Origin of the sequence: Actinomadura macra NBRC 14102 (assembly GCF_001552215.1) — a bacterium.
Classification (GTDB): domain Bacteria; phylum Actinomycetota; class Actinomycetes; order Streptosporangiales; family Streptosporangiaceae; genus Spirillospora; species Spirillospora macra.
Map to the genome: position 1 here is coordinate 57,672 of NZ_BCQT01000016.1, position 112,744 is coordinate 170,415.

At 70.3% G+C, this 112,744-nt stretch carries 102 protein-coding genes (2 of these 102 only partly in view); 52 read left to right on the forward strand and 50 right to left on the reverse strand.

Annotated elements, in window-relative coordinates:
- Positions 1–355 carry the 5' portion of a TetR/AcrR family transcriptional regulator gene (locus AMA02S_RS25505; RefSeq protein WP_067462170.1) on the reverse strand. 263 nt of this gene lie to the left of the window's left edge, so 355 of the gene's 618 nt are visible here — the first part of the coding sequence; its start codon is at positions 353–355; its stop codon lies off the left edge, out of view.
- A gap of 116 nt (positions 356–471) precedes the next feature.
- Here AMA02S_RS25505 and AMA02S_RS25510 point away from each other — a divergent pair, with 116 nt between their 5' ends.
- Together AMA02S_RS25510 and AMA02S_RS25515 are read left to right on the forward strand one after the other, a co-directional pair.
- The gene (locus AMA02S_RS25510) at positions 472–1,500 is read left to right on the forward strand and encodes an aldo/keto reductase (protein WP_067462173.1); all 1,029 of its coding nucleotides are present in this window, start codon (positions 472–474) and stop codon (positions 1,498–1,500) included.
- Between the two features lie 179 nt (positions 1,501–1,679).
- Positions 1,680–3,326, forward strand: coding sequence for a hypothetical protein (locus tag AMA02S_RS25515; RefSeq protein WP_067462176.1), 1,647 nt, complete (start codon positions 1,680–1,682; stop codon positions 3,324–3,326).
- 97 nt (positions 3,327–3,423) lie between these two features.
- On the opposite strand, the gene AMA02S_RS25520 is transcribed toward AMA02S_RS25515, so the two are convergent.
- From AMA02S_RS25520 to AMA02S_RS25550, 7 genes are all read right to left on the reverse strand, one after another.
- Positions 3,424–3,927, reverse strand: coding sequence for a MarR family transcriptional regulator (locus AMA02S_RS25520; RefSeq protein ID WP_157430836.1), 504 nt, complete (start codon positions 3,925–3,927; stop codon positions 3,424–3,426).
- 161 nt (positions 3,928–4,088) lie between these two features.
- Positions 4,089–5,195, reverse strand: coding sequence for a barbiturase (gene bar, locus AMA02S_RS25525; RefSeq protein ID WP_067462462.1), 1,107 nt, complete (start codon positions 5,193–5,195; stop codon positions 4,089–4,091).
- Positions 5,196–5,272: 77 nt separating this feature from the next.
- A complete protein-coding gene (locus AMA02S_RS25530) occupies positions 5,273–6,223 on the reverse strand; it encodes a carbamate kinase (protein ID WP_067462179.1) in 951 nt (316 codons plus the stop codon).
- Between the two features lie 101 nt (positions 6,224–6,324).
- Complete coding sequence (locus tag AMA02S_RS25535; RefSeq protein WP_084265589.1) at positions 6,325–7,935, reverse strand: carboxyl transferase domain-containing protein; 1,611 nt, start codon at positions 7,933–7,935, stop codon at positions 6,325–6,327.
- Positions 7,932–9,146 (reverse strand): CaiB/BaiF CoA transferase family protein, encoded by a 1,215-nt coding sequence (locus tag AMA02S_RS25540; protein WP_067462182.1) that lies wholly within the window; start codon positions 9,144–9,146, stop codon positions 7,932–7,934. The genes AMA02S_RS25535 and AMA02S_RS25540 overlap by 4 nt, the downstream gene beginning before the upstream one ends.
- A gap of 201 nt (positions 9,147–9,347) precedes the next feature.
- Positions 9,348–10,247, reverse strand: coding sequence for a carbon-nitrogen hydrolase family protein (locus AMA02S_RS25545; RefSeq protein ID WP_067462185.1), 900 nt, complete (start codon positions 10,245–10,247; stop codon positions 9,348–9,350).
- 26 nt (positions 10,248–10,273) lie between these two features.
- Entirely contained in the window at positions 10,274–11,683 is a 1,410-nt protein-coding gene (locus AMA02S_RS25550; RefSeq protein ID WP_084265590.1) for a uracil-xanthine permease family protein, read from the reverse strand.
- A 693-nt stretch (positions 11,684–12,376) separates the two neighbouring features.
- Between AMA02S_RS25550 and AMA02S_RS25555 the strand changes: the two genes are divergently transcribed.
- Positions 12,377–13,633 carry an amidohydrolase family protein gene (locus AMA02S_RS25555; RefSeq protein WP_067462188.1) on the forward strand — a complete coding sequence of 419 codons (1,257 nt, stop codon included), beginning with the start codon at positions 12,377–12,379 and terminating at the stop codon, positions 13,631–13,633.
- A gap of 218 nt (positions 13,634–13,851) precedes the next feature.
- Here the strand turns inward: AMA02S_RS25555 and AMA02S_RS25560 are convergent, their stop codons facing one another.
- From AMA02S_RS25560 to AMA02S_RS25570, 3 genes are read right to left on the reverse strand one after another with little or no spacing between them, the layout of a single operon-like run.
- A complete protein-coding gene (locus tag AMA02S_RS25560) occupies positions 13,852–15,255 on the reverse strand; it encodes a YlbE family protein (protein WP_067462191.1) in 1,404 nt (467 codons plus the stop codon).
- The gene (locus tag AMA02S_RS25565) at positions 15,252–16,754 is read right to left on the reverse strand and encodes an AllF/FdrA family protein (protein ID WP_067462194.1); all 1,503 of its coding nucleotides are present in this window, start codon (positions 16,752–16,754) and stop codon (positions 15,252–15,254) included. Before AMA02S_RS25565 ends, AMA02S_RS25560 begins: the two co-directional genes overlap by 4 nt.
- A 13-nt stretch (positions 16,755–16,767) precedes the next feature.
- Positions 16,768–17,739 (reverse strand): oxamate carbamoyltransferase subunit AllH family protein, encoded by a 972-nt coding sequence (locus tag AMA02S_RS25570; protein WP_067462197.1) that lies wholly within the window; start codon positions 17,737–17,739, stop codon positions 16,768–16,770.
- Between the two features lie 329 nt (positions 17,740–18,068).
- Between AMA02S_RS25570 and AMA02S_RS25575 the strand changes: the two genes are divergently transcribed.
- The 4 genes from AMA02S_RS25575 to AMA02S_RS25590 all read left to right on the forward strand — a co-directional run bounded on the left by AMA02S_RS25575 (position 18,069) and on the right by AMA02S_RS25590 (position 21,527).
- A complete protein-coding gene (locus AMA02S_RS25575; protein WP_245667823.1) occupies positions 18,069–19,658 on the forward strand; it encodes a PucR family transcriptional regulator in 1,590 nt (529 codons plus the stop codon).
- A gap of 65 nt (positions 19,659–19,723) precedes the next feature.
- On the forward strand, positions 19,724–20,035 hold the full coding sequence (locus AMA02S_RS25580; RefSeq protein ID WP_067462200.1) for an ArsR/SmtB family transcription factor: 312 nt from the start codon (positions 19,724–19,726) through the stop codon (positions 20,033–20,035).
- On the forward strand, positions 20,035–21,129 hold the full coding sequence (arsB, locus tag AMA02S_RS25585) for an ACR3 family arsenite efflux transporter (protein ID WP_067462203.1): 1,095 nt from the start codon (positions 20,035–20,037) through the stop codon (positions 21,127–21,129). Before AMA02S_RS25580 ends, arsB begins: the two co-directional genes overlap by 1 nt.
- Positions 21,126–21,527 carry an arsenate reductase ArsC gene (locus AMA02S_RS25590; protein ID WP_067462206.1) on the forward strand — a complete coding sequence of 134 codons (402 nt, stop codon included), beginning with the start codon at positions 21,126–21,128 and terminating at the stop codon, positions 21,525–21,527. Before arsB ends, AMA02S_RS25590 begins: the two co-directional genes overlap by 4 nt.
- A gap of 14 nt (positions 21,528–21,541) precedes the next feature.
- On the opposite strand, the gene AMA02S_RS25595 is transcribed toward AMA02S_RS25590, so the two are convergent.
- From AMA02S_RS25595 to AMA02S_RS25615, 5 genes are all read right to left on the reverse strand, one after another.
- Entirely contained in the window at positions 21,542–24,004 is a 2,463-nt protein-coding gene (locus AMA02S_RS25595) for a SpoIIE family protein phosphatase (RefSeq protein WP_084265592.1), read from the reverse strand.
- 58 nt (positions 24,005–24,062) lie between these two features.
- Positions 24,063–28,187, reverse strand: a complete 4,125-nt coding sequence (locus AMA02S_RS25600; protein WP_067462209.1) for a HAMP domain-containing hybrid sensor histidine kinase/response regulator — start codon at positions 28,185–28,187, stop codon at positions 24,063–24,065.
- 592 nt (positions 28,188–28,779) lie between these two features.
- A complete protein-coding gene (locus tag AMA02S_RS25605; protein WP_067462212.1) occupies positions 28,780–30,891 on the reverse strand; it encodes a glycosyl hydrolase family 18 protein in 2,112 nt (703 codons plus the stop codon).
- Between the two features lie 462 nt (positions 30,892–31,353).
- On the reverse strand, positions 31,354–32,673 hold the full coding sequence (locus tag AMA02S_RS25610) for an MFS transporter (RefSeq protein WP_245667825.1): 1,320 nt from the start codon (positions 32,671–32,673) through the stop codon (positions 31,354–31,356).
- A complete protein-coding gene (locus AMA02S_RS25615; RefSeq protein ID WP_218005118.1) occupies positions 32,670–33,149 on the reverse strand; it encodes a GNAT family N-acetyltransferase in 480 nt (159 codons plus the stop codon). Before AMA02S_RS25615 ends, AMA02S_RS25610 begins: the two co-directional genes overlap by 4 nt.
- 26 nt (positions 33,150–33,175) lie before the next feature.
- On the opposite strand from AMA02S_RS25615, the gene AMA02S_RS25620 reads away from it, so the two are divergent.
- A complete protein-coding gene (locus tag AMA02S_RS25620; protein WP_067462215.1) occupies positions 33,176–33,742 on the forward strand; it encodes a CGNR zinc finger domain-containing protein in 567 nt (188 codons plus the stop codon).
- A gap of 69 nt (positions 33,743–33,811) precedes the next feature.
- On the opposite strand, the gene AMA02S_RS25625 is transcribed toward AMA02S_RS25620, so the two are convergent.
- Both AMA02S_RS25625 and AMA02S_RS25630 read right to left on the reverse strand, forming a co-directional pair.
- The gene (locus AMA02S_RS25625) at positions 33,812–35,086 is read right to left on the reverse strand and encodes a trypsin-like peptidase domain-containing protein (RefSeq protein ID WP_067462218.1); all 1,275 of its coding nucleotides are present in this window, start codon (positions 35,084–35,086) and stop codon (positions 33,812–33,814) included.
- Positions 35,087–35,431: 345 nt separating this feature from the next.
- A complete protein-coding gene (locus tag AMA02S_RS25630) occupies positions 35,432–37,093 on the reverse strand; it encodes an alkaline phosphatase D family protein (protein WP_084265594.1) in 1,662 nt (553 codons plus the stop codon).
- Between the two features lie 229 nt (positions 37,094–37,322).
- On the opposite strand from AMA02S_RS25630, the gene AMA02S_RS25635 reads away from it, so the two are divergent.
- The 10 genes from AMA02S_RS25635 to AMA02S_RS25680 all read left to right on the forward strand — a co-directional run bounded on the left by AMA02S_RS25635 (position 37,323) and on the right by AMA02S_RS25680 (position 48,731).
- Entirely contained in the window at positions 37,323–37,742 is a 420-nt protein-coding gene (locus tag AMA02S_RS25635; protein WP_067462220.1) for a YciI family protein, read from the forward strand.
- A gap of 20 nt (positions 37,743–37,762) precedes the next feature.
- A complete protein-coding gene (locus tag AMA02S_RS25640) occupies positions 37,763–39,049 on the forward strand; it encodes an RNA polymerase sigma factor (RefSeq protein ID WP_067462223.1) in 1,287 nt (428 codons plus the stop codon).
- A gap of 472 nt (positions 39,050–39,521) precedes the next feature.
- On the forward strand, positions 39,522–40,211 hold the full coding sequence (locus tag AMA02S_RS25645) for a LuxR C-terminal-related transcriptional regulator (protein ID WP_067462225.1): 690 nt from the start codon (positions 39,522–39,524) through the stop codon (positions 40,209–40,211).
- Positions 40,212–40,417: 206 nt separating this feature from the next.
- A complete protein-coding gene (locus tag AMA02S_RS25650; RefSeq protein WP_067462228.1) occupies positions 40,418–42,439 on the forward strand; it encodes a response regulator in 2,022 nt (673 codons plus the stop codon).
- A 16-nt stretch (positions 42,440–42,455) separates the two neighbouring features.
- Positions 42,456–43,958 carry a GT4 family glycosyltransferase PelF gene (gene pelF, locus AMA02S_RS25655; protein WP_067462231.1) on the forward strand — a complete coding sequence of 501 codons (1,503 nt, stop codon included), beginning with the start codon at positions 42,456–42,458 and terminating at the stop codon, positions 43,956–43,958.
- Positions 43,955–45,337: a hypothetical protein gene (locus AMA02S_RS25660; protein ID WP_067462234.1), complete on the forward strand. Its 1,383-nt coding sequence runs from the start codon at positions 43,955–43,957 to the stop codon at positions 45,335–45,337. Before pelF ends, AMA02S_RS25660 begins: the two co-directional genes overlap by 4 nt.
- A 16-nt stretch (positions 45,338–45,353) precedes the next feature.
- Complete coding sequence (locus tag AMA02S_RS25665) at positions 45,354–46,358, forward strand: GDP-mannose 4,6-dehydratase (protein ID WP_281181919.1); 1,005 nt, start codon at positions 45,354–45,356, stop codon at positions 46,356–46,358.
- Between the two features lie 14 nt (positions 46,359–46,372).
- Positions 46,373–47,149 (forward strand): sugar phosphate nucleotidyltransferase, encoded by a 777-nt coding sequence (locus tag AMA02S_RS25670; RefSeq protein ID WP_084265596.1) that lies wholly within the window; start codon positions 46,373–46,375, stop codon positions 47,147–47,149.
- Positions 47,146–48,048 (forward strand): NAD-dependent epimerase/dehydratase family protein, encoded by a 903-nt coding sequence (locus AMA02S_RS25675; RefSeq protein ID WP_067462237.1) that lies wholly within the window; start codon positions 47,146–47,148, stop codon positions 48,046–48,048. Before AMA02S_RS25670 ends, AMA02S_RS25675 begins: the two co-directional genes overlap by 4 nt.
- Positions 48,036–48,731 carry a spherulation-specific family 4 protein gene (locus tag AMA02S_RS25680; protein ID WP_067462241.1) on the forward strand — a complete coding sequence of 232 codons (696 nt, stop codon included), beginning with the start codon at positions 48,036–48,038 and terminating at the stop codon, positions 48,729–48,731. Before AMA02S_RS25675 ends, AMA02S_RS25680 begins: the two co-directional genes overlap by 13 nt.
- Positions 48,732–48,737: 6 nt before the next feature.
- Here the strand turns inward: AMA02S_RS25680 and pqqE are convergent, their stop codons facing one another.
- From pqqE to pqqA, 5 genes are read right to left on the reverse strand one after another with little or no spacing between them, the layout of a single operon-like run.
- Positions 48,738–49,865, reverse strand: coding sequence for a pyrroloquinoline quinone biosynthesis protein PqqE (gene pqqE, locus AMA02S_RS25685; RefSeq protein WP_067462244.1), 1,128 nt, complete (start codon positions 49,863–49,865; stop codon positions 48,738–48,740).
- Positions 49,862–50,128 (reverse strand): pyrroloquinoline quinone biosynthesis peptide chaperone PqqD, encoded by a 267-nt coding sequence (gene pqqD, locus AMA02S_RS25690; protein ID WP_067462251.1) that lies wholly within the window; start codon positions 50,126–50,128, stop codon positions 49,862–49,864. Before pqqD ends, pqqE begins: the two co-directional genes overlap by 4 nt.
- Positions 50,118–50,858 carry a pyrroloquinoline-quinone synthase PqqC gene (pqqC, locus tag AMA02S_RS25695; protein ID WP_067462254.1) on the reverse strand — a complete coding sequence of 247 codons (741 nt, stop codon included), beginning with the start codon at positions 50,856–50,858 and terminating at the stop codon, positions 50,118–50,120. Before pqqC ends, pqqD begins: the two co-directional genes overlap by 11 nt.
- A 2-nt stretch (positions 50,859–50,860) precedes the next feature.
- The gene (pqqB, locus tag AMA02S_RS25700; protein WP_067462257.1) at positions 50,861–51,772 is read right to left on the reverse strand and encodes a pyrroloquinoline quinone biosynthesis protein PqqB; all 912 of its coding nucleotides are present in this window, start codon (positions 51,770–51,772) and stop codon (positions 50,861–50,863) included.
- A 10-nt stretch (positions 51,773–51,782) separates the two neighbouring features.
- On the reverse strand, positions 51,783–51,899 hold the full coding sequence (gene pqqA / locus AMA02S_RS25705; protein ID WP_067462261.1) for a pyrroloquinoline quinone precursor peptide PqqA: 117 nt from the start codon (positions 51,897–51,899) through the stop codon (positions 51,783–51,785).
- A gap of 230 nt (positions 51,900–52,129) precedes the next feature.
- Here pqqA and AMA02S_RS25710 point away from each other — a divergent pair, with 230 nt between their 5' ends.
- The 3 genes from AMA02S_RS25710 (at position 52,130) to AMA02S_RS25720 (ending at position 54,634) form a co-directional block, all read left to right on the forward strand.
- Entirely contained in the window at positions 52,130–52,723 is a 594-nt protein-coding gene (locus AMA02S_RS25710) for a lytic polysaccharide monooxygenase auxiliary activity family 9 protein (protein WP_067462264.1), read from the forward strand.
- An 85-nt stretch (positions 52,724–52,808) separates the two neighbouring features.
- Positions 52,809–53,660: a DUF72 domain-containing protein gene (locus AMA02S_RS25715; protein ID WP_067462267.1), complete on the forward strand. Its 852-nt coding sequence runs from the start codon at positions 52,809–52,811 to the stop codon at positions 53,658–53,660.
- A gap of 137 nt (positions 53,661–53,797) precedes the next feature.
- A complete protein-coding gene (locus AMA02S_RS25720; RefSeq protein WP_067462270.1) occupies positions 53,798–54,634 on the forward strand; it encodes a leishmanolysin-related zinc metalloendopeptidase in 837 nt (278 codons plus the stop codon).
- A gap of 93 nt (positions 54,635–54,727) precedes the next feature.
- Here the strand turns inward: AMA02S_RS25720 and AMA02S_RS25725 are convergent, their stop codons facing one another.
- Complete coding sequence (locus tag AMA02S_RS25725) at positions 54,728–55,099, reverse strand: MerR family transcriptional regulator (RefSeq protein ID WP_067462480.1); 372 nt, start codon at positions 55,097–55,099, stop codon at positions 54,728–54,730.
- Positions 55,100–55,221: 122 nt separating this feature from the next.
- Here AMA02S_RS25725 and AMA02S_RS25730 point away from each other — a divergent pair, with 122 nt between their 5' ends.
- The 3 genes from AMA02S_RS25730 to AMA02S_RS25740 all read left to right on the forward strand — a co-directional run bounded on the left by AMA02S_RS25730 (position 55,222) and on the right by AMA02S_RS25740 (position 58,893).
- Positions 55,222–56,706 (forward strand): carboxylesterase/lipase family protein, encoded by a 1,485-nt coding sequence (locus AMA02S_RS25730; protein WP_067462274.1) that lies wholly within the window; start codon positions 55,222–55,224, stop codon positions 56,704–56,706.
- 81 nt (positions 56,707–56,787) lie between these two features.
- Positions 56,788–57,144, forward strand: a complete 357-nt coding sequence (locus tag AMA02S_RS25735) for an MmcQ/YjbR family DNA-binding protein (RefSeq protein WP_067462278.1) — start codon at positions 56,788–56,790, stop codon at positions 57,142–57,144.
- Positions 57,145–57,318: 174 nt separating this feature from the next.
- Complete coding sequence (locus tag AMA02S_RS25740; RefSeq protein WP_067462281.1) at positions 57,319–58,893, forward strand: alpha/beta hydrolase; 1,575 nt, start codon at positions 57,319–57,321, stop codon at positions 58,891–58,893.
- 51 nt (positions 58,894–58,944) lie between these two features.
- Here AMA02S_RS25740 and AMA02S_RS25745 read toward each other — a convergent pair whose 3' ends face one another.
- Together AMA02S_RS25745 and AMA02S_RS25750 are read right to left on the reverse strand one after the other, a co-directional pair.
- On the reverse strand, positions 58,945–59,901 hold the full coding sequence (locus AMA02S_RS25745; RefSeq protein WP_067462283.1) for a TIGR01777 family oxidoreductase: 957 nt from the start codon (positions 59,899–59,901) through the stop codon (positions 58,945–58,947).
- Between the two features lie 112 nt (positions 59,902–60,013).
- Positions 60,014–61,633 (reverse strand): ABC transporter substrate-binding protein, encoded by a 1,620-nt coding sequence (locus AMA02S_RS25750; protein ID WP_067462287.1) that lies wholly within the window; start codon positions 61,631–61,633, stop codon positions 60,014–60,016.
- Between the two features lie 715 nt (positions 61,634–62,348).
- On the opposite strand from AMA02S_RS25750, the gene AMA02S_RS25755 reads away from it, so the two are divergent.
- Positions 62,349–63,200, forward strand: coding sequence for an SAM-dependent methyltransferase (locus AMA02S_RS25755; protein WP_245667828.1), 852 nt, complete (start codon positions 62,349–62,351; stop codon positions 63,198–63,200).
- A 214-nt stretch (positions 63,201–63,414) separates the two neighbouring features.
- On the opposite strand, the gene AMA02S_RS25760 is transcribed toward AMA02S_RS25755, so the two are convergent.
- From AMA02S_RS25760 to AMA02S_RS25770, 3 genes are all read right to left on the reverse strand, one after another.
- Positions 63,415–64,419, reverse strand: a complete 1,005-nt coding sequence (locus AMA02S_RS25760) for a hypothetical protein (protein ID WP_067462293.1) — start codon at positions 64,417–64,419, stop codon at positions 63,415–63,417.
- Positions 64,420–64,538: 119 nt separating this feature from the next.
- Positions 64,539–65,300, reverse strand: coding sequence for an alpha/beta hydrolase family protein (locus AMA02S_RS25765; RefSeq protein WP_157430837.1), 762 nt, complete (start codon positions 65,298–65,300; stop codon positions 64,539–64,541).
- Positions 65,301–65,375: 75 nt separating this feature from the next.
- Positions 65,376–66,146, reverse strand: a complete 771-nt coding sequence (locus tag AMA02S_RS25770; protein ID WP_245667830.1) for a GNAT family N-acetyltransferase — start codon at positions 66,144–66,146, stop codon at positions 65,376–65,378.
- A 704-nt stretch (positions 66,147–66,850) separates the two neighbouring features.
- Here AMA02S_RS25770 and AMA02S_RS42165 point away from each other — a divergent pair.
- Positions 66,851–67,021, forward strand: a complete 171-nt coding sequence (locus AMA02S_RS42165) for a hypothetical protein (RefSeq protein WP_157430838.1) — start codon at positions 66,851–66,853, stop codon at positions 67,019–67,021.
- A 65-nt stretch (positions 67,022–67,086) separates the two neighbouring features.
- Positions 67,087–67,725: a hypothetical protein gene (locus AMA02S_RS25775; protein WP_084265597.1), complete on the forward strand. Its 639-nt coding sequence runs from the start codon at positions 67,087–67,089 to the stop codon at positions 67,723–67,725.
- 119 nt (positions 67,726–67,844) lie between these two features.
- Here the strand turns inward: AMA02S_RS25775 and AMA02S_RS25780 are convergent, their stop codons facing one another.
- Positions 67,845–68,222, reverse strand: coding sequence for a VOC family protein (locus AMA02S_RS25780; RefSeq protein WP_067462299.1), 378 nt, complete (start codon positions 68,220–68,222; stop codon positions 67,845–67,847).
- Positions 68,219–68,836, reverse strand: coding sequence for a TetR/AcrR family transcriptional regulator (locus AMA02S_RS25785; protein ID WP_245667831.1), 618 nt, complete (start codon positions 68,834–68,836; stop codon positions 68,219–68,221). The genes AMA02S_RS25780 and AMA02S_RS25785 overlap by 4 nt, the downstream gene beginning before the upstream one ends.
- A 275-nt stretch (positions 68,837–69,111) precedes the next feature.
- Here AMA02S_RS25785 and AMA02S_RS25790 point away from each other — a divergent pair, with 275 nt between their 5' ends.
- From AMA02S_RS25790 to AMA02S_RS25805, 4 genes are read left to right on the forward strand one after another with little or no spacing between them, the layout of a single operon-like run.
- The gene (locus AMA02S_RS25790) at positions 69,112–70,041 is read left to right on the forward strand and encodes an ABC transporter substrate-binding protein (protein WP_067462306.1); all 930 of its coding nucleotides are present in this window, start codon (positions 69,112–69,114) and stop codon (positions 70,039–70,041) included.
- A gap of 25 nt (positions 70,042–70,066) precedes the next feature.
- Complete coding sequence (locus AMA02S_RS25795; protein WP_084265598.1) at positions 70,067–71,119, forward strand: FecCD family ABC transporter permease; 1,053 nt, start codon at positions 70,067–70,069, stop codon at positions 71,117–71,119.
- On the forward strand, positions 71,116–71,886 hold the full coding sequence (locus tag AMA02S_RS25800; protein WP_067462309.1) for an ABC transporter ATP-binding protein: 771 nt from the start codon (positions 71,116–71,118) through the stop codon (positions 71,884–71,886). Before AMA02S_RS25795 ends, AMA02S_RS25800 begins: the two co-directional genes overlap by 4 nt.
- A 2-nt stretch (positions 71,887–71,888) precedes the next feature.
- On the forward strand, positions 71,889–72,656 hold the full coding sequence (locus AMA02S_RS25805) for an adenosylcobinamide amidohydrolase (protein ID WP_245667840.1): 768 nt from the start codon (positions 71,889–71,891) through the stop codon (positions 72,654–72,656).
- 14 nt (positions 72,657–72,670) lie between these two features.
- Here AMA02S_RS25805 and AMA02S_RS25810 read toward each other — a convergent pair whose 3' ends face one another.
- The 3 genes from AMA02S_RS25810 to AMA02S_RS25820 all read right to left on the reverse strand — a co-directional run bounded on the left by AMA02S_RS25810 (position 72,671) and on the right by AMA02S_RS25820 (position 76,254).
- On the reverse strand, positions 72,671–73,876 hold the full coding sequence (locus AMA02S_RS25810) for a hypothetical protein (RefSeq protein ID WP_067462315.1): 1,206 nt from the start codon (positions 73,874–73,876) through the stop codon (positions 72,671–72,673).
- 66 nt (positions 73,877–73,942) lie between these two features.
- Positions 73,943–75,490 carry an AMP-binding protein gene (locus AMA02S_RS25815; RefSeq protein ID WP_067462318.1) on the reverse strand — a complete coding sequence of 516 codons (1,548 nt, stop codon included), beginning with the start codon at positions 75,488–75,490 and terminating at the stop codon, positions 73,943–73,945.
- A gap of 146 nt (positions 75,491–75,636) precedes the next feature.
- Entirely contained in the window at positions 75,637–76,254 is a 618-nt protein-coding gene (locus tag AMA02S_RS25820) for an SACE_7040 family transcriptional regulator (RefSeq protein WP_084265599.1), read from the reverse strand.
- 78 nt (positions 76,255–76,332) lie between these two features.
- On the opposite strand from AMA02S_RS25820, the gene AMA02S_RS25825 reads away from it, so the two are divergent.
- From AMA02S_RS25825 to AMA02S_RS25845, 5 genes are all read left to right on the forward strand, one after another.
- On the forward strand, positions 76,333–77,946 hold the full coding sequence (locus tag AMA02S_RS25825) for a carboxyl transferase domain-containing protein (RefSeq protein WP_067462322.1): 1,614 nt from the start codon (positions 76,333–76,335) through the stop codon (positions 77,944–77,946).
- An 8-nt stretch (positions 77,947–77,954) separates the two neighbouring features.
- Positions 77,955–79,886, forward strand: coding sequence for an acetyl/propionyl/methylcrotonyl-CoA carboxylase subunit alpha (locus AMA02S_RS25830; protein ID WP_067462325.1), 1,932 nt, complete (start codon positions 77,955–77,957; stop codon positions 79,884–79,886).
- A complete protein-coding gene (locus tag AMA02S_RS25835; protein ID WP_067462328.1) occupies positions 79,883–80,809 on the forward strand; it encodes a hydroxymethylglutaryl-CoA lyase in 927 nt (308 codons plus the stop codon). The genes AMA02S_RS25830 and AMA02S_RS25835 overlap by 4 nt, the downstream gene beginning before the upstream one ends.
- 2 nt (positions 80,810–80,811) lie before the next feature.
- On the forward strand, positions 80,812–81,960 hold the full coding sequence (locus AMA02S_RS25840; protein WP_067462330.1) for an acyl-CoA dehydrogenase family protein: 1,149 nt from the start codon (positions 80,812–80,814) through the stop codon (positions 81,958–81,960).
- Between the two features lie 188 nt (positions 81,961–82,148).
- Complete coding sequence (locus tag AMA02S_RS25845; RefSeq protein ID WP_067462496.1) at positions 82,149–82,970, forward strand: SAM-dependent methyltransferase; 822 nt, start codon at positions 82,149–82,151, stop codon at positions 82,968–82,970.
- Positions 82,971–83,095: 125 nt separating this feature from the next.
- On the opposite strand, the gene AMA02S_RS25850 is transcribed toward AMA02S_RS25845, so the two are convergent.
- Positions 83,096–84,121, reverse strand: coding sequence for a methyltransferase (locus AMA02S_RS25850; RefSeq protein ID WP_157430839.1), 1,026 nt, complete (start codon positions 84,119–84,121; stop codon positions 83,096–83,098).
- A gap of 613 nt (positions 84,122–84,734) precedes the next feature.
- Here AMA02S_RS25850 and AMA02S_RS25860 point away from each other — a divergent pair.
- Positions 84,735–86,408 (forward strand): asparagine synthetase B family protein, encoded by a 1,674-nt coding sequence (locus tag AMA02S_RS25860; RefSeq protein ID WP_067462335.1) that lies wholly within the window; start codon positions 84,735–84,737, stop codon positions 86,406–86,408.
- Between the two features lie 359 nt (positions 86,409–86,767).
- On the forward strand, positions 86,768–88,303 hold the full coding sequence (locus tag AMA02S_RS25865) for a DHA2 family efflux MFS transporter permease subunit (protein WP_218005119.1): 1,536 nt from the start codon (positions 86,768–86,770) through the stop codon (positions 88,301–88,303).
- A gap of 121 nt (positions 88,304–88,424) precedes the next feature.
- On the opposite strand, the gene AMA02S_RS25870 is transcribed toward AMA02S_RS25865, so the two are convergent.
- A complete protein-coding gene (locus AMA02S_RS25870) occupies positions 88,425–89,963 on the reverse strand; it encodes an acyl-CoA synthetase (RefSeq protein WP_067462338.1) in 1,539 nt (512 codons plus the stop codon).
- A gap of 55 nt (positions 89,964–90,018) precedes the next feature.
- Entirely contained in the window at positions 90,019–90,249 is a 231-nt protein-coding gene (locus AMA02S_RS25875) for a DUF397 domain-containing protein (protein WP_067462341.1), read from the reverse strand.
- 193 nt (positions 90,250–90,442) lie between these two features.
- Between AMA02S_RS25875 and AMA02S_RS25880 the strand changes: the two genes are divergently transcribed.
- Positions 90,443–91,075: an ATP-binding protein gene (locus AMA02S_RS25880; protein WP_067462344.1), complete on the forward strand. Its 633-nt coding sequence runs from the start codon at positions 90,443–90,445 to the stop codon at positions 91,073–91,075.
- Here the strand turns inward: AMA02S_RS25880 and AMA02S_RS25885 are convergent.
- Both AMA02S_RS25885 and AMA02S_RS25890 read right to left on the reverse strand, forming a co-directional pair.
- On the reverse strand, positions 91,050–92,477 hold the full coding sequence (locus AMA02S_RS25885) for an alpha,alpha-trehalose-phosphate synthase (UDP-forming) (RefSeq protein ID WP_245667833.1): 1,428 nt from the start codon (positions 92,475–92,477) through the stop codon (positions 91,050–91,052). The two genes, AMA02S_RS25880 and AMA02S_RS25885, sit on opposite strands and share 26 nt — an antisense overlap.
- 342 nt (positions 92,478–92,819) lie before the next feature.
- Positions 92,820–93,275 (reverse strand): DoxX family protein, encoded by a 456-nt coding sequence (locus AMA02S_RS25890; RefSeq protein ID WP_067462347.1) that lies wholly within the window; start codon positions 93,273–93,275, stop codon positions 92,820–92,822.
- A gap of 114 nt (positions 93,276–93,389) precedes the next feature.
- Between AMA02S_RS25890 and AMA02S_RS25895 the strand changes: the two genes are divergently transcribed.
- The 4 genes from AMA02S_RS25895 (at position 93,390) to AMA02S_RS43645 (ending at position 95,788) form a co-directional block, all read left to right on the forward strand.
- Positions 93,390–93,851, forward strand: coding sequence for a MarR family winged helix-turn-helix transcriptional regulator (locus AMA02S_RS25895; RefSeq protein WP_067462350.1), 462 nt, complete (start codon positions 93,390–93,392; stop codon positions 93,849–93,851).
- Between the two features lie 2 nt (positions 93,852–93,853).
- Complete coding sequence (locus tag AMA02S_RS25900) at positions 93,854–94,945, forward strand: FAD-binding protein (RefSeq protein ID WP_067462353.1); 1,092 nt, start codon at positions 93,854–93,856, stop codon at positions 94,943–94,945.
- A gap of 56 nt (positions 94,946–95,001) precedes the next feature.
- Complete coding sequence (locus tag AMA02S_RS43640) at positions 95,002–95,268, forward strand: alpha/beta fold hydrolase (protein WP_218005120.1); 267 nt, start codon at positions 95,002–95,004, stop codon at positions 95,266–95,268.
- A 250-nt stretch (positions 95,269–95,518) separates the two neighbouring features.
- Positions 95,519–95,788 carry a hypothetical protein gene (locus tag AMA02S_RS43645; protein WP_218005121.1) on the forward strand — a complete coding sequence of 90 codons (270 nt, stop codon included), beginning with the start codon at positions 95,519–95,521 and terminating at the stop codon, positions 95,786–95,788.
- Positions 95,789–95,818: 30 nt separating this feature from the next.
- Here AMA02S_RS43645 and AMA02S_RS25910 read toward each other — a convergent pair whose 3' ends face one another.
- The 5 genes from AMA02S_RS25910 to AMA02S_RS25930 all read right to left on the reverse strand — a co-directional run bounded on the left by AMA02S_RS25910 (position 95,819) and on the right by AMA02S_RS25930 (position 99,672).
- Positions 95,819–96,334 (reverse strand): YbaK/EbsC family protein, encoded by a 516-nt coding sequence (locus AMA02S_RS25910; protein ID WP_067462357.1) that lies wholly within the window; start codon positions 96,332–96,334, stop codon positions 95,819–95,821.
- A gap of 55 nt (positions 96,335–96,389) precedes the next feature.
- Entirely contained in the window at positions 96,390–97,034 is a 645-nt protein-coding gene (locus AMA02S_RS25915) for a response regulator (RefSeq protein ID WP_067462361.1), read from the reverse strand.
- Positions 97,025–98,233, reverse strand: a complete 1,209-nt coding sequence (locus tag AMA02S_RS25920; RefSeq protein WP_245667835.1) for a sensor histidine kinase — start codon at positions 98,231–98,233, stop codon at positions 97,025–97,027. Before AMA02S_RS25920 ends, AMA02S_RS25915 begins: the two co-directional genes overlap by 10 nt.
- Positions 98,217–98,918, reverse strand: a complete 702-nt coding sequence (locus AMA02S_RS25925) for a DedA family protein (protein WP_067462507.1) — start codon at positions 98,916–98,918, stop codon at positions 98,217–98,219. The genes AMA02S_RS25920 and AMA02S_RS25925 overlap by 17 nt, the downstream gene beginning before the upstream one ends.
- A gap of 475 nt (positions 98,919–99,393) precedes the next feature.
- Positions 99,394–99,672, reverse strand: a complete 279-nt coding sequence (locus tag AMA02S_RS25930; RefSeq protein WP_067462366.1) for a hypothetical protein — start codon at positions 99,670–99,672, stop codon at positions 99,394–99,396.
- Between the two features lie 394 nt (positions 99,673–100,066).
- On the opposite strand from AMA02S_RS25930, the gene AMA02S_RS25935 reads away from it, so the two are divergent.
- The 3 genes from AMA02S_RS25935 to AMA02S_RS25945 all read left to right on the forward strand — a co-directional run bounded on the left by AMA02S_RS25935 (position 100,067) and on the right by AMA02S_RS25945 (position 101,785).
- On the forward strand, positions 100,067–100,558 hold the full coding sequence (locus AMA02S_RS25935) for a hypothetical protein (RefSeq protein ID WP_067462510.1): 492 nt from the start codon (positions 100,067–100,069) through the stop codon (positions 100,556–100,558).
- 158 nt (positions 100,559–100,716) lie between these two features.
- Positions 100,717–100,905, forward strand: coding sequence for a DUF5999 family protein (locus AMA02S_RS25940; protein ID WP_067462513.1), 189 nt, complete (start codon positions 100,717–100,719; stop codon positions 100,903–100,905).
- 601 nt (positions 100,906–101,506) lie between these two features.
- A complete protein-coding gene (locus AMA02S_RS25945; protein ID WP_067462368.1) occupies positions 101,507–101,785 on the forward strand; it encodes a hypothetical protein in 279 nt (92 codons plus the stop codon).
- Here the strand turns inward: AMA02S_RS25945 and AMA02S_RS25950 are convergent.
- The 3 genes from AMA02S_RS25950 to AMA02S_RS25960 all read right to left on the reverse strand — a co-directional run bounded on the left by AMA02S_RS25950 (position 101,782) and on the right by AMA02S_RS25960 (position 104,000).
- Complete coding sequence (locus tag AMA02S_RS25950; protein ID WP_067462372.1) at positions 101,782–102,720, reverse strand: ribose-phosphate diphosphokinase; 939 nt, start codon at positions 102,718–102,720, stop codon at positions 101,782–101,784. The genes AMA02S_RS25945 and AMA02S_RS25950 overlap by 4 nt on opposite strands.
- A 39-nt stretch (positions 102,721–102,759) precedes the next feature.
- Positions 102,760–103,533 carry an alpha/beta fold hydrolase gene (locus tag AMA02S_RS25955; protein WP_067462375.1) on the reverse strand — a complete coding sequence of 258 codons (774 nt, stop codon included), beginning with the start codon at positions 103,531–103,533 and terminating at the stop codon, positions 102,760–102,762.
- A gap of 62 nt (positions 103,534–103,595) precedes the next feature.
- Positions 103,596–104,000: a nuclear transport factor 2 family protein gene (locus tag AMA02S_RS25960; protein ID WP_067462377.1), complete on the reverse strand. Its 405-nt coding sequence runs from the start codon at positions 103,998–104,000 to the stop codon at positions 103,596–103,598.
- Between the two features lie 427 nt (positions 104,001–104,427).
- Between AMA02S_RS25960 and AMA02S_RS25965 the strand changes: the two genes are divergently transcribed.
- From AMA02S_RS25965 to AMA02S_RS25975, 3 genes are all read left to right on the forward strand, one after another.
- Entirely contained in the window at positions 104,428–105,315 is an 888-nt protein-coding gene (locus AMA02S_RS25965; protein ID WP_067462380.1) for a helix-turn-helix domain-containing protein, read from the forward strand.
- Between the two features lie 185 nt (positions 105,316–105,500).
- Positions 105,501–106,451 (forward strand): hypothetical protein, encoded by a 951-nt coding sequence (locus AMA02S_RS25970; RefSeq protein WP_067462382.1) that lies wholly within the window; start codon positions 105,501–105,503, stop codon positions 106,449–106,451.
- A 116-nt stretch (positions 106,452–106,567) separates the two neighbouring features.
- Entirely contained in the window at positions 106,568–106,777 is a 210-nt protein-coding gene (locus AMA02S_RS25975; RefSeq protein ID WP_067462385.1) for a hypothetical protein, read from the forward strand.
- Here AMA02S_RS25975 and AMA02S_RS25980 read toward each other — a convergent pair.
- Complete coding sequence (locus tag AMA02S_RS25980) at positions 106,774–107,577, reverse strand: SAM-dependent methyltransferase (RefSeq protein ID WP_067462388.1); 804 nt, start codon at positions 107,575–107,577, stop codon at positions 106,774–106,776. The genes AMA02S_RS25975 and AMA02S_RS25980 overlap by 4 nt on opposite strands.
- Positions 107,578–107,696: 119 nt before the next feature.
- A complete protein-coding gene (locus AMA02S_RS25985; protein WP_067462391.1) occupies positions 107,697–108,278 on the reverse strand; it encodes a PepSY domain-containing protein in 582 nt (193 codons plus the stop codon).
- Positions 108,279–108,408: 130 nt separating this feature from the next.
- Between AMA02S_RS25985 and AMA02S_RS25990 the strand changes: the two genes are divergently transcribed.
- Both AMA02S_RS25990 and AMA02S_RS25995 read left to right on the forward strand, forming a co-directional pair.
- Positions 108,409–109,089: a response regulator transcription factor gene (locus AMA02S_RS25990; RefSeq protein WP_067462394.1), complete on the forward strand. Its 681-nt coding sequence runs from the start codon at positions 108,409–108,411 to the stop codon at positions 109,087–109,089.
- 1 nt (position 109,090) lies between these two features.
- Positions 109,091–110,524, forward strand: a complete 1,434-nt coding sequence (locus tag AMA02S_RS25995; RefSeq protein WP_067462396.1) for a sensor histidine kinase — start codon at positions 109,091–109,093, stop codon at positions 110,522–110,524.
- Here the strand turns inward: AMA02S_RS25995 and AMA02S_RS26000 are convergent.
- Positions 110,499–111,665: an acyl-CoA dehydrogenase family protein gene (locus AMA02S_RS26000; RefSeq protein ID WP_067462398.1), complete on the reverse strand. Its 1,167-nt coding sequence runs from the start codon at positions 111,663–111,665 to the stop codon at positions 110,499–110,501. The genes AMA02S_RS25995 and AMA02S_RS26000 overlap by 26 nt on opposite strands.
- Before the next feature lie 247 nt (positions 111,666–111,912).
- Here AMA02S_RS26000 and AMA02S_RS26005 point away from each other — a divergent pair, with 247 nt between their 5' ends.
- Positions 111,913–112,744, forward strand: partial view of a nuclease gene (locus AMA02S_RS26005; protein ID WP_067462401.1) — the 5' portion only. 32 nt of this gene lie beyond the right edge of the window; 832 of the gene's 864 nt are visible here — the first part of the coding sequence; it begins with the start codon at positions 111,913–111,915; its stop codon lies off the right edge, out of view.

Sequence of the window (112,744 nt, forward strand, 5' to 3'; positions counted from 1 at the left end):
AGTGCAGCGCGGCACTGAGACCGCGTTTGGTGGCGATGAATCCCGCGAAGCGCCGCAACCACTGGACGAGCGCGTCGACCGGCTCATACCGATCTGCCAGGGAACCGGCCGCGTCGGCACAAGAGTCGACCTCGTGGCGGAACACCGCGGCGATGAGATCCGAGCGCTGCGGGAAGTGCCGGTAGAGGGTGCCGGCCCCCACGCCCGCCTTGGCGGTGATCTGCCTGACGGGGGCGTCCACGCCGGAAGCGGTGAACACCTCGGCGGCCGCGATGAGAAGGGCGTCGATGCTGCGCTGCGCGTCGGCGCGCACCCGTCGATGGGGCCGCCCCTCATCCGTCGGGTGATCGTTCACGGTCCGCTCCCGGTTGCTAAATGGAACAACGTTCCGTATCGTCGTAGGTGGAACATTGTTCCGCTTACCTGAGCGTAGCGCGCTGGAGCGAGCACGGCCAACGCATAAGGAGAATCATGAAGTACCGCACACTGGGTCGGACCGGCATCAAGGTCAGCCCCTACTGCCTGGGCGCGATGATGTTCGGCGCCGTGGGCAACCCCGACCATGACGATTGCGTCCGCATGATCCACAAGGCGCTCGACGCGGGCGTCAATGTCGTCGACACCGCGGACTTCTACTCGCGTGGCGAGTCCGAGGAGATCGTCGGCAAGGCCCTCAAGGGCCGCCGGGACGATGTCGTGCTCGCCACCAAGGCGCACCTGCCGATGGGAGACGATCCCAACCAGCAGGGCAATTCGCGGCGTTGGCTGGTCCGCGCCCTCGACGACTCGCTGCGCCGGCTGCAGACCGATCACGTCGACCTGTTCCAGATTCACCGGCCCGCACCGGACACCGACGTGGAGGAAACCCTCTCGGCCCTCAGTGACCTGGTACGGGCGGGCAAGGTCCGGTCTATTGGCACCTCCACCTTCCCGGCCTCGGACATCGTCGAGGCGCAGTGGGTCGCCGAGCGACGGGGCCTGGAGCGCTTCCGCTCCGAGCAGCCGCCCTACTCGATCCTGGACCGTGGGATCGAACGCGAGGTGCTGCCCGTCTGCGAGCGTTACGGCATGGGCACGCTGGTCTGGAGCCCCCTCGCCCAGGGTCTGCTGACCGGCCGCTACCGCAAGGGACAGCAGACCGACAGCCACCGGGCGGGCTTCGGCTTCAGACACCTGAGCGACGAGCGCCGCCTCGACGCCGTCGAACAGCTGATCTCCCTCGCGCAGGAGGCCGGGATGTCGCTGACGCATCTGGCCATGGCCTTCGCGATCACCCACCCCGGCGTCACCTGCGCGATCGTCGGCCCGCGCACGATGGAGCATCTCGACGACCTCCTGGCAGGCGCCAAGACCACGCTGACCGACGACCTCCTCGACCGGATCGACGCCATCGTGGCTCCCGGCACAGGCGTCGGGACGCTGGACGCCGCCTACAACCCACCCGCCATCACGCACCCCCGCCTCCGCCGGCGCCTGCCCGACGAGCGCTCCGCCACCTGATCTCCGGGGTACGAACACACGAAGATCAAGTACAGTGATCTTGTATTGAGGGACGGAACTCCCCGCAGGAGCGATCCTTCAGCAGGATCTCCCCGTCCGGTTCTGCGCCCACTCCTCGACCTCCTGTCATCGCGCAGAAGGGAAACCAAGTGAGGCGTTGGAGAACAGCCCTGATCAGCGTGGCCGCAGTCGCGGCACTGCTCGTCCCCGTGCACACGGCCGCGGCCACGCCGGGCGGGACCGTCAAGCCACCGATTCGCGACTCCTCAGAACCTGTTGTCGATCTCGGCCGCAGCACGACGAAGGCTCCCGCACGCGGGGCCGGATCCGCCGACCACACGATCACACTGCGCGGCATCGACATCGACGGTGCGGCACTCGCCCCCCTGGCCAGCCTCATCGATCTGGCGACCGGTGCGGAGATCCAGCTGACCGAGACCGGGGACACACTCACCGGCAGTGTGCCGCCCGGGGACTACAGCCTGACCGGCATCGTCCTCACGGGTGCTCGTGATGCCCCTCGGGACCTGGCCCTTTACGGGAACCCCACGCTGTCGGTACGCGGCGACGTCGATCTGACCTTGGACGCCCGGACGGCGACGGAACTCAGGGCGGTCAGCCCCTCCACGACCGCCACCGAGTTCAACAGTCACGCCCAACTCACCCAGACGATCGCCGGCCAGGAGATCACTACGACCATCAGCGGCAGGCCCGAGATCGACCTGCGCGCGTGGCCGTCGGCCAGCACCACCCGGCCGTACCACTTCCTGTACGTGGAAAGTCAGTCCGAACCGTTGACCACCCGGCCGTCGCCGCGCGTCTACAATTTGGCGTTCCCGACGTCCGGCCGCATTCCCGCAGAACTGGCTTTCACCGCCACCCCGGAAAGCCTGGCCCTGGTCAACACAACCTATGCCTCTCAGGGGGTGCCCTCCACCGGACTCGGTCCCCATGTCGTCATCGTCGACTTCGACGGCATCGGAGGTGAGTCTTTGGGACTGACTCATGCCGCCGGTGCGCCCAGTACTCAACGGGTCTACTACACCGCGAACGGTGTGAAATGGAGAGGCAACTACTTCTACACCGTGGGCTCCATCCAGGTAGCCGAACGGCAATCCGGATTGCGAGCGTACGCCGCAGGCAACACCTATTCCGAGACCTGGAACAAGGCCGCGTTCGGGCCCACGGTCAAGGTCGGACATGGTCAGGGGCTGCTCATCGCCCGTCCGCTGCTGAGTGACACCGGCCAGCTGGGCCGCGAGAACTTCGGCGGCAACTACACCACCGGCACCACGGGCTCGCTCATCCTCTACCGCAACGGGCAGAAGGTCGGAGACAGCACCAACCCGCTCGCCGGCGACTGGACGGTGCCCGCGGCGGCCGCCACGTTCCAACTCGACATGGCCGTGAAGCGCACGGTCACCTGGTCCAACTACGTCACGGCCGTCAACGCTCGTTGGACCTTCCCGTCCGCGGAACGGCCCGGTGACCCGTTCGACGACCAGCGCCGGCTGCTCCAGGCACGGATCACCGGCGGCTACGACACCAGTGGACGCGCGCCATCGGGCACGACGTTCCCGCTGGAGGTGAACGTCGAGCGCGCCGTGGACGGTACCGCGGTGACCTCGGTATCCCTGGAGGCATCCTTCAACGACGGCGTTACCTGGACCAGCGCGCCGCTGACTCCGAACGGCACCGACCGCTGGACCGCCAGGGTCGCTCACCCCACCACCCACAACGGCTACGTGGCGCTGCGCTTCAAGGCCGCCGACGGCTCCGGAAACGCGGTGGAGCAGACCGTGACCCGCGCCTACGGCCTACGCTGACACCGGCCGCCGACGGTCCCGGGCGCTCTCCACGGGCATCCGAGACCGTCGGCATGCCGGCGGCCATTCTGACCGCTCGCCCCTGTCGGCCCTTGAATCAGCGTGGCCGCCGGACCTCGCGCCGGCGCACGGCGGCCGCGCCCCCGAACCCGTCGAGCAATTCGGCCAGCAGCCCGTGGGCCTGCTCCAGCCGTTCCCGCCCGTAACGCTCGGCAAGCTCGTCTTGAAGCGTGGTACGCGCGTGGCGCGCCGCGGTCTCGGCGTCCGTGCCGCGGCGGGTGAGCCGGACGCGGCGGGTCCGGGCGTCACCGGCACCGGCGATCCGCCCGGCATAGCCGAGGCTTTCCAGCTCCTTCAGCGCCTTGGACGCGCCCTGTTGTGTCACACCCATCCGGACGGCCAGCTCCCCGACGGTCGGCTCGGCGTCCACCAGGTGCTGGAACACGTAGCCATGGGAGAACCGCAGGTCACCGAACCCGTCAGCCGACATGAGGTCCTGGATCCGCGCCGCCGCCGCGAAGCCGACGAACAGTGCGAGGGTGCCGGTGTACCGGCCGGCCACGTCCTGCGCGCCCACATCGCGACCTTCCTGACCTTCCACGACGGCCTGATCACCTCGCAGCGTGACTACGACTGCTACGCCCCCCTCCCCCGCTGAATCGCCAGGACGTCCATGTCGGTTCGAGACGGCTCGGTTCGGGACTGCGACGCACGGGCGTCCGGCCGGCCTGTTCCGTCACACAGGCCGGCCTCGGCGTGCGGTCAGTCCGCCGCGACGATCGCCGCCACCGGTCCGCCGCCCGATGGGCCCTGGTGCACCGCGGCGACCGACACGAACACCGCGGGATCGCCGGTGACCGCGGCGGTGACACCGCCGACGGTGGCCTTGATCTGCCGGTGCCAGTGCACATCGGAGTCGTCGAGCATGACGGTGCGCCGCCCGCGTACCCGCCCGGTGGGGTCCGCCTCGCACTTGAGGAAGACGTTCACCAGGCGCCCGTCCAGGTCGTCGGAATGCGGCCGCTCGGGCAGGTCCAGGCCCGCCGAGCGGATCGCCGCCCAGACCCCGTCGGCGTCCAGCGCGTCCTTCATGACGCTGTGACCGATGCGGTAGCGCCCGCCGACGCCACGCGCGTTGCCGACCACGACGATCTGCGCCCGATCGAGCTCGACACCGGACGAGCAGGAGGCGACCGAGGAGTACAGGGACAGGTCCCGGTGGATCTGCTCGGCGCTCGGCATGGAGATCTCGTCGAGTGCGACCGCGATGCCGAGCGCGGTGGTGGAGTTGGAGACGTCCATGGACTTGAGGGTGTCCTCTGTCCACACGTCGAAGCCGCGCGCCTTGGCGTCGTTGACGGTCTCCAGCACCAGCAGCGGCGTCTTGGTCTGCACGTAGTGCACATCCGCCGGGTCGGTGATGCCCGCCGCCTTCATCGCCGCGCGCACCCCGTCGGCGACCTTCTCCACCATCGCGGGACGGCCGATGTCCTCGGGACGGATGGGCTCGCTCATCGCGACGCCCACGACGACCCGCGGCTCGTCGGTGGGCTCGTACCTGCCCACCGGGGCGTACGCGAACACCGTCGCGTGCGGGGAGATGACACCGTCGGTGCCGCCGGACCAGACCAGCGGCACCTCCTGCACGGACGCCTCCGAGCGGTTCCCCTTGGCCGCGAGCACCTCCCGGAAGGCGCGGTCGGCGAGGATGCGGGTGTAGTCGTTGACACCGCCGTTGCCCTCCGTCTTGCCGATGACGGCCAGGACGTCGTCGGCGGCGAACACCCCGTCGTCGATGAGCTTGGCCAGCCCCGACGCGTCGGTCACACTCTCGATGGCCACCTTGTGGACCTCGATCGGCCTCGGCATCTGTTCCACCTCGTTCTCTCGTTGTTCACTGATCGCGGTCTTGCTGGATGTTGTTTCCCTTGCTGGATCCTGGAATGTCACGGGCCGCGGTTCTCCACGACGGTGCCGCCACCGCCCTCCACCGCGTCGGTGATGCGGCCGAGCGTGGTGATCACGGCCCGCCGGCCGCCGTTCTCCACGAAGCGGACCGCGGCCTCGACCTTGGGCCCCATGCTGCCGCCGGCGAACTGCCCCGCGTCGGCGTGGGCACGCAACTCGGCGGGTGTGGCCCGCTCGATCGGACGTTCCAGGTCGGTGCCGAAATCGACCATCGCGTAGGGCACATCGGTCGCGATGACCAGAATGTCCGCGCCGACCTCGGTCGCCAGCAGCGCGGCGGTCAGATCCTTGTCCAGGACCGCCTCGGTCTCGCCGTCGCCGCGCTCGGCCACCGGGATCCCGCCTCCCCCGGCCGCCACGGTGACGAATCCCGCCGCCAGCAGGGCGCGGACGGCGTCGGCGTCCAGGACGGAGATCGGTTCCGGTGACGGGACGACCCGCCGCCAGCCGCGTGTCCCCCGGTCCTCCCAGTGCTGGCCGAGTGCGGCGAAGCGCTCCGCCTCGGCACGGGGCAGGTAGCGGCCGACCGGCTTCGTCGGCCGCTCGAACGCGGGATCACCGGGATCGACGAGGGTCCGGGTGACCACCGCGGCCACCGGCACCTGCCGTCCACGCCGGCGCAGAGCGGCCTCAAGCGCGGAGACGATCGTGAAGCCCAGCGTTCCCTGGGTCTGCGCGACGCACCAGTCGAGCGGCACGGGCGGGACGACACCCGCGGCCAGTTCGTTCTTCACCAGCAGATTGCCAACCTGGGGGCCGTTACCGTGGGTGAGGACGACCTCGGTACCGGCGGCCACGAGGTCCGCGACGCATTCCATGGCCGCCTCGACCGCGGAGCGCTGCGCGTCCGGCGTGGCGCTCCCGTCGGGACCCGTCATGGCGTTGCCGCCCAGGGCGACGAGCACGCGTGCGGGCTCGGGAATCGGCATGCTGTGGGCTCTCCTGTCGTAGTCCGGCGCGGCCCTGCCGCCGCCGGTGGCTGTCTGGGTGGGAAGCGCGGTTCCGCGCCCGAACGGTCGGCGACCACGGATCAACGTTGACCCGGCAGGTGCCGTTCGGCCTGCGGGTGCGCGGCCTCGGCGCGGGCAACGCGTCGCGGGTCCGGTGCGGCATAGCGCCCCAGGCGGTCGGCCAGCCGCCGGTCGGCGGGGCGACGCAGCAGCCCGACCAGTTCGTATTCGAGCGCGCACGCGAGGCGGGCGAGGAAGTCCGCCGGCTCGTCGGCGGCGTCGGGACGCTCGGCGACGACACGGTCGACGACACCGTCGCGCAACAGGTCGAGTGAGCGGATGCCCTGCTTGTGGGCGAGTTCGGCGGCCCTGCCGGCCGTCCGGTAGCGGATGGCCGAGGCGCCCTCGGGCGGCAGCGGCGACAGCCATCCGTGCTGCGCGCACAGCACCCGGTCGGCGGGCAGCAGCGCGAGCGCGCCGCCGCCCGCGCCCTCCCCGAGGATCAGGCAGAGGGTGGGGACGGGCAGGGTGACCATCTCGGCGAGGCAGCGGGCGATCGCACCCGCGAGCCCGCCCTCCTCGGCCTCCTTGCTGAGGGCGGCTCCGGCCGTGTCGACGACGCTGAGCAGAGGCAGGTCGAGCTCGGCGGCCAGGCGCATGCCGCGCCGTGCCACCCGCAGCGCCGCCGGGCCCAACGGGCCGTACTGGTTCTGCCGCTGCCGATCTTGGCCAAGGACCACGCACGGCGCCCCGCCGAAGCGTGCGAGCGCCAGCAGGAGCCCTGGGTCGCTCTCGCCCTCACCGGTGCCGTTCAGGGGGACGACATCGGCGGCCCAGCGCAGAAGGGCACGTACCCCGGGGCGGTCTGGACGGCGGGACAGCTCGACCGAGGTCCAGGCCGGGGTGTCCGCGAGCTTCTCCAGTGGCAGCGGGGTGGCCTCGGGAAGCCGCTCGTGCCGAGCGGCGACGATGTCCAGCACCCGGGCCGCCACCGCCCGCAGGCCGCCGGGTTCGACGACCGCGTCGAGGAGGCCTCGCGCGTGCAGGTTCTCGGCGATCTGGACGCCGGGCGGGAAGGGTTCGCCGTGCAGCGCCTCGTACACCCGCGGCCCGAGGAAGCCGATCAGCGCGCCAGGCTCGGCGGCCGTGACATGGCCGAGCGAGCCCCAGGAGGCGAGCGCCCCACCGGTCGTCGGGTGGCGCAGATAGGTGAGGTAGGGCAGCCCGGCGGCACGGTGCGCGGCGATCGCGGCGGAGATCGGGATCATCTGAACGACCGCGCTCGTGCCCTCCTGCATCCGGGTTCCACCGGACGTCGGCGAGGCGAGCAGCGGCAGGCCCTCGGCGGTCGCGCGTTCGACGGCCGTGACCAGCCGTCGCGCGGCGGCGGTCCCGATCGATCCCGCCAGGAAGGAGAACTCGCAGGCGATGACGGCGACCCGCCGCCCCTGGATGCGGCCCTCGCCGGTGGTCACGGACTCGTCGGCGCCGGTGCGCTCGCGTGCTTCGCGGAGTTCCTCGGCGTAGTCGGCGTCCAGGTCGGCGGGCTGTTGCGGTGGTGTGTCCCAGGTGATCCAGGTGCCCGGGTCCAGGACGAGGCGGATCAGCTCCCTGCCCCCGGTGCGTTCGCGGCGCGGCACGGCGGGCGCCTCGGCGGGACCGGCGTCCCGAGGCTGGGTCGAGGCGCTCATGCGCCCACCGCCGCGGTACCGCGCCCGTGCCGGGCGACGGCGTGCTGTTCGCGGGCGTCCTCGGCGTCGAGCCAGTCCAGGACCGCGTCCGTATGCTCGCCCAGCGTCGGAGGCGCCTCGTGGCGGCGCCGACCGCCCCCGTCGAGGCGGACCGCCGGACCGGGGATGCGCACCGGTCCGAGTGTGCTGTGCACGAGGTCGAGCAGCAGCCCCTGCGACCGCGTCTGGTCCCATTCGTACACCCGGTCCAGGGTGCGGACCTCGCCCGCCGGGACACCGGCCTCGGCCAGTTCCGCCAGCAGCTCGTCCACGCTCCGGTCGGCGAACGCCGCGTTGATCACATCGGTGAGGTCGTCACGGTTGGCGACCCGGTCGGCGTTGACCGCGAACCGCGGGTCGTCCGCGGCGAGCCCGACCAGCGGCGCGAAGGTCTCCCACAGCCTCTCGCCGCCGACGGCGATCTGGATGACGGCATCCCGGCAGCGGTAGGAGCCGTAGGGCTGGAGTGAGGGGTGCAGGTTGCCCTGCGCCCGTCCGACCTGCCCGGCGACCGTGTAGTTCGTGCCCTGGAAGGCGTGCACCCCGACGATCGCGGCCAGCAGCGAGGTGCGCACGACACGCCCGACGCCCGTGCGCTCACGCTCGTGCAGTGCGGCCAGCACTCCGTACGCGCCGTACATCCCCGCCAGGACGTCCCCGACCGGTACGCCGATGCGGGTCGGCTCGTCCGGGCCGGGCCCGGTCAGGCTCATCAGCCCGGCCTCGCCCTGCGCGATCTGGTCGTAGCCCGGACGGCCGCCCTGGGGGCCGTCGTGACCGAACCCGGTGATCGAGAGCACCACCAGGCGCGGGTTGAGCCGGTGCAGTTCCTCGATGGGGAAGCCGAGCCGGTCCAGGACGCCGGTGCGGAAGTTCTCCACCAGCACGTCGCAGCGCCGCGCCAGCCGGGCCAGCGTCCGCCGCCCGTCGTCCGACTTCAGGTCCAGGAGCATGGACTCCTTGTTGCGGTTGCAGGACAGGAAGTAGGTCGACTCGCGAGCGTCCTCGGGCCCGACGAACGGCGGTCCCCAGCCCCGGGTGTCGTCTCCGCCCCGGGGATGTTCCACCTTGATGACGCGGGCGCCCATGTCGCCGAGCATCATCGCGGCGTGCGGGCCGGCGAGGGCCCGGGAGAGGTCGAGTACGACGAGGTCGCACAGTGGTCCGCTCACGTCGGGGCATCTCCTTTCTTGCGGGTGGGCCCAAGCGGCGTGAAGCATCGGGCCGAACGGTTGGCGAGGCACTCAGGCTAGGCAGGCGAACATCCGGTGCTCGTCGTCAATATCCGCCCGAGGTTCGCGCATTCTTTGGCTGATTCTGTGATGGGTCGGTGCCTGCGGAAGCCGGGAGCGGGCCCGGTCGCGACCGTGTTCTCAGCCGTGCGGGAAGGCCGTCCTCGCAGGCCGCACCAGGTCGTCCGCATAACGGCGGAGCAGTTCGAGGTTGCGGTCGGCGAGATGGTCGAACACCTGGGGAACGCTCGACCCCGGGGTGAGCCCGGCGAGGGCGCGGGACGGCTCCAGATGCGCCGTGACCCACCCCTCGTGGGAGGAGCCGCGGGCGACCACCTCCGCCCCCGGCGTGACGATCATCGAGTTGCCGAAGTAGAGCACTCCGGCCGGATCCGCGCCGGTGGCGTTGGCGCCCACCAGGTAGACGTGGTTGTCGTAGGCCCGCGCCCGGCAGGTCAGTTCCCACAGGTCGGCCGACCGCAGCAGCGCCGACGGGCGGCAGATGACCTCCGCCCCCCGGACGGCCTGGATCCGGCTCAGCTCCGGGTAGTCGCCGTCGAAGCAGATGATCATGCCGATGCGGCCGAGGGCGGTGTCGACGACCGTGACACTGTTGCCCGGGACCACCCAACCGCCACCGGAACGCCGCTCGCCCCCGAACGGATGGGTCTTGCGGTAGACGCCGAGCACCTGGCCGTCCGGACCCGCCAGTACCGCCGAGTTGTGAACGGTCCCGCGTTCGGAGCCGCGTTCATAGGTTCCCCACACGAGGTGTGCTCCGAGCTCGCGGGCGCACTCCTGGAAGGGCTCCGTGAGCGTCCCGGGGGCGTCGTCGACGAGGTCCCACAGGGCCTCGGCGCCGATCGCCGGCGTGAACCCGGTGGTAACGCTCTCGGGCAGCACGACCAGGTCGGCGCCGGTGGAGGCCACGCATCTCCTGGTCCACGCGAGCGCGTGGTCGATGTTCTCCTTGACCACGGCCAAGGTGAGCGGGCCGGGCCTCGGGGCGACCTGGACGGCCGCCGCGGTGAACGCGCGCATGAGATCGTTTCTCCTGGCGTTGAGGTCTACGTCGACGGGTGTGGCGCGTTCACCGCACCGGGCGAAGAAGGTTCGGCCCCTTTCCGGTCTTCCCCGACGGACTTCCGGGGTCGAGGGTGGGCCAAGGCATTCAGCACGTGGTAGGAGACCAGCGTGATGATCGTGCCCAGTGCGATGCCCTGGATGGTGAAGTCCTCGGAGAACTTCAGCGTGACCCCGCCGATGCCCATGATCACTCCGGCCGCGACCGGGATGAGGTTGACGGGGTCACCGAAGTCCACCGCGTTCTCGAACCAGATCTTGACCCCGAGCAGGCCGATCATGCCGTAGAGGACGACGGTCACACCGCCGAGCACGCCGCCCGGCGTGGCGGCGATGACCGCCCCGACCTTCGGACAGAACCCGATGAGGATCGCGACGCCCGCCGCGACGTAGTAGGCGGCCGTGGAGTAGACCCTCGTCGCGGCCATGACACCGATGTTCTCGGCGTAGGTGGTCGTGGGAGAGCCGCCCACGCCGCTGGCCATGGCCGTGCCGAGGCCGTCGGCGAAGATCGCCCTGCCCAGGCTGCCGTCGAGGTCGGTACGGGTCATCTCGGCGACCGCCTTGACGTGCCCGGCGTTCTCGGCGATGAGCGCGACGACCGCCGGGAGGGCGAGCAGGATCGCCGAGGTCTTGAAGTCCGGGGCATGCGTGTGCGGCAGCCCGATCCAGTCGGCGCCGCCGACTCCCGACAGATCGATCCTGTCGTGCGCGAACGCCTTGCCTCCGTTGGCGCCGGGGATCACGGAGGTGATCGGCCCGAAGAGCCCGTCGAAGGCCCAGGAGAGCGCGTAGCCGAGGACCAGTCCGAGGAAGACCGCGATCCGGCCCCAGAAACCGCGCAGCAGCACGATCATCGAGATGACGCCGATCATGGTGATGAACGCGATCCACTGGTCCTGCGGCCAGTACGTGGAAGCCACGACGGGCGCGAGGTTGAAGCCGATGAGCAGGACCACGGCGCCGGAGACGACCGGCGGCAGGACTCTGTTGATCGCCTGCGCGCCGACCAGGCGTATCAGCAGCCCCGCGAGAGCGAGGACGACACCCGCGACGAGGATGGCTCCGGTGACGGTGGAGCTGGTGCCGCCGCCCGCGCGGATCGCCGCCACCGCGCCGAAGAACGAGGCGCTGGTGCCGAGATAGCTCGGGACCTTGCCCTGCACGATGAGCAGGAAGAGCACCGTGGAGACGCCCGACATCAGGATCGCCAGGTTGGGGTCGAGCCCCATGATGATCGGGAAGACGAACGTCGCGCCGAACATGGCGACGACGTGTTGGGCCCCCAGCCCCATCGTGCGGCCCCAGGAGAGCCTTTCGTCCGGGAGGACGATCTCGCCCGGACGTGGTGTACTGCCGTCCCCGTGGAGTTTCCAGCCAAAGCCGAGTGCCATCTTCTGCCGCCTTCCAGGCGTATGGGGAGTGAGAGGGCATGGCACCTCGCACCGCCCGGCACCTGTGAATGTTGGAGACCTGCGGACGCCCTTCCGGCGCCGAGGTGGGGGCAACGTTACGAGCCGTATTTCGGGGCAGCATGAGCTGTGTCTGCCATGTCATCCCGGGATCTGTTGGCAGAATCATCCAAGGACATCGGTTGCTCCCTGAGGCGGTCGGCGCTGGGCCGCCTCGATGCCGGAGTCGGCCCCCGAGACCCGGGGTGCGGCGGCACCTGATGTCGTGACATCTGCTAACCGTTTCCGGATCGCGTTGGCACTGTGCGCTGTCGCTGGCCGGATACTCGCTGGTTAGCGTCGGCCTACCAATCGTGAGCCGGAGTGTCGTGCAACGGCCCGAGGAGGACCCATGGGCGAGCCAGAAGGCAGGGCGTCGGCCAACCGGGATGTGCTCGTGCGTAGCCTCGACAACCTCTTCTCGGTGGCGATGATCGGCGGCGAGCACGCGATGGTGATCGATGAGGGCGCGAATTCCACGGTGACGGGATCGGCCCCACCCGTTCGGGCTGATCCTCTCGGCGTAGCGCCGGTCGCTCAATCTGGTCGAGACGGTGGAATTCGCCAAATGACCGGCGGTCGTACCGCCCGGCAGACCTCTCCACGCCGTGGAGAAGCGAAAGGAAGAACTGGGACATGGCTGCAGATCAGGACCCGCCGTTCGACCTCGTCGTCCGCGACGCCCGGCTCCTGGACGGCCGGGTGGTCTCGCTGGGGATCCGCGACGGGCTCTACCAGGCCATTGCCGAGGACCCCGCCGACGCGGGGGCGCTGCGCGCGGGCGAGGTGATCCCGGCGGAGGGACGCCTGGTCACCGAATCGTTCGTCAACGGCCACATGCACCTCGACAAGGTGTACACCCTTCCCATGGCCGGTGAGGCCGCGCTGCGCGAGTACACCGCGGGGGCGATGGGAGCGGCGATCCGCTCGATCGTCGAATCGGCCTCCGCCGTCAAGGCGAAGTACGACCGCGCGTGGATCATGCCCAACGTCCGCAAGGCCCTCGATCTGGCCGTGCTCAACGGGGTGCTGCACATTCAGGCGTTCGTGGACGTGGACACCACCGCAGGCCTGGAGGGTATGGAGGCGGTGCTGGCCGTCCGGGACGAGTACGAGGGCATGCTCGACCTCCAGGTGGTGGCCTTTCCCCAGGACGGGCTGTTGCGCGACGAGGGCGCGGCGAAGCTGTGCGAACAGGCGTTGCGGCTCGGGGCGGACGTCGTCGGCGGGATCCCCTGGATCGAGCATTCGGACAAGGACTCCCGGGCGCACGTCGACTGGGCGTGCGAACTGGCCGCCGCCAGCGGCAGGCGGGTGGCGATGCTGGTGGACGACGCGGGCGACCCAGCGCTGCGGACCACCGCGATGCTGGCCGAGGCGATGCTGGAGCACGGGCTGATCGGACGTGGGGTCGCCTGCCACGCCCGCGCCGTGGGCCAGTACCCGCCTCCCTCGGTTCACCGGCTGATGGACCTCGCCACCGCCGCTGGCCTCGGGTTCGTGTCCGACCCGCACACCGGCCCGCTGCACCTGCCGGTCCGCGAGTTCTTCGACGGCGGGCTGCCGGTGGCGCTCGGCCAGGACGACATCGAGGACGCCTACTACCCGTTCGGCCGGCACAACATGCTGGAAGTGGCCTTCCTCGCGGCCCATGCGCTCGGCTTCCTGTCCGCCAGGGAACAGCTCGATCTGCTGGATCTGGTCACCCGGCGCGCCGCCCGTGTCCTCGGCGTCAGCGGGCATGCCGTCGCGGTCGGCAATCCGGCGAACCTCTGCGTCCATCAGGCCGAGCGCGTGGTGGACCTCCTGCGCGAACACGAGAGGCCGCGCTGGGTGGTACGCGAGGGACGTGTGATCGCCGAGTCCGAGTGCACCAGTCGCATCGTGAGGTAAGAGCCGGCACGCGAGGCGGCCGTTTCCCACAGCGGGGAACGGCCGCCATTGTCGTCGTGTGGGCGCGAACGCCGCCCCCGTTCACACCACGGCACCGTCCCTTCGACGCAAGACCCCGGCTCCGCACCCGTCCCGGGGACAGAGGGACGGACGCGGAGCCGGTGTGCTTTCCGGACCGGGGCGGCTGTGCCCCGCCCCAGCGGTGGTTACGGCGGTGGCTACAGTGGCGGCGCCGCTTCGGCCAGCGCCTCGATCGCCGCCGTGAAGCACACGGCCGGCGGATTGACCAGGCCGGCACCGACCTGCCCGGTGCCCGGCACGCGCCCGGCGATGCCGGTGTTGATCTGCGGCAGGATCCCGGTGCGCACGACCTTGGTGACGTCGATGCCGGTGGGCGTGCCGCGGAAGTCGAGCACCGGCACCTGGTACGCCGGGTTCTCGGTCAGCGTGATCTCGTACATCCGCCGGGTCGCCGCCAGGGCGTCGTCCACCTGCCCGCCGACGAACCGCACGATCGCCGGGGCCGCCGCCATCGCGAACCCACCGATTCCCGCCGTCTCAGTGATCGCCGAGTCGCCGATGTCGGGATTGGCGTCCTTGGATCCGTACGCGCCCAGGTACAGCCCTTCGGGGACGGCGGCCGGGCCGGTGAACCAGCTGTCTCCGGTTCCCGACACCTGGATGCCGAAGTCGGTGCCGTTGCGGGCCATCGCCACCACCAGGGTGGATCCCGGCACGTCCCGGGCCGCGTCCATGGCCAGCTTGCAGGCGGGCATGTCCAGGTTGAGGAAGAAGTGCTCGTTGCCGCCGATGAAGCGCACCGCCTCGGCCACGTCGGACGACGGCGCGCCGCTGTCGACCATCGCCGGCGCCAGGTCCCGGAGCAGCGTCAGGGTGCCTGCGCGGTTGCGGTTGTGGCCCTCATCGCCCATCTGCAGCATCTGCGCGATGATCGCCCGGATGTCGAGCGGACCGTGCGCGCGCACCGCGGAGCGCAGCAGCGGCCCCAGCACCGCCGACATCCAGCCGAGCCGTTCCAGGACTTCCGGACCGTAGGCGCCGTAGCGCAGGACCTTGCCCAGGCCCTCGTTGAGGGAGCACCAGGCGCGGGTGCCGTGGGTGGTGTCCAGCAGTTCGAACATCCACATCGAAGGGCTGACCACGCCAGCCATCGGGCCGACCGCGCGGTGGTGATGGCAGGGATCGAGCTCGGCCCGCCCGGACTCCAGGTACGCCTGCGCCGCCTCCGGGGTGTCCGCCAGTCCCTCGAAGAGGACCGCGCCGATCAGCGCGCCACGCAGTGGCCCCGACGCGCGCTCCCAGTCGACCGGCGGCCCCGCGTGCCGGAACTGCCCCGGCGCGAGGTCGAGTGCCGCGCTCGCCGGCCGGACGTCGACGAGATGCGGCGTCGAGGCGAGCACCCGGGCCACGGCCCGCGCGTTGGCGTCCTCGCGGCGCGGGTCGGCCAGCACCCGGGCCACCGCCGCGCCGGTACCGGGCAGCGGAGGACGCCAGTCGACCGGCGTGACCGGTACGGCCTGCGCCGCCAGCGCGTCGGCGAACAGGGCGGCTCCCACGGTGACCACGGACGGGTCCCGCGCGAGGAGATCATGCTCGATCATGCGTTCGGCCCTTCTGCGCCGGATTCCCTTGTACCGGATTTCTTGATGAGCGCCACGGCCCGGCGAGCGGCCTCGGCGTTGGACAGGTACACCTCGGCCCCGGCGTCCGCCAGGACGCCGGCCTGCACCTGCAAGTCCTGCGCGTCCAGGTCGGTGCCGCACAGCGAGACGACGACAGGGGGCGCGGCCGTTCCCGCGGCCCGCAGCGCCTCGGCCACCCCCGCCGCCGGATCGGCGTGGGAGCCCGCTCCGATGAGCACGTCCAGCAGGACCGCGCCGGTCGTGGGATCGGCCAGTTCCTCGCTCAGCCGCTCCAGGCGCAGACCGGGGTCGATCATCGGGTGCGCGCGTCCGGCGGTCAGCGCGTCATCCCCGAAGTCGATCATGAAGTGGCCGGTCGAGCGCAGGTCGGTAGGCAGCGCCCAGTCCGGCTCCAGCGGGATGTTCGAGGCGACCGGTCCGAGCGCGCCCGCGGCGATGACCATGGCCTCGTCGCACAGCGTCCCCCCACAGAACAGTCCTCGCAGCGCCCCGGCCCGGGAGACCGGCGGACGGGCTGGGCGCCACGAGGGCCAGCCCGGATGGGGGTGTCCGAGCGCGGCCAGGGCCTTGGTCGCCGCGGCGGTCAGGTCGTCCTGGCCACGGCCGAGAAAGGCCAGTTGCACCGGTGTGGTCAGCGTCGCGGCGAAGCGGGCGACCTCGGCGGCCACCCCGGGTGCCGGGGGCTTGGACACCACGACGATCAACTCGGTCCCCGGATCGGCGTCCAGCAGGGCCAGCGCCTGCCGGGTCGACCGCGCCCCGACCTCCTCGGACAGGTCCCGGCCGCCCACGCCGAGGCAGTGGCTGAGGCCCGAACCCGCCGCGTGCAGCAGGCACATGAGCTGCTGTGCGCCGGTACCGGAGGCCGCGACGACGCCGACCGGGCCCGGCCGCACGGTGTTGGCGAAACCCAGACCCACCCCGCCGACCACCACCGTGCCGCAGTCCGGGCCCATCACCAGCCGCCCGCGTGCGCTGGCCACATCCTTGAGGCGCACCTCGTGCTCGATGGGCACGTTGTCGCTGAACACCAGCACGTCGAGCCCGGCCTCCAGCGCGTCCATGGCCTCGGCGAACGCGTGCGGGCCGGGGACCGAGACCAGGGCGATGTTGGCCCCGCCCGCGGTCGCCGCGGCCGTGCGCACCGTCCGCGGTGCGGCGTCGGTACCGCTGCGCGCCGGGGTGGGGGCCGGCGTGGTCAGCACCTCTTCCAAGACCTGGCGGGCACGGCCCAGCGCCTCCTCGTCGGTGGCCCGGATCGCGATCAGCAGGTCGTTGGAGCCCGCGCCGTCCGGTGCCTCAAATCCCATTCCGGACAGCAGGGCCAGGTTCAGCTCGGTCGCCATGGCCACCAGTGCCTGGTCGACCCCGTCCACGGCGGTGACCGAGCGGCTCACCTCCATCAGGCTCACCGAATCGCGGTAGGTTCCGCGGCGCACTTCCAAAGCGCTGCTCACGAATTCTCCTCTCCTAGGGGATGTGGGGGTATCGGGGCGGCAGGGGCGCGTCCGAAGCGGTCCGGGCCGGGCACCGGACGAGCCGCCACGGAGGATCAGGGCACGGCGCCGGGGGCGGCGCGGCAGCCCCCAGGACCGCCCGGGTCGCCGCCACCACCCCGAGCGCGAGGTCCGCGCCCGACGTGTGGCCGACCGGCAGCAGTTCTCCCAGACGGGACGCCACGGACGCGTGGCCACCGACCGCGTCGACCAGGCCGATCACCTGAGGGCAGCCGTCGCCCCGGGCGGCGTGGTCGAGCAGCGCCGCCGAGAGCGCGGTCGTCCGGCCGGGCGCGAGGCGCCCGACGCGTGCGCCGAGCGCGCTCGCGAAGCCCGCCCGCGGGTGCGGGGGTGGCGTCAGGTGGCGATGAGCCAACAGGAAGCCCGCCAGAACGTCGTCGCCGCTCGGGGTCAGCCCCGGGCCGAGACCCACCAGGCGGGACGCCGCGTGCGCCGTCTCGTCGAGATCGCCGCGCGTCGCACTCCGGACCAGGCCGTCCAGATCCGCGTGTGCCGCTGGCGGCAGCCCGGTGGGCACCATGGCGGCCTCAAGGACGTCGAGCCCGGCCCGCAAGGCGACCGTGCCGTGTGCCGGAAGCGGGCGTCGCGGCGTCCACCAGCGGGCCACCGTCACCGTGAGCGGCCCCATGCGCAGCCTGCCGGCGCCCAGCCAAGCCGGACCCGCGTTCGTCACCGCCGAGAACGGCGCGGCGGCACGCGGTGTCGCCAGGACCACGGAGTTGGGCAGCCGGACGGCGTCCGTGCTACACACCGCGACCACCGTGCCGGCTTCGTGTACCAGGTAGACCACGGCTGGGAAGACCCCGAGCACCCGGGCGGGACGGAGCGGCCCCCTCAGCACCGCGTCCAGTCTCCGGGAGGCGGCTCCGGGCATCGCCCGCCGCGCTGATGGCTCCGGGGAGCGGAGGTACTTGGCCGGGATCACTCGGTTCCTCCTGAGGTTGGAATGAGCACGTGGTGCTACTGATGCGCATGTTCGACTACTGGATGGTCTGATAGCTGACGATCCAGTCGCAGACAACTCGGGAATCCGTATTTTCGACGGTGAGAGGAGTGGAGCGCCTGGTGCGAACGTAGTCGAGGCGTTACGGTGCACCCATGGGCAGATTTGCCAACCAAAAGCCGGATACTTTGCGCATTGTGCCAACAGGCCAGGATGGCAGCGTCTCGGACCCGGCACCCGGAGCCGCCGGTGTTCGGCCGTCCCATACCGGCACGCTGGGGCGCGGGGTGCCCGTCAGCGAGGTGCTCAGCGTGTCCAGCCTGGCGGGCGCGCAGCTGGTCGCCGGGGCGAGCGGCCTACACCGCACCGTCCAGCGGCTGAACGTCATGGAGGTGCCCGACATCCTCCCCTGGACGAAGCCCAACGAGTTGCTGCTCACCACCGGATATCCGCTCCGGGAGATCCCGGAGTCGCTCGGCGACCTCGTCGCCCAGTTGCACGCACGCCGGTTGGCCGCCGTGGGGGTCAAGCTCGGCCGGTACCTGGACCGGCTTCCGCCCGAGATGCTGGAGGCCGCCGACCGGGTCGGGCTCCCGGTGATCCGGCTGCCCGACGACGTCGCGTTCGACGACATCATCAACCAGGTGCTCACCGACATCCTCAACCGGCAGGCCGCCGTCCTCGCCCGCTCGGAGGAGGCGCACCGCGCGCTGGTGGAGGTCGTCCTGGCGGGGGGCGGCCTCGACGCAATCACCGACCAGCTTGGCCAGGTGCTGGACGGCACCGCGCTCGTCACCACGCCGGGCGGCCAGGTGCTGGCCCAGTCGCCGCCCCCGGAGGCGGACTGGCCACCGGGCGGCCCCGAGCTGTGGGACTCCGACGGCCGCCTGCGCGTCGAACGCCTCAAGCACGGCACCGGCGTGCCGGCGGAGCGCGGCGCGCCCGTCGCCATGGTGCCGATCATCGCCGGGGCCCTCGACCACGGCTGGATCGTGCTCGTCGCCGGTGGCCGCCTGCTGGAGGAGAGCGATGTGCACGTGCTGGAGCGTGCCGCCACGACGGCCGCGCTGGTCATCACCAAGGAACTCGCGGTCAGCGCCGTGGAGAGCAAGTACCGGGGCGACTTCCTGCACGACCTCCTGGCCGGACACGCCGGCGATCCCGATCACGCGGTACGGCACTGTGCCTCGCTCGGCTGGGACATCGACCGGCCGCTGGTCGTCCTCGTCGCCCAACTGGATCCCGGTGATGCGCCCGAACCCCACTCCCCCGACCTGCGCTCGGCGACCGAACGATTCGCGACCGCCTGGCGCAGGGTGGTGGGCGAACACGACCCGAAGGCCGCCGTCGTCGGTTACAGCCAGGAACTGGTCGTCGTGATGGGCGTGCCCACACGGGGGTCACCCCGGGAGACGGTCCGCAAGATGGTCGCCCAGTTGTCCGGCGACGGCGGGGTCAGGCGCCCGTTCGCCACCGGGATCAGCCGGGTCGTCACCGAGCCGGTACTCCTGCCCCAGGCGTATGCGCAGGCCCGGCGCGCGGCCACCGTGGGCCACCGGATGCACGGTCCGGGATCGGTCGAAGACTTCGACGGTCTCGGGGTGTACCGGCTGCTCAGCCTCGTCCCCGACTCCGCCGAACTGACGGGCTTCATGCGGGAGACCCTGCGCGACCTGGCATTCGGTGACGACGTCGAGACCGTCGACCTGCGTACCACGCTGCAGGTGCTCCTCGACACCAACAACGTCGCCGAGACCGCGCGGATTCTGCACTTCCACTACAACACCCTGCGGTATCGCGTCGGCAAACTCGAACGACTCCTGGGCCCCTTCACCACGGATCCGCACCTACGCCTGAACCTGATGCTCGCACTCCAAGTCCAGCGCATGCAGGGCCTGTGACCCCAGCGCCTCCCCATACCTGGCCTGCGTGCCATCACATCATGTTCAACTGATATCATCCGGGCATGATGACTACCGCGCAGGCGTCCATGCTGCATGTACTGGCCGATCCGCTCCGATTGCAGATCATCACGCTGCTGGCGCGGGAGACGCTGTGCACCACGCATCTGGTCGAGGAGACGGGAGCGCGGCAGACGAACGTCTCCAACCACATGCGGGTGTTGCGTGAGGCGGGCGTGGTGGAGACCGAGCCGTGCGGCCGCTACACCTACTACCGGCTACGCCCCGAAGTCATCGAAGAGCTGGCCGGAGCGCTCGGCGACCTGGCCGGCACCGCCCGCGTGACCGCCGAGACCGGACGCAAGAGGGCCTGCTGATGGCCTTGACCGAAAGCCGCGAGACGCCGGCGGCCGGCGTCGTGGCCGGGCTCTCCACACTGGACCGGTTCCTGGCCGTGTGGATCCTGCTGGCCATGGGCGCCGGGCTCGGCCTCGGACGGCTCGTCCCCGGGCTGGACGATGCGCTCGCCAAGGTCGAGATCGGCGGGATCTCGCTGCCGATCGCGCTGGGGCTGCTGGTGATGATGTACCCGGTGCTGGCCAAGGTCCGCTACGACCGGCTGGACTCGGTCACCGGGGATCGACGCCTGCTGCTCTCCTCGCTGGTGATCAACTGGCTGGTGGGCCCGGCGGTGATGTTCGCGCTGGCCTGGATCTTCCTGTCCGACCTGCCGGAGTACCGCACCGGGCTGATCATCGTGGGGCTGGCCCGCTGCATCGCGATGGTCATCATCTGGAACGACCTGGCCCGCGGCGACCGGGAGGCCGCCGCCGTCCTGGTCGCGCTCAACTCGGTGTTCCAGGTACTGGCCTTCGGCGTTCTGGGCTGGTTCTACCTGGACCTGCTGCCCGGCTGGCTCGGCCTGGGCGACGGCGAGGACCTCGACATCCCGATGTGGAGGATCGCCATGAACGTCGTGATCTTCCTCGGCGTCCCGCTGGTCGCCGGATATCTCACCCGCAGAGTGGGCGAGAAGCGGCTGGGACGCGAGCGTTACGAGAACGCCTTCCTGCCGCGGCTCGGACCGTGGGCCCTGTACGGGCTGCTGTTCACGATCGTCATCCTGTTCGCCCTGCAAGGCGACACCATCACCTCCCAGCCGTGGGACGTGGCCCGCATCGCCCTGCCCCTGCTGGTCTACTTCGCGCTCATGTGGTTCGGGACGTTCGCGCTCGGCAAAGGCATCGGCCTGCCCTATGACCGGACGACCACGCTGGCCTTCACCGCGGCGGGCAACAACTTCGAGCTTGCCATCGCCGTGGCCATCGGCACCTTCGGCGTCACCTCCGGCCAGGCACTGTCGGGCGTCGTCGGGCCGCTGATCGAGGTCCCCGTCCTGGTCGCGCTGGTCTACCTCGCGCTCGCCTGGCGCCGCGGATTCACCCCGGTGACCGAAAGGAGCACCTCGTGACCGACCGACCCAGCGTCCTGTTCGTCTGCGTCCACAACGCCGGACGCTCCCAGATGGCGGCCGCGTTCCTCACCCACCTGGCCGGCGACCGGATCGAGGTGCGCTCGGCGGGCTCCGCCCCCGCCGACAGCATCAATCCCGCCGTCGTCGAGGCCATGAACGAGGTCGGCATCGACATCTCCGCGGAAACGCCCAAGGTCCTGACCGCCGATGCCGTCCAGTCCTCCGACGTCTGCATCACCATGGGCTGCGGCGACGTCTGCCCCGTCTTCCCCGGCAAGCGCTACCTCGACTGGACCCTTGACGACCCCGCGGGCCGAGGCCTCCAGGCCGTCCGCCCCATCCGCGACGAGATCCGCGAACGCGTCGAAGGGCTGATCAAAGACCTGCTCGAATAGCGGGTGCCCCCGTTCTATGTGGGGTGGGCCGGCGGCAGGTGGATGCCGACCAGGCAGGTGTCGTCGTCGGTGTCCGCGTTGCTGTGGGTGAGGAGGTGGTCGAGGCGGGCCTCCAGGTTGATGGCGGGCTGCTGGGCCGTCGCCAGCAGGTGGGCGAGCGCCTCCTGCATGGACCCGTCCCTGCGCTCCACCAGGCCGTCGGTGTACATCAGCAGTACGTCGTCCGGTTCCAGATCGAGGGAGCCTTCGTCGTACTCGCTGTCCTCCAGAGCGCCGAGCAGCATCCCGCCGACGGTGGGCAGCGTACTGGCCTCGCCTCGGCGGATCAGCACCGGTGGGAGGTGGCCTGCTCGGGCCCACCGCAGGACGTGGGTGGCGGGGTCGTAGAGGCCGCAGAGCGCGGTCGCGGTGACGTGATCGGTGAGGTGGTGGGCCACGAGGTTGAGCCAGGCCAGCAGCTGGCCGGGGCCCGCTCCGGTGGTCGCCAGGCCGCGCATCGCGTTACGCAGGACGACCATTCCCGTGGCGGCGTCGATGCCGTGTCCCGCGACGTCCCCGACTCCCAGCATGATCTGCCCGGAGGGGAGCCTGACCGCGTCGTACCAGTCGCCACCGACCAGGTGGTCGTGCTCGGCCGGGCGGTAGCGGACCGCGACCCGCATCCCGGCGGCCTCGACCGGACCCCGGGACGGCGGCATGATCGCACGCTGGAGTTGCAGGGTGAGACGGTTGCGCTCGGCGGCCTCCTGCTCGGTGTGGGCGAGTTGGTCACGGGTGGCGGCGAGCGCCACCTCGGTCCAGTGCTGGGCGGAGATGTCCTGGTAGGCGCCACGGACGGCGAGGAGGTGCCCGGCGTCGTCCAGGACGGGTTCGGCGACGATCCGCAGGTGCCGGATGATCCCGTCGGGGCGCTGCAGGCGGAACGCGGCCGAGGCCGGCTTGTGGTGGTGCAACAGCGTGCGCAGGAAGCGGCCGATGGCAGGCTCGTCATCGGGATGCGCCTGTGCCGGCAAGGCGGCGAGCGGTGACGGCAGGCCGCCCGGGGCCATCCCGTAAAGGTCGAACAGCTGGCTGTTCCAGGTGATCTGCCCGGTGACCGTGTTCTCCTCGAAGCCGCCGATGCGGCCGAGGCGCTGCGCATGCTGCAGGAGGCTGGCCAGCCGGGTGGCCTCGTCCTCGATCCGGGAGACCAGCAGGACGGCGTCAGCGTGCCGGATGATGCTGATATCGGCGACGACCTTCAGTGGGACCTCGTCGACGAATGTCGTGAGCGTGATCCGCCCGGCCCGGAACGGTTCGCCGGTCGCGTGGACCCGCTCGATCTTCTCCAGCAGTCCGCCGTGGTCGGCGGCGAACGGGTACGCCTCCAGCAGCAGCGAGCCCATGACGGTGCTGCGCGGCCGTCCGGCCAGGTCCACGAAGTGATCGTTGACGTGATGGATACGGAAGTCGGTCAGTTGACCGTGGTCGTGGTGGGGAACGAGGACGAAGGCCGGGTCATGCAGCGCGTCCGCCAGGTCGATCAGTTCACCGAGCCCGGGTCGTGAATCCTCCGCGTCTGGTGGGCCGGCTTCGGGCCAGGTCTCCAGGGTGTGGGCGCACAGTTCGGCCAGGGCCTCCACCTGCCGCTCGATCTGCGGGGAGCGCGGCTCCGGCGGGCCCGGCCAGCAGATCTCCAGAACGCCGATGATGCGGCCGCCCGTCCCTGCCGGAACGGTCACCCGGCCGCCGTCCGGCAGCGCGAGGTGGCCGATGGAGGGCAGGCCGTCCCGGATACCGGAGGCGAACCACACCGCCCGGCGCTCCAGCAGTGCCATGCGCGCGGGCGTGGCCACACCTGGCGGGACGTAGCGCCAGCGCACGGCCTCCTCCGCGCCGAATCCAGCGGCACCCGCCAGGCTGAGCGATGCGTCGGCGCCGGCGGCCCAGACGGCGACGGCGGCCGCGCCGAGCGGCCGCAGCGCGTGCTCCAACAGGGACTCCGCCGCGGCCTGGGCGTCAGGGGCCGCCAGCGCGCCGCTCTCGGCGGTGCGCAGCCGCGCGGCGACGGCGGCCCCGACGTCCATCGGCCCGGCGGCCCCTGGTTCATCCGTGGTCAGGCGGAGGAAACTCTGGGTGGCCTCGGTGACGCGGTCCCGCGCCGCCTGATTGATGATCTCTGCTGCGAGCTCCAGCGGGGCCAGGCCCGCGTCGGCGGCGAGCGCGTCCAGATGCCGGGCGGCCTCCGTCGGCCCGCAGCGGAGCCGCTCGACCAGTACGCCCTTGGCGAGTTCCAGGACACCGCGCCCGTCGGCGGTGGCCTGGGCCTGGCGGACCTGCCGCTGGAGCCGGTCCACCGTCGCGGCCAGGCGTCCGACATTGGACATGCGTCCCTCCGTCCCGACGTCGGCGACGACCGAGGCGTCGGTGAGGTCGGCCTGGACAGCGGCGTCCTCGGGGCGCGGCGGGGCGCTGCCGTTCGCGGATTCGTCGGCCATCAGTCACCGCCGGTGGGCCGGGTGAAGGACACTCGATAGACCAGACCCCTGGTACGGGTCATGGGGTGTCGCCCTCAGGCGGAGCCGGATCGGTGCCGCCGGAGGGAGCCGGAGCGGGTGCGGAACCGTTCTGGAGGCAGCGGCGCACGCATGCGATGAGGTCGTCGGCGTCCAGCGGTTTGGTGATGTAGTCGGTGGCGCCGGACGCCAGGCTCTTGTCCTGGTCACCGGGCATGGCCTTGGCCGTCACCATGATGATGGGCAGGCTGGCGTGTTCGGGCATCGCCCGGATGGCGGAGGTGGCGGTGTAGCCGTCCATCTCCGGCATCATCACGTCCATCAGGACCAGGTCGATGCCCGGATGCTCGGTGAGGGCCTGGATGCCCTTGCGGCCGTCGTCGGCGTGCAGCACCCGGATGCCGTGCAGTTCCAGGATGCTGGTAAGGGCGAAGACGTTGCGGGAGTCATCGTCCACGATGAGGGCGACGCGGCCCGCGAGCAAGGTGTCCGTCTTGCGTGCGGGCCCCCCGCGGTGACCGCCGACCCGCACGAGCGGCAGGACGTCACCGGCGTGCTCGGCCGCCAGATGCAGGGCGATCCGCTCGCGCAACTCGTCCAGACTCCGCAGCAGTTCGAGTGGCTGGGCCTGGGCGCGCTCCTGAAGGGCGCGCTCCTGCTCGGCGTCCAGACGCCGGTTGTTGTGCGCGAGGACGGGGAAGCCGCGCAGCGCCGGGTCGCCGTCCACCGCCTCCAGGAAGCGCAGCGCGACCCCGCCGGGCATGTCGAGCTGGAGCACGACGCAGTGGCAGGGGTCGGCGGCGAGGACGGCCGCGGCCTCCTCCGCACTGACCGCGGTGACGACCTGGACGCCGCCCTCGGTACCGGGAGAGTGGCGGCTGTCGGCGACGGCGCTCTCGGCGACCAGGGACATCAGGCCGCCCTGCCGTTCCTCGATCACCAGGAGCCGGCGCTGCCGGGGGCGTGAGGACGTGGCCGTATCCCGCGCACCCGCCGTGGGCGCGCCGTCGGCGGTGCCGTCCGCCGACTCGGCGGACCCGGCGGGCTGCGCGCCGGGACCGGTCTTGGCCGCGGTCTGGACGGTCTGGACCCCGGCCTGGAAGTCGGAGCGGGCGACGGGCAGGTACAGGGTGAAGGTGCTGCCGCGTCCGGGGGTGCTGTCGGCGAGGATGACGCCGCCGAGCAGGTAGGCGATCTCCCGGCTGATCGACAGGCCCAGCCCGGTTCCGCCGTACTTGCGGCTGGTGGTGCCGTCGGCCTGCTGGAACGCTCCGAAGATCGTTTCAAGCTGGTGCTCGGCGATGCCGATGCCGGTGTCGATCACCCGGAGGGCCAGGGTCGGGCCCTGGGTCCGCATCGCGGCCGGGAGCTCGGCCGGCTCGGCGGTCTCGATCCGCAGCTCGACGCCGCCGCTGTCGGTGAACTTCACCGCGTTCGACAGCAAATTCCGCAGGACCTGCTGGAGCCTGGAGCCGTCGGTGAGCACGTACTCCGGCACCCCCGGCTCGGTGGTGATCCGGAAGTCGAGGCTCTTCTGGGAGGTCAGCGGGCGGAACGTGGCCTCGACGTACTCCAGCAGGTGGCGCAGCGGCACCCGTTCGGGAGTGAGGTCCATCATGCCCGCCTCGACCTTCGACAGGTCCAGGATGTCGTTGATCAGCTGGAGCAGGTCCGAGCCGGCGGAGTGGATGATGCCGGCGTACTCGACCTGCTTGGGGGTCAGGTTGCGGGTCGGATTCTGGGAGAGAAGCTGCGCCAGGATCAGCAGCGAGTTCAGCGGGGTGCGGAGCTCGTGGCTCATGTTGGCGAGGAACTCGCTCTTGTACTTGGACGCCAGCGTCAGCTGCTGGGCCCGCGCCTCCAACTCCTGCCGCGCCTGCTCGATCTCCAGGTTCTTGGTCTCGATGTCGCGGTTCTGGCTGACCAGCAGTGCCGCCTTCTCCTCCAGCTCGGCGTTGGAGCTCTGCAGTTCCTCCTGCCGGGCCTGCAACTCCTCCGAGCGGACGCGCAGCTCACCGGCCAGCCGCTGCGACTCGGCCAGCAGTTCGTCCGTGCGCGCGTTGGCGAGGATGGTGTTGACGTTGACGCCGATGTTCTCGCGCAGTTGCTCCAGCAGGTCCCGCTGCACCGGGCTGAACGGCCGCAGCGCCGCCAGCTCGATCACCCCGAGCACCTGGTCCTCGACCACGATGGGCAGCACGATCACGCTGGCCGGCGCACCGGCCCCCAGACCAGAGGAGATGGTGACATAACTGGCGGGAACCTCCTCGACCACGATCGTGTGCCGGCTCCGGGCCGCCTGCCCGACCAGCGAGCGCCCGGACCGGAACCTGGTGGGCCGGGACGCGACGGCCGGGTCGTCGTCTTCGGGATAGCCGTAGGAACCGACCAGCTCCAGTTCCAGCCCGCCGTTGTCCTCGGCGAGGTAGAAGGCCCCGTACTGGGCCGACACCAACGGCGTCAGCTCGTCCATGATCAGGTCGGCGACCACGGGCACATCGCGGTGGCCTTGCATCAGGCCGGAGATCCGCGCGAGGTTGGTCTTCAACCAGTCCTGCTCCTGGTTGGCGCGGGTGGTCTCGCGCAGCGACTTCACCATCAGGTTGATGTTGTCCTTGAGCTCGGCCACCTCCCCGGACGCGTCCACGGTGATGGACCGGGTCAGATCGCCGGAGGTGACCGCGCTGGTCACCTCCGCGATCGCCCGCACCTGCCGGGTCAGGTTCCCGGCCAGCTCGTTGACGTTCTCGGTGAGCCGCTTCCACGTGCCCGACACGCCCTCGACCTCGGCCTGCCCACCGAGCCTTCCCTCGCTGCCGACCTCGCGGGCGACACGGGTCACCTCGGCGGCGAACGCCGACAGCTGGTCGACCATCGTGTTGATCGTGGTCTTCAGCGCCAGGATCTCGCCGCGGGCGTCCACGTCGATCTTCTTGGTCAGGTCGCCCTGCGCGACGGCGGTGGTGACCTGGGCGATGTTGCGCACCTGGTTGGTCAGGTTGGTCGCCATCGAGTTGACGTTGTCGGTGAGGTCCTTCCACGTCCCGGCGACGTTGGCGACCTGGGCCTGCCCGCCCAGCTGGCCTTCCGTGCCCACCTCACGGGCGACGCGCGTGACCTCACCGGCGAAGGCCGACAGGGTGTCCACCATCGTGTTGATGGTCTGCGCCAGCGCGGCGACCTCGCCCTTGGCCTCCACGGTGATCTTCTGCGAGAGGTCGCCGCGGGCCACGGCCGTGGCGACCTGCGCGATGGACCGGACCTGACCCGTCAGGTTGGAGGCCATCACGTTGACGTTGTCGGTGAGGTCCTTCCAGGTGCCGCTGACTCCGCGGACGGTGGCCTGCCCGCCCAGATTCCCCTCGGTGCCGACCTCGCGGGCGACGCGCGTGACCTCGTCGGCGAACGACGACAACTGATCGACCATCGTGTTGATGGTCGTCTTCAGCTCCAGGATCTCGCCCCGCGCGTCCACGGTGATCTTCTGTGACAGGTCTCCCTGCGCCACCGCCGTCGCCACCTGCGCGATGGACCGGACCTGACCCGTCAGGTTCCCGGCCATGAAGTTCACCGAGTCGGTCAGGTCACGCCATGTCCCCGAGACGCCCTTCACGTCCGCCTGTCCGCCCAGCCGTCCCTCGCTGCCGACCTCGCGGGCGACGCGCGTGACCTCGTCGGCGAACGACGACAACTGATCCACCATCGTGTTGACGGTGTCCTTCAGCTCCAGGATCTCCCCGCGCGCGTCGACGGTGATCTTCTGCGACAGATCACCGCGGGCGACCGCGGTCGCCACCTGCGCGATGTCACGGACCTGGGTCGTCAGATTTCCCGCCATGGCGTTCACGGAATCGGTCAGGTCCTCCCAGGTGCCTGATACGCCGGGCACCTCCGCCTGCCCGCCCAGCTGCCCCTCCGTGCCCACCTCGCGCGCCACCCGGGTGACCTCGGAGGTGAACAGCGCGAGCTGGTCGACCATGCCGTTGAACACGACGGCGATCTCTCCGAAAAGCCCATCGGCATCACCGGGCAGCCGGGTGCCGAAATCGCCGTCCCGCACGGCCGTCAGTCCGTCCAGCAGCCGCCGCAGCCCGGCCTCGTCGGCGTCCGCCCGACCGGAGGGATGACCCGCCCGGACCTTCGACGTCGCAGGAACATCAACCATGTCGAACTTCCGATCCGCTCAGGTTCCCGGCGCGAACAGCTCGGGCGTCGCCGGGACCACCCGCAGCTCTCCCAGTGAGAGAACTCATGACCGTGACGCACGTGATCGTGGTGCGGACGCCCTGGAGGACAGGGGGAACTCCGCCGCGCACCGGAAGGGACAGACCATGGAACCATTATAGGAGAGATTTTTGATGAATAAAATTTCCTGTAAAATACTTTCGCAATCTTCCGAGTCATGTCACCCACTGGCCATCGGGGCACGGCAATGCCACCGCGGGTGAGCAGCCCGTCGCAGATCCGGACCGCTGGCGGTCTCGGTGCGGCGCGGTGCCATCAGTAGAGCAGACGCCGGTTTCAGGCAGGTCAAGATGGACGGTGTCGGCGCCGGCACCTCCCAGCCCGACGGTACGGATCACTACCTCGTCGATCTTCAGAAGCGTGCCCTCGAAGATGCCGAAGAGCTGAGCTGAGCCGCCGGCTGACGGCTCCGGGGCGATGGGGCCCGATCCACCGAATTGGAGCAGGGCGTATGCCGTGGGGTGGCATACGCCCTGCTCTGTTTGGCCGTGCCTACGGAGGGCCGCTCGGATCTAGCGGCGGCTTCCGCCCGCTGAGACGGTTCTTGGATCGTCTTGCGTCAGGGCGTAGGACTTGCCTCCGAAGGTGAGGATGAAGTTCGAGGGTGTGACGATGGGGAGCTGGTAACTCAGGGCGACGGTGGCTGTGCCGCCGTTGGGGATGCTCGATGAGTTCGGGACGGTGAGGGTGGCGCGCTGGAAGTCACCCTTGAGACCGCCGACGTTGCTACCGCTGTGTCCGGCCTGGACCGAGAGCGTCCAGCCCGACTGCTGGGTCATCGTCGCGGGCGCCGAGGTGCCGTAGTCGAACTTGAAGACGGCGCCGCCCGGGATGGTCTGGCCCGAGTTGTTGGTGATCCGCAGCTTCGGGGTGATGGGGTAGTTGTTGTCGCCCACCGGGAAGTTGATCAGATCGAGCTTCACGTTGAGGCGGTCGGTGGGCATGGTGTGGTCGGACTTGAGATTCTGGTACGGGCCGGCCGTCTTGAGCTTGTCGTCGATCAGCGTGGTCAGGGTGTTGCCGATGAAGTACTCACCCTTGCCGCCATTGCGGGCCGGGTCCCAGGCGTAGTCGCCGGCGAGTTCCCAGAACATGACGCCGCCGATGCCCTTGTCGACCACGTACTTGACCTTGGCGGCCACCGACTGCTCGTCCTCGGTGGACAGGAACACCTTCTTGGTGCTGTTCCACAGCCACGGCGAGGCCATCGTGTTGTCGTACTGGCGGGAGTAGGTTCCGGTGAGCCGGTCGTCGGGGTCCTTTTCGGGGTCGAGCCCGTAAGCGCCGATGTAGGTGCCGGGGAGTCCCTTTTCGAGGTTCTTGGCGTGCCACATCGGGTTACTGCCCGAGGTCATCTCCTTGCCCTTGTCATCAAGGTCGTGCCAGAGGTTGTCGAGACCGATGGCTCCGTTGCCGCAAGGTGTCGTGGATCCCACACTGCCACCGGTACCCGGGGGGCACTGCTTCTGGTCGGGAAGTGCGGCCTTGCCCCACAGCCCGTTCGTGCCTCCGGTCACGCCCTGCCATCCGCGCGTGTAGAAGGGGAGACCGATATTGATGCGGCCGGCCTGCATCGCTCCGCGGAAGTAGTGGTAGGCCCAGTCGGTGTTCAGGTATCCCATTCCGTAGGTGCTGTAGACGGAACCATCGACCTGCTCGTTGTCCTTGCCGTCATCGAAGAGCGCGGCGTTCGGGCCGACGAAGTGGTTCCAGGAACCGTGCAGGTCGTAGGTCATGATGTTGGCGTAGTCCAGGTAGGGAACGACCTGGTAGCTGTCGTGCCCACGCAGGATCCAGCCGGAGGCCGAGACGGCGGCGGTCAGCATGTAGTACTTGCCGTCGGCCGCGCTCGCCGCGTCCAGCTTCTCGCGCAGCGTCTTCATGAGCGCCACGTAGCCGGCCATCAGCTTGGCGCGCCGCGCGTTGGAGAAGGTGAAGTCGTCGGGGTGCCCCGCGAACTTCATCGAGGTGGCGTACTCGTAGTCGATGTCCGCGCCGTTGAATCCGTACTGGCGCACGAACGAGACGACCGAATCAGCGAAGGTGTTGATGTTCGCCTGGTTGTCGGTCATCGTGTAGAAGCCGCCCGAGGCGATGCGCTTACCGCTGTCGTCGATGTAGCCGCCGGTTTCCGCCCAGCCACCGATCGAGACCAGCGTCTTGACGTTCGGGTGCTGCTTCTTGAACTTGTTGAGCAGGTTGAAGTGGCCCTTGTAGGAGTACGCGGGGTCCATCTCCGCGCCCTTGACGTCCGGCCACTCTTCCCCGATCGCGGGATTGTTGGGCGAGTTGCCGCCGACCGAGACCTTGTTCTGGCCGTCGACGTGCGCAAAGGCGTAGTTGATGTGGGTCAGCTTCTCCCAGGGAATGTCGCTGGCGAGATAGCGCGGCGCGTTGTTCTTCCCGTCCCGCCAACTCGTGAAATAGCCGATGGACCGGCGCTGGTGACCGGTGCCCATCTTCTCCCGGCCGTCGTTGTCGTACACCTCGCAGTACGGCGGCGTGACGCCCGGCGTCTGGTAGAGCCCGTCGGGACGACAGTCGGCGCCGGTGGCGGACTTCTGGCCCCTGGTCGGACCCGCGGCTCGGGTGGGGGTGATCACGGCCAGGGAAAGGCCGAGCACCAGGAGGAGTGCTGTACATCCGGTGATGATCGTCCGGAGCGGAGAGCGGCTTGTGGCCACAGCGGTCCCGGTCCCTTCTATTAGGAAACTATACTAATTGTTTGGACCATAACCGCACTTCAACCGGTGGGCAAGAACTGAAATTTCACCGGCGCCGTCCACAATGGATCGGTCCACTCAGAAACCGGCCTGCTGAAAATGCCACCGCGGAAGCGTGGTTTCGGACAGCAGGCAGCCGGCGTGGCAGGAGCGCCCGGCCGCCGACGTCCGGGGCCGCGGGTACGTGTTGTGCGCTCAGGCGCGGTGCGGGCCAGCGCATGGACGCCGTGCCCGGAGACGGAGAGGCCGGGCGGCGAAGACGAACAGTGCCACTCGCACGGTGAGCATGTCGGCGGTTCGGGCACTTGATGCCCGCCATCGAGTGCCGGTGAGCACAGCACCGGTCCTAGCCGAGGCCGGCCTTCAGGGTGCGGTCCGGACGCGCCTACACATGGTCAGCGCCAGGAGGGTCATCGCGCACAGGAGACCCCAAGCCGGCGTGAAGCTGTGGGTCAGATCCTTGAGCAGGCCGAGGACCGGAGGCACCAGAATGATGGCGATCTGGGTGACGGCCATTGCCAGGCCGAGGACGGATCCTGTTCTGCCGGGTGGCGCCGATTCGGCCACGTGGGTGACCCAAGGGCCGTACCAGCCGATCCCGAAGAACCCGAGCCAGATGAACAGCGGACAAGCGACCGCGAGCGAATGCCCCAGTGGCGTCATCAGGGCCGCCATCCCCACGGTGACGGCGACCATGCAGGTCACGACGGATCCGTGGCGTCCCAACCTACTGTGGTCGCTCCAGGCGGCCAGGCAGACCCGGCCCGCGACCCCCGCCGCTTGGGTCGCCACGAGAACGAGGGCCGCCGAGCCCTCCGCCGCTGAGGTGGTCTCGTGGAGGTACAGCACGGTCAGGACACTGATGCCGCTGTGCACCGAGACGAGGCTTGTTCCGGACAGCAGGATCTTCACCATGGACGGTTCGCGGAGTGTTCGCACCCGGGCGGCCAGCCCCGTCCTGAGCGAGGGATGCGATTCGTTGTCGGACGGAGCATCGCTCCGGAGTGCGGTCTGGGCGGGCGACGGTCGGTACAGGCAGATGAAGACACCGGCTCCCAGGAGCGCGACGGCCCCACCCGCCAGAAGTGTCGTCCTCCAGCCGGCGAAGGCCGCGAGGAGCGGCAGCAGGGCTGCGGCGAGGACACCGCCCAGCGGCACGCCCGCCTGGCGGATGCCCATCGCCAGCCCGCGCTGCGAGGCGGCGAACCATGACGCCACCGATTTACTACCACCGGGCTGGACGGTGCTGTATCCCGCACCGACGATCAGCAGAACGCCGAGCAGGGAGGCATACCCCGGTGCCAGGCTTCCCAGCCCCAGGCTCACGGCGACCACGCAGGCACCTAATCCGACGACCCAGCGCTCGCTGTAGCGGTCCAGTAGTTCCCCGGCCACCAGTAGTCCGGCCAAGGGGACCAGTTGGGCCGCCGAGAGCAGGAATCCCAACTGGGCTGTGCTCAAGTCCAGACCGCGTTGCAGGTGGATGCTCATCGCCCCGATCCCCTGCACGAAGAAGCCGGATGCGGCCTGCGTGAAGGTGGCGGCACCAAGGATGATCCACCGGTAACGCTCGTCGCGGTGCGGAAGCCGGTCGGCGCTCCGCCGGTCGCCGGTGCCCGTCGGCTCGGCGGATGCGCCGGGAATGGTGCTGCCGATCGCCTGGCACGGCTGGCCGCCTGTCACGGGCGCCAGCAGAGCGAGGGGTCGGGGTGATCGAAAAAGCCGAGCTCCCGGTAGAGCGGTTCTCCCTCGCGCGAGGCGTACAGGTCGACCCGGACGGCGCCGCTCTCCCGGAACCAGTCGAGCAGGCCCCGCATGATCGCGCGGCTGTGGCCGCGCCGCCGGTGGTCCGGATCGGTCACGACGCCGATCACATGTCCGACGCGGCCGTTACGCGAGTGCGGGCCGGGAAACCACTGCTCGATGGTGCCGATACCGCATGCGGCCAGCCCGTTGCCCCCGTCCACCACCAGGATGCGCGCGTCGTCCGCCGTCAGCTTTTCTTTCAGGACGGCGGCAAGGGCGTTCCGCCAGTCGTCGCCTGCCGAGGGAGGGTGGAAGAAGTCGCCGCCGAGCGTCTCGAACAGCAGCGCCCGCAGGCGCACGAGTTCGCTGACATCGTCCTCGCCGGCCTGCCGTACTCCGGTGTGGTGCATCATGCCGGCCAGCCTGATGTAATGGGCTTATGCACCTCAACCCTTACGGCGGGGACGCCGTGCACCTTGCCGCTGACCTGGCCAACCGGCGGCCTGGCAGCGCCGAGGAGCTCGCGGATCGGTGCCGCGCCGCCGGTCTCGCGCTGGAGCGTCCGGTCACGCCGCAGGACCTGGACCGCACCCTGGCCGTGCTGGACTCGTGGGAGAAGGTCGTCGACGCGCCCGACGAGCACGGACGGGCCGAGCTTCTCAACGGGATGCTGGCGGCGGCCGCGGCCTACCCGCGGCTGACCGACCACACGGGCGGCGGCTGGCATCTGCACTACCGCGACGAGCGGCAGCCGCTCGGCTCCGTGCTGTTCTCGCTGATCTCCGTCGGCACGGCGCTGCACCTGGCGGGTCGGGGCATGCACCGGCTCCGGCGGTGCGCGGTGACCGAATGCACCATGATCTTCGCCGACACCACCCGCACCGGACGGCAGCGCTACTGCTCCCACCCATGCGCCAACCGTGACGCAGTACGCCGGCACCGTGCGCGCACTCGCGGAGCCGGTCGCACCGGGAGCCCGCAGGCGCTGGGCCGCTCTGGAGTCTGACGCTCGCCGGCCGCCGGTCGTTCGCAGCCGGGACCGGCGAGCGCAGCGGCGCCGGATCGGGTGGTCGGCCTACGGCCGTGCGGTGCCGGTCGCCCAGACCGGAGAGCCGTCGGGGCTGTAGATCACCACGTTCGCGTCGTCCTGGACGACCAGGCGAGAACCCGGGTACCGCCAGGTCCCGGAGTGCCAGAGAGCGATGCCACCGGGACGGTAGATGACCAGGTTGCCATCGTCCTGCATGACGCAGACGCCCGGCGTGCTACCGGCGGTGTCCGAGTCCCATAGAGGACCCTGCGGTCCGTGGAAGACCAGATTCGCATCGGCCTGGTACACGAACGTGTAGCGTCCGTCGGCGGATACGACCGATTGGCCGGGCAACAGCACCTCGCCCGGCTTCATCTCGTCGCCCTCCGCCTGGGGGCCGGTGAGATGCGCGAATTCCAGAACCCGCGTGCAGTCTTCGCCGCGGCACCCCGTGTTGGGGCAGACGAGAGAGACGTTGCAGTCGCCCTTGGCCACGAAGTCGTTCTCACCGCGCACCAAGATGCCCTCGACCTGATGGGTGTCCGCGTCGAACACCGGCGACCCCGAGTTGCCCCCGTAGGTGTCGAGGTTGGCCACGAAGAAGGCCGCGGGATCGTTGTCACGCACCCGCGAGCCCGCGGCGAACTTGGTCGGCAGGCCGTTGGGGTGTCCGATGACCTGGACCTGGGCCCGGTCGGCAACCCTTCCCGTGCGGCGCAGGGAGACGACGGGATGGTCGGGAACCGGCCGGTCCAGGCGTACCAGCGCCCAGTCCGCTCCGTCGCGTACGTTCTGCCGATCGATCACCTGGGCGCCACTGTAGATCTGGTCGTTGGGAATCACCGTGGTGGCGGTGTCCTGGTCTCGCATCCGGAACCCGAAGACAAAGCGCAGGTCGCTCACGTTGTCGATGACGAACGTGCAGTGGCCGGCGGTGGCGATGACGTCCTTGGCGACCAGGAAACCCGAGCAGAACGCGCCGACCGGCTGGTCGCGGAATGGTTCGACGGTGCACAGTCCGTACCGCGATCCGAAGCTCTCCGTGATCAGCTTGGAAGTGCCATCGCCATTGTCGGTGACGTCGACGGCATTGAAGAGCGCGACGACACTGTCGGCGTCCGCGAGATCGGCCTGGTCTTTGACCTGGTAGATGTCGAGCCGGTCGTCCACCCCGTAGATGACCTTCTGCTTGGCCTGCAGGACCTTGATAATGGAGGCGTCGTCGACGTTCTCCAGCCAGGCAGCCGATGACGCCGTCCGGACCCCCTTCGATCGTGCCTTTCGCGCTTTCAGTTCTTCCTTCAGCTCATCAATCGACATGTCTTGCAACTGCGTCGCATCAGTCATGACCTGAGCCCCCGCCCCTGTATCTGGAAGCCGCCCCCGGCTGCCACACCCGTAGGGTCGCAGCATTCGCGGCTGCGGCCTCTTCGGCTTACGGGCTCCACTCACATGTGTCGAGCCCGTCTTCCCCTGTCAAAAGAAGAAACGGTGGCAGCGGGGAACTAGTGGCCTGATGGGCGTCTTGCGGCCGACAATGGCCAGTGCAACGCTCCATCACACTGCTCAGATCACGATGCCATTATCCTCCGCTCGCGCCTATCCTGCGCTCGCGCCTTGAACAGTCCGCGGCCCCGTCGAGGCGGCGAATAAGAGGGCTCCGGATCAGAACTGGTCGTCGTCGACCTGGTAGCGGCGCGAGGTCTTCTCAACGCGCGGCTTCTCCCGCTCGGACGGCAGTCGATCTACCACGGTGACTCCCGGACGGCCCGCCTCGACCTGGAAACGGGCGGCCGTCGTGATCGTGGTATCGCCCGGTCTCCAGACCGAGCTGACGGTTCGCAGCGCGGCGAGGAGCCGGGTCGGGCTCACGTCGCAGACGACGTATCCACGTCGGTTGTCGATGTACTTCCAGTGCGGGCTCTCCGCCATGATCGGGTCAAAGGTGCGGTGGAAGGAGACGGGGTCGGAGTCGCCACCCGAGCTGATTGACGTCCCGGTGATCTCCGCGCCCACGGTCGGGGACGCCTGGTCGTCGACATCCGGCGTGAGGTCGCATACCCAGGTCGCGTGCCGGTCGCCGGTGAGTACCACGGGGTTGGCGGCACGCCCGGAGCCGAAGAACTCCAACATGCGGCGGCGCTGGACGCGGTAGCCGTCCCAGTTGTCGAAATCGAAGACCTGCTCCGGGCCCGCCTTGCGGTCGTTGGACGCCCACATCACCTGGTTGGCCAGCAGGTTCCAGCGGGTTCCCGAATGGGACATCCCCTTCACCAGCCAACTCTCCTGTTCGGCGCCGGTGAGCGTGCGGGCGGGATCCTCGGCCTCGGCGAGGGTGGCCGGCTGGTCGCTGCGGTACTGCCGGGTGTCGAGCACGTGCACGGTGGCGAGCCGGCCGAAGCCGAGGCGACGGTACAGCCGCATGTCGATGCCGCGCGGGACGGCGAGGCGGCGCAGTGGCATGTGCTCGTAGTAGGCCTGGAAGGCGGCGGCCCGGCGGGCGAGGAACTTCTCGCGCGGCTGCTGGTCGGGGTCCTGCGGGATCTCGTCGGCCCAGTTGTTGTCGACCTCGTGGTCGTCCCAGGTCACGATCCAGGGGAAGGCGGCATGCGCGGCCTGGAGGGCGGTGTCGGTCTTGTACTGCGCGTGCCGGTTGCGGTACTCGACCAGCGTGTACGGCTCGTCGGTACCCTCGTGAGCGCGAATGGTGGTGGTCCGTGGGGCGGACTCGTAGATGTAGTCGCCGAGGAAGGCGACGAACGCCAGGTCTTCCTGCGCCAGATGGTGGTAGGCGGTGAAGTAGCCGTCCTGCCAGTTGTGACAGCTGGCGAAGGCGAACCGCAACCGCTGTTTGATCGCCCCGTGCTCGGGAGCCGTGCGGCTGCGTCCGGCCGGTGAGTTTTCCTGGCCGACCCGGAACCGGTAGAAGTACTCGCGGTCCGCCCGCAGGCCGCCGACCTCGACGTGCACCGCGTGCGCGCGCTCGGGCCGCGCCACGGCCACGCCCGTCGCCCGGATCTGCCGGAACCGCTCGTCCGCGGCGACCTGCCACGACACCGGCACCGCCCGGTCGGGCATGCCACCGCCGTCGAGCGGGCGGGGCGCCAGCCGCGTCCACAGCACGAAGCCGTCGGGTGACGGGTCGCCGGACGCCACACCGAGGGTGAAGAGGCCGTGCGGCAGCGGGGCGCCGCCGTGCGAGCGGACCGCGGCGAGCGCACCGGTCGGATCCAGGAGTGCCGGGCCGACGAGGATGTGACCGGCGGTGAGGGCCGAAGCGACTCCACCGGTGGCCAGGAATCGGCGGCGAGGAAATGTGACGGACATGCACCCTCCAAGAGTCGCTTCAGGAGGATGGCCGGACACCGGTGAACGAAGGTAGGCGTACGAACTAACACAAAAGCGACAAGGGTACGAACATCGATCACCGGTGCGTTGTGGGCCGGTCCTCCGGTCGGAAAAAGTTCAGCGGTCATGTCGATCCGTGCCGGTCCCGTTCGACCTCGGGGTGAGAGGGTCCGAGACAGGGCCCCGGACGACCGAGGGAGACAGGACCATGAAGTTCATGCTGATCATGCGCGCCACCGACGAAGCCTACGCGGGGATGGCCGACGTCGACTTCAACGAGATCATCGAGACGATGGGCAGGTACAACGACGAGCTGATCCGCGCCGGTGTGCTGGTCGCGGCGGAAGGTCTCGACGACGCCGCCGAAGGGGTGGTCGTCGACTACTCCTCCGAGCCGCCCGTGGTCACCGACGGCCCCTACGGCGAGACCAAGGAGCTGTTCGGCGGGTTCTACATACTCAACGTGGCGTCGAAGGAGGAGGCCGTCGAGTGGGCGAAGCGGTCGCCGGTCACCGGTGCGGGCTTCAAGACCGAGGTCCGCCGGGTCACCTCGATCGACGAGCTCCCGCAGGACAACGAGTGGATCCAGAAGGAGCGGGCGTGGCGCGAGGCCACCGGCCAGCTCTGAGCGGACGCCCTTGAGAAGCCATGACCGATCCCACGGGCCGTGAGGCCGTCGCCGCCGTCTGGCGCATCGAGTCGGCGCGGATCGTCGGCGCCCTCGCGCGGTACACCGGTGACTTCGCGCTGGCCGAGGACCTCGCGCAGGAGGCGCTGGCCGAGGCCCTGGTGACCTGGCCGCGCGACGGCGTCCCCCGCAGACCCGCGGGCTGGCTGCTCACCGTCGGTCGCCGGCGCGCGATCGACGCGTTCCGCCGACGCGCCGCCCGTGACGAAAGGTACGCCGCCCTCGCCCATGACCTGGGCGAGGGGGGTGTGACCTCGGGGGGTGCCTCCGCCCATCCGGACCGGGATGAGCAGGACGTGCTGTGGGATCCGGACCAGATCGACGACGACGTACTCGCGCTGATGTTCGTCTCCTGTCACCCCGTGGTCGCACGGGAGGCGAGGGTGGCGCTCACGCTGCGGGTGGTCGGCGGTCTGACGAGCGACGAGATCGCCCAGGTGTTCCTCGTCCCGACCGCCACCGTGCAGGCGCGGATCACCCGGGCGAAGAAGACCCTCGGTGCGGCCCGGGTGCCGTTCGAGGTGCCGCCGGCCGGGGAGCGTGCCGAGCGGCTCGGCTCGGTGCTCAGCGTGATCTACCTGATCTTCACCGCGGGGTCCTCGGCCGGCTTCGGTGACGATCTGATCCGGCTCGATCTCGCGAGCGAGGCGCTCCGTCTCGCGCGGGTGCTGAGCAGGCTGGTGCCGGACGAGCCCGAAGCCCATGGGTTGCTGGCCTTGATGGAGCTGACCGCGGCGCGCTTTCCCGCCCGCGTCGGGCCGGACGGCGAGCCGGTGCTGCTGGAACGGCAGGACCGCCGCCGCTGGGACCGCGCGGCGATCCGCCGCGGGCGGGCCGCCCTGGCTCGCGCGGAGCAGGTCGGCCGGGGGCTGGGCGCCTATGGTCTCCAGGCGGCGATCGCCGAGTGTCACGCGGTCGCCCCGTCCGTCGACGCGACGGACTGGGAGCGTGTCGTGCTCATCTACGAGGCCCTCGGCCGCCTCGCGCCGTCTCCGGTGGTCGACCTCAACCGGGCGGTGGCGGTCTCGATGGCCCGGGGACCGGCTGCGGCGCTACCGATCGTGGACGAACTGGTGGCCGCCAGGACGCTGTCGAGATCGCACCTGCTGCCGAGCGTCCGCGGGGAGTTGCTCACCCGGCTGGGACGCACCGACGAGGCGCGCACCGAACTCGCGGCCGCCGTCCGGCTCTGCGGGAACGAGCGCGAGCGGACGGTGCTGGAGCGCAAGCTCGCCGCCCTCGACTGACCGGGACACGCACGTCGGACCACGCGGATCTTCCGAGTCGGTGGCCCAGGGCGCACCGCCCCGGTCGTCACGGAGGTGATGGACGGCCCGTCCGGGCCACCGCGACACGAGGGCCTGCCGATCCTGCCGTTGGGAAGCCTGCTCCGGTTCTAGACGGCACCGGACTCGCGTGCCCGGGCCGCGCCGAGTGGACCGATTCATTGGCGCTTCGCGCGACGAAGATGATCAGCGCGGCGGACGCCCCCGGCAGGGGCAGCGCACGAGGCATTCGACGCCAACTTTGTACAATGTGGAATTACCAATAGCACTATTCATCCAGGTCGGGGCGTTCGGCGGTCTCCGCGGCCTGGATTATGCCCTATTCTCGGACGCATGCTCCGGCGTCCGTTTCCCCCACGCGCGCCACGGTCGGAACGGTCCGATCCGGCCGGCACGTTAATTGCCGGTCAATAGGCGTGGAGAGTGATCGTCCATGAGATCCGACCCGGCGCTGGAACAGCGCGCGAACGCGGTCAGGGTGATCATCGCCAGCGACAATCCGGTGGTGCGGATCGGCCTGCACGCACTGTTGCGGTCGGCGCCGATGGTGGACGTCGTCGGTAACGGGGCGATCGGCGACTCCATGGGCGAGGTCCGCAGGCAGGAGCCCGACGTGGTGCTGCTGGACTCCTCACCGCCGTCGGCCGCCAGCATCGGCGCGTTGACGCGCGTCAGGGGCGGCAGCCGGATCGTCGTCGTCACCGCGTCGGAGGATCCCTGCGTGCTCGTGCAGGCAGTGCTGGCGGGAGCCTGCTGCTGCCTCGTCTACGGGCACTTCGAGCCGCAGGGGCTCGCGGACGTCGTGCTCGCCGCCGACCGCGGTGAGGCGCACCTGTCACAACCCGCGGTGACGGCGCTCGTGCAGTGGTTGCACGAGGGGCACCCGTCGCACGACCAGCATGATCCAGGGCTGACGCCGCGTGAGGTCGAGATTCTAGAACTGATCACCGCGGGTCTCACGAACCGGCAGATAGCGCGGCATCTCGTCATCTCTGAGAAGACCGTGAAGAACCACGCCCACCAGATCTATAAGCGGCTGGGGGCGGACGGAAGGGAACACGCCATCACCCGCTGGCGGGAATTGAATTCGGCAGCTGCCGGGGATGGCACCGGACTGACATAAAAGGTGCCACCCGGATGCGGCCACCAGATAGCCCCTGCACAGAAGAGTCCTAGGACCGGGCCCACGGCAAGATAGGCCCCTGTCCGTCTTTACTTCAAGATCCGTGTACCGCATGCTCTGGTAGCTGAGTTCCAAAGGCCCCTATTTCATTACCGACCGCGGATGTGAAACGCTGTGAAATTCTACGAACCGGCCGGGGAGGCATCATGAGAGCCGCCCGCCGTCCCGCTCTCGGCGCCCTTTTCGGTGTGCTGACTGCGGCCGCACTCACCGTCTGTCCGCAGGCGTCCGCCAAGGCCGCCGGCCCCCGGATCGACCTTCAGGTTCTGGTCGTCACCAACGGAAGCTCCTCGGTGACCGCCGTCGCCGAACAGCTGCGGACCGAGGGCGTCCCGTACCGGACCGTCGACCTCCGGCAGAGCAACCGGCCGGTGATCAATGAGGCGTTCCTGTCCGACACGGTCAACGGGACACCCCGCGCCAAGTACCAGGCGGTCGTGCTGCCCAACGCGGTGCCGTTCGAGAACGCCGCCGAGGCGACCGCGCTCGCCGCGTACGAGACGAAGTTCGGCATCCGCCAACTCGACTCCTACGCCTACCCGGACGCGAACGTCGGGCTCAACGGCCCCAGCTACGCCGGCCAGTTGGACGGCACGGCGGCCACGGTCTCCGCGGGCGCGCGGGCGGACGCGTTCCGCTACCTGAAGGGCCCCCTGAAGTTCGAGGACATCAGCCCCGGCGCGCAGGAGAGCTACGGCTTCCTCGCGACCCCGCTGCCGGACGACCCCGCCACAGGGCGGTCCTTCCAGCCATACATGACCGCGACCATCGGCAACGTCACCGGGGTCACCGCCGGCGTGTACAACCACGACGGCCGCAGCGAGATGGTGCTGACCTTCTCCGCCAACAGCACCCAGCGGCAGTTCCAGACGCTCGGGCACGGTCTCATCAGCTGGCTGACCAAGGGCGTCCACCTCGGCCACAGCCGCAACTACCTCGGCGTCCACGTCGACGACGTGTTCCTGCCGGACGCCCGCTGGAGCATCGAGGACAACTGCACCCCCTCCGAGGACTGCCCGGACGGCGTTACCACACCGCCCATCCGCATGAGCCCCGACGACGTGAAGTACGCGGCGGACTGGCAGGCGCGGAACCGGCTCGTCCTGGACATGGCGTTCAACGCCTTCGGCAGCGACGACGCGATCAGCAAGAACGGCTCCGACGCGCTCACCGAGTCCTTCCTCGACGCCAAGGACCGGTTCCGGTGGCTCAACCACACCTACGCGCACGCCTTCCTCGGGTGCGTGCAGAACAACACCGTCCGGCCGTGGAAGTGCAGGATCGACGAGGACACCGAGGAGATCGAGTACGTCGACGAGGACATCATCAAGCAGGAGGTCACCAAGAACCTCCAGTGGGCGTCCAACCACGGCATCACCCTCGACGCCAGCGAACTGGTCACCGGTGAACACTCGGGTCTGCGCATCCTGCCCCAGCAGCCCGACGACAACCCCAACCTCGCGCCCGGCCTGTCGGGCACCGGTGTCAAGTGGCTGGCCGGGGACGCCTCGCGTGACAAGGGCCAGCGCGCGATCGGCTCGCTGCGCACTGTTCCGCGGCACCCGCTGAGCGTCTTCTTCAACGTCGCCACCGCCGAGGAGGAGGTGGACGAGTACAACTGGATCTACACCAAGCGGGACGACGGCGGAAGCGGTATCTGCGAGGACAACCCCGACACCGTGACGTGCATCGAGCCGCTCGACCCCAAGACCGGGTTCACCTCGTACATCGTCCCGACCGACGCGCGGATCTCGCTGTCGCACGTGCTGGCCAACGACCCTCGCCCGCACTACGCGCACCAGTCGAACCTCACCGAGGGTCGCATCCTCTACCCCGTTCTCGAGCGCATCATGTCCGAGTACCGGTCCTCGTTCGCCGACAACACCCCGCTCGTGTCCGAGGAAATGTCGGTGCTGGGCGCCGAGCTCCGCAGGCAGGAAGTGTGGCGTGCGGCCCTGGCCGGTGGCGCCATGGAGAAGGGCACCCTCACGGCCTACCTCCAGGACGGCAAGGTCACCGTCCGTCCGCCCTCCGGGCTGGACGTACCGGTGACGGCGCCGGAGGGAACGCGAGAGGGCTCTGGATCCGACACGTTCGGACAGAGCTACGCCGGTGAGCGGTCCGCCTACAAGGCCGGGGAGTTCACGTTGACTCCGCCCGGGACCTGATTTGGATATCACCCTTGTGACCGAGGGGACCTATCCGCACAACTTCGGTGGTGTGAGCGTCTGGTGCGACCAGCTCGTCCGGGGGATGCCTGAGCACTCCTTCCGCGTCCTGGCCATCACCGCCAGCGGGGCCGAGCCGGTGGTCTGGGAACTGCCAGGCCATGTCACCGCCGAATCTGTGCCGATGTGGGGGCCGCCCGCCGGGCGGCCCCCGTCCCGGGGGGCGGCGCGGCGTTTCGAACGGCTGTGCCGCGCCTTCCTGCACGCGATCCTGTCCCCCTCCGGGCCGGAGGCCGAGGTGTTCCCGCACATCCTGCGGGCGCTCTTCGAGTACGGACAGACCGACGACCTGCAGGGGGCACTGCGCAGTGAGGGCCCCGTGCGGTGGCTCATGGACGCGTGGCGGGCACGGAAGGCGGAGTACGACAAGATCGGCGTGCGGCCCACCGTCCACGACGCCCTGACCGCCATCGACCTGCTGGAGCACCAGCTCCGCCCGTTGATGCGGCCGGCCCCGCGCGGGGACGTCACCCACGCGGTGTCCAACGGCATCCCGGTACTGCCGGGCCTGGCCGCCAAGTGGACGTACGGGACGCCGTTGTGCCTCACCGAGCACGGCATCTACCTGCGCGAGCGTTACATCGGGTTCCAGCGCTCGCCCTATCCGTGGCCGGTCAAGTCGGCACTGCTCGGGTTCCTGCGCCTGCTGTGCGGCACCGGCTACCGTGCCGCCGACCTCGTCACCCCGTCCAACCTGTACAACCAGCGATGGCAGGTGCGGTGCGGCGCCGACCCCGGCAACCTGGAGACCGTCTACAACGGCGTCGACCCCGCCTGTTTCCCGGCGGCGGGAGCCGAGCCCGCGGTCCCCACGATCAGCTGGGCGGGACGCGTCGACCCGATCAAGGATCTGGAGACGCTGATCCGGGCGTTCGCATTGGTCAAGGAGGAGGTTCCGGACGTGCAGCTGCGCATGTTCGGAGGAACCCCCTCCGGTGGCGAGCGCTACCGCGACCGCTGCGAGAAGCTCGCCAGCGACCTCGGGGTCGCCGAGCACGCCACCTTCGAGGGGCGGGTGGACGACATCCGCGACGCCTACGCGGCGGGGACCGTGGTGGTGCTCTCCAGCATCTCCGAGGGGTTCCCCTACACCCTCATCGAGGCGATGACCTGCGGCCGGGCGACCGTCGCGACGGACGTCGGGGGTGTCACGGAGGCGGTCGCCGACACGGGGCTGGTCGTACCGCCGCGGGATCCGCGCAAGATGGCGGACGCGTGCGTACGGCTGCTGAACGACGAGATGTCCCGGCGACGGCTCGGGCACGCCGCCCGGGACCGGGCGCTGGAGCTGTTCACCGTCGACCGTGCCGTGGAGGCGTTCCGGTCGATCTACGACGGGCTGGGTGAGCTTCCCGCCGAGCCCGCACCGGGCTCGGCGTCCACGCCGTGTACGGCCTCCGCGGCGTCGGGGGCCCCGGTGTCCGACCGCCGGCCTGCCGAGACGAGGAGGCTCGCATGACCGTCATCGCGCCGGACCGGACCGACGAGCTCCTGGAGCGCATGGAAGAGCTGTGCGCGAACGCCGTCGACCCGCTGGAGGTCACGGCCGCGCTGGAGGCGGACGGGATCAACGACGAGGCGGCTCGCGGCTACGGCCACCAGGACGTGTTCGCGCTCGCCGAGGATCTGTACGACCGGACGCCGCGGCGCCCGCCGCCCCTCGGGGCGTCCGATTCGCCGTGGCGCGCCGTGCCCTGGCGGCACCTGCTGCGCGGCGTCCTGTTCGGCATGCCCGGACTCTGCTTCGTGGCCCTGCAGCCGGTGCTGGTGAAGACCGCCGCCGGCGTTCTGCTCGTGCTGTCGCTGCTGCTGTCCTGGACGGTCAGCCAGGGGACGGCCTACCTCGGGTACGTCCGGCTGGGCCTCGGGAACCGGGCCGCGGCGGCCTGGGTGCTCAGGTACGGTCTGGCCGCCGGCGTGCTGGTGGTGGTACCGGTGACCGTCGCGGCCGGGACCCTCCTCGCGGCGGGGACGGCGGCGATCGCACTGGCCGCGGGGCTGTGCGCCTACCTGCTGTCGGCGATGGTGGCGCAGGTCAACGGCGCCGAGCCCCGGCTCCTCATCGCGCTCCTGCCCGGCAGCGCGACCGTGGTGGTCTACTTCGCCCACCAGGGCGGCGTGCCGGCGTCCGGGGGGGTACCGGCGGTCATCTGGATCGCCTGGCTCGTGACGCTCGCCGCCACGATCGTGCTGGCGATCGTCTGCACGTCGGGAGCGGGCCGCCCGAAACGTCCGGTGGGGGCCCTTCGCGATATCGCGGCGGCGCTGCCCTTCGCCATCTTCGGGCTGCTGACCGGGGGGCTGCTGACGTTCACCCTGCTCTGCGCGCTCGCCGGGCGGCCGGTGCCGCCGGGGCCGACGACCGTGGCGGTGCTGGCGCTCTCCATCTCGATGGGCGTCGCGGAGTGGATCCTGTACGCCTTCCGCAAGCGCGTGCACCACCTGCTGCGTCTGCACTCCGACATCGCGAGCTTCACGCGGGCCGCCCGCACCGCCCTGGCGACCGCGCTGGCACGCTACCTGGCGGCACTCACCGGGCTCGTCGCGGTCGCCGCTCCGATCGCCGGCCTGTCCGCCACTGCGGCGACCCTGCGGATGCTCGCGGGGTTCCTCGGGCTGGGCGGCGCGTTCTTCCTGGCCCTGGTCCTACAGGCCTGCGGACGGGTGCGGGTGGTCCTCGGCGCGTCCGCCTGCGCGCTGCTCGCCGAGATCGCCTCCGCCGTGGGCGCCCCGGCGGCGGAGCCTGCGACGGTCCAGTTGGCCGTGGCCGGCGCGTTGCTCCTCACTCTCTCGATCTACGCGGGCACGGTGCTGTCCCGCGCAACCTCCCATCGATGATCCCTCGCTGAAAGGCATGAATCCGATGAAGAGCATGGTGGCCGTGACGGGAGCCGACGGATTCATCGGCTCCCACCTCGTCGAACTGCTCGTGGAACGAGGCCATCAGGTACGGGCCATGGTCCAGTACAACTCGTTCGGCACCTGGGGCTGGCTGGACACGCTGTCACCGGACGTCATGGCCGCGGTGGAGGTGCTGCCGGGCGACGTCCGGGACCCGGAATCGGTGTACGACCTGGTCTGCAAGGCCGATGTCGTCTACCACCTGGCGGCACTGATCGCGATCCCCTACTCCTACCGGGCGCCGCAGTCGTACGTGGAGACGAACGTCCTCGGGACATTGAACGTCCTGGAAGCCGTGCGGAGCCTGTGCACACCGCGAATGGTGCACACCTCGACGAGCGAGACCTACGGCACGGCACGCGAGGTACCGATCGGGGAGTCGCATCCGCTCCAGGCGCAGTCGCCGTACGCGGCGACGAAGATCGGTGCGGACAAGCTGGTGGAGAGCTACCACGCCTCGTTCGGCCTGCCGGTGGTGACACTGCGCCCGTTCAACACCTTCGGGCCCCGCCAGTCCGCTCGCGCGTTCATCCCGACGGTGATCAGCCAGATCGCCGCGGACGCTGACGTCGTCAAGGTGGGCGCGTTGGAGCCGACCAGGGATTTCACCTTCGTCAAGGACACAGCCGAGGCGTTCTTCACCCTCGGCACCGCGGCCGAGCAGGCCGTCGTCGGCGGCCTGTTCAACTCCGGGACGGGTCAGGAGATCTCCATGGGCCGGCTCGCTCGGACGATCGCCGACCTGATGGGCGCCGACACCGAGTTCCGCTCCGACGCGGCCCGGGAGCGTCCCGCGAGCTCAGAGGTCATGCGGTTGGTCTGCGACAGCGGCAGGTTGCGTCGCGACACCGGCTGGCGGCCCCGGTACACGCTGGAGGAGGGGCTCAAGGACACCATCGAGTGGTTCCTCGACCCGCTCAACCTGGCGCGTTACCGGCCGTCCCTGTACAACATCTAGCACGGAGAGGAATCATGCACGCCGTTATCCTCGCTGGCGGCAAAGGGGTGCGGCTGCGGCCGTACACGACGACATTGCCCAAACCCCTCGTGCCGATAGGCGACGAGTACGCCATCCTCGAAATACTGCTCCACCAGCTCTCCCGCCAAGGGTTCCGCACGGTGACGTTGGCCATCGGGCACCTCGGCCACCTGATCCGGTCGTATGTCGGGAACGGGAGCCGGTGGGGGCTGCGTATCGACTACGCGGCCGAGGAGGCGCCGCTCGGCACCATCGGGCCCCTGCTGACGCTGCACGACCGCCTCCCGCCCGACTTCCTGGTGATGAACGGCGACGTCCTCACCGACCTGGACTTCGCGGGGCTGCTGGACGAGCACATGGCGACCCGGCCGCCGCTGACCGTGGCAACGTACGCGCGCCAGGTGGACATCGACTTCGGCGTGCTCACGACCAAGGACGGCAGGGTCGTGGAGTTCAGCGAGAAACCGACGCTCGACTACCAGGTGAGCATGGGCGTGTACGGGGTCTCCAAAGAGGTCCTCGGGAAGTACGAGCCGGGGATCGCCCTCGGCTTCGACGAGTTGGTCCTGGACCTGCTCGCGGAGGGACGCCACCCGCGCGAGTACCGGTTCGACGGCTACTGGCTGGACATCGGCCGCCCGGACGACTACGACCGGGCCAACGCCGAGTTCCCGCGCCTGCGTCCGCAGTTGATGGAGGGCCGTGACCGGGTCGCGGCCGGGGGGCGCGGCGAGCAGCCCGTCCGTAAGGAACCGGTGAGCCGGCGATGAGCCGTGTCCTGCTGATCGGCGCGACCGGCTTCGTCGGCCGGCACGTTCAGGCGCGCGCCGCCGCGGCGGAGGTCGAGGTCGTCGCGGCCGCGCGTTCCCCGGAGCCGGGGGGACGGTGGCTGGACCTGGCCGCCGGGTCCGCGGCAGTGGCCGAGACGATCGCCGACATCGCCCCGGACGCCGTCATCAACTGCGCCGGGGTCACCAGCGGCACCCCGGCAGAGCTGGTCCGGGGCAATGTCGTGGCCGTGGCGAACCTGGTGACGGCGCTGACTGCCACGTCCATCCCGGCGCGGCTGGTCCATGTGGGCTCGGCCGCCGAATACGGCGAGGTCGAGTACGGGACGCCGGTGAGCGAGTCGGCCCAGCCGCGGCCCTACGGCCTGTACGGCGTCACCAAGCTGGCCGGAACCGAACTGGTCCGCTCGGTCGCCGAGACCTCGCTGGACGCCGTCGTCCTGCGGGTCTTCAACCCGATCGGGCCCGGGTCGCCAGGGTCCACGCTGGCCGGACGGCTCGTCCACGAGCTGCGCCGCACGGGCACCGACGAGGACGTCCGCGTGGGGCCGCTGACGGCGAGCCGGGACCTGGTGGACGTCCGCGACGTCGCCGACGCCGTGCTGACCGCCGCCCTCGCGCCCGCGCGGCTGCCCGCCGTGCTCAACGTGGGCAGCGGACGGGCGACACGGCTGCGCGATCTGACGGCTCTGCTGCTGCGCGTCACCGGGTCGCGGCGCCAGGTCCTGGAGGCCGCCGCGCCCGGCTCGGAGCGTTCCTCGGGCGTGGCCTGGCAGCAGGCCGACATCGGGGCGATCGGCCGCGTCCTCGGCTGGAAGCCCGCGACCGACCTGACGACCTCGCTGCGTGATCTCTGGGCGGAGACGGTATGCCCGGGTTGATCAGCCGCGTCGGATCGGTAGCGGTGCCCGCCTACTTCCATCCGGCCGCGGCCGCGGTGGACTGGGCGATCCTCGCGGACGCCCGGGTGGGCGTCGTCGTGCTCAACGTCGACAGCGGAGCGGGCACCGTCCGGGACCGCGAGTTCGCCGCCGTGGCGGACCGCACGTCCGCCGCCGGGGTGCGCCTCGCGGGCTACGTGGACACCGCCTACGGCCGGCGTCCGCCGTGCGAGGTCGAGGAGGAACTGAAGCGCTACCGGACGTGGTACGGCATCCGGATGGCCTTCCTCGACCAGGTGTCCGCGGAGCCCGGGCATGTGCTGCGCTACCGGCGGATCACCGCGGGGGCCCGGGGCCGGGGGATGGAGTACATCGTCTTCAACCACGGCACCTACCCCGACGCGGCCTACTCCGGGCTCGCCGACCTTCTCGTCACCTTCGAGGGTCCGTGGTCGGCGTACCGGCGCCTGCGCGCGCCCGCGTGGGCGAGACAGCTCCCCGCCGAACGGTTCTGTCATCTCGTGTACGCAGCACCGCGTCCAGTGCTGGCGCGCGCGCTGGCGCGGGCGGGCCGGTGCAACGCAGGCGTCGTGTACGTGACGGACCGCAAGGGCGCGAATCCCTGGGACGGCCTGCCCGAGTACTTCTCCCGCGAACTGTCGCTCGTCTATGCCCAGCAGTGAGGTGGTTCAGGACGGGTAGCGGTAGACGAACGCGGACGGAGCCGGCCGCGCGGGCTCGGGCGCCTGGACGGCCTCGCCGACCGGGTCCCGGACGAGGTGATGGTCAGGTGACAGGGAACAGGCCGGGTCGGTGCGCGCGGCGTCGCCGGTCAGTGCATACGCCTGGCAGCGGCAGCCACCGAAGTCGGTCTCGCGACGAGGGCAGCCGTCGCACGGGCCGGTCATCCAGTCGGTGCCCCGGTAGGCGTTGAAGGCCGCCGACTCCGTCCAGATCCAGGACAGCGACTTGTCGCGCACGTTCGGCGGCGCCAGGTCCGGGATCGCGTAGGCGGCGGGGCACGGGAGCGCCGTGCCGTCCGGCCCGACGGTGATCGAGCGCATGCCCCAGCCGCCCATGCACGGCTTCGGGAGGCCCTCGTAGTAGTCGGGCATGACCCACACCAGCTCGGGCCCGCCGTCCGCGCGCTGGGCGGCGACCGTGGCCTTGGCGCGGTCGAGCTGGTCCCTGGTGGGCAGCAGAGCCCCGCGGTTGCGCAGCGCCCAGCCGTAGAACTGGGTGTTGGCGAGCTCGATCCGGCCAGCTCCCCAGCGGGCGCCCAGCTCGATGATCTCGGGCAGGTTGTCGAGGTTGTGCCGGTGCAGGACCACGTTCAACCCGAACGGCAGGCCGGAGGCGCGGATCACTTCCGCGGCCCGCTCCTTGGCCGTGTACGAGGCGCTGCCGGCGATGAGGTCGGAGCCGACGCGGCCGGCGTCCTGGACCGAGAGCTGGACGCTGTTCAGCCCGGCGTCGGCCAGGCCGTCCAGCCGGGCGGCGGTGAGGCCGACGCCGCTGGTGACGAGTTGGGTGTAGACGCCGGCCCGGTGGGCGGCCGCCACGATCTCCGGGAGGTCGGGGCGCAGCAGCGGCTCGCCTCCGGAGACATGGGACTGCACGACGCCGAGATCCGCCGCCTCGGCGAAGACACGCGCCCAGTCATCGGTGGACAGTTCCGCGCTCTTGCGCACCAGCTCCAGCGGGTTCGAGCAGTACGGGCAGTGCAGCGGACACGCGTGGGTGACCTCCGCCAGCAGCGCCCACGGGGCCGGGAGCGCCTCCGCGGGACGGCCGGTCGCCGTGGCCGGGCCGGTCACCGGAGCCAGCCTTCCGCGCGGACCCGCTCCAGGAAGGCGGGCACCTCGTCCGACAGCGGAGCGTCCGGAAACATCCGGCGCAGCTCGGTGATGATGCCGTCGACGGTGCGGCTGCCGTCGCACAGTCGCAGGATCCGGCCGCCGGTGCCGCTGAGCCGCACCGCGCGCTCGGGCATCAGCAGCAGGTCGGCGTCACGGACGCGGTCGTACCGCAGCACGATGGACTCCCCCAGGGCCGGCCGCCAGGGGTTCTCAGCCGCCATCGGACGGCCCTCGCGCGTGCTCTTCGGCCTTCTCGCCGGCGCGCTCGACCGCGTCCAGCAGGGACCAGAGCACGTCGCACTTGAAGGCGACGGCCTCCAGCACGAGGTTCTCGTCGGCGCGGTTGCGCGCCCAGCGCTGGACGAGGGCCAGCGCCTCCTCGGAGTCGCGGCGGCCCTGGTCGACCCGCACCTGGAAGTACCGCAGCCCCTCCTGCTCCACCCAGGGGTAGTGACGTTCCCACGCCGCGATACGGGTCGTCATCAGGCCGGGGGCGAACAGCTCGGTCAGCGAGGACGCGACCGCCTCCAGCAAGGTGGCGTTGCGGCAGAAGTTCACGTAGCCGTCCACGGCAAGCCGGACGGCGGGCAGCACACCCTCGCCGGACAGCAGCAGGCCGCGTTGCAGGCCGGCCGCCTCGCCGAGCCGCAGCCATCGCTCGATGCCGCCGTCCTGCCCGGGAATCCCCTCCTGTTCCGCGAGGCCGTCGTGGTCGTGGATGCGGCGGATCCAGGAGCGCCGCAGTTCGCGCGTGGGGAGCCTGGCCAGGATCAGCGCGTCCTTGACGGGAATGTGCCGCTGGTAGTGGAACCGGTTGAGGATCCACCGGCGCAGCTCGTCCGGGGACAGCAGCCCCTCGTGCATACGGAGGTTGAAGGGGTGCCGGTGGTGATACCGGTCCTGCCCCAGTCTGTGAAGGCGTTGCTCCAGCCCGTCCGTCGGTGGCGCCATGCTCACAGTTCGATCACCGCTCTCTCGCTGGCCACCTCGATCCCGGCCGCGGCGAGCCGCCGATGTCCTTCGGCGTCCGGGTCGACGAGGGGGTTGGTGTTGTTCAGGTGGGTGTACAGGCGCCGCGCGGCCGGCAGCGCGGCCAGCCGCGCCTGCGTGCCGTTCGGGCCCGTGATCGGCAGATGGCCCATCTCGGTGGACGTGCGGCTGGAGCATCCCGTGCGGCGGGGCTCCTCGTCGTCCCAGAACGTGCCATCGACGAAGACGCAGTCGGCGCCGCGCAGGACGCGGTCCAGTTCTTCGGGCCAGGCGGCGAGTGCCGGCGCGTACACGACGACCTTGCCGTCCCGGGCATCCCGAATGCGCAGGGCCACCACCCAGGCGTCACCGAGGTCGCCGTTGTCGACGTTCTCGTCCGCCGCGTAGCGGGGCCGTTTGCCCGACACCCTGATTCCCTGGACTTCCAGGGGGCCGCCGTCCAGCGGCTCCGGCGCCTGCTCCGGAAGGGTCGTCCAGGACAGCGTGGTGTACGGGGCGAGAACGCGGTCGAGTCGGAGCCCACGAGACAGCGCGGCACGCACCGTGCCGGTCGCCACGACCCTCACGCCCGACGCCTCCCTCAGCCGCGGGAGGCCGAGCGTGTGGTCGAGTTCGGCATCGGTGAGGATCACGCCCGCGACAGGGGTGTCGCGTCGCCCGGGGCCGGGATGGAGCGCGGCGCACTCCTCGATCTGCTCGCCGATGTCGGGGGTGGCGTTGACGACGAACCACCGCCCCTCGCCCGCCTCGACGGCGATCGAGGCGTGGCGACGCCGCCACGACGGCTCGGCGCGGGCGGCGTCGCACCCCCGGCATGCGCAGTTCCACTGGGGCACGCCGCCGCCCGCCGCGGTGCCGAGGACCAGCAGCCGCATCGCGGCCGGGTCAGACTTCGGCGCCGAAGTAGGCCGTGACCTCGAGTGACGTCTCCACGATCTGGTAGTCGGGCGTCACCCACCCGGTGTCGCGGCCGTCGGTCTGGTCCCGGGTCGTGTCAATCATGGGAGCACCTTCCTCTGGGTTGTCCCGGAGCGTATGCCCATCCTCTCCGTCCGCCCTATGCAGGGAGTGCCAGAAACATGCGCCCCAGTGACCACTTGGCTTCACCGGGACTTGACGCGGGGCACCCGAAGGGTTCACCTTACTAAAAGGAAAGTTTCCTTTGAGTTGGTTGCCGGGCCGGCTCGACTCCGTCTCCAGGTACTCGTACCTCCCCGCCAAGGAGAAGCAGGATGCCAAGGAAGTCCAGCCTCGCCGTCGCCGCCACCGTCGCCGTTGGCCTACCGGTGGTCGTCGCCGTGCCGGCGTGGTCCCACGGGTTCACCACATCGCCGCCGAGCCGCAGCTACCTGTGCGGCACGCACAAGGTCCAGAACTGCGGCGAGGTCCAGTGGGACCCCGACGGTGTCGAGGGCCCGAAGGGGTTCCCGAACTCCGGCCCGCGCGACGGCACCATCTGCGCCGGCGCGGACGGGCGGTGGTCACCGCTCGACGACCAGCGCGGCGGCACCGGCTGGCCCGGGACCAAGGTGACGGCCGGATCGTCGTTCAGCATCAACTGGCAGTTCACCGCCGCCCACTCGACCTCGTCGTTCCGCTACTTCCTCACCAAGGACGGCTGGAACAGCACGCAGCCGCTGACCCGCGCCTCGCTGGAGCTCACCCCGTTCATCCAGCAGAACTACAGCGGTCGCCAGCCGTCGAACCCGACGACCCACACCGGGACGCTCCCGCAGCGCAAGGGCCGGCACATCCTGCTCTCCGTCTGGGACATCGCGGACACCGGGAACGCGTTCTACCAGTGCTCCGACCTCGACTTCGGCTGACGTCCAGGAGCTGACCGGTACCGGAACGGGAGGCCGCGCCAGGGCTACGCGCGGCCTCCCGTTCCATTTCGGTAGCGTCGCTTCCATGCGGCTTCACGTGGGATGCGCGATGTGGACTCACACGCCCTGGCAGCGACGTCTCCTGCCTCATCCGCTCCCGCCGGACGAGCGCCTGCGCGCGTACGCGACCTGGTGCAACGCCGTGGAAGGCAACACCACGTTCTACGCGACGCCGGCGAGGAGCGCGGTGGAGTCGTGGGCACGGCAGACGTCCCCCGATTTCCGGTTCGTGGTCAAGCTGCCCAAGACGATCACGCACGAGCGCCGCCTCAACGGTGCCGACACCGAGGTCCGGGCGTTCCTGGACGCCATCGAGCCGCTCGGTCCGCGCGTCCATGCGCTCTGGGTCCAGCTGCCGGGATCGTTCGCGCCGGCCGACATCGGCGGCCTGGCCCGCTTCCTGCACCGCCTCCCCCGCAGCTACGGCCGCGCGGTCGAGGTCCGGCACCGCGCGTTCTTCGAGGACGCGCGCTCCGAGCGCCTCCTCGAACAGGCCCTCGCCGGCGTCGGCGCCGAGTGGGTGCCCTTCGACACCACCACGCTCTTCCAGAGCCGCCCGACCAGCGACGCCGAGCGGGACGCCTGGACGAAGAAGCCGCGCGTCCCGCGACGGTCGCGGGCCCTCACCGGCCAGCCCATCGTCCGCTACCTCGGCCGGGACGACCCGGTGCGCACGGTCGAGGGCTGGCGCGAGTGGGCCGGGACGGTCGCCGGGTGGTTGCGCGAGGGCCGCTCGCCGACCGTGTTCGTCCACACGCCCGACAACGCCGAAGCGCTGACGCTCGCCCGCCGCTTCCACGAGGATGTACGGGAACTCGTGCCCGAGGTGGAAGCGCTGCCCGAGCCGCTTCCGGCGGAGCCCCCGACCCTTTTCTGAGATTCGAGCCGTCATCGCGCGCCTGGACGAGGGCGTTGTCGCGCCGCCCCTTGACGCCCCTTCGAGTCATCAGTGGCGGGTGCGTTTGAGTAGGGGATGCTCATGCGCTGCCGGCCGCTGGGGCGCAGGGTCGGGGCATGGAGACATATCTGGCAAAGGCCGACGCGTCCCGGGCTGCGGAGATCGCCGCGACGGACTCACCCTTCACCATCGAGATCCGCTTCCTGGGCGGGCTCTCCGATACGCAGCAGGCCGCGTTCGCGGGGGCCGCGGACCGCTGGGCGCACGTCATCGTCGGGGACCTGCCCGACATCGAGATCGACGGCGACCTCATCGACGACGTGCTGATCCTCGCCCAGGGGCAGGCGATCGACGGTGTCGGCCACGTGCTCGGGCAGGCAGGACCGACCCACGCCCGCCGCGCCGCGGACGGTACATGGCTGCAGCCGTGCAAGGGCCACATGGCGTTCGACACCGCCGACCTCGGCCAGATGGAGACCGAGGGGACGCTGCTCGACGTCATCACCCACGAGATGGGCCACGTCCTCGGGGTCGGAAGCATGTGGGGCCTGCAAGGTCTGGTCAGCCCGCCCCCGGACGCGCTGGAGAACCCGGTGTTCAACGGGCCCGCGGCGATGACCGAGTACGGGCTTCTCCTGGACGGCGGCGAGGCGCGTCCCGTCCCGGTGGAGAACCAGGGCGGCGGCGGTACGGCCCGCGTCCACTGGAGGGAGAGCGTGTTCGCGAACGAGCTGATGACGGGATTCGTGGGGGCCGCGGGGAACCCGCTGAGCCGGCTCACCATCGCCGGCCTCCAGGACCTGGGCTACCAGGTCGACCTGGACGCGGCCGACGACTACGCGCTGCCCAACCTGCTGTCGCTCGCGCAGGCCGGCGCGCTGGTCACCCATACCGCGCCCATCGACCACGGTTTCGTGATCCCGACGATCCCGGTGCCGGTGGCGACGAAATAGCGCCGGCGGACGTCGCTCGACGATCCTCGCCGGCCCTTCCGGGGGCGCCGGGGTCGCGCCTCCGGTGCGGGCCCCGGCCGCCGCCGATTCCGCTCATTCGTGGCCGTTGTGGCCACGCAGCGCGTCCAGGTAGCCGGCTATCGCGTCCCGGTTACGGGTCAGGCAGTCGATGCGGTCGGTCATCTGGTCGCGTTCGCGTTCGAGCGTGGCGATCATCTCGGGTGTCGCGTCGGTGAGGTGGATGACCCTTGGGCCGTCGAGGTACGGGAGGATCTCCTTGATGATCCTTGTCGGCAGCCCGGCGTCGAGGAGACCGCGGATCTGCGCGACCCGGTCCACCAGGCGCTCGTCGTAGTCGCGGTAGCCGTTCGCGGCGCGAGCGGGAGTGATCAGCCCTTGCTCTTCGTAGTAGCGCAGCAGACGAGTGGGTGTGCCGGTGCGCTCCGACAGCTCTCCGATTCGCATCTGCCCCACCCTCGCTCGACCCCTGCGGCCTGGGGCACGTCGCTCCCCCGGCCCGCCTGACCGATGGATGACCCGACCCACGGAGCCCAGGCGCTCGGTGACCGGAATTGTAAGGTTCGTCCGTGAACCACATCGAGGTCATCACCAGCGCCGGGGCGGTGCGCGGTCGGCACGAGGACGGGCTCGCCGTCTTCCGCGGCGTCCCGTTCGCTCGTCCACCCGTCGGCCCGCTGCGCTTCGCGGCTCCGCAGCCGCCGGAGCCGTGGGACGGTGTCCGTCCCGCCATCGAGTTCGGCACGCTCCCGCCGCAGCCGTCGGGGCCTGGCCCCGCCACCCCCGAGACCATCGGAGACGACTGGCTGACCTGCAACGTCTGGTCGCCCGACCCGGGCACCAGCGGCCTTCCGGTGATGGTGTGGATCTACGGAGGCGCCTACCTCTCCGGAAGTTCCGGCGAACCCGGGTACTCCGGTGCGTTGCTCGCGCGCGAGGGCGGTGTCGTCGTGGTGACGTTCAACTACCGCGTCGCGATGGAGGGCTTCGGGCAGATACACGGCGCCCCCGCCAACCGCGGCCTGCTCGACCAGGTCGCCGCGCTGGCCTGGATCCGCGACAACATCGCGGCCTTCGGCGGTGACGCCGGGAACGTCACGGTCTTCGGCGAGTCCGCCGGCGCCGGTTCGATCGCCTCCCTCCTGGCGATGCCGCGCGCGGCCGGTCTCTTCCAGAAGGCGATCGCGCAAAGCGTCCCCGGTACCTTCTTCTCCCTCGCCCTGGCGGACGACATCGGCGCCGCCATCGCCGGCGAGGCCGGATTGCCGCCCACCGTCCCGGCACTCGCGACGCTCCCGCCCAGCCGCCTGCTGAAGGCCGTCGACGCCGTGATCTCCACGCTGCGGACGAGGGAACGCTGGGGACAGGTGGCGCACACCCCGACCCCGTTCTCCCCGGTCGTCGACGGAGACGTCCTACCGTGCACGCCGTGGGAGGCGCTCGCCGCCGGAGCCGCCCGCGACGTCACATTGATCACCGGACACAACCGCGACGAGTACCGCCTCTTCCTCGTCCTCGGCGACCTCCTGGGCAAGATCTCTGACGATCAGGCCGGCGCCGCCCTCCGCGCCTTCGCACCGGATCCGTCCGCTTTCCGTGCCGCCTTCCCGGGCGCACCGGCGGAACGGCTGTACGAGATCGTCTTGTCGGACTGGCTGTTCCGCATGCCCAGCCTGCACCTCGCCGAGGCCCAGACCGCGGGCGGCGGGCGGGCGCACCTGTACGAACTGACCTTCCAGGCCCCGGGATTGGGCGGGATATTCGGAGCATGCCATGTCCTGGACGTCCCGCTGGCGTTCGGCAACCTCACCGGCGGCCTTGCCGACCTGCTGATCGGCGACATCCGCGCGGAGGCCGAGACGGTCTCGGCCACGCTCCGCCGAGCCTGGACGCGTTTCGCGACATCCGGAGATCCGGGCTGGCCGGAGTACGACCCCGACCACCGTCCAACCAAGATCTTCGACACCGAACCCTCGGTCATGTCCTATCCGGAGCAGACGTCCAGGTCCCTGTGGGCGGCCCACACCTTTCGCGAGCTTCCCCTCCTCTCCTGACGCGGGGCTCGCCTCCGGTTTCGTCGGTGCGCGTGGCTAGCATCGAACGATGTCGTCGCGCACCTAGCAGCTGGGGAAAGAATGATCGAGAAAGACGCACTTCACCAGGTTCAAGAGATCTGCCTGGCCCTCCCCGAGGCGACGGAGAAGCCGTTCGGCGGGCACACGGCGCCGTCCTTCCGGATCCGCGACAAGCTGTTCCTGATGACGAGCGAGGACGGCCTGTCGATGATGTTCAAGGCCGGCGCCGGAGTGCAGGAGGCCCTGGTGGCGGAGAGCCCGGAACGCTTCTTCGTCCCCAAGTACGTCGGCAGCAAGGGTTGGGTGGGAGCACGGCTGGACGTCGAGCAGGACTGGGACGAGCTCGCCGAACTCGTCGAGGACAGCTACCGCCTCATCGCGCCGAAGCGCCTGTCCGCCCTCCTCGACGACCGCTGACATCCGTGGCCCACGTCCGCCGCCGGTCATCGGTTCCGCCCGTCCGTTCCCACCGTCCCAGTTCGGGTCCTCAGTATCGGCCCGCAGCGCCGAGGGGGCACTACAGCCAGCCGTAGCCTGGACCTGCGGCAGGCTGCATTCTCGCGGCGGTGGCGCAGATCTAGCGTCACGATCATGACGACGAAGACACGCCCTCGTACCCTGGCGCGATGGTCGAGCACATCCGCGGCGCTCCTGGTGCTGGCCACCTCGGGTACCGCCGCGTTCGCCAGAACCGACGTACCCCAGGGGCTCGCCGGCTACTACGACCAGCGGATCACGTGGACGGACTGCCGGCAGGGGCCGGACGACGAGCTGGGCGTCGGCCTGGACCGGGCCGGTGCCCGATGTGCCCGGCTAACCGTGCCCCTGGACTACACCCGGCCCGCGGGACGCACGATCACGATCGCCCTGTCGCGGCTCCCGGCGACCGACCCGTCCCACCGAATCGGCACCCTCATGCTCAACCACGGCGGCCCCGCCGAGCCGACACTCGGCATGCCGCTGGAGACCCGCGAGTACATGGGGAAGGTCAGCGCAAGGTACGACCTGATCGGGATGGATCCCCGTTTCGTGGGACGCAGCACCCCGCTGGACTGCGCCTGGCCCGTCGGCATCTGGATACGCTCGGCCGGCACCGACCGCGCGGGTTTCGACCGTCAGGTCGCCTTCCACAAGGACTTGGCCGAACGTTGCGTGAGCCGGCACGGCGATGTGCTGCCGCACGTCAACACCCGCAACACCGCTCGGGACATGGACCTCGTCCGCGCCGCCCTGGGCGAGCGCCGGATCTCCTACCTCGGCTATTCGTATGGCGCCTACCTCGGTTCCGTCTACGCGCAGATGTTCCCTGGAAGAACCGACCGGATGGTCCTCGACAGCGCCGGCGACCCACGTGCGTGGGGCCCCAGACTGACCGGCAACGAACGCGCCTCGGAGGGGGCCTTGCGCGCCTGGGCGACCTGGACCGCAGCACGCCACGAGCAGTACGGGTTGGGCCGCACTCGACACGCGGTCCTGGCCACCGTGGGAAGGATCGTCCAGTCGTCGTCGGAGCGTCCGCTGCGCATCGGTTCGTACACAGTCGACGAGCACGTGGTCCCGTACCTGGTGTACGGCGGCATCGGCAGCGACCGCGACCAGGCCCGCGCAGCGTTCGCGTCCAGCGTGCAGGTCCTGGAGCAGGCGACGAGCGGGGCCACCGTCCCCCCGACGCCGGCCCTGGAGGCGTCTCTGCGGTTCATCCTGAACGGCACGACCTCGCACCTGGTCAGCCCGGCGGCCGCGATCATCTGCGGTGACCGCGCCGCCCCGCGCGACCCCGAGGTCTACTGGAACGACGTCCAACGCAGCCGGCGCCGCCACCCCCTCTTCGGCCCGATCACCAACAACATCGCGCCGTGCGCCTTCTGGCCCGAACCACCTCGCGAGCAGCCGACCAGAATCGACAACGGGGCCGCAGCGCTGATTGTCTCGGCGACCGGTGACATCGCCACCACCTATCGGGGATCCCGCTCCCTGCACCGGTTGATGACCGGCTCCCGCCTGCTCACCCTGCGCGACGCCATCGCCCACGGCATTTACGGCGAGTACGGCGACACATGCATCGACGAGAAGGTGAACGCCTACCTGCGGACAGGAACACTTCCCACGCAAGACCTGACGTGCCGGATGCCGTCGCCCGCAGCGGGCCCGGCCGATCACCCGTGAACCGCCGCAGCACTCGCTGTCCCGATCGAGTGCTGCCGAGGGCGCGGCGGCTCAGCTGGTGGGGGCCGGGCCGCCGCGCACGCGCCGCACGAGGTCGATGGCGGTCTCCGGCCACCGGACGTGATCGAACGCGAAACCCGCCTCCAGCAGGCGGCCGGGGACGACCCGGCGGCTCTTCAGCAGAAGCTCGGTGTCCGAGCGCATCGCCAAGGCCCCGAGTTCTGCCATCCACCTCGTTGCGGGCAACCCCACCGGGACACCCCACGCCCCGCGCAGTGCCCGCATGAACTCACGGTGGGGCAAAGGAGATGGAGCGGTGAGGTTCACCGGCCCGGCGAGGTCGTCCCGCTCGACCAGAAACTCGACGGCGCGAACGAAGTCGCGGTCATGGATCCACGACACGAACTGGGCACCTCCGGCGACGGGACCGCCGAGGCCGAGCCTGGCCAGCCGCAGCAGGACATCGAAGACTCCGCCGCGATCGGGACTCATCACCATGGCCGAGCGTAGGGCGATCTTGCGGGTGGACGGCGTCTCGGCTTGTTCCTGCGCCCGCTCCCACGCTTTGGCGATCTCAACGCTGTAGGCCCAGTAGCCCGGAACACCGGGTTCATTCCCGCCGATCACACCGGTCGCCTCGTCGTTGGGCGCGTCGAAGCGATGGGCGTAGATGGTGGCGGTACTCATCTGCAACCAGACCCGGGGAGGCCGCGCGGCGGCTGCGATCGCCTCCCCCACCACCCGGGCGGAGCGGACACGCGAATCCATCATCGCCCGCAGGTTGGCCGGTGTGTAGCGACAGCTGACGCTGCGTCCGGCCAGGTTGATAACGACGTCTCCGCCGTTGATCGCCTCGGTCCAGGAACCGAGGGTCTCGCCGTCCCAGCGGATCTCGCGGTCGCGTACCGGCGTTCGGGTCAGGACCACCACGTCATGCCCCGCGGCGGTCAGGGCACGGTCCAGGATCGTGCCCACCTGTCCGGTTCCCCCAGGAATCACTATCTTCATCGGCCCGCCCTTCGCCGCCTGCCGCGAGCCTAACGCACTCCTTGAACACGTTCAAAACCGAGGTGCCGTCCATGCTCGCCTCAGGTCGACGCCATCCGGGATCGCGACGCACCTAGCAGCGCCCATCCCAGCTACCGGGCGGGACGTACTTCCATGAGTTCTTGCCCCTGTCCCTGGAGAGTTCGAAGATCGTTACCGGGGCGAACTGCGATGTGCCGTCGAAAATGTTCCCATTGGATTGGAAGGTGTACGCCCTGTTGATGGTGAGGCCGTTCTCATAGATCATGTCCGCTGATCGGTTGAGGTGACGGATTCTGTCGACGATCGCGGAACGGAACGCCGCCTTATCGTTGAATGGGTCCCATGACGTCACCGGCGCCCGTTTGGGGCTTTCGCCTTCAAGGACCGAACGGACCGCCTTGATGAGGATCCGTGCAGCGTCGTAGCCCACGGCGCTGTACGAAGTCGGCTCTTCCCCGGGATAGCTGTTACGATAACGATCCGCGACCGCCGCATTGATGTGACCCAGATTGGGATTGTTGAAGCACATCGGAGCGATGGCGTATGCCTTGATGGTTCCGTGCTGGAAAGTCCCACTGAAACCCTGGTTCATGATGGCCGCCGGGCCGACGAAGATGGTGTCGGCCCAAGCCTGATATCCCTTCTGCTTCTGCAGTGTTTGAACAGCGTCGTACAGAGAGATGGGCTCAGAACCGGTTCCGGCATAGAGCACGAAGTCCGGTACTTCGCCGCGTATCCTGGTCTTGAGATCCAGGATCACGTTGCTCGACAGGGTCAGGAACGGAGGTTCCTCTCCGGCCAACTCCTTCCAGGCTTTGATGAACTGCGCTGCGAAGTTGTCACCGAAGACGCTCTGCTGATCCTTGGCGATCACGACACGGGCGTTCGGGTTCTGCTGATACAGGAACATCGCCAAGGCTCTTTGGCGAACACTGTCGACCGTCACCAGGCGGAAGAAGGAACCCTCCCCCGGGCGCTGGAGGAGATCATCCGCGTTGCAGGACTCGCTGGCGGCAGACTTGTCGGTCAGGCAATCCGCCGTGTTCGCCGGGCTGATGAGCGGCACTCGCGCCCTGTTCGTGGTACGCATCTCGTTCACCGCGACACCGCTGTTGAACGGGCCGATGATCCCGGCCAACCTGGCGTCGTCCACGATCTCGGACAGGTGCACCTTCTTGCGTCCCCCGTCTTCACAGCCGTCGGGCGACACCAGCTTGACCAATCTCGATTCGCCGGAATCATCGAAAGCCACGATCTGCAGGTTGAACCGACCTATCTTGTTATCTAGAACCTCTTCCTCAAGAGCCAGGTTGATCATCCTGCAGATGGCGAGCGCGTCCTGCTTGTCGCGTCCGAGGAAGGGAAGACTGAAGCCTATTTTGATGACCGGCTGCCGGCTCGCCAACACCACCAGGCATGTCAGGATGAGGGCACTGGCGATCACGGTGACAAAAAGGACGCTCTGCATGAGCCGCTGCAAGAAGACTCCCCGGGGAAAGCCGGGCTGACTACCAGGAGCCGGAAACACCTCAAGCAGAATGGGAATGATCGCCGCGACGAGGCCGGCGAAGGTAATCACCAGAACGACGTCGTTGACGATGTCCGGGCGTTCGAGGTGGTTGGCGGCCAGCCCGATCACGGCGCCGGCAAGAGTCACCAAACAGGCGGCGACCAGATAGATCTTGCCGGTCTTGCTCAGTCTTCTTCCCATTGATAGCTCTCGCAGTTGGGTGCATGTTCCGGGGCGATGATCGACTTTCTCGGTTCCACGGGGACTGAGCTCGATGCTTTCAAGTCCAGACCCGATTTTCCGGATCTCGCCGGCCTTGGCCGGAGGCGGTCACTCGCCGCTTATCCCCGGTTACAAGGCTACGGTCAATCGCGACTGCGAAATTGATGCACCCCGCGTCGAACTGCCACGAGGACCGCGCGGCACCGCAGGAGACTGCGATTGTGGCCGTTGTGGGAGCGAACGCCACAGGCAGCACGGCTCGAACTCCGCCGCTGCACGCCGGCCGGGGCGAACGGCGCCGTCCGGGTGGCTATCTCCGGAGCGTGGCCACCCTTGGTCGGAGAACCACCTCCGGCCACCGAAACGCCGCACGGTCACATCACGCGATCACGACAAGACACGCTCCAGACGCGGGTACCCGCACGCGTGTCGTCTGCCTTGAGGAGCTGGGCCCGGACGGGCCCGCCGCGCGCAGCGCGGACGCCTCCATGCTGGTCACCGCGCTGCTAGATGGCCAGAACGCTACCGCTGAAGCTCCACCCGGTTTTGCCCGCTGGTCCGGTCCCGGACGTCACCACCACGCTCATCAGTGAACCAAGATCGTTTCTTGCAGGGTTCCCTCGTGGAACGCACTATGGGCCCGCTAGCCTGGAATGCTGGATAATCCGCTTTTATGGACGCTCAGGAGTGCGCCGTGGCCGCAGCCGAGGACATCCCGACCGAGATCCATCACGACGTGCCCACGTCCGCACGCATCTACGGGTGGGCTCTTGGCGGCAAGGACAACTACGAGGCCGACCGGCAGTTCATGCTGCAGAACCTGCCGGAGTTCCCCGAGTTCATCGACCTCGCCCGGCAGAACCGGCTGTTCCTGTACCGGGCCGTCCGATACCTGGCGCAGGAGGTCGGTATCCAGCAGTTCCTCGACATGGGGTGCGGGCTGCCGACCAATGACAACGTGCACCAGGTCGCGCAGAGTTTCGTCCCCGACGCTCGCGTCGTCTACATCGACTTCGACCCGATCGTGCTCGTGCACGCCCGCGCGCTGCTGGCCGACGACGACTCCACCGCCGTGATCACCGCTGACATGTGCGATCAGGAGGCCATCCTCGCCCATCCGGACGTGAAACGCCTTATCGACTTCAGTGAGCCGCTCGCCGTGCTGTTCCTGTCCGTCGGCCACCACCTGCTCGACGCCGACAACCCGCGCCGCGTCCTGCGCACCGCCATCGACCGCGCCGTCCCTGGCAGCCATCTGGCGTTCACGCAGATCGTCTGCTCCGACCGCGAGCGCGCCGCCGAGATCGACGCCCGCTCGAACGGCGCCGGCCTTCGCTGGCGAACCCGCGACCGCGCCGAGACCGACGCGCTCCTCCCGCAGGGGCTGGAGGCCGTCGAACCGGGCCTGGTCGACATCGTCAACTGGCGTCCCGACCCGGCGCAGCCGCCGCTCGCGCCCGTCCCCGCAGAACTGCGGCCGTATGCGGGCGCGTCGGAAGTGGGACACGACCTCACCGAGTACGGCGGCGTCCTGCGCAAGCCTTAGCTGGCGTGGTGTCGAGCGCAGCATCAAACGGCCACCGCGCGGTACCGACCAGATCGCCCAGTCAGACAGGGGCGGCGCCCGGCCCGGCAGATCCCAGACCGGCCGCCATGGCAGTGCCGCGGCGGGGTGGGCGATCAACTCAACCTTGATCTGCACCGCACAAGCCGCCCCCCGCACAAGCCAGCAGGCGCCGGACGTTGTTGCCACATCGATGTCAGCGGCCACCACTGCCGGACGGGACCCGTGCGCGGCCAGTTCGTCCAGCATCTTGATCGCCAGCCGCCTGCTCGGGTCGGAAGGCGAGGGGCCAGCGAGGGCGGCGGGAGAGGGAGACCAGCCGGGCGGCGATTGTGTCCATGGTGGCATCGTCTGGATTCCAGCCTCGTCTCAGGAGTGCGGTCAGCAGGGCTTCGAGGTAGGGGACCGGGCGAGATAGGAGATCTTTGGTAACAGGGATGATCTCCCACTCCTGCCGTTTTCGAAGCCACTCGCGGCGGCGGTGGTCGTGGGCCCGCGCCTGCGGGCCGGTGTGGTGGCGTTCACCGTCGTACTCCATTCCGACGCGGAACCTCGGATAGCCGAGGTCCACGTAGAGATAGTGGCCGTAGGGGCCTATCACCGGGACCTGGGTGTGGGGGCGCGGGAAGCCCGCGTTGACCACCGCCATCCGCGTCCAGCTTTCACCGGGCGAGGCGGCGCCGCGGTCCCCGAGTCGGATGATCTCCCGCAATCGCCTGTTGCCCCGGTATCCGGGTAAGAATCGCGCCATCGTGGTGAGCTCTTCGGCGTTCACGCCGCGCCGGAGGAACTGATCGAGGGCGGCGACCGCTTCCGTGCGCGGCAGCCAACGGGCGCAGTCCAGCGCGGTGCGCGGCACGGACGTGATGCGCACATCGTGTTCATCCCGGACGTGCTCGGCTGAGAGTTCGACGGTGTCGGCGGTGATCGCGGGAGGGTCGGGAGCACTCTCGACCGGACCTGGAGTGATGAGCTCGACGTTCCAGTCGGACTCGTTCACTCCGGGCGGTAGGACGTCGAGCCCCCAGATCCATGCGGCGGTGCGACGGCCGACGACGACGTCCGCCGGAAGGATCCGGCTGAGTGCCGCTGCGCGTGCTCTGAGCGATGACCCCGTGGCCGGGGTGAAGTAGATCCCCGGGCCGGTGGGGACGACGGAACCGCTGGGGCCTCGCTGCCAGGTGATGCTGAAATCGTTCATGGCATTGATGGTGCTGCCCGGGCTTGGCCTTGGGGAGGGGGTGCGGGAAATGTGGATAACTTACGGTCGCTGGAGCGAGTAAGATCATCCTGATTGTGCCGGCAAATATTCCATTTCTATCAGCATTGGTAGGGGGTTGCGGCAATCGCGGCTGATGTCCAGGCGCCGATGCGTTCGATCAGGGCCGGTGACGCCGCCACTTCCGCGTGCCCGAATCCCGGCTCGACCCAGAGTTCGCGGGGGTCGCGCGCCGCCTCGTGCAATTGCCGTCCGTGCTCAAGTGGGAAGAACGGGTCCGCGTCACCGTGGACGATCAGGAGCGGCGCGGGCGCTATCCGTCCGACGACCTCGAATGGCGCTGCGGGGATCGGATCCCATCCTTCCGGCGCGACTCGTGTGCCTCGTGCCAGACGTACCGCCAAGCGTCCCACGGGCCTTTCGATCACCCAGTGCACACGCCGCATCGGAACTGTCCCGCGGTAGTACCAGCGGGCAGGGGCACTGACGGAGACGACCGCATCGACGCCACCGTGCAGGGCCGCGTGCCGGACGGCGGCGGCCCCGCCCATGGAGAATCCCGTGACGGCGATCCGTTCGTAGCCGCGCCGACGCGCGGCGGCGACCGCGGCCTCGATGTCGAGGACTTCGCGGTCGCCGACCGTCGAACGTCCCCCCGACCTTCCGTGACCGCGGAAATCGAGGCCGACGACGCCGCCGTACCGGTTGAGGACGTTGGCGATCCGCCGGAGCACCGGTTGCCGCCACGAGCAGGTGAACCCATGGGCGAGGACGAAGCACAGGTCGCCGGCGCCTTCGAGGTGCCCTGCGTCGATTCGGACGTCGTCGGTGGTGTACAGGGTGAGCGGCTCCGGAGTCTGCACGCCTTCAATGATGGTCCATCGTCTGACCTGGAGAACGGGCCCATCGGTCTGTTTCGCATACGTGGGCACTCGTTGTCACCCTGCGGCGCGATAGTGGTAGCCGCAGAACTCCTTGAACCCGGTCCGTTCGTAGAGGCGGAGCGCTACGGGGTTGTCACGCTCCACCTGGAGGTACAAACGGCCGGTTCCGTGCGCGCCGGCCCAGTGGGCAAGCGCGGCGAGCAAACCGCGGGCAGCACCCTTCCCGCGTGCTCTGGGGAGGGTGGCCATGCCGAACACCCCGGCCCAGCCCGTGTCGGCCACCGCGCGGCCCACCGCGACGACGTCGTTCTCGATCATCGCGCTGGCGTACGTACACGGCTGTTCGATTCGGTCCAGCATCTTCCGCTCGGCGCGAGGGTCCCCGCCATCACCGTGCACGGCGTGCCGCACCGCGAGCCATGGCCGGGTGGGACGCTCGTCCAAGCGGATCCGCAGCGCCCCGTGCGGCGTCCGATCCAGGACACGGCCGGTGGACGCGACCTGCAACGACATCAAGCTCTCGCGCCGGTACCCGCGCTTCGCCAGAAGCGCGTCGAGCCCGTCTGGACACGCCGGCGGGCAGATCTGGAAGCGCACGACTGTGCCGTGACCGGCGTAGAACCTCTCGGCCTGGGCGACTCTGCGCAGCAGTTCGTCCGCGCCTGCGTGGCCGTGCGGCAGTACCGTCCCCGCCCACCAGGCGCAACTGGGTGCCCGGCGCAGCCACCATCCTTCGGCCTCCTCAACATGGTCCGCGGGAAGGGCACGCGCCGCTCGTTCGAGCAGGCCCCTCACCATTTCCGGGTTGTCCACCAGTGAGGACACGTTTACACCCACACCTTCTCCAAGAACCGACAAACATCCGAATAGCTACGAGTCTGGCGTATCAGAGAAAGCACCTCTTGCAGTGCCAATGGAGTTCGCAGTGCCCGGGGCGGTTCGAGACGTTACCGAGGGGTTGGTCAGGGCTTGGCATAGGACGGAGCCTGAACAGTGTGGTTGCTGGGTAGATAGATCAACGTGTCGAAGGGGTTGGTTGTTCGACGGGCCCGAGCGTCAGGCTCGCTGGTATGGGCAGCGAAGATCGCGCGCTTCGGGTGAAGACCCGGAAAGAGTCCCCCGCTGAGACACTCCAGGGCGGGCGGAAGGTCGAAGCCTGTGCGGATGAGGAAGTCCGCGTCGCCGACAAGGTCCGGGGGCGGCAGAAGCCCCCGAGTCTCAACAAGAGCCCGAAGAGCTCACCGCGGGGCAAGGACCGGGGGCAGGGCACCGGTGTCAAGGCAACCAAACCGAAGGCAGGACGAAAATCACGCGCGGTAGTCGAAGCCGGCGTTGATCCGATGGTCGCGGACGAGCGTTCCGCACCGAGTGGCGGCGCCCGACGCAAGGGGCGTTCCCGCAGCAAAGGCGACGGGGCGCCTCGCGCGACCGAGGAGGCCGCGGGGGATCCCGTCGATGGTCGCGGTGGGGCCGAGCGACGGTACGCGGGCCGGGTTCGCCGGGGATGCGGAGCGTACGCGCGGGAGGCCATGATCTCCTCTGCGCGGGCTCATGAGCGGGCGGCCGTGCTGCTGGAACGGATGGCGGACGCCGATCCGGAGGAGGCCGAGGCGCACGTGCAGTCGGCCGCGCGGCAGCGGCGATGGGCGGCGAACGACCGTGAGCTGGCCGAGGAGTACGCGCCGGTCGAGTCCGGCTGAGGTGTTTGTCCTCGGGCGGGCGGCGGTGCAAGGTGTTGACGACGTCCAAAATGAGGAGCAGCGCCGTGGATCCGGAGACCTTGAGTACGACCCGCCGTTCGTTGCACGGGGTGGCAGAGCTGGTCCTCGCCGGACCCCAGTACCGGCAAAGCGGGACGATCCGGCTACGGATCGTCCCGGATGGCTTCGGGACGGTCGAGGCACCGGAGCTCCGGGTGAACGTGACGGAACTCGTGGCAGGTGACCGGACGGTGCCACTGAACGGTGCGACGTGCCGGGAGCTCGCAACGGCGACAGGCGGCGAAGCAGAAGCGGCGGACGTCTACGCGGAGAGCAGCGGGGTCGGGCCGGACGACACGCTGGCTGTGGACGCGGGTGCCGCGGCGTACATCCTGGAGTCCTTCGGACGGGGGCAGGACGCGTTGATCCGGTTCATGCCGGACGTGACGCCCGTGCTGTGGCCCGAACACTTCGACCTGGGAATCACCGTGGACGAGGTCAACTACGGCGTGTCGGCAGGCGATAGCTACCTCGGCGAGCCGTACGCGTATGCCGGTCCGTGGGAGGCGAGGCAGGGCGCGTTCTGGAACACCTCGTTCGGGGCGGCGCATCCCCTGCGGCTCTTGCCGGGCGACACGGGATTGCACGACTTCTTCGCGGAGGCGAGGGAACGGGCGGCGCAGGACCCCGTCCGGCGTTCCTGATCACGCTCGCGCAAGGATCGAACGGGGCGGGCAAGGACGGCTCTCGGATCGTTGGTCCGCTGCTCATCCGTGTCATGCCTGGCGCCGACGCGCGTGGGGACGCGGGGTCGCCGCCCGGATCAGGGTGAGATCAGTTCGTAGAGGTTGCCGCTGGAGTCGGAGAAGAACAGGCCCCGCCCGCCGAGCGGGTGACCGGTGTCGACCCGGCCGTTGTCGGGGTGGGCCGGGTCGTCGCCGTAGGGGATCTCCCGGCTCTGCAGGCGGTCGACGACCGTGTCGAAGGTCGCCGCGTCCACGTCGAAGGCCAGGTGGTGGCCCTGCGGGAAGGCGACCGTCATGAAGTCGAGGGTGAGCGCGTCGTTCACCCTGATCGGGATGAAGTGGCGCGCGTGGGGGTGTGGGCCCGTGCAGGCGAGGCCCATGACGCCCGCGAAGAACCGGGCGGCCTCGTCGTTGTCGGCGGCGGTCACGATCGTGTGGTTCAAGGTGATCGTCATTCGCGGTTTCCTTCCTTGAGCGCGCCGTGCAGGAAGACGTCCAGGTACTCCTCCAGGGAGGGGGCCGGCGTGTCGGGGCCGGCGGGCGGGCGCGCGCGGGTGAACGCCAGGCCCATGAACAGGCTCGCCACCTGCTCGACGGGCAGGCGGAGCCGGTCGTGTTCGGGTTCGAAGAGCGCGGCGATGGCGTCGCGTGTGCGGCGCATGGCGTCGTCGCGGTCGGGTTCGCGAGGTGCCCCCGTGTCCCTAGGACGGGCCGGACGGCCACGGCCGGTGGCGTGGAGGGCCCCCAGGACCATGCCCATGCGGGCCAGGTACGCCTCGATCGCGGCGGACGCCTCGGCCAGGCGGGCGGGCAGGGGCTGATCGAGCGGGACGGCCTCGATCTCGTTCAGGACGTGGTCGGTGCGCAGGGCCTCGGCCACGCAGGCGTCGAGCAGGTCGTCCTTGTCGGTGAAGACGCGGAAGATGGTCGCCTCGCCGATGCCGGCCGCGCGGGCGATCTGGCCGGTGGTCACCGCGGTGCCGTGCTCGGCGACGAGGGGGAGCGCGGTCCGGACGATCATCTCGCGGCGTCGCTCGGGGGACATCCCGGGGGCGCGTCGGCGGGTCATGACGTCCAGACTAAGGAGTGAGCACTCACTCCGTCAATATCGAAGTGAGGACTCACTCCGATCCTTGGGCGGGACTGGGATCGCCCGACTGATAACGTGCAGATCAAGCGTGTCCTGGAGCGAAGTCCGGTGCGAACCCGGCGCTGTCCCGCAACTGTGATGCCTCTCCCCCGAGTGGCCTAGCCAGGTCGCCTCCGCGCGCCGACGACCCTCGACCTCGTGGAAGGCGATCCGTCATGGGCGGGCCGCGCCTTCCCGGCAGCCAGGAGGCTCCTGTGAGACCCGTACGTGCCCTCGGCGCGGCCCTCGTCATCGGTGCGATGACGCTTGCGGCCGGTTGCGGCGGCGGTGACGATGATGGCAAGGCCGGGGGCCCGGCATCCGGCGGCAAGGCCGTCACCGTCCAGGCCGGCAACGGCGCGGTGACCATCCCAGAGCGCCCCTCGCGGATCGTGTCCCTGTCCCCCACGCACACCGAGACGCTCTTCGCGATCGGCGCCGGGCCACAGGTCGTGGCGGTGGACAGCTACTCCACCTACCCGGCCAGCGCGCCGAAGACGAAGCTGTCGGCGTTCAAGCCGAACGCGGAGGCGATCATCGGGTACAAGCCGGACCTCGTCGTCCTGTCCGACGACATGGACGGCATCGTCAAGGCGCTGGCGAAGCTGAAGGTCCCGGTCCTGCTGGAGCCGGCGGCGACGAACCTGGACGAGGTGTACGACGAGATCGGCGATCTCGGGCAGGCGACCGGGCACACGGCCGAGGCCGGGAAGGTCACCGACGGCATGCGGACCCGGATCCAGCAGACGGTCGCGGCGTCCTCCCAGGGCAAGGGCCGCAGCTACTACCACGAGCTGGACAACCAGTTCCACACGGTGACGTCCAAGACCTTCATCGGTCAGGTCTACGGCCTGTTCGGGCTGCGCAACATCGCCGATGAGGCGGACAAGGCGTCCGGCGGGTACCCGCAACTGTCGCGCGAGTACCTGCTCAAGCAGAATCCTGACTTCCTGTTCCTGGCCGACACCAAGTGCTGCGGGCAGAACGCCGGCGCGGTCGCCAAGCGGCCCGGCTGGGCGGAGCTGAAGGCGGTCAAGGAACGGCAAAGCGTTGTCGAGTTGGACGACGACATCGCGTCCCGCTGGGGCCCGCGCCTGCCCGAGTTCGTCAAGGCGATCGGTGACGCGATCCAGAAGTCACGGTGACGGCCGTCCGCCCGGGAGGACGGTTGTGAGGCCGCTCGACGCGCAGGCGCGGGCCGCCCGGTTGCGGGCGGTTCCGCTGGGGATCACCGCGGCGGTGCTGGCGGCGACCCTGCTGATCGGCCTGCTGGTGGGGGCGGCGGACCTGCCGGTCGGCGGGGTGCTGAAGGCGCTGCTCGACCGGGTCCCGTTCGTGCGCGTCGACTCGGGGCTCAGCGCGATCGAGGAGAACGTGCTGTTCCAGCTCCGCGTGCCGAGGGTGCTGATGGCGGCGCTGGTCGGCGGGATGCTCGCGATGGCGGGCGCCGGATATCAGGGGGTGTTCCGCAACCCGCTGGCCGACCCGTACCTGCTCGGCGCGGCCGCGGGCGCCGGTGTCGGCGCGACGCTGGTGATCGTGCTCGTCCCGGGCGACCCGGGGTACGGGGTGCCGCTGGCGGCGTTCGTGGGCGCGGTCTTCGGCGTCTTCCTGGCGTACGTGCTGGGCAGCACTGCCGGGCAGTGGAACGGCGCGGCGACGCTGGTGCTGGCCGGGGTGGCGGTGTCGTCGTTCCTCGCGGCGGTGCAGACGTTCCTGCAGCAGGTGAAGGCGGAGGAGTTGCAGCGGATCTTCTCGTGGATCCTCGGCGGTGTGGGCTCGGCGGACTGGCACCAGCTCGCGCTGGTCGCGCCGTACGCGCTGGTCTCGACGGTGGTCCTGCTCACGCACGGGCGGCTGCTGGACGTGCTGAGCGTCGGCGATGACGAGGCGGCGTCGCTCGGCCTGTCGGCGTCGCGGGTGCGGCTGGCGGTGCTTTTCGCGGCGTCGCTGGCGACGGCGTCGGCGGTGGCGGTGAGCGGGCTCATCGGGTTCGTCGGGATCGTGGTGCCGCATGCCGTCCGGCGGCTGGCCGGCGGCTCGTACCGGATCGTCCTTCCGCTGTCGCTGCTCGGCGGCGCGGCGTTCCTCGAACTGGCCGATCTCGTCGCGCGGACGGTGATCTCGCCCGGGGAACTGCCGCTGGGCGTCGTGACGGCGTTCGTCGGCGGGCCGTTCTTCGTCGCGGTGCTGCGCGCGAGCCGCCGGCAGGTGGAGGCGTGACGGTCGTGGTGCGCGACCTGGACGTGGCGCTCGGCGGGCGGCCCGTCCTGCGGGGCGTCTCGCTGGACGTGCCGGGCGGGTCATGGACGGCGGTCATCGGGCCGAACGGGGCGGGCAAGTCGACGCTGCTGCGCGCCGTCCTCGGTCTGCTGCCGTCGGACGGCGAGATCACCGTGGCGGGCGCCGACCTCGGGCGGTTGAAGCCGAGACAGCGGGCCCGCGCGGTCGCCTACGCCCCGCAGAACCCGAGCCTGCCGTCAGGCATGACCGTCTTCGACTACACGCTCCTGGGACGCTCCCCCTACATCCCTCATCTCGGACGTGAGGGAGCCCACGATCGGGCCGTCGCGTCCGAAGTACTCGACCGGCTTGATCTGACCGGTCTGGCAGGGCGTCCTCTGGACCATCTGTCGGGTGGTGAACGGCAGCGTGTGGTGCTGGCGCGCGCGCTGGCGCAGCAAACGTCCGTCCTCCTGCTGGACGAGCCGACCACCGCGCTCGATATCGGCCACCAGCAGCAGGTGATGGAGCTGGTCGACCAGCTCCGGCTGTCCGACGAGCTGACGGTGGTGACGACGATCCACGATCTGACGCTCGCCGGGCAGTACGCCGACGACCTGGTCCTGCTGTCGGAGGGACGGGTGGCCGCGGCGGGCGCACCGTCCGATGTCCTGACCCGCGAGGCGGTCGAGGAGCACTTCGGCGCACGCGTGCACGTCTTCCCCGGGCCCGGCGGGCGGCCCGTCCTCTCCCTGGAGCGCCCGTGAAGCTGGAGATTGTCTGGCGCGAGGAGGACGGCGCCCGCCTCGCCTCGACGGTGTGGCGGGCGGGCGGCGGGCGGCGCATGATCTCCTCGGCGATTCTCGGTGGCGGGATCGGCCCCGCGAACTGGGTGCTGAACGCGCAGGTCGCCGGGACCTACTCGCGCACCGATCCGGTCACGCACCTGGCGGAGCTCGCGGCCGCGCAGGGGCTGGACGGCCCCGGCGTCGGCCTGCTCACCGCCGCGCCGGTCGAGCGGACGGTGCGGCGGGACGACGGGGGCGTGCGCGTGGCGGCGACGGTGGGGCTGCGCGTGCCGACCTGGGCCGCCTCCCCCACCGGAGCCTCCGACCCCGAGCTTGCGCCGATCCACCTCGACGGCACCGCGCCGGCGGCGCCCCCGCCGCGTCCGGGGACCATCAACATCGTCGCCGCGGTGCCCGCCGCGTTGAGCGACGGCGCGCTGGTGAACGCGGTCCTCACCGCGACCGAGGCGAAGACGCAGGCGCTGCTGGAGGCGGGCTATCCCTGCACGGGCACCGCGTCCGACGCCGTCTGCGTGGCCGCCCTCGCGGACGGCGAGGAGGAGCCGTTCGCAGGCCCCCGCTCGACGTGGGGATCACGGTTGGCCCGCGCGGTGCACGCCGCCGTCCACGCGGGCGCGCTCGGCTACACCGCCCAGCTGCACGCCCTGGCGTACCGGCCGCCGCACCACCCCGGTGCGGTACGGCGGCCGGTTCAGGGCCAGTGCAGTGACGGTGGCCTCACCTCCTAGTGACTCAACTCACCTCAGCCGGAATTGGGCAGGTGGCGACCGTTGCGCCGCCGTGGATCGGCCGCCACGGGGGCGCCGTTGAGAGGTCCGAGCTGGTGCAGTCCCGTCGGCGGTTCCCGGTCGACGCCCGGATGCGGCGGGCCGGGCGCCTGCCGCGCGCCGGACGGACGGGTGAGCGCGTCGACCTGCCGTCGCGCGCGGTCGGCCTCGGCGCGGGCGGCGTCCCGCTCGGAGGTCAGCGCCTTGACGGCGGCGCGCAGCTCCTCTGCGATGCGTGACAGCTGCCAGTTGTGCTGTTCGAACTCGCTGGCCCGCGCCTGGATCTGGTCGCGGTCGGCGACGGCCTGCCCGCGCTTGGCCTCGGCGTCGCGGACGGCGGAGCGCAGGTCCTCGGCGGTGCGCAGCGCGATCTCGGTCTCGGCGCGCCGCTCCTCGGCGCGGGTCTGCGACTCCGCCAGCCGCGCGTGCAGGGCGACCAGTTCCGCGCGTGCCGATTCCAGCGAGGCGACCAGCTCGCCCTCCCGTGCGGCGACCCTGTTGCGGTCGCTCTCGGCGGCGAGCCGGGCCGCGGCGGACGCCTCGGCGACGTCCTCGGCCTCCTGGCATTGCTGCCGGACGGCCTCCAGCTCGGCGGTGGCGCGCCCGGCCTCGGCCCGGACCTCGGACATCTCGGACTCGGCGGATTCCGCGCGGGTGCGGGCCGTCGCGGCGTCCCGCCACGCGAGCTCGGCCTGCCGCTGCGAGGCGTCCCGTTCCCGCTGGGCGACGGCGATCTTCTCGGCGGCCTCGGCCTGGGCGTCCGCCACCCGCCGCTCGACCCCGGCGACGCTCAGTTCCGCGGTGAGCGACCCGGCGAGCCGATCGGCGACGCTCTCCAGCCGCTCGACCATCTCCCAGGTCCAGGCGACCTGGCCGGTGAGGCCGGGAGCGTCGCGCGCATCCTCACGGCCGGCGTGCGCGGCCCGCTCGCACCCGCCGCCGGTGTCCTGGCAGTAGCGGACGGTCCGGGCGCCGCGCACCGGCTGCGGTACGGGCCTTCCGCAGCCGGCGCACGGCCAGATCGCGACGGGTTCGCCTGCGGGGGCGGCCCCGTCGCGAGGTTCCCGGGCGGGCTCGTTCGCGCCCGCGGCGGGGTCGGGGACGATGGGAAGGTCGATCATCGTCGGGGAGGCGGGAGTCGGGGTGACGGTGTCGAACGGGGCGACCTTCTGGTCCTTCATGTCCCGTTGTACGCACGCGTCCCGCGGGACGTTCGACCGTTCCGGGGACGACTTTGCCGAAACGTCTTAACTCCGCCGTTCCCCCAGGTAGGCGTCCCGGACGCGCCCGCGGGCCAGTTTTCCGGACGGGGTGCGCGGGAGCGCGTCGCGGAACTCCAGGCGCCGGGGGTGCTGCGCACGCGCGAGGCGGGGCCCGCAGTGGGCGAGCAGCTCAGCGGCGAGGGCGTCGCCGGGGACGGCACCGGGGCCAGGCTCGATGAGGGCGACGACGGCCTGCCCCCGGTCGTCGTCCGGGATACCGATGACGGCGACGTCGGCGACCGCCGGGTGCTGCAGGAGCGCGGCTTCGATCTCGGCCGGGTAGATGTTCACGCCGCCGGAGGTGATGACGTCGCAGCGGCGGTCGGCCAGGTAGAGCCAGCCGTCCTCGTCGAGGTGGCCGAGATCACCGGAGGTGTGGAAGTTCCCGCGCATGGTGGCCGCGGCCAGGCCCGGATCGCCCTGGTAGTCGAAGCCGGGCTGCCCGCTCGCGTAGACGAGGCCGGTGTCGCCGGGCGGGAGCTCGGCGCCCTCCGAATCCAGGATCTTGATCCGGACGCCCTCGACGGCTCGTCCGACCGTGCCGGGGTGGGCGAGCCAGTCGTGCGGGCGCGCGACGACCACGGGGCCGCTCTCGGCGGAGCCGTAGTACTCGTGCAGAACGGGCCCCCACCAGCCCATCATCTTCTGCTTGGTCTCGGCGGGGACAGGCGCGGCGGAGTGGAACACCTGCCGCAGCGACGTCAGGTCGTAGCGGTCACGGACGTCCTCGGGCAGCGCGAGCAGGCGGTGGAACATCATCGGCACCATGTACGTGTTGGAGACGCGGTGCCGCTGGATCAGTTCCAGAGTGGGCTCGGGCTCGAAGCGCGGTGCGATGACGACCGCGTGGCCGAGGCTCAGGGCCAGCAGCGCGTGCATGCACGGTGGGAAGTGGTAGAGCGGGGCGACCGCTAAGTGCACCTCGTCGCCCGCGACGAGGCCGAGGTGCCGCACGAGGGTCCTCCGCATGGTGTCGATGAGCATCTCCGGCGGGATGTCGAGCAGCGGCCGCCGGACGCCCTTCGGCCACCCGGTCGTCCCGGACGTGTAGGGCATGACCGAACCCATCCGCCGCTTGTCCGGCGGTGCGGCGCTGCCGGTGGCGCAGAGGGCGGCCATCGAGCGGTAGCCCTCGGCCGAATCCGCGCTCACCCGTCCGGCGGCGGGGATCCGCACATCGTCCGCCGCGGCCGCGACGGCGGAGGCGAACGCGCTCTCGGTGACGACGGCCCTGGCCCCGCAGTCGCCGAGGACGTGGCCGATCTCCGGGGCGGTGAGGTGGCGGCTCACGGGGACGATGTAGAGGCCCGACTGCATCGCGGCCATGAGGACGGTGAGGAACTCGGGACGGTTGCCGAGGACGGTGGCGAGCACGTCCCCCAGGCGTAGCCCGAGGGAACCGAGTGCGTTCGACAGGCGGTTCACCTCGCCGTGCAGCTCACCGTAGGTGAGGGGCACTCCGGGCGCCAGGATCGCGGGACGGTCCGGGCTGTTGCGTGCGATCTCGTAGAAGCCGACGCCCTCGACGCCCATGCGGCGCTCCTCGGTTGCGAGAATATGGTCTTGTGGTCTCCGTCTCATATGACCTTGACGCTTGCTCTCCGTCAAGGTCGTGGACACTCCACAACCCGGTTCCGACCTGCCTGTATGCCCTACCCCCGCGAATCGCTCCGCGGTCGTCAGAGGCTCGTCGCCGCCAGGGCGGCGCGGGCCATGGTGTGGAGCAGGGCGGCCATGGCGGCACGGTCCAGTCCGGTGGCGCTGCGAGGGGTGGAGTTGAGGAGTCCGAAACAGGCGTGGACGGCGGCGCGTGTCCGTGCGTCGGGGAGACCGGGATGCAGGCGGTGCAGCACGGCGACCCATTCCTCCACATAGGCGCGCTGGAGGCGGCGGACACGGTGGCGTTCCGGCTCGGGGACGTTGTCCAGTTCCCGCTCGTGAACGGTGATCAGCGCCGGGTTGTCGAGGGCGAACGCGATGTGCCAGCGCAGGAGGGAGTCGAGAGCCGAGCCGGGATCGGGGGCCGCGGCGCGCCGGACGCCTTCGGCGAGGAGGCGCTCGCTGATGTCGAGCAGCATCTCGGCCAGGACGGCCTCCTTGCCGCTGAAGTGCCGGTAGAGCGCCGGTCCGGTGAGGCCGACGGAGCGGCCGAGATCACTGATGGACGCCCCGTGGTAGCCGCGGCGCGCGAACAGCTCCGCCGCCGCGGCGAGGATCTCCGCGCGGCGCGGGTTGACCGGGCCGGCGGTCTCGTCCGGGCCTGCGCCGCCGGTCGCCTCGGCGGGGTGGGAGGTCATGGGACACAGTCTAGACTAGGGTTGTTAACAAGCATTAACATCGGCCTTGTTAACGGGCATTAACAGGGGAAGGGGATCATGACCGGACCCGAGATCGGCTCGCGTGCCGACACCGCGGGCGAGGCGTTCAAGACCAACGCCGCGCACAACGAGACCCTGGCCGCGGAGCTGCGCGAGCGCGTCGACCGGGCCGGGCACGGCGGTTCCGAGCGCGCCCGGGAGCGGCACGTCGCGCGCGGCAAGCTGCTCCCCCGCGACCGCGTCGACACGCTGCTGGACCCCGGCTCGCCCTTCCTGGAGCTGTCGCCGCTCGCCGCGAACGGCATGTACGACGACGAGGCGCCCGGGGCGGGGATCATCACCGGAGTCGGGCGCGTCGCCGGACGCGAGTGCGTGGTCGTCGCCAACGACGCCACCGTCAAGGGCGGCACCTACTACCCGGTGACGGTCAAGAAGCACCTGCGCGCGCAGGAGGTGGCGCTGCACAACCGGCTGCCCTGCGTCTACCTCGTGGACTCCGGCGGCGCGTTCCTGCCGAGGCAGGACGAGGTCTTCCCCGACCGCGAGCACTTCGGCCGGATCTTCTACAACCAGGCCACCATGTCCGGGCGCGGCATCCCGCAGATCGCCGCGGTGCTGGGCTCGTGCACGGCCGGCGGCGCCTATGTCCCGGCGATGAGCGACGAGGCCGTCATCGTGCGCGGCCAGGGGACGATCTTCCTCGGTGGCCCGCCGCTGGTGAAGGCCGCGACCGGCGAGGTCGTGACGGCCGAGGAACTGGGCGGCGGCGAGCTGCACTCGCGCACGTCAGGGGTGACCGACCACCTCGCCGAGGACGACGCGCACGCGCTGCGGATCGTCCGCGACATCGTCGGGACGCTCGGCCCACGCGAACCGCGGCCGTGGGAGGTCGCGCCGACCGAGGACCCTGCGGTGGACCCGGCGGAGCTGTACGGGGTTGTCCCACCCGATCCGCGCACCCCCTATGACGTGCGCGAGGTCATCGCGCGGGTCGTGGACGGCAGCCGCTTCCAGGAGTTCAAGAAGGAGTACGGGACGACGCTGGTCACCGGCTTCGCACGTATCCACGGGCATCCGGTCGGGATCGTCGCCAACAACGGCATCCTGTTCGGCGAGTCGGCGCAGAAGGGCGCGCACTTCATCGAACTGTGTGACCGGCGCAGCGTCCCGCTGGTGTTCCTGCAGAACATCACCGGCTTCATGGTCGGACGCGAGTACGAGGCGGCCGGTATCGCCAAGCACGGCGCGAAGATGGTCACGGCCGTGTCGTGCGCACGCGTCCCGAAGTTCACCGTGGTCATCGGCGGATCGTTCGGCGCGGGCAACTACGCGATGTGCGGGCGGGCGTTCGCGCCGCGCTTCCTGTGGATGTGGCCGAACGCCCGCATCTCGGTCATGGGCGGCGAGCAGGCGGCGAGCGTGCTCGCGACCGTCCGCCGCGACCAGATGGAGGCGCGCGGCGAGCAATGGCCGGCGGACGCCGAGGAAGGGTTCAAGGCGCCGATCCGCGAGCAGTACGAGGCGCAGGGCAACCCGTACTACTCGACGGCGCGGCTCTGGGACGACGGCGTCATCGACCCGCGTGACACCCGCCGCGTGCTGGGGCTCGGGTTGTCGGTCGCCGCGAACGCACCGCTGGAGCCGGTCGGCTACGGCGTCTTCCGGATGTGAGGGGTCCGATGTTCGACAGCGTCCTGGTCGCCAACCGCGGGGAGATCGCCGTCCGCGTGTTCCGCACGCTGCGGCGGCTCGGCGTGCGGTCGGTGGCCGTCCACACCGGGGCCGACGCCGGGTCCCGGCATGTGCGGGAGGCGGACGAGGCCCTCCTGATCCCGTCCTACCTCGACATCGAAGCCGTCATCGGCGCGGCACGGGCGGCGGGCGCGAAGGCCGTCCACCCGGGCTACGGGTTCCTCGCCGAGAACTCCGCCTTCGCCCGCGCCTGCGGTGCGGCGGGGCTGGTGTTCATCGGCCCGCCCGCCGAGGCGATCGAGGCGATGGGTGACAAGATCCGTGCGAAGCGGACGGTCGCGGCGGCGGGTGTCCCCGTCGTCCCGGGGCGCGACGAGCCCGGCCTGACCGACGCCGAACTGAAGGCCGCCGCCCTGGAGATCGGGCTCCCGGTGCTGCTCAAGCCGTCGGCGGGCGGCGGCGGCAAGGGGATGCGGCTCGTGCGAAGCGCCGCGGACCTGCCGGAGGCCATCGCGTCCGCCCGTCGCGAGGCGCGAGGCTCGTTCGGCGACGACACCCTGCTCGCCGAACGGTTCGTGGAGAATCCGCGGCACATCGAGATCCAGGTGTTCGCTGACGGCCACGGCAACGCCGTCCACCTGGGCGAGCGTGAGTGCAGCCTCCAGCGCCGCCACCAGAAGATCATCGAGGAGGCGCCGTCGCCGCTGCTGGACGACGCGGCCCGCGAGCGGATGGGCGCCGCCGCCGTCGCCGCCGCGAAGGCCGTCGGGTACGTGGGCGCGGGCACCGTGGAGTACATCGTGTCCGCCGACCGGCCGGGCGAGTTCTTCTTCATGGAGATGAACACCCGCCTCCAGGTCGAGCACCCCGTGACCGAGCTGGTCACGGGGCTCGACCTGGTCGAGCTCCAGCTCGGGGTGGCCGCGGGCCGGCCCCTCCCCTTCGCCCAGGACGAGGTCCGCCTCGACGGCCACGCCATCGAGGCGCGCGTCTACGCCGAGGACCCGGCCCGCGGCTTCCTGCCCACCGGCGGACGCGTCCTCGCGCTGGCCGAGCCGGACGCACGCGTCGACTCCGGCCTCGACGTCGGAACCGACGTCGGCGGCTCCTACGACCCGATGCTCGCCAAGGTGATCGTCCACGGCGCCGACCGGGCCGAGGCGCTGCACCGGCTCGACCGCGCGCTCGCCGCGTACACGCTGCTCGGCGTCCCGACGAACGTCGGGTTCCTGCGCGCGCTGCTCCAGCACCCGGACGTCGTGGCGGGCACGCTCGACACGGGCCTGGTCGAACGTTCCCTGGACGACCTGCTGTCCGGCGCCGCCGTCCCGCCCGAGGCGTTCGCCGCCGCCGCCCTGGAACGGATGCTCGCCCTGGAGGTCGACGACGATCCGTGGTCGATCCCGGACGGCTGGCGGCCCGGCGCGCACGCCTGGGCGCCGTGGATCATCACACCGTCCGGTGGTGCCCCGGTGGAGGTCCGCGTCCGCGGACGCGCCGCGTCCGCGGAGGTCAGGATCGGGGACGGGCCACCGGTCGCGGCGTCGCTGGCCGGCTCCACCCTGACCTACGGCGGCCGGACGGTCACGTTCGCGACCGCCCGCGACGGACACACGCTGTGGCTCGGCCGGGAGGGTCACGCGTGGGCGCTGAGCGAGCACGTCCGGGCCGAGGGCGGCGCCGCGTCGGCCGCGTCCGGCGACGGCGTGCTGCGCAGCCCGATGCCCGGGACGGTCCTCGCCGTCAAGGCGGCCGAGGGCGACCGCGTGGCCGAGGGCCAGCCGCTCGTCGTCGTCGAGGCGATGAAGATGGAGCACACCGTCACCGCGCCGCAGGCCGGGGTCGTGGCGAAGCTGCCGGTCCGCGCGGGCGCCCAGGTCGCGCTCGACGCGGTGCTGGCCGTGATCGAGGAGGCATGATGCGGGCATCGCTGCCGGGCCTTCCCGAGCGCGTCACGATCTATGAGGTCGGGCCGCGCGACGGGCTGCAGAACGAGAAGGCGGTCGTCCCCGCCGAGGTCAAGGCCGAGTTCGTGACCCGGCTCGCCGCCGCGGGACTGCGCACGATCGAGACGACGAGCTTCGTCCACCCGACGTGGGTGCCGCAGCTCGCCGACGCGGAGGAGCTGCTCGGCGTGCTGCCCCGCTCGCCGGAGTTGCGCTACCCCGTCCTCGTCCCGAACGAACGGGGCCTTGACCGGGCGCTCGCCAACGGTGTCACCGAGATCGCCATCTTCGGCAGCGCCACCGAGACGTTCGCCCGCCGCAATCTCAACCGCACGGTGGACGAGTCGCTCGCCATGTTCGCGCCCGTCGTCGAACGCGCGCGCGCAGAGGGGCTGTGGGTCCGCGCCTACGTGTCGATGGTGTGCGGGGATCCGTGGGAGGGCGACGTCCCGATCCCGCAGGTCGTGTCCGTCGCGTCCCGCATGATGGACATGGGCTGCTCCCAGCTCAGCCTCGGCGACACGATCGGCGTCGGCACACCCGGCCAGGTCACGGCGCTCATCGAGGCCCTCGGCGCGGCGGGCATCGGCACTGACCGGCTGGCCGTGCACTTCCACGACACCTACGGTCAGGCCCTCGCCAACACCCTCGCCGCGCTCCAGACCGGCGTCACCGTCGTGGACGCGTCGGCGGGCGGCCTCGGCGGCTGCCCCTACGCCGAGAGCGCCACCGGAAACCTGCCCACCGAGGACCTCGTCTGGATGCTCAACGGCCTCGGTGTCCGCACCGGAGTCGACCTCGACAAGCTCGTGGCCACCAGCCGATGGATGGCGGGGCACCTCGGCCGCCCCAGCCCGTCCCGCGTCGTCCAGGCCCTCTCGCCCGAAACGGAGTAACCATGATCGATTTCACGCTGAGCGACGAGCAGGAGGAACTGCGGAGCACCGTGGAGCGGTTCTCCCGCGAGACCGTGGCGCCGGTGATCGGCGACCTGTACGAGCGCGGCGAGTTCCCGTACGAGATCGTCGCCGCGATGGGCAAGATGGGCCTGTTCGGCCTGCCGTTCCCGGAGGAGCACGGCGGCATGGGCGGCGACTACTTCACGCTCTGCCTGGCCCTGGAGGAACTGGCGCGGGTCGACTCCTCGGTGGCCATCACGCTGGAGGCGGGCGTCTCGCTGGGCGCGATGCCGATCTACCGGTTCGGCTCGGACGAGCAGAAGGCGCGCTGGCTCCCGCAGCTCACCTCCGGTGAGAAGCTCGCCGGCTTCGGGCTGACCGAGCCGGGCGGCGGCTCCGACGTGCCCGGCGGGATGCGGACCACCGCCCGGCTGGACGGCGACTCCTGGGTGATCAACGGCTCCAAGGCGTTCATCACGAACTCCGGCACCGACATCACCGCGTTCGTCACCGTCACGGCCTTCACCGGGGACGGCGAGATCTCCACGATCATCGTCCCGAACGGCACGCCGGGCTTCACGGTGGGGCGCAAGTACTCCAAGGTCGGCTGGTCGGCGTCCGACACCCGCGAGCTGTCGTTCGACGACGTCCGGGTGCCCTCGGAAAACCTCGTCGGCGAGCGCGGCCGGGGCTACGCCCAGTTCCTGCGCATCCTGGACGAGGGCCGCATCGCCATCGCCGCGCTCTCGGTCGGCCTCGCGCAGGGCTGCGTGGACGAGTCCCTGCGCTACGTCCGCGAGCGGGAGGCGTTCGGCAAGGAGATCGGCCGCTACCAGGCGGTGCAGTTCAAGGTCGCCGACATGGAGGTCCGCGCGCACACCGCCCGCCTCGCCTACTACGCGGCGGCGGCGAAGATGCTCGCCGGTGAGCCGTTCAAGAAGGAGGCGTCGATCGCCAAGCTCGTCGCGTCCAACGCCGCGATGGACAACTCCCGGGACGCGACGCAGATCTTCGGCGGCTACGGCTTCATGAACGAGTACGCGGTCGGCCGCTTCTACCGCGACGCGAAGATCCTCGAAGTGGGCGAGGGCACCTCCGAGGTCCAGCGCATGCTCATAGCCCGTGCCCTCGGCCTCCCCCCGTCCTGAGGGGTCTTCACGCCCGACACGGTGATTCCGTGTTATTGGCGGGAAGGGGGCGGGGGTCAACGTCCGGCTTGGTGGCCTGATTGCGCCTGACGGTAGCGCTCTTGACCCACATACTTGATCGTTAACCGTAAGATGACAAGTCTCGCTAACGTGTGAAGCGTGCCAACGCCGACTTCTGGGGGCTTCCGATGCCGGACACACCAGACCGTGAGCCGTCCTCGGCGGAGCTCAACACGGACGTGGCCCACTCGGCTCGGGTCTACGACTACCTCCTGGGCGGCAAGGACCACTATGCCGCCGACCGCGCGGCGGCGGAAGAGGTCGTCAAGGTCGCCCCCTACATGCGGACCTCCGTGCGCGCCAGCCGCAACTTCATGGTCCGGGTGGCCCGCTACCTGGCCGCCGAGCGCGGGATCAGGCAGTACCTCGACATTGGGACGGGCCTGCCGACCTCCCCGAACCTCCACGAGATCGTTCAGGCGGTCGACCCCACCTCGCGAGTGATCTATGTCGACAACGACCCCATCGTGCTCGTGCACGCCCGTGCGCTGCTCACCAGCACTCCCGAGGGGCGTTCCCGCTACATCGAGGCGGACGTGGGCGATCCGGACGCCATCCTCGCCTCGCCCGAGGTCGACGAGACCCTCAACCTGAAAGAACCCGTGGCGCTGTGCCTCATCGCCGTCCTGCATTTCATCCACGATGAGGACCAGGCACGCGGCATCGTCGAGCAGCTCATGGAACCGCTGGCCCCCGGCAGCTTCCTCGCCCTCTCTACGATCGCCAGCGACAGCGCACCCCAGCAGGTCCGCGCCGCCGTCGCGAAGTACAACTCGCGCGGGATCAACTCCAAGGCCCGTCCGAAGGCCGACATCGAGAAGCTCTTCGGCAACCTGGAGATGGTCGAGCCCGGTGTGGTCCCCGTCCACCACTGGCACCCGGACGCCGAGGCCCGCGCGATCGACGACTCCCAGGTCTCCATGTACGGCGGCGTGGCTCTGAAGCGCTGACCCTTCCCTGGCGCGGAGTGGTCAGCCTGGGAAGACGTACCTGCGTGCGCGCCATGAGCGAGGCGCAATTCTTCACGGCACAGGACGGGACCCTCCCGCGACGTCCTCGTGCTCAAGCGACGTCGTCAGGCGTGGCGGGCTTCCAGGACGTTGAAGATGGGGCTCTGGGCGGGGGTGCCGGTGGGCTGGAGGCCCGCACGCTGGAACAGGTGCTCGTACTCGCTGCGGGTGCGCTGCCGGCCGCCGGAGGTCAACACCAGCATTTCGAGGTCGAGCCACTTGACCCGGGACGGGGCGGGGCCCTCGTTCAGGAGGGCTTCGCCGAGGAGCACGCGCCCCTCCGGTTTCATGGCTTCGCGGCAGCTGGCGAGGATCCGGACGGCACGGTCGTCGTCCCAGTCGTGGATGATGTGGCTGAGGACGTAGGTGTCGGCGCCGGACGGGACGGACTCGAAGAAGTCGCCGGCGACCTTCCGGCAGCGGTCCTCGACGCCCGCGCGGCGGAACTGGTCGCCGGATGTGGCGATGACGCCGGGCAGGTCGAACAGGACGCCCTCGGTGCCGGGATGGGCGGCCAGGATCGAGGCGAGGACGGCACCGTGTCCGCCGCCGACGTCCACGATCGCCTCCCCTGGCGCGAAGTCGCAGGCGGCGAAGGCAGGGGCGATGAACTGCCCGGAGACGGCGATCATGGCGCCGTTCAAGAGCTCGCCGTCGGCGGGATGGTCGGGCAGATACTCGAAGAGCTCCTGGCCGTGGATGTGCGCGAACGCCGATTCGCCGGTGCGGACGCTGTGCTCCAGGCCCGTCCAGGCGGCCCTGTGGAAGGGCGAGCTGGTCAACAGCGCGTAGCCGCGCATGGAGTGGGGCCAATCGCTGCGGAGGAGGTCGCCCAGCGGGGTGGGGGCGAAGATGCCGTCCTCGCGTTCCTGGAAGACACCGACGTCCGACAGCGCACGGAGCAGGCGGCGCAGGGCGCCGGGGTGAGCGCCCACTGCTGTGGCGAGGTCCTCTGCCGACCGCGGCCCGGAGGCCAGTTCGTCCGCGACGCCGAGGCTCGCGGCGACGCCGACGGCCTGGGCGACGCGGTTGCTGGCGCACAACCCCATCAGCGACGCGGCCAGCGGGTTCTCGGTGACCTCGGACGTCATCACGCCTCCCAAGATTGTCACTCCCAGTATCGCGGGTATTTCCTTGGGTGATCGCCTAATTGGGGTTTCTTGGGACTTCCCTTGCGCCGTCTGGGCGCGGAAAACAGGCCACGGTCAAAGGGCCCGAGGACCTCGGGCCGAGGGCGACGAACGTATCGCTCGGCGCTGCGGGCCCGGCTCATTCTTTTCGGCGACGGTGACGTGGAAGGAGTGAGGCCATGAGCCCACCGAATCTAAGGCTGGACGCGCTTCTGCTGTCTGGAATGGAGCGGGCCAAAGGGCATGCGCGGGGGCGGTTACGGGACGCGCTGGACGAGCTTCCGGTCCTGAACGACGCGTCGCTCTGCATGACCGAGCTCATCACCAACGCGCGGCGGTACACCACGTCCGGATGGGCGAGGGTCATGGCGTGTGGTTCGAGATGCCCCCTGTGGTTGACGTGGACTGACGTCCGGTCCCGGCCAGCAAGCGCGTCCTGAGTTGAACAACGCTGTCAAAGTGGGGAGATCCCTCGAAGGCGGCCGAATGTGGAAACGCTCCTTCTGTCATAGCGAGTACCACATAGCTAGGATTTCACTGCTTCCCGCCATTACCCACCACGGGGGACGGTGTAATGCGGACTTTGTCTCGACTGCTGGCCATCTCCACTGCGCCCGGCTGTCCGGCGCCGACGCCGGCGACCGCTCCGACCGAACTGGGCCCGGATGGCACCGCCGCCCTGGTGCTCCGGCCGCACGACCACTCCTACGCCGAGCCCGATCTGCTCACGTTGCGGGAGCGGGTGCTGACCGGGAAGGGGGTGGCGGAGCTGGCCGCGCCGTTCGCCGCCGTGGCCGCCGAGAACGGTGTGGTCACAGTGGCCGCCGACTGGCTCGGGATGCGGCAGCTCTACGGTGTTCAGGGCGAGGGATGGGCGGCCATCGGGACGTCCGCCCGCGAGCTGGGCATCCTGGCGGGGCGCGGGCCGGACCACGAGGCGCTCGGCGTCTTCCGGCTCGTCGGCCACTTCCTCGACCAGGACACCGCGTTCGACGGGGTGACGACGCTGCGCGCGGGGCACGGCTGGACGCTCACGGACGGGCGGCTCACCGAGAACGAGATCCAGCCGGGCGATTTCCGTGTCGAGGAGGCACCGCCCACCGAGGAAGCGGTCCGGGAACTCGCCGACGTGCTGCGGACGAGCATGGAACACCTACTGGACGAGTACCCGGACGCGGTCCTCCAGCTGTCCGGAGGTTTGGACACCCGGCTGGTGCTGGCGGCGATCCCACCGGCCCGCCGGGTGGGGCTGAAGACCCTCACCCTGAGCGCCAATGACAGTGGCGACGCCGCCACAGCCGCTCTGCTCGCCGAGAAGACCCGGATGCAGCAGGAGGTCATCGACCTGTCGGACCTGGAACGGCTCGAACCGTCTGAGGTCCACCGGCTGGTCCTGGATGCGGCCCGGCGGCACGAGCAGATCCTCAACCCGCTGCACCTGGCCATGCTGGAGTGGGTCGAGGAGCAGACGAGCGATGCGCCCCGCATCACCGGTCTCGGCGGAGAGCTCTCGCGTGGAATGTACTACCCGATGCAGCGCCAGCACTCCGGGGTCACGCCCAAGCTGGTGAACCGGCTGGCGAAGTGGCGGATCTTCAGCCTGGACCCGGTCGACTCCACCTGCCTGGACCCCGTCTTCGCCCGCGAGTCCGAGGCCGCCACGATGTCGCGCCTGCACGACATCTTCGGCGGCATGTCCGGCGACTGGCTGTCGGCCACCGACGCGTACTACTACCGGCAGCGTTACCACCGCGCGGTCGGCGGGGTCATCACCAGCTCCTGCACGGAGCACACGGGGCTCAACCCGCTGCTACACCCGCGGTTCGTCGCCATCGCCGAGGCGCTGCCACCCGACGTCAAGCGCGGGTCGCGTTTCAACGCCCGGCTTCTGTCGGCGCTGGACCCAGATCTGGCGGCGCTCCCCATGGACACGGGCGTGCGGCCGTCGGCGCTGATGGCGCCCCGTCCGCTGGCACTGATCCGCACAGCGCGCGACAAGGGAACCAAGGTCGTGCACAAGACCCGGCAACGCCTGTCCCGCCGCGGCGACATCGGAACCGTCCACAGCGCGCTCGCGCGCTCGCTCGTGACGTACTGGCGATCCGAGCCCCGGCTGCTGGAGCCGGTCGCCGCGAGCGGGCTCGTCGACCTCGGTTGGTTGGACCGCCTGCTGGCCGGCCCGAACATCCCCGCCCCCGCCACGACCGGCTTCCTCGCCCTCCTGGAGGGCGCCCTCAGCCCCGGCTGAGCGGCGGTCCCCCTGGCGCTGTCAGCAGCGTCCCCGGGCGGAGAGAAGAGTCGCGGGCGGAGTCCCCGGTCCGCACTGACGTGCAGGTTCGACCTGGACTGATGCGGAGGAAGACTCCGATGTCGCCTGCGTCACACCCTGTTGACCTCAACTCCGGTCGAGGTCGCAGGGTGAGACCCGTGGAGCTGGAGGGATCCAGCCCGAACTGTCAGACCCTGCCGGAATACTCCGGAAGACGACGGAGTTAAACCGTTCGCGAAAGTGTCAGTCTCTGCAGTATTTTGCTGCGGTATCCCCCGAGAACGTTCTCCCGGTCCCTGTGCGCCCGACGTGCGGGCCCTCGACGATTGGAAAGTGAGTTGACCGCTCCCGCGTCCCCCAAGGCGGCGGACGGCCTGCAGGAGGCCCCGGCCTCGGGCGGAGGTCTGGACCGTGGCGTGCTCGCGGTGGCCATGGTCGTCGTCCTCGGCGCGATCATGTCCATCCTGGACGTGACCGTCGTCAATGTCGCCATCAACGACCTCGCCCGGGAGTTCGAGACTCCCCTGTCCACGATCCAGTGGGTGGCCACCGGGTACACCCTGGCGCTGGCCACGGTGATCCCGATCACCGGCTGGGCGTCGGCGAGGTTCGGCACCAAGCGCCTGTACATGATCTCGATCGCGCTGTTCGTCGTCGGCTCGATGCTGGCGGGCCTCGCGTGGTCGGCCGAGTCGCTGATCGCCTTCCGCGTCCTGCAGGGCCTCGGCGGCGGCATGATCATGCCGGCGGGCATGACGATCCTGACGCAGGCGGCCGGGCCGCAGCGGGTCGGCCAGGTGATGAGCATCGTCGGCGTGCCGATGCTGCTCGGCCCGATCCTCGGCCCGATCATGGGCGGCTACCTCGTCGACGACGTGTCCTGGCGCTGGATCTTCTTCATCAACCTGCCCATCGGCATCGTGGCGCTGATCATGGCCGCGAAGATCCTCAAGCGCGACACCCCGAAGCCCACCGAGCGGCTGGACGCCATCGGGCTGATCCTGCTCTCGCCCGGACTGGCCTCGCTCATCTACGGCCTGGCCAAGGGCGCCGAGCTGAAGGACTTCCTCAAGGCCGATTCGCTGATCTACACGGCCGTCGGCGCCGTGCTCACCCTCGCCTTCGTGTTCCGCGCGCTCAGCGCCAAGAGCCCGCTGATCGACCTGCGGCTACTCAAGCGCCGGTCGGTGCTGGCGGCGTCCGGCACGATGGTGCTGTTCATGGCCGCGTTCATGGGCGCGATGCTGCTGCTGCCGCTGTACTACCAGACGGTCCGCGGCGAAGGCGCGCTCCAGTCGGGTCTGCTGCTGGCCCCGCAGGGCCTCGGCGCGATGATCACGATGCCGATCGGCGGCAAGCTGACCGACCGGGTGGGCCCCGGACGGGTCGTCCTCGTCGGCATGGTCGTCGTCGTGGCCTCGGTGTCGGGTTTCGCCGCGATCCTGCAGGCCGACACGTCCTACTGGGCGCTCGGCGGGCTGCTGTTCGTCATGGGCCTCGGCATGGGCATGACGATGATGCCCACCATGGCGGCGGCGATCCAGACCCTCGCGCACGACGAGGTGCCGCGGGCGAGCACGATGCTGAACATCATCCAGCAGGTGTCCGCGTCGCTCGGCACCGCGATGATCTCGGTGCTGCTGGCCAACAAGCTCGCGTCCAACCTCGGCGGTGGAGGCGGCGGCGAGATCGGCTCCGCGGAGAAGATCCCGCCGGCGGTGATGGAGAAGATCGCCGGTCCGATGGCGGACGCGTTCCAGCACACCTACTGGTACGCGGCGGGCCTGCTCGTGTTCGCCTTCCTGCCGGCGCTGCTGCTACCGCGCAGGAAGCCGGAGACCCCGGCGGCCGACGCGCCGATGCAGATGCACTAGGACACCTGCCCCAGGATGCTCCTGGCGCGTTCCAAGCCCCGGTCCGGGACCTCGGGTCCCTGGGCCGGGGTTTCGCCGTCCCCGGGCCGATGAGCGCCGTCCACGCGCGTCCGGCGGGGGCTCAGGTGTTCGTTGCCGCCTCGTCCTCCCGGTACTCGTCCCTGAGCAGACGTTTGTAAAGCTTTCCGGTCGGGTGGCGGGGAAGCTCGGCGCGAAAGTCGACCGTGCGGGGGCACTTGTAGTGGGCCAGCCGGTCGCGGCAGTAGGCGATGAGCGCGGCCTCCAGGGCGGGGCCCGCACGGCTCGGCGAGACGGGTTGGACGACCGCCTTCACCGCCTCGCCCATCTCCGGGTCAGGGACACCGAAGACCGCGACGTCGGCGACCTCCGGGTGGACGGCGAGGACGTTCTCGGCCTCCTGCGGATAGACGTTCACCCCGCCGCTGATGATCATGTGAGAGCGACGGTCGGTGAGGTAGAGGAACCCGTCCTCGTCGACGTGGCCGATGTCGCCCAGGGTCGTCCAGCCGTGGCCCCAGGGGTCACGGGAGGCGGCGGTCGTGGCGGGATCACCGTGGTACTCGAATGTGGGGCCCTTGCCGAAATAGAGGGTGCCGGGCACGCCCGGCGGGAGTTCCGTGCCGGCCTCGTCGCAGACGTGGACCTCGCCGATCAGGGGACGTCCGACGGTGCCCTTCCGGGCCAGCCAGTCCTCGGAGTTCGTGTAGACGAAGCAGTTGCCCTCGGTCCCGGCGTAGTACTCGTGCAGGATAGGTCCCCACCAGGTGATCATCTGCTCCTTCACCGGGACGGGGCACGGCGCGGCGGCGTGCACGGCGACGCGGAGGCTGGAGACGTCGTAGCGGGCGCGGGTCCCGTCCGGGAGCTTGAGCAGCCGGATGAACATGGTCGGAACCCACTGGCTGTGCGTGACGCGGTACTTCGCGATGGCGGCCAGGGCCTGTTCGGCGTCGAACCTCTCCATGACGACCACGGTCGCGCCGAAGCGCTGGAGGTTGAGGCAGTAGCGCAGCGGCGCGGCGTGGTAGAGCGGCGCCGGAGAGAGGTAGACCGAGTCCGCGTCGGGCTGGAAGAGGAAAGAGATCAGCTTGTACAGCCGTCCGGGCGTGCCCATGGGCTCTTTGGGCAGCGGTGGTTTGACGCCCTTGGGACGTCCCGTCGTACCGGAGCTGTACAGCATGTCGCGGCCCTCGCACTCCTCATCGATCGGAGTGGGCGGGTGCAGGGCGACGCGTTCCTCGTAGGAGTCGTAACCCGGGGCCGTGCCGCCGAGCATGAGACGCAGCGGCACGTCAGGAACGGCCCGCGTCGTCTCGGTCTCCATCGCGGCGCTGGTGATGAAGGCCCTGGCCTCGCAGTTGCCCACGATGTAGGCGAGCTCGCCGGGCTGGAGCCGCGAGCTGATCGCCGTGTAGTACAGCCCGGACCGCTGGGCGGCCCAGGCGATGGCGAGATAGAGCGGGTGGTTCTCCAGCATGAACGCGATGTGGTCCCCCGGGCGCAGCCCCTCCGCATGGAGAAGCCGCGCGAGCCGGTTGGACTGGTCGTTCAGCTCCCGGTAGGTGAGGACCTGGCCTGAGCCCGCCATGATGACGGCGGGCTTGTCGGGCGTCCGCTCAGCGATCTGCCCCAGGTGCATGGCCGCACGCTACCGGCCCGGATGGTGAATTGGAATCCCGTTCGGTCGGTCGGGATCAGACGAGGATGTGGTCGAAGTCACCATCCTTGGCTCCGCCCACGAACGCCTCCACCTCCTCGCGCGTGTAGACGAGGACCGCACCCTCGGGGTCCCGGGAGTTGCGCACGGCGATCTCCCCGGTGGGGAGTTCGGCCATCTCTACGCAGTTGCCGCTCGGATTGCTCCGTCGGCTCTTCTGCCAGACGAGCCCGCTACGCCAGACGTCCGACATCTGTTGGCCGTCCATCTTTGCCCCCTCAAGGCGTCTCGGCCTCCCCCGCGGGAGGCCGTGATCTCGCCCCACCCCACACAATGGTACGAGATGCACGTGCATTCGTTCTTGCATTCGTTCATGCAGACGGTCTTGCATCTGCACGACTTGGGGAGCAAGATAGCGAACCATCGCCGGTGCACCATCCGCTCGCCTCTGAGGTTTGACAATGACCGTTGACCAGGCAGACGACGTCGCAGCTCCCGCCGCCATGGGGGGGCGGCGACCGCGGCACGCCGCGGCCGTCCACACGACCTGGCCGGATTCACCCCCGCACGCGCCAGCGCGCACCCACGCCCCTGTGGCGAAGGCCGCGCCCGTGCCCGCGCCCGGGCTCCCCGGACTCTGGCCCACCCCCCACGAAGGCACGCCCCGAACAGCGCGCCGCGTCCTGCCCGCGGAGATGAGCGCGCCCCGGACGGCGCGCGACTTCGTCCAGGCCACGCTGCGCGAATGGGCCGTGAGCGGAGACGGCGAGGACGTCGTCATCGCCGTCTCCGAGCTCGTGACCAACGCGCTGCGGCACGGTGTGGAGGGCCTCCCCCGCCCGCTGCCGCTGGGTCCCATCCAGGTCGTCCTCCTCGGACATCCCCGGCGCCTGGTCGCCGTGGTGACCGACCCGGGGCGCCGCCTACCCGAGCCGATCGCGCCCGAGCCCGACCGGTACGGCGAGGGCGGCCGCGGCCTGCTCGTCGTCGGCGCCGTCAGCGACACCTGGGGCTGGGCGCGGCTCGCCACCGGCGGCAAGGCCGTCTGGGCCGCCTTCGACCTGCTGGTCAGCCCTCCAGCGCCGGGTCGGTAACCGGAACGGGGTGCGCCGGGTTCTCCAGCTCGCTGAGGAACTCGCGCGCCCAGCGGTCGACGTCGTGCTCGATGACGCGCCGGCGCATCGACCGCATCCGCCGTGCCTGCTCCGCGGGCTCGGCGTCCAGCGCCGCCAGGATCGTGCCCTTGAGCCCGTCGATGTCGTAGGGGTTGACCTGGAAGGCCCCTCGCCTCAGCTCGGCGGCGGCGCCGGCGAACTCGCTGAGCACGAGGGCGCCGCGCATATCGCGGCGGCACGCGACGTACTCCTTGGCGACCAGGTTCATACCGTCCCGCAGCGGGGTGACCACCATCACGTCCGCCGCGAGGTAGAGCGCGGTCAGCTCGGCGCGATCATACGAGCTGTGCAGGTAGTGGATGACCGGGAACCCGATCTCCCCGTACTCGCCGTTGATCCGTCCGACCTGCTGTTCGATGTCCTCCCGGAGCAGCTGGTACTGCTCCACGCGCTCGCGGCTCGGCGTGGCGATCTGCACGAACACGGCCTGACCCGGTTTCAGGTCCCCGTCGCCGAACAGCTCACCGAAGGCCTGGAGCCGCTGCGCGATGCCCTTGGTGTAGTCGAGCCGGTCAACGCCTAGCAGGATCGTCGCGTCACCCAGGTCGGAGCGGATCTCCTGCACCCGCTCCAGCACGTCCTCGCGCTCGATCAGATCGTTCAGCTCGCTCACGTCCACCGAAATGGGGAAGGCGCGCGCGCGGACGATCCTGTCGTCCCAGTACACGTCGTGCCTGACGTAGCGGGCCTCCAGGAGCCGCCTGCAGAGGCGGACGAAGTTCGCCGCGGCGCCCGGCAGCTGGAACCCGACCAGGTCGGCGCCCAGCAGCCCTTCAAGGATCTGACGGCGCCACGGGAGCTGCCAGAACAGCTCCAGCGGCGGGAACGGAATGTGCAGGAAGAATCCGATCCGCAGGTCGGGGCGCAACTTGCGCAGCATCGCCGGGACGAGCTGGAGCTGGTAGTCCTGCACCCAGACGATCGCGTCCTTCCCGGCGACCTTCGCCGCCGCCTCCGCGAACCGCTCGTTGACCCGCACGTACGCGTCCCACATCGCCCGGTCGTAGACGGGCGGCGCCACAACGTCGTGGTAGAGCGGCCACAGCGTGGCGTTGGAGAACCCCTCGTAGTAGAGCTCGACCTCCTCCGCCGACTGCGCGATGGGGACGAGCGCCATGCCGTCTTCCTCGAACGGCTCCAGCTCTTCTCCGGGCGCACCGGTCCAGCCGATCCAGGTCCCGTGCCTGCGCCGCATTACGGGGGCTATGGCGCTGACCAGCCCCCCGGGGCTGCGGCGCCACGCCGGCTCCCCGTCCGCTCCTACGATCCGGTCGACCGGCAGCCTGTTGGCCACCACCAGGAATTCACTACCGCGCGACACCAGCGACCCGCCTCTCCAGGAAAACCTTGGGACCACCATGCCCAGAAACGGTCATCGGGAACATCTTGTCACTTCGACGTAAAGACCAGATGTCAGAAAGAACGGATGTCAGGAACTCGGGGTGTCCGCTGCTGGGGATTGGAGCGGGCCATATCCCTTTCGATGCAGGTGACCGTTGTTTACCGATTTGTCACCTTTAGGGTGATTTGTGGCAGAAAGTTACTTACGTCACACGACCCATGCCACACCCTGCCACCTCCCGTGTCATAGCCCCGCGCCGGGGGCCCTGTGGCCGCCGACGCGGGGCGCGGGTCGGGCTGCGACGTCAGGCGTCGCGCTTGGTCAGGCGTTGACCGACTCCCGTGCGTGGGCCCCTTCACGACGGCCGAACAGGAGGGCGTCCACAGAGAACCGGCCGCCGCCCGCGAGGGCGAGGAGCAGCGCAAGGGCGCCGAGGGCCAGCACCAGCTCGTAGCCGCCCTTGTCGACGAACAGGCCCTTGTCCATGTGGACGTACCAGAACGCGCCCGCCATGTCGGCGACGAGCAGCAGACCCGCGACGGGGAGGAGGACCCCGGCGATCAGCGCGATGCCGCCGATCAGTTCCACCCAGGTGGAGAACGTGGCGGCCACGCCCGGCATCGGGATGCCGAGACCGTCGAACATCGCGGTGACGCCGGCGTGCCCGACGTCGTTCAGCTTCTGCCAGCCGTGCGCGATGAAGACCACACCCAGCGCCAGCCTGCCGATGAGCAGGCCCGCGTCGGGCAGGAGGGGGTATCGGCGCGTAGGAAGCATGGACTCTCCTCACTTGAAGGTTCAAATATGAACTAAAGCTACGTCAGTGAGGTAGTTCAAATCCAGACCATCTAGAATCTTTCACCACATCAGACACCAACTAGAATCACCTTCATGACCGATGCGGGTGGGCCCCTCGACGGACGAGAGCTGCGCACCTGGCTGGCCTTCCTGGCCGCCGGGCACCTGATCGACCACAAGATCGAGCGACAGCTCAAGCGGGACGGCGGGCTGTCGCATCCCGAGTTCGAAGTCCTGGTGAAGCTGCGGATGGCCGAGGGGAACCGGCTCCGCATGTCCGACCTCGCGCGCCAGGTGATGGTCACCAAGAGCCGGCTCACCTACCAGGTCACGCAGCTGGAGCGGGCCGGACTCGTCAAGCGCACCGGCTGCAAGTCCGACCGGCGCTCGGTGTGGGCCGAGCTGACCCCGGAGGGCGCCGCCACGCTGGACCGGGTCCGGCCGGGCCACCGGCGGGTCGTCCGCGAGACGCTGATCGACGTGCTGTCGCCGGAGGAGATCGACCTGCTCGGGGACGCGCTGAGCCGTGTGGCCGACCGGCTGCGGAGCCGGTAGAGGTGCGCGACTTCGGCGGCATCGTCGAGCGCTCGCCGGTCCGGGTCGTCCGGCCGCGGTCGCCCGGCGAGGTCGCCGCGGCCGTTCACGAGGCCGCCTCCCAGGGCCTCGCCGCGGTGCCGCGCGGGCTGGGCCACTCGACGTACGGACAGTCGCTGACCAGCGGCGTCTGCCTCGACATGCGCGGGCTCGCCGGAGTGCACGAGGTCGGCGCCGGCCACGCCGTGGCGGGCGCCGGGACGACCTGGCGCGAGGTGCTGGACGCGACCCTGCCGCACGGCCTCGCCCCGCCCGTCCTGACCGACTTCCTGGACGTGACGGTCGGCGGGACGATCTCGGCGGCGGGCGTCGGCGGCTCCTCGCACCTGCACGGGACACAGGCCGCGAACGTCCTCGCCCTCGATGTCGTGGTGGACGGGGAACCGGTGACGTGCTCCCCCGGCATCCGGCCGGAGCTGTTCGACGCCGTCCGCGCCGGGCTGGGCGGGCACGGTGTGATCACCGGGGCGACGCTGCGGCTCGTCCCCGTCCCCGATCGGGTCCTGTGCTGCACCATCCCCTGCCGCGACGCGGCGGACCTGCTGCGCGTCCAGCGCGAGGTACGGGCCGATGATCTCTCCGGGCAGGTCAAGCCGGCCGAGGACGGATGGGTGTTCGAGGCCAAGGCCACCCTGCACTCGGGTGGCCCGCCGCCCGGGACGGCGGAGACCGAGGAACTGTCCTTCCTGGAGTTCGCCGACCGGCTGCGTCCCGACGTCGAAGAACTGGTCGCGCTCGGCGAGTGGGCGCGCCCGCACCCGTGGGGGATGGTCTTCCTGCCCGCGTCCCGGGCCGCCGACGTCATCGGATCCACGCTCGCGTCCATGACGGCCACCGACCTCGGCCTCAGCGGCGTCATCCTGGTCAAGGCGCTGCGCGTGGGGCACGTCCCGATGCTCGCCGCCCCCGCCGATCCCGTGCTGTTCAGCGTCCTGCGGACGGCCTCGCCCGACTCCGCGCCCCTCGGGACGATGCTCGCCGCCAACCGTGCCCTGCTCACCCGCGCCGAGACCGTCGGCGGCACCCGCTACGCCGTGGACTCCGTCCCGCGATGAATCTCCGGCGCGACGACGGTCCGCCCGGAAAAGATCTCCACAGAAGGACGGACGAGATGGGTGCAGTGACCTCGGCGGACGGGACGGCCATCGCCTTCAATCGGCTGGGCGAGGGCCCGCCGGTCGTCGTCGTGGGCGGCGCGACCTGCGACCGGCAGCTCATGCGGCCGCTGTCCGACGCGCCGGCCACGCGCTTCCAGGTCACCAACTACGACCGGCGCGGGCGGGGCGGAAGCGGCGACATCCTCCCGTACTCGGTGGAGCGCGAGATCGAGGACATCGCCGCCCTCATCGACGCGGCCGGGGGCCGGGCGCACGTCTAGGGGCACTCCTCGGGCGCGATCCTTGCACTGCGCGCCGCGGCGGCGGGTCTGCCGATCGACCGGCTCGTCCTGCACGACCCGCCCTTCAACCCCGGCGGCGACGAGCAGGCCCGCTGGGACTCGCGGGGCCTCGCCAAGGAGATCGACACGCTGCTCACAGACGGGCGGCGCGCCGATGCGTTGGAGCTGTTCCTGTCCAGCGCGGGCCTGCCACCGCAGTGGATCGCCGAGGTGCGCGTGGACCCGGCGGATGCTGGCGCTCGCGCACACCATCGCCTACGACCTCGCGGTCACCGGCGCGCACGAGCGAGGCGGCACGATCCCGCTGGAGCCGGCGGAGGCCGTAAGGCCGTCCACGCTCGTGCTCGTCGGCGGGGCGACTCCCGACTGGATGCTCAGCGCGACGCGTCAGGTCGCGGACGCCCTGCCGGCCGGCCGGTACGAGGCGCTCGACGCTCAGACGCACATCGTGCCGCCCGAGGTGCTGCGGCCCGTTCTCTGCCAGTTCCTCCCAGCGTGACGGGATCGGTGGACCGGTCGTCCGGCGAGATCACTGGGCGAGGGCGATGACCTGTGCGCCGGGGAGGGTGGTGAGGGCCTTGCCGGGGACGAGCAGCTTCGACGCGCGCAGGCCGCTGCCGATGACCACGTGGGGTGCGGCGGCGACGGTCTCGTCCACCAGGATCGGCCAGCCGCCGGGCAGGCCGATCGGGGTGATGCCGCCGTACTCCATGCCGGTCAGCGTGGTCGCCTCCGCCATCGGCGCGAACGACGCCTTGCGGGCGCCCAGATGCCTGCGCACGACGCCGTTGACGTCGGCGCGGTCGGTGGCGAGGACCATGCACGCCGCGTAGGTGACCTCGCCGCCGCGCTTGGCGGCGACGACGACGCAGTTGGCGCTGGCGTCCAGAGGCACGTCGTAGTGTTCGCAGAACGCGGCGGTGTCGGCCAGCGCGGGGTCGATCGCGGCGACCTCGCCGCCGATGGACCGGGCGGCGGCGGCCACCGGGCCCGCGAGCAGGTCCGGGCGGTCGCCCGCCGGTGTCCAGTCGAGTGTGCCGACCATGCCTCTCCCTCGTTCGGCGTCATGCCACCCACGAAATCCCACCCTGCCACGAGCATCAGGAACCCAGGTACCGCAGGACCGCGAGGACGCGGCGGCTGTAGCCGGCGGCGTGCGACAGGTCCAGCTTGTCGAAGATCGCATTGACGTGCTTCTCCACCGCGCTCTGCGAGATGTGCAGGTGCGCGGCGACCGAGGCGTTGGTGTGGCCCTGCGCCATATGGTCCAGGACGTCCCGCTCGCGCGGGGTGAGACGGCTCAGCGGATCCATGTGCGTGCTGCGGACCAGGAGCTGCCGCACCACCTCCGGGTCGAACGCGGCACCGCCCGCGCCGACCCGCCCGAGCGCGTCCAGGAACTCGTCGACCTGCGCGACACGGTCCTTCAGCAGGTAGCCGACGCCGGTGGTGTCGGCGGTGATCAGCTCGGTGGCGTAGCGCTTCTCCACGTACTGGGACAGGACGAGCACGCCGACCCCGGGCCAGCGGCGGCGGATCTCCAGCGCGGCCCGCAGCCCCTCGTCGGTGTGGGTCGGCGGCATCCGGACGTCCACCACCACGACGTCGGGCGGGCCCGCGGCGACCGCCGCGATGAGCGCATCACCGTCACCGACCGCCGCGTCCACCGTGTGGCCCTCCTCGGCCAGCAGTCGCACCAGGCCCTCGCGCAGCAGCGTCGAGTCCTCGGCCAGCATCACCCGCATGGCAGGTCCGCGCTGATCACGGTGGGGCCGCCGGGCGGGCTGTCCAGGCCGAACGTCCCGTCCAGCGCGGCGACCCGGCGGGCGAGCCCGGCCAGGCCACCGCCGAACGGGTCCGCACCGCCGGTCCCGTCGTCCTCGATGCGCACGCCGATCATTGTGCCGCGCGCCGCGACCCGGACGTGGACGTGCCGTGCGCCCGAGTGCTTGGCGGCATTCGTGACGGCCTCGCAGATCACGAAATAGGCGGCCGTCTCGACCGCGTGCGGCGGGCGGCTCGGAACGTCGTAGGCGATCGTCACCGGCACCGGGGACCGCTCGGCGACCGTCTCCAGCGCCGCCCGCAGCCCCTCCCCGTCGAGCGCCGCCGGGTAGACGCGCCAGGTGACCTCCCGCAGGTCCTCCAACGCATGCCTCGACTCCTCGTGCGCCTGCCGGAGCAGTTCGGCCGACCGTTCCGGGTCGCCCGCGCGGCGGGCCCGGCCGATCAGCATCCCGAGCGCGACGAGCCGCTGCTGCACGCCGTCGTGCAGGTCGCGCTCGATGCGGCGGCGCTCGTCGTCCACCGCGTCCACCACCTGCGCGCGGGTGAGCGACAGCTGCGTGATGCGGCGCTCGTACTCCTCCAGTGGGCTCGGGCCGAGGCACCGCCTGGCCACCGTCCGCTCCAACGCGACGACCCCGACCAGCCCCTGGACGGCGACAAACAGCAGCACCAGGCCGAACACCGCCGTGTAGACGACGATCAGGGGACTCGGCGGAATGCCGTCCAGGTACTCGCCCGTCACCCACCAGCTCCACGCCAGCATCGTCCCGGCCACCATGCCGTAGGTGATCAGCAGCAGGATCACCCCGCCGAGCAGCCCGACCGGGACCCGCAGGACGAGGTAGGCCAGCGCCCGCAGCGGGCCGTCCGCGGCCGTCTGCTCCTCGCCCAGGAAGACCGCGAGCCTGCGCCGCTCCAACTCGGTCAGCCGGCGCGCGCCGTGGGCGACGACCTTCGGCACCGCGCGGCGGCCCCGCGAGAACGCCAGCGCGTACGCCAACACCAGCGCCGCCACAGCGAGGAGCACCATCTCCATTCCCGCGGTCACCGCGCCAAGGGCGAGCCCTGCCACCGCACGAAGAGCGGCTCCGGCCACGGCGCGGGCACCGCGGCGCCGGGCAGGGCCCGTGGCCAGGTCGTCAGAAGGTGCGATCACGTCCGAAGTCTCTTGTCTCGGCCCGGTGCATTCCGGGCTCCCGCCTGGACCTCACGATACGGACGGCGAGGAACGCCAGCACACCCAGCACCGCCAGCACCAGGACGACCTTGGAGTAGATCCCGACGTACTCCTCGACCGTCCGCCAGTTGTCGCCGAGCTGGTACCCGGCCAGCACGAACGCCGTGTTCCACAGCAGGCTGCCGAGGGTCGTGTAGACCAGGAACGTCGTCATCCGCATCCGTTCCACCCCCGCCGGGACGGAGATCAGGCTCCGGAAGATCGGAATCATCCGGCCGAAGAACACCGCCTTGGCGCCGTGTCGCACGAACCACGCCTCCGTCCGGTCGAGGTCGGCGAGCTTCACCAGCGGCAGCCGGGCCACCAGCCGGCGGATCCGGTCCCGGCCGATCAGCGCACCGATCCCGTACAGCGCGAGCGCCCCCACGACCGAGCCCACCGTCGTCCACGCCAGCGCCGCGACCAGGCTCATCCGGCCTTGCGCGGCGGCGAACCCGGCCAGCGGGAGGATCACCTCGCTGGGCAGCGGCGGGAACAGGTTCTCCAGCGCGATGGCCAGCCCGGCGCCCGGCGCACCCAGCCGGTCCATCAGGTCGGTCGCCCAGCCCGCGATGCCCCCGACCGGCTCCGTCCCGGACGCCCCGGACACCGCCACGTACGTCATCTCGATCATGCCTACGACGCTAGGAATCCGCGCTTCGCGCCTCCATGGTGCGCACCGCCGAGACATCCGGCCGCGCACCGCACCCCGACCCTGCGGAAAACCGCACCCTCCGACCAGGGAACCGGTGGCCGCCCCGGCGGCGGGTCGGCGGGCGGACTCGGGCTCATGGACGGCCGGCTCCGCGAGGCCGAGGTGCTGCACCACCACTGGAGCGCCGTCCTAGCGCTGTGATCCGGCCCGCTTGGCGACGCGCGCCCTCTGCGAGAGCTACGGCGGGACCTACCTGGCGTTGCCCGTGCACACAGTCCCCGCGCTGCTCGCGCGTGGACCTGACCGTGACTCGCCGCTCGTACCGTCCCTGAGGGAGGCCGATCTGCAAGCACCGAACTCCCTGCTGGTCAGCCTGGGTGAGCGGGTCTACGCGCCCTTGAGGGAGAGATCCAGGCCCTCTCGGCCCCTTCCGCAGAGTGAGCGCCTAGTCCGCGGGCCAGACCGCGGTTGCCATGGTGGGCGCGGACGAGCGCGGCATCGGTACGGACTGCCCGGAGCGTCCGGTGAGGTAGCAGGCGCGCTCCAGCTCGTCCTCGAAGGCGATGATCACCATGTCGGGGGCCGCGGGACCGGGCCGGACGAGCAGATACGGGACGCCGGCACGTTCGGCGAGGTAGCTGATCCCGCCTTCGCCGCGCTCGTAGAGCCGGGCGCCGGTGAACCGGGCGAGCACCTCGTCGTGCGGGGCGGTCTCCTCGCGCATGGGGTCATTCCCCCATCGCCGCGTGTCGGGGCCCCGTCGGCGAGGTGAAGGCACGCCCAACTCCAGGCATCCGCCTCCCGTGTCGTCCGAGGCCGCTACACGCTCAAGCGGATTCCCACCATGATCGCAACGGATTCAGCGGTCAGTGAAAACGGAGCCGGTCACCGTATGGGCCCCAGGACGGCCCCGTAGCCCAGATCGCCCAGGCAGCGGGGGTTCTGGACCATGGTGGACCCTGGTTTCGGACACCGCCTCCGCCTCGACTCGCGTAAAGAATCTTTTCTGATCGACTTTTCCGTTAAGACCCTTTCTTGTAGCGTTCGCAGCGTTTTGTGAAGTGAATTCATGATCGGACTTTCCCGCCACAAGATCATGTAAGGACGCCGCGATGCCCATGGCGACAGGCTTGGCCGCGGCCGTGCTCCTCGGCCTGCTGACGCTGTTGGCAGGCGCGCGGCGCGGCCGGCGCCAAGACCGCTCCCCCGACGCCCACCCCGAGTCACTGACGGCCGTCCTCGATCCGGGCGACGAGGAGTACCTCGCCTGGCTGGCCGACCACCACTGGCCTGCCGACGAGTACCTCGACCTGGAGCACGAGTGGCGCGGTGAACTGGACCTGAGCGTCCCGTCCGAGGACTACGAGTCCCCGCTGTGCCCCCAGTGCAATCTCCGTCGCGAGGACGTGTGGCCCTGCCCGCAGTGCGGCCGGCTCCTGCATTCCTCGTGCGGGCACGGGATGCGGCGGCGGCGCGTCAACCGTCCATACCGCACCCACGGCACCAATCCCGAGGCCGTCATCGCGGAGTGGATCTGCACGGGATGCACATCCGTCGTCGGCCTCGATGTCGACCACGGCGACGAGCCGGACGGCGATCTTCTGCACTGAACGTCCCCAAATGCCCGATCTTGCAGTGCTCCACACGCAGTGGAAGGTAAAGAATTCCCCATCCACTTGCATATTTCGGACGATCGACGGCAGGCTTCAACTATGTCCTTAATCTTTAGGACACAGTGGAGGATCCCGTGACCGCACAACCCCGGCCCATCTGCCCGCACCAGCCGCCCTGCCCCACGCCGGACGCGCTGGACCGCGAGGCCGCCCGCACCGTCGCCAACCACCCCGAGCAGGGGTGGAGCCTTCTCTGCAACGGCATAGTCGTCTTCGAGGACACTGGTGAGCTCCTCCCCGACGGTCGCGTGATCGCCCCGCACCGTCCAACGACCGCCGCCTAGCTGTACTTGCCTGGGGCGCCCCCCCAGACTCCCGGTGCGCGGCTCGCCAGCTCCTCACTCGCTGGCGCTCGCTGCGGGGGCGCGGCACGCCGGGCATGCCCCTGCGCTCGCTGCACTCGCTCCGCGCGCCTGTCCCGTAACCCTCAGCTGAGGTTCAACTTGCCGGGGCGTGGTTCGGACGCATTCACCTCTGATGGGGCGTCGCACCTGCTCAAGGGGCTGGTAGCTGGGGCGACAGAAACCTTGTGGAACCTCCTCTACCTTCACCCTGCCGCGGCCGTGCACCTTTCGTAGGCATGCCCTCACCTTGTGCTGTTTTGTCGCAGCCGGTCGGTATCGTGCGGTTGCCGCTACCGGCGGGCGCACCGCTCGTGCAGCCGCCCGCGTGTCGTGACACCGAGGCACGAGGATCACGTCAGCCTGTGAGAGGGGGTCCGTCCGCTCCGGGCCGGCCCGCGCCCGCCATGCGACACCGCGGACCGATTGTCTCCACCGTTCCGCATGTCGGGCTCCCATCCGATAGAGCACCCAGGTAGCGTTCAAGTGTTTTGCTACTTACGCAAGAATCATGTGGAACTCGACCGCGAAAGGACGGGGTGGTGTGATCACAGTCCTGGTCCTCGTCTCACTGGTCGCCCTGTTCGGCCTGTGCCTGCCCAATCTCTTCCGCCCCATGGCGTCCCCCCTGCCTGAGGCTGCTCCCGCTCCGCTCCCCGGCATCCACCCCGAATCGATGACCGCCGAGCTCGAACCCGGCGACGAGGAGTACCTCGCCTGCCTGGCCGACGAGCTCTGGCCCGATGACGAGTACCTCGAACTGGAGCACACCAGCGACGGTGAGGAGGAGTCGGGCGGCAGCGGGAGGCTCCGCGACCGCTAGGGCGCGTCGAACAGGGCGCTCACGGACTCGCCGTCGTGGATGCGCCGGACGGCCTCGGCGAGGGCCGGGCCGATCGAGAGGACCTTGAGCTTCCCGTCCTCGGCCGGAACGGGGACGGTGTTGGTGCAGACGATCTCCAGAACGTCGGGCTGGGCGGAGAGCCGCTGGAGGGCGCCGGCGGCGAAGAGCCCGTGCGTGCAGGCGACCCGAATCGTCCGGGGACCGAGCTCGCGCAGGCGGTCCAGCAGCTCCAGGACCGTGCTGCCCTTGGCGATCTCGTCGTCCAGGACGATCAGATCGCGGCCCGCGACGTCGCCGATGACCGCGCTGATCTGAACCCGGTCGTCCGCGAAACGCTGTTTGGCCCCGGCCGCCACCCGCACGCCGAGCAGCCGGGCGAAGGCGGCGGCCTCCTTGGCATTGCCGAGATCCGGCGACACCACCGTCGTCCGCGACAGGTCGTACCGGCGGAAGTGCTCGGCCAACTCGCGCAACGCGTGCAGATGATCGACCGGGACGGAGAAGAACCCGTGCACCTGCGGCGAGTGCAGCGTCATCGCCAGCACCCGGCTCGCCCCGGACTCGACGAGCAGATCGGCGACCAGACGTCCGCCTATGGAGATGCGCGGCGCGTCCTTTTTGTCCGAGCGCGCGTAGGCGTAGTGCGGCATCACCACGGTGATCCGGCTCGCGGACGCCCCGCGCGCCGCGTCGCACATCAGCAGCAACTCGACCAGGTGCTCCTGGACGGGCGCGACGAGCGGCTGGATGAGGAACACGTCGCGTTCACGGCAGTTGGCCTGGAGCTGCACCTCCAGGCAGTCGTTCGCGAACCGGTCGACGCGGACCGGGCTCAGCGGGACCCCGAGGTGCGCGCACACCTCAGAGGCCAGCTCGGGATGCGCGCTCCCGCTGAACACGACGATCTCTCGCACGGACTGCTCCCCACATGATCGAATTTGGCCGGAGCCATGCTAGTGCGCGCCGTCCGGGACCTCCTCTAGCAGGAACGCCACGACCGCGTCCGCGACGCCGGCCACGTCGTCGTCATGGACCCAGTGACCGCACCCAGCGAACTCGGCATACCGGGTGCCCGGACGTCGCTCGATCATCTGCCGGGCGAGCGGAGTGGGCAGCACCGGGCTCTCCAGCCCGTGCATGAGCAGGGTGGGGCACTGGACGCCGAGCCAGGCCGTCCACCACTCTCCCAGAAGCATTTCTTCGGACCGCAACAAGCCAGCATGGTCGAACGGCAACCCCCAGCCGTCCGGATACCGGATCGCGCCTTCGAGGAAGTAGGCCGGATCCGGCAGGCCCTCACCGATGATGGCCCTCCCCAGGTCCATCAGGGTCGGTGCCCTCCTCGCCCATGCCCGCGTGTCCAAGATGGGCGGTGCCACCGAGGCGGGTGCCTCTTCCAAGACCAGGGCTTGGACGAGGTTGGGGTGTTGTGCGGCGAGGTGGTACGCGACCACCCCGCCCATGGAATGGCCGTAGAGGATCACGGGCGCTCTGCACCCGTCATGGATGAATCCGGCGAGATCGGCCACGTAGTCGTCCATGCTGTAGTCGTCGCGGTGCGCGGCGTGTCCGTGGCCGCGCTGGTCGACGGCCGTGATCCGGACCCGTCCGGCGAGAGCGTGGGCCAGCGAGGCGAAGGTACGGGCGCAGCCGAAGTGCCCGTGGACCGCGAGCACCTCGACTCCCTCGCCTCCGAAGTCGGTGTGCGGGGTGGGGTTGCGGGGCATACGGCGCCTCTCTCAGTTCAGGTAACGACCGTTACCTTAACCGAACGTTCTCGTCCCCGGCGTCAGGCGCTGGTCAGCGGGGTCCGGCGAGCGAGGACCGTTCGGTACGTGATGCGCCAGCCGTGCGGAGTGCGGACGAGGGAGTCCTGATAGGTGACGCTGGCGCAGGTGCCGTCAGCGTGGATGCCGATGCCTTTGGACGTGGCACGGGCTCCACCTCCGGACGCTTCGGTGATGACGATGTTGGTGACGTGGTGGGCGACCGGGTTCGCGTCGCCGAGGGTGAGCGCGGCCTCGCGGAGAGCGGCGAGACCCGCGATCGGGGCGGCGCCGAGGTCGGTGATGTCATACGTCACGTCGTCGGTGAAGAGTTCGCGCATGCGGTCGAGTTCGCCCGCGTCGACGAGATGGCCGTGCGAGGCGATCAGGTCGGCGATGACCGTGCGGTCCTCAAGGGTGAGCGGCATGGTCGTCCTCCAAGCGATAAATGGGGGGTTCCCCGCTTAAGATAACGGGGAACCCCCCACTTAACAATCGCGCGGCGGCCATGACGGCGACGCCACACCGTTGTCACCAGAGACTCGCGGCCTCCAGCACGGCCAGGTGATCGCCGACCGGGCGCCAGGCCATGTCCAGGCCGGCGCGTCACCCCCGGAGCATCTCCCCTTCCCGGACATTGAGGCTGTCCAGCAGCCCGCGGCGACATGGATCGGCCAGCGCCGTGAAAATGTCGTCCATCCTCACTCCGCAACATGCAGTCTTTTGGCCGCATAAGAGGCGATGGGCGGCCATCCACCCGCATGCCAACCCGGACGGAAAGCATCGGCACGTCCGGACGGGCCGTCGTAGCATCTCTCAGGGGTCGTCCTTCGCGACACCGCGCAGAGAGCAGACATGACAGCCGCAGTCGAGCAAGCCGACAACGGTCGCCACAGGCCCTCGGAGGCCGGGCCGACGGTCCCCCGCATGGTGCTCGGCGCGCAGCTGCGGCGGCTACGCGAGGCGGACGGGTACAGCCTCGCGGAAGCCGGCGCCGCCCTCAGCAGGCCCGAGGACTGGATCAACGGTCTGGAACTCGGGCGGATCCGGCTCCAGCTCCGCGAGGTCGCCGACCTGTGCTCGGCGTACGGGGTCACCGACCACGCCGCGCGCGCCACGCTGCTCGGCCTCGCCCGGCAGGCGAACGCCCCCGGCTGGTGGTCGTCCTTCCAGGACGTGATCCCGCCCTGGTACGAGCCCTACATCGGGCTTGAGCAGTCCGCAAGCGTGATCCGGATGTATGAGACGCAGGTCGTCCCCGAGCTGCTGCAGACCACCGACTACACGCGCGCCACGCAGGGAGAACAGCGCACCGAGGACACGGCGGAACGCCTCGTACTGTTGCGGAGGCGGCGGCAGGGGATCCTGCACCGGTCCCCACCGGTGCGGCTGTGGGCAGTAATCGACGAGGCCGCCCTGCGCCGCACGTTCGGGAGCCGCTCGGTGGCGTTCGCCCAGTTGGAGCACCTCATCGACGCGTGCGACCTGCCGCACGTGACACTCCAGGTGGTGCCGCTGAAGGCACAGAGCCCCGTGGTGCAGGGAGGCTCCTTCACGCTGCTGCGCCCTCCTGAACCCGAACTGCCCGACGTGGTGTACCTGGAACGCCTCGACGGCGCGGCGTACCCGGCCGACCCGGAAGCGGTGACCTGCTACTGGCACGTCATGAACTGGCTCGTGGTGAAGGCGGCACCCGCCCGCGACACGCAGTCGATCCTGCTGGGCATCCTGCGCGACCTGTAATCGCCACAATCAATGACAAAGGACGTAACTCAGGGCGTTAGTCATACTCCCGGCTCGCCGTAATCCGTGCCCAGAACAAGACAGGACAGTTCATACGGGCGGCCGGCTCCCGGACGCCCGATACGCCTGGCAGCATGACCATGGAGACCAGGGTCCGCAGGTACGGACAATGAGGACGACCAGACATGACCGAGGACAGTGCGCGGCCCACGGGGCCGGGAGACTTCATCGCCGAACTCAACGCATTCTACGAATCCTGCAACCGGCCTCCCTACCGCAAGCTCGCGGAGATCTCCGAGCATCTGGGTGAGCTGTACGGAAAGCGCGGCTTGCCGGTGCTGTCCGCGACCGCAGTGTTCGAGGTACTCGCCGGCCGCCGCAAGCGGGTGCCGACTTCGGCCTGGGTGGCCAGTTTCATCCTGTGCTGCCAGCGCCGCGCCTGGGAGACGGGCGTCCGCCCGTCCGACCCCGGCATCGACACCCTCCCCCACTGGCAGTCCCGGCTGCGCGCCGCTCAGGGCCCGCCATCCTCCGGCCTGCCACCGCAGGCCGGCACATCGCCGGGCAAGATCCCGAATCCCCGCGAAGCCGACGCCAGGCCGAAAGACGCAGGCCCTTCGGCGCGAGGCCGGGAAGGGGCCGAGGGCGGGTCGGATGGCGGCCGCCTCCAGTCGCCGGAGGGAACGGTGGTCCCGGTGCGGTTGACGGGATCGCAGCGGGCGGCGGTCGCCGACTACGGGGAGCATGGTCGGGATCTCGCCGGACGGGCGGCGAACGGGGACGCCGACGCCGTCTACCGGGTGGCTGTGCTGCTCGGCACCGACTCCACGCGGGGACCGGAGGCGGTGGCGCTGTTGATCGAGGCCGCGGCGGGCGAGCATCCGCAGGCGCTTGACCTGCTGGACTCCAGCCCCAGCGGGCTCGACCACCATCAGGCGGCCCAGCACGCGTTCCGGCTCGGCGAGTCGGCGGCCCGTGCGGGTGCGCCGGCGACGGCGCTCGCCTACTACAAGGCCGCGGTCGGGGGCGGGCTGCTGGACGCCGCCTTCAAGATCACCGAGATTCTGCGGGGAGCCGGAGCCGAGCTCGCGGACTCGTCGTGGCTGGCTCCCGCCGGGGGGCCGGAAGGCGGCTGACCGTACCGGATCGTTCCACAACGTTCTAGATGGACCCGATCCCGGCATCTCACGGTGCCGGGACGCGGCCGCTCGGCATGCTCGAACGGTCGCCGAACGAAAGTGGTTCACCGTGCATGGCCCCCACGCATCCTGCCCAGGCCCGTACTCCCCTCGGCCTCCCCTGCGGGCCGCGGTCCCATGACGAGCTGGCGATCGGCGTGCTGCTCACCGCGCAGTGGATGCTGGCCACCGGGCGGCGGCTGGAGGACTACCCGGCGCTTCACCACCTGGAGGAGGACCAGCTGATCGAGTTCTGGGCGGACGGCGAGATGGACGGCGGCTAGGGCTTGCGGCCCAGCCCGCCGAAGGCGTCGACGGCCTCCGGGGGCTCCCCGACGGTCACCTCGGGCCGCCATCGCGTCACCGAGACCACGCCGGGCTCCAGGAGTTCGAGCCCGGCGAAGAACCGTTCGATCTGCTCGGGGCTGCGCAGGACGAGGCCGGCGTTGCCCGAGGCGTTCCACACCTCGACGATCCGGTCCGACGCTTCGCGGTGGACGACGTTCGTGCCGTCGTACATGGCGAAGTAGCTGCCGGAGGGGAGGGCGTCCAGGAGCCGCCGCACGATCGAGTACGCCTCGTCGTCGTCGGTGATGAACTCCAGGATGCCCATCAGCGTCAGCCCGATCGGCCGGGTGAAGTCCAGCGTTTTCGCGGCGCCTTCGAGGATGTGCTCGGGTTCGCGCAGGTCTGCGTCGATATAGGCGGTCACGCCCTCCGGAGTGCTGGTGAGCAGCGCCTGCGCGTGCGCGAGGACCAACGGGTCGTTGTCGACGTACACGATCCGCGACTCGGGCGCCGCGCGCTGGGCGACCTCGTGGGTGTTGTCGACCGTGGGCAAGCCCGTCCCGATGTCGATGAACTGGCGGATACCGGCCTCGGCCGCCATGTGCCAGACCACCCGGTTGAGGAAGAGCCGGGACGCGCGCGCGAGCCGCGCCACGTCGGGCAGCATCCCGAGGATCTGGTCGCCGACCTCGCGGTCCACGGGATAGTTGTCCTTGCCGCCGAGCCAGTAATTCCAGATGCGCGCCACATGCGAGACGGTGGTGTCGATCTCCGGCCCGGGTCCCTGTTCGCTCATGCGCGCCCTCCCCTGCTCGCGGAATCACCGGTGGCCTCCATCTTTGCCCGGTGGCCGCCGCGACGACAGGGCGGTCGTGCCCCGCCGCCACAGTCGGCCATTTCCCCGGACGCGGCGGTTCAGTCCTCGTCCACCGCGTTCGCGCGGAGCTCGGCGGTCCCGGCGTCCAGGACGATCTCGTGCTCGGTGCCGGCCGCGTCCGTCACGTCGACCTCCCAGACCGGCTTGCCCTGCCGCTGCCCGAAGTCCACCGAGGTCACGGTGCCCGGGACGGTCCTCAGCGCGGTCCCGGCGGCGGACGAGGCGGTGATCTTCGCTGCGCGCAGCGCGGCGGCCGTCGCCGGGTCGCCGCGGTCGTCGCCCTCGTCGCCGTCGTGGTCCGCGCGGCCGGCCGCGACCCGGCCCGATCCCGCGTCGACGGTCACGTCCCGCCAGGTGCCGTCGCGGGCCAGGAGATCGATCTCCCAGACGGCGCGGCCTCCCTCATCGTCCAGCTCGACCTCCTCCGCCACGCCCGGGACGGCCGCGAGCGCCGCATCCGCCGCCTGTGCCGCCGTGACCCGTGCCCCCGCCGGGGCGCCGGCCTTGGCGCCGTCATCGCGCGCGGCGGCGAGGGCGGTCGCGGTCCCGCCGACGGCGAGGACGGCGGCGGCGCCCCCCGCCACCAGCAGCCCACGGCCGGAACGGATGTCGATCTTCATGGGGTTCCCTCCGGTTCGGTGTCGCGGCCGGGCCCCGGCCGCCGGACGAGAACCACCATGCCGAGCGTTCCTGAGCGGATGCTGAAGCAACCTGAAGCGGCCTTCAGGAAGGGCCTGGCACCCTGAGGGCATGCGGCTGCTGATCGTGGAGGATGAGAAACGCCTGGCCACGTCCCTCGCGCGGGGGCTGACGGCCGAGGGTTTCGTGGTGGAGGTCGTCCATGACGGGGCCACCGGGCTGAGCCGGGCGAGCGGGCACGGGTACGACCTGATCATCCTGGACGTCATGCTGCCCGGGATGAACGGCTACCGGGTGTGCGCGGCGCTGCGCGCGGCGGGTGACGAGACGCCGATCCTCATGCTGACCGCCAAGGACGGCGAGTACGACGAGGCGGAGGGCCTGGACACCGGCGCGGACGACTATCTCACCAAGCCGTTCTCGTACGTGGTGCTGGTGGCGCGCATCCGCGCGCTGCTGCGCCGCCGGACGCGCGGCGCCGCCCCGTCCATCACGCTGGGCGACCTCACCGTGGACCCGGCGGCGCGACGGGTGTTCCGCGGGGACGAGGAGGTCGAGCTGACCGCCAAGGAGTTCGCGGTGCTGGAGCACCTGGCCTCGAACGCGGGCCGGGTGGTGTCGAAGGCGCAGATCATGGAGGCGGTGTGGGACTTCGCCTACGACGGCGACCCAAACATCGTCGAGGTGTACGTGAGCGCGCTGCGCCGCAAGCTCGACGTGCCGTTCGGCCGCCGGTCCATCACGACGGTGCGGGGATCGGGCTACCGGCTGGGCCGGGAGGGGGGCGCCTGACATGCATGTTTCGTCCGTCCGGGCGCGGACGACGCTGGCGGCGACCGCCGTGGTCACGGTCGCGCTGGCTGCGGCGGGGCTCGCGGTGGTCCTGGTGCTGGGCTCCAGCCTCGGCGAGCAGGCGGATCTGCAAGCCGAGGTGGCCGCCCGCGAGGTCGCCTCGCAGCTCGCGGCGGGAACGGCTTATGCCGGGCTGGACCTGCCGGACGGGGACGACCACCCGGTCCAGGTCGTGGACGAGAGCGGGCGGGTGCGCGCGGCGAGCGAGGACCTGGGCGCGATCGAGGGCACCGGTTCCCCGAACGTGCGGCCCGCGCCGTCCGGCGGCGACCGGACGCCTGGCGGTTCGGGCGATGACGACGATGACGATCCGGCGCGCGGCTCGGTCTCCGGGGACGACCCGCACCTGTCCACCGGAACCGCGACCGTCGAGGGCCACTCCGCCGGGTATCGGTTCGCGGCGGTCAAGGTGACCACCCCCGGCGGCGAGACCGTCACGGTGTACGCGGGCGCGGACCTCGCCGCGGCGCGCGACGCCGTCGGAACGGTCACCCGGGTGATGCTCGCGGGCCTGCCGCTGCTGCTGGCCGTGGTGGCGGGCGTGACCTGGCTGGTGACGCGGCGGGCGCTGCGGCCGGTGGCCGCGGTCCGCGCGGAGCTGGCCGAGATCACCGTGTCCGGCGACCTGGCCCGGCGGGTCCCGGTGCCGGGCTCGCGGGACGAGGTCGCTGGACTGGCCACCACGACGAACGAGACCCTCGCCGCGCTGGAGGCGTCGGTGGCGCGGCAGCGCGGTTTCGTCGCGGACGCCTCGCACGAGCTGCGCAGCCCGATCGCGTCGCTGCGCACACAGCTGGAGGTCGCGGCGGCGCATCCGGAGCTGCTGGACGTGGCCGGCCTGGTGGACGATGTCGTCCGGCTCCAGCAACTGGCCGCCGACCTGCTCCTCCTCGCGCGGATCGACGCGGGCGACCGCCCGCCCGCCCGTCCGGTGGCCCTGGCGCCGCTGCTGCGAGACGACCTGGAGCACCGCAGCCCCCGCGTCCCCGTCGAGGCGTCGTTCGAGGACGACCCGCAGGTCATGGGGGTTCCAGCGCGGCTGGCGCGAGCGATGGGCAACCTGCTGGACAACGCCGTCCGACACGCGGACCACGCCGTCCGGCTGTCACTGCGTGAGGAAGGCGGCACGGCGGTCGTGGGAGTCTCCGACGACGGCCCGGGAGTGCCGGCCGCCGACCGTGAGCGGATCTTCGAGCGGTTCGTCCGGCTGGACGACGCGCGGAGCCGGGACGAGGGCGGCGCGGGGCTCGGGCTGGCCATCGCCCGCGATCTGGTCCGCGCGCACGGCGGGGACGTCACCGTGGGCGAGGCTCCCGGCGGCGGTGCCCTCTTCGAGGTGCGGCTGCCCGTTAGCCGAGGAGCTGGCGGGCGATGACCATCCGCTGGATCTGGTTGGTCCCCTCATAGATCTGCGTGATCTTGGCATCCCGCATCATCCGCTCCACCGGGAAGTCCCGCGTGTAGCCGTACCCGCCCAGCAGCTGCACCGCATCCGTCGTCACATCCATCGCCACGTCGGACGCCAACGCCTTACACGCCGACGACATCAGCGTCAGGTCCCCCACCCGCTCCCCCCGCATCGCCCGCTCCGATTTCACCGCCGCGTGATACGTCAACTGCCGCGCCCCCTCCAACCGCATCGCCATATCCGCCAACATGAACCGGACCCCTTGAAAATCACCGATCGCCTGCCCGAACTGCCGCCGCTCCCGCACATACCCCAGCGCGAAGTCCAACGCCCCCTGCGCGATCCCCAGCGCCTGAGCCGCGATCGTGATCCGCGTGTGATCCAGCGTCGCCAACGCCGTCTTGAAGCCCGAACCCTGCGCACCGATCATCCGGTCACCGGGAATCCGCACCCCCTCCAATATCACCTGCCGCGTCGGTGACCCCTTGATCCCCAGCTTGCGCTCCTTCGGACCGAACGAGACGCCCGCATCGTCCGCCTCCACCACGAACGCCGAGATCCCCCGCGCCCCCAACTCGGGATCCGTCACCGCCATCACCGTGTAGAAGCGCGACACCCCCGCATTGGTGATCCACGTCTTCACCCCGTCCAGCACCCACCCATCACCATCACGCACCGCCCGCGTCCGCATTGCCGCCGCATCCGAGCCCGCCTCAGCCTCCGACAACGCATAGGAGAACATCGCCTCCCCCGCCGCCACCGGCCCCAGATACCGCTCCCGCAACTCCTCCGAACCCGACAACAGCAACGGCACCGTTCCCAACTTGTTCACCGCCGGGATCAATGACGACGACGCGCACACACGCGCCACCTCTTCGATCACGATCACCGTCGCCAACGCATCCGCGCCCGCACCCCCGTACGCCTCCGGCACGTGCACCGCGTGCAATCCATTGCCCGCCAACGCGTCCAACGCCTCCTGCGGGAAGCGCGACTCCTCATCAACCTCCGCGGCGAAAGGCGCGATCTTCGCCTCGGCCAGCTCCCGTACCGTGGCCCGCAACAACTCGTGCTCTTCCGACGGCGCGTACAGCGGAAAGTCGCTCATTGTTCCTCCACGTGGCGGGGCCCTGACCGATTACTTTGACGACAAATATTTGGACGCCAAAATAATCGAGCGGCGCGCGCGCCGTCAAGCGCCGCGACCGCCACGACATCCCCCTCACGTGCCTGGCCATAGCCGGACACATACCGGTATCGGTCCAGCCCAGTGACGACCGGTGCGCCCAGAGTTACCGTCATTTGTGCCGGTCACGGCACCGGCGGGTGGCGCCGGTGAGGGAGAGGGGACCTCCATGCCATTGAGCGTCGTCAAGGGGCAGTACCGCATCCTGCGCACCGAACCCGATGGGGACTCCGTCCGGTTCGTCCCCGACGACCGCGAAGCGTTCACCAAACTCCGCCTGAGGGCCCGGGTTAACAAGACCGGCGGCGCGCAACTCCGGCTCGACGCGATCGACGCGCTGGAGACGCACTACGCGCCGACCACCCACGGCGGGCACGCCCACCACCAGCCGCTGGAACTGGCACACGCCGCCCGTGACCGGCTCCTCGACCTGCTCGGGTTCCAGGAGGTACGGCACGACGGCGAGCGGGTCGTGGCGGCGTCACCGGAGCAGACCGCCGGGTACATCCTCACGCGCTTCGCCGACACGCACGGGCGGCCGGTGTCGTTCGCGTTCACCGGGGAGACCGACCACGACGATCTCGCGTCGGTCCGCGTCGACGCGCCGCTGCTGCGCCAGAGCACCAACCATCGGCTCGTCGCGGACGGCCTCGTCTACCCGACGTTCTACAGCAAGCTCTTCCCCGACCTTCGCGAGGAGCTGACGGCGGCGACCGAGAAGGCCCGCGCCGCCAAGACGGGCGTGTGGGCGGAGGACGTCACCACCTCCGGCGCCACCATCACCGCGGTCGCCGACCTGGACGACCGGCTCGTCCTGTTGCCCAAGCTGTACCGGCGCCTCGCCGACTACTTCGCACTCGGCGGCGGGAACCCCGACCTCGACGGGTTCCGGGAGTTCCTGGCGACGCGAGACGACCGGCTGTTCGTCATCTCCGGCGCGCACGCCACCGGGCTGGACACCGTCGTCGAGGTGGACGACCAGACCGTCCGGCTGACCCGCC

What these genes read in the sequence shown, in the direction of transcription:
- AMA02S_RS25785 (WP_245667831.1), bottom strand. Translation starts at nt 68,836, where the DNA reads ATGACCCGCCGACGCGCCCCCGGGATGTCCCCCGAGCGACGCCGCGAG.
- AMA02S_RS25650 (WP_067462228.1), top strand. Translation starts at nt 40,418, where the DNA reads ATGAGAGCCGCCCGCCGTCCCGCTCTCGGCGCCCTTTTCGGTGTGCTG.
- AMA02S_RS25720 (WP_067462270.1), top strand. Translation starts at nt 53,798, where the DNA reads ATGGAGACATATCTGGCAAAGGCCGACGCGTCCCGGGCTGCGGAGATC.
- AMA02S_RS25640 (WP_067462223.1), top strand. Translation starts at nt 37,763, where the DNA reads ATGACCGATCCCACGGGCCGTGAGGCCGTCGCCGCCGTCTGGCGCATC.
- pqqC (WP_067462254.1), bottom strand. Translation starts at nt 50,858, where the DNA reads ATGGCGCCACCGACGGACGGGCTGGAGCAACGCCTTCACAGACTGGGG.
- AMA02S_RS25995 (WP_067462396.1), top strand. Translation starts at nt 109,091, where the DNA reads ATGCATGTTTCGTCCGTCCGGGCGCGGACGACGCTGGCGGCGACCGCC.
- AMA02S_RS25735 (WP_067462278.1), top strand. Translation starts at nt 56,788, where the DNA reads ATGATCGAGAAAGACGCACTTCACCAGGTTCAAGAGATCTGCCTGGCC.
- AMA02S_RS25760 (WP_067462293.1), bottom strand. Translation starts at nt 64,419, where the DNA reads ATGAACGATTTCAGCATCACCTGGCAGCGAGGCCCCAGCGGTTCCGTC.
- AMA02S_RS25980 (WP_067462388.1), bottom strand. Translation starts at nt 107,577, where the DNA reads ATGAGCGAACAGGGACCCGGGCCGGAGATCGACACCACCGTCTCGCAT.
- AMA02S_RS25580 (WP_067462200.1), top strand. Translation starts at nt 19,724, where the DNA reads ATGATGACTACCGCGCAGGCGTCCATGCTGCATGTACTGGCCGATCCG.
- pqqB (WP_067462257.1), bottom strand. Translation starts at nt 51,772, where the DNA reads ATGCGGCTGCTGGTCCTCGGCACCGCGGCGGGCGGCGGCGTGCCCCAG.
- AMA02S_RS25530 (WP_067462179.1), bottom strand. Translation starts at nt 6,223, where the DNA reads ATGCCGATTCCCGAGCCCGCACGCGTGCTCGTCGCCCTGGGCGGCAAC.
- AMA02S_RS25985 (WP_067462391.1), bottom strand. Translation starts at nt 108,278, where the DNA reads ATGAAGATCGACATCCGTTCCGGCCGTGGGCTGCTGGTGGCGGGGGGC.
- AMA02S_RS25630 (WP_084265594.1), bottom strand. Translation starts at nt 37,093, where the DNA reads ATGTCCGTCACATTTCCTCGCCGCCGATTCCTGGCCACCGGTGGAGTC.
- AMA02S_RS25625 (WP_067462218.1), bottom strand. Translation starts at nt 35,086, where the DNA reads ATGTCGATTGATGAGCTGAAGGAAGAACTGAAAGCGCGAAAGGCACGA.
- AMA02S_RS25915 (WP_067462361.1), bottom strand. Translation starts at nt 97,034, where the DNA reads ATGCGGGTGATGCTGGCCGAGGACTCGACGCTGCTGCGCGAGGGCCTG.
- AMA02S_RS25955 (WP_067462375.1), bottom strand. Translation starts at nt 103,533, where the DNA reads ATGCCCCGCAACCCCACCCCGCACACCGACTTCGGAGGCGAGGGAGTC.
- AMA02S_RS25715 (WP_067462267.1), top strand. Translation starts at nt 52,809, where the DNA reads ATGCGGCTTCACGTGGGATGCGCGATGTGGACTCACACGCCCTGGCAG.
- AMA02S_RS25750 (WP_067462287.1), bottom strand. Translation starts at nt 61,633, where the DNA reads ATGGGAAGAAGACTGAGCAAGACCGGCAAGATCTATCTGGTCGCCGCC.
- AMA02S_RS25615 (WP_218005118.1), bottom strand. Translation starts at nt 33,149, where the DNA reads ATGATGCACCACACCGGAGTACGGCAGGCCGGCGAGGACGATGTCAGC.
- AMA02S_RS25595 (WP_084265592.1), bottom strand. Translation starts at nt 24,004, where the DNA reads ATGGCCGACGAATCCGCGAACGGCAGCGCCCCGCCGCGCCCCGAGGAC.
- bar (WP_067462462.1), bottom strand. Translation starts at nt 5,195, where the DNA reads ATGCCGAGGCCGATCGAGGTCCACAAGGTGGCCATCGAGAGTGTGACC.
- AMA02S_RS25825 (WP_067462322.1), top strand. Translation starts at nt 76,333, where the DNA reads ATGACCGGACCCGAGATCGGCTCGCGTGCCGACACCGCGGGCGAGGCG.
- AMA02S_RS43640 (WP_218005120.1), top strand. Translation starts at nt 95,002, where the DNA reads ATGGGTGCAGTGACCTCGGCGGACGGGACGGCCATCGCCTTCAATCGG.
- AMA02S_RS25510 (WP_067462173.1), top strand. Translation starts at nt 472, where the DNA reads ATGAAGTACCGCACACTGGGTCGGACCGGCATCAAGGTCAGCCCCTAC.
- AMA02S_RS25930 (WP_067462366.1), bottom strand. Translation starts at nt 99,672, where the DNA reads ATGCGCGAGGAGACCGCCCCGCACGACGAGGTGCTCGCCCGGTTCACC.
- AMA02S_RS25545 (WP_067462185.1), bottom strand. Translation starts at nt 10,247, where the DNA reads ATGCGCGCGTTCACCGCGGCGGCCGTCCAGGTCGCCCCGAGGCCCGGC.
- AMA02S_RS25845 (WP_067462496.1), top strand. Translation starts at nt 82,149, where the DNA reads ATGCCGGACACACCAGACCGTGAGCCGTCCTCGGCGGAGCTCAACACG.
- AMA02S_RS25890 (WP_067462347.1), bottom strand. Translation starts at nt 93,275, where the DNA reads ATGCTTCCTACGCGCCGATACCCCCTCCTGCCCGACGCGGGCCTGCTC.
- AMA02S_RS25550 (WP_084265590.1), bottom strand. Translation starts at nt 11,683, where the DNA reads ATGGCACTCGGCTTTGGCTGGAAACTCCACGGGGACGGCAGTACACCA.
- AMA02S_RS43645 (WP_218005121.1), top strand. Translation starts at nt 95,519, where the DNA reads ATGCTGGCGCTCGCGCACACCATCGCCTACGACCTCGCGGTCACCGGC.
- AMA02S_RS25810 (WP_067462315.1), bottom strand. Translation starts at nt 73,876, where the DNA reads ATGAAGGACCAGAAGGTCGCCCCGTTCGACACCGTCACCCCGACTCCC.
- AMA02S_RS25600 (WP_067462209.1), bottom strand. Translation starts at nt 28,187, where the DNA reads ATGGTTGATGTTCCTGCGACGTCGAAGGTCCGGGCGGGTCATCCCTCC.
- pqqA (WP_067462261.1), bottom strand. Translation starts at nt 51,899, where the DNA reads ATGATTGACACGACCCGGGACCAGACCGACGGCCGCGACACCGGGTGG.
- pqqD (WP_067462251.1), bottom strand. Translation starts at nt 50,128, where the DNA reads ATGGCGGCTGAGAACCCCTGGCGGCCGGCCCTGGGGGAGTCCATCGTG.
- AMA02S_RS25840 (WP_067462330.1), top strand. Translation starts at nt 80,812, where the DNA reads ATGATCGATTTCACGCTGAGCGACGAGCAGGAGGAACTGCGGAGCACC.
- AMA02S_RS25620 (WP_067462215.1), top strand. Translation starts at nt 33,176, where the DNA reads ATGCACCTCAACCCTTACGGCGGGGACGCCGTGCACCTTGCCGCTGAC.
- AMA02S_RS25675 (WP_067462237.1), top strand. Translation starts at nt 47,146, where the DNA reads ATGAGCCGTGTCCTGCTGATCGGCGCGACCGGCTTCGTCGGCCGGCAC.
- AMA02S_RS25555 (WP_067462188.1), top strand. Translation starts at nt 12,377, where the DNA reads ATGGCTGCAGATCAGGACCCGCCGTTCGACCTCGTCGTCCGCGACGCC.
- AMA02S_RS25670 (WP_084265596.1), top strand. Translation starts at nt 46,373, where the DNA reads ATGCACGCCGTTATCCTCGCTGGCGGCAAAGGGGTGCGGCTGCGGCCG.
- AMA02S_RS25665 (WP_281181919.1), top strand. Translation starts at nt 45,354, where the DNA reads ATGAATCCGATGAAGAGCATGGTGGCCGTGACGGGAGCCGACGGATTC.
- AMA02S_RS25645 (WP_067462225.1), top strand. Translation starts at nt 39,522, where the DNA reads ATGAGATCCGACCCGGCGCTGGAACAGCGCGCGAACGCGGTCAGGGTG.
- AMA02S_RS25875 (WP_067462341.1), bottom strand. Translation starts at nt 90,249, where the DNA reads ATGGACGGCCAACAGATGTCGGACGTCTGGCGTAGCGGGCTCGTCTGG.
- AMA02S_RS25910 (WP_067462357.1), bottom strand. Translation starts at nt 96,334, where the DNA reads ATGGTCGGCACACTCGACTGGACACCGGCGGGCGACCGCCCGGACCTG.
- AMA02S_RS25880 (WP_067462344.1), top strand. Translation starts at nt 90,443, where the DNA reads ATGACCGTTGACCAGGCAGACGACGTCGCAGCTCCCGCCGCCATGGGG.
- AMA02S_RS25535 (WP_084265589.1), bottom strand. Translation starts at nt 7,935, where the DNA reads ATGAGCGCCTCGACCCAGCCTCGGGACGCCGGTCCCGCCGAGGCGCCC.
- AMA02S_RS25970 (WP_067462382.1), top strand. Translation starts at nt 105,501, where the DNA reads ATGACCGAGGACAGTGCGCGGCCCACGGGGCCGGGAGACTTCATCGCC.
- AMA02S_RS25960 (WP_067462377.1), bottom strand. Translation starts at nt 104,000, where the DNA reads ATGCCGCTCACCCTTGAGGACCGCACGGTCATCGCCGACCTGATCGCC.
- AMA02S_RS25780 (WP_067462299.1), bottom strand. Translation starts at nt 68,222, where the DNA reads ATGACGATCACCTTGAACCACACGATCGTGACCGCCGCCGACAACGAC.
- AMA02S_RS25895 (WP_067462350.1), top strand. Translation starts at nt 93,390, where the DNA reads ATGACCGATGCGGGTGGGCCCCTCGACGGACGAGAGCTGCGCACCTGG.
- AMA02S_RS25820 (WP_084265599.1), bottom strand. Translation starts at nt 76,254, where the DNA reads ATGACCTCCCACCCCGCCGAGGCGACCGGCGGCGCAGGCCCGGACGAG.
- AMA02S_RS25925 (WP_067462507.1), bottom strand. Translation starts at nt 98,918, where the DNA reads ATGACGTACGTGGCGGTGTCCGGGGCGTCCGGGACGGAGCCGGTCGGG.
- AMA02S_RS25835 (WP_067462328.1), top strand. Translation starts at nt 79,883, where the DNA reads ATGATGCGGGCATCGCTGCCGGGCCTTCCCGAGCGCGTCACGATCTAT.
- arsB (WP_067462203.1), top strand. Translation starts at nt 20,035, where the DNA reads ATGGCCTTGACCGAAAGCCGCGAGACGCCGGCGGCCGGCGTCGTGGCC.
- AMA02S_RS25860 (WP_067462335.1), top strand. Translation starts at nt 84,735, where the DNA reads ATGCGGACTTTGTCTCGACTGCTGGCCATCTCCACTGCGCCCGGCTGT.
- AMA02S_RS25830 (WP_067462325.1), top strand. Translation starts at nt 77,955, where the DNA reads ATGTTCGACAGCGTCCTGGTCGCCAACCGCGGGGAGATCGCCGTCCGC.
- AMA02S_RS26000 (WP_067462398.1), bottom strand. Translation starts at nt 111,665, where the DNA reads ATGAGCGACTTTCCGCTGTACGCGCCGTCGGAAGAGCACGAGTTGTTG.
- AMA02S_RS25635 (WP_067462220.1), top strand. Translation starts at nt 37,323, where the DNA reads ATGAAGTTCATGCTGATCATGCGCGCCACCGACGAAGCCTACGCGGGG.
- AMA02S_RS25965 (WP_067462380.1), top strand. Translation starts at nt 104,428, where the DNA reads ATGACAGCCGCAGTCGAGCAAGCCGACAACGGTCGCCACAGGCCCTCG.
- AMA02S_RS42165 (WP_157430838.1), top strand. Translation starts at nt 66,851, where the DNA reads ATGATCTCCTCTGCGCGGGCTCATGAGCGGGCGGCCGTGCTGCTGGAA.
- AMA02S_RS25850 (WP_157430839.1), bottom strand. Translation starts at nt 84,121, where the DNA reads ATGACGTCCGAGGTCACCGAGAACCCGCTGGCCGCGTCGCTGATGGGG.
- AMA02S_RS25815 (WP_067462318.1), bottom strand. Translation starts at nt 75,490, where the DNA reads ATGGGCGTCGAGGGCGTCGGCTTCTACGAGATCGCACGCAACAGCCCG.
- AMA02S_RS25560 (WP_067462191.1), bottom strand. Translation starts at nt 15,255, where the DNA reads ATGATCGAGCATGATCTCCTCGCGCGGGACCCGTCCGTGGTCACCGTG.
- AMA02S_RS25745 (WP_067462283.1), bottom strand. Translation starts at nt 59,901, where the DNA reads ATGAAGATAGTGATTCCTGGGGGAACCGGACAGGTGGGCACGATCCTG.
- AMA02S_RS25990 (WP_067462394.1), top strand. Translation starts at nt 108,409, where the DNA reads ATGCGGCTGCTGATCGTGGAGGATGAGAAACGCCTGGCCACGTCCCTC.
- AMA02S_RS25870 (WP_067462338.1), bottom strand. Translation starts at nt 89,963, where the DNA reads ATGCACCTGGGGCAGATCGCTGAGCGGACGCCCGACAAGCCCGCCGTC.
- AMA02S_RS25680 (WP_067462241.1), top strand. Translation starts at nt 48,036, where the DNA reads ATGCCCGGGTTGATCAGCCGCGTCGGATCGGTAGCGGTGCCCGCCTAC.
- AMA02S_RS25935 (WP_067462510.1), top strand. Translation starts at nt 100,067, where the DNA reads ATGGCGACAGGCTTGGCCGCGGCCGTGCTCCTCGGCCTGCTGACGCTG.
- AMA02S_RS25660 (WP_067462234.1), top strand. Translation starts at nt 43,955, where the DNA reads ATGACCGTCATCGCGCCGGACCGGACCGACGAGCTCCTGGAGCGCATG.
- AMA02S_RS25710 (WP_067462264.1), top strand. Translation starts at nt 52,130, where the DNA reads ATGCCAAGGAAGTCCAGCCTCGCCGTCGCCGCCACCGTCGCCGTTGGC.
- AMA02S_RS25975 (WP_067462385.1), top strand. Translation starts at nt 106,568, where the DNA reads ATGGCCCCCACGCATCCTGCCCAGGCCCGTACTCCCCTCGGCCTCCCC.
- AMA02S_RS25740 (WP_067462281.1), top strand. Translation starts at nt 57,319, where the DNA reads ATGACGACGAAGACACGCCCTCGTACCCTGGCGCGATGGTCGAGCACA.
- AMA02S_RS25725 (WP_067462480.1), bottom strand. Translation starts at nt 55,099, where the DNA reads ATGCGAATCGGAGAGCTGTCGGAGCGCACCGGCACACCCACTCGTCTG.